The following is a 91,951-nucleotide window of genomic DNA, read 5'->3' on the forward strand; positions in this document are numbered from 1 at the left end:
CCCAATCACAGCGCGTGCTCGCCACCGGGGAATTTTTGTGGATGGCGCAAATATCCCAGGTGCTGCGTGAACACCTGGGAACGGCGGCGAGCAAAGTGCCGACCCGCTCGATTCCCGACTGGCTGCTGCGCCTGCTGGCACGTTTCGATCCACCGCTACAGGGGCTCACGCCCAACCTGGGACGCGCCCACCGCCACAGCAACGAAAAGGCGCGGCGGCTGCTCGGCTGGAACCCGCGCCCTGCCCGTGAAACAGTGATCGACTGCGCACGCAGCTTGATCCAACATCAAGCGCTCTAACCCCACCCCCCAAAAGGAAACACCATGTCACGTCGTTTACTCGCCGCTGCCTGCCTGATGCTGTCCTTCTCGGCCGTTAACGCCACCGAACGCTGGCAAACCCTGCCGCCCGTGCCCGCCCCCGTGGCCGGTGCACACGGCGCCTATGCCAACGTCAAAGGCGTGAAGATCTACTACAGCAAGGTCGGCCAAGGCTCGCCCGTGGTGCTGCTGCACAGCGGCCTGGCCCACGGTGACTACTTTGGCAACCAGATCAACGCCCTCAAGGGCAAGCACACCGTCATCACCATCGACAGCCGTGGCCATGGTCGCAGCGGGCGCGACAGCCAGCCTTTCGGTTATGACTTGATGGCCGACGACGTCGTCGCCGTGCTCGACAGCCTCAACATCAAGCGCGCCGATATCGTCGGCTGGAGCGACGGCGGCATCATCGGCATCGACCTGGCCCTGCGCCACCCCGAGCGTATCGGCAAAGTCTTTGCCTTCGCGCCCAACACCCAGACCTCCGGCGTGAAAGACGGCGTGGAAAAAAACCCGACCTTCGCCGCGTTCATCGAACGCAATGGCAAGGACTACGCCCGCCTCTCGCCAACGCCTAAGGAGTTCGATGCTTTCGTTGAGCAGATCAGCCACATGTGGGCCAGCCAGCCCAACTGGACGGATGCGCAATTGCAGAGCATCAAGACGCCGATCCTGATCGCCGATGGCGACCACGACGAAGCGATCAAGCGCGAACACATCGAATACATGGCCGCCACCATTCCCGGCGCGGGCCTGTTGATTCTGCCCAACACCAGCCACTTCGCCATGCTGCAAGACCCGGCATTGTTCAATGCCGCCGTGTCGGACTTCCTTGATAGCAAATAGACCCTGTACCCTGTGGGGCGAGCCCATCGCCCCACAACCGATAACAGGACTGCAATGCCCACGCCCTCTGCCGCCACACCTCGCCGACGCAACGCGGCTGCCACCCGCGACGCCATTCTGGACTCGGCACGAAAAGCCTTTGCGCGGTCCGGCTACGACGGCGCCGGTGTGCGTGAAATCGCAGCGGGCGCTGGGGTCACGGCGATGCTGGTCAACCGCTACTTCGGCTCCAAGGAACAGCTGTTCGCCGAAGTGGTCGCCTACACCATGGCCCGCCCAACCATCCTCACCGCGCAAAACCTGGCGCAGGAAAACCTGGGCAGCACCATGGCCGCCGCGCTGGTGAGTATCACCCGGGCGGGCAACACGCCGCTGGAAGGTTTTTTGATCATGCTGCACTCGGCCTCCAGCAAACGCGCGGCCGAAATCGGTCGTGAACAGATCGAAAAAGGGCATCAGGCAACCATGGCTGCCGCCCTCAAGGGCCCCCACCATCAAGAACGCGCTGCGCTGGTGATGGCGCTGGTGTCGGGCTTTCAGGTGATGCGCCAAATCGTCGAGTTGCAGGCGCTGGCCAATGCCGACCCACAGGTGCTGATCGACCTGCTGTCGCCGCTGTTCCAGCAATTGATCGACGGCCCCGCTTCCACCGCGTAAGCGCCCTACTCCCCGGTCATGCGTTCCAGGCTGTTGCTCAAATGCAGCAACATCGCGGCGCGGGCGGCGTCGGGGTCCTGGCGGCGGATGGCCTTCAAGATCGCCTCGTGCTCAAGGTTGGCCAGGCGGCCCAATTCCTTGAGGTCGGCGTCGCCGCGCTCCTGCGCATTGATACGGGTGCGCGGGATCACCGAATTGCCCAGGTGATAGGTGACGTCGGTGAAACAGCTGTTGCCGGTGGCCTGGGCGATCAGGCGGTGAAAACGCACGTCGGGCTCCACGCTGCTGTCGTTGTTGTCCAACGAGTCCTGATAGTCGTCCAGCGCCTGGCGCATCTGCTGCAATTGCTCATCGGTACGGCGCAGCGCCGCCAGCGCGGCGGCCTGGGTTTCCAGGCCCATGCGCAACTCCAGAATGCTGCGCACGCTCACGGCGGTGTCCGGCGCCAGATGCAGGCCGTGGCGTTCGTCGCGCGCCAGCACAAAGGTGCCCACGCCGTGGCGGGTTTCCACCAGCCCCGAGGCCTGTAAACGGGAAATGGCTTCGCGCACCACGGTGCGGCTCACCCCGTATTCGCCCACGATGGCCGACTCGGAGGGCAGTTTTTCGCCGGGCGTCAGTTGGCCCAGCAAAATGCGCTGACTCAAGGCACTGACGATGTCGTGGGCAAGACCCGGGGAACGCTTGCGCGGTAAGGCGGGGCTGGGAGTTTGCATGGGGAATTCCGGTCATGGGCGCCTGGCAATACTAACACTCTTGCGCACACCAACTTGTATGACAACAAATAAATACCGCCCTCTCGCACCACCACAAAATCCAAAAAACCCCTGAAATTAGCGTTGCAACCCGCAAAAACGCAGTTGTATGATGTCTATCAAGTTGTCAGACATCACCGACAACCCACCCAGATCCCCGCACAACAATAATCAGTGGGAGTTTTACCTCGTGACCCCTTCCAGCCCTGCGACAGCTGCGCCTGCCCTCGACCCCGTCCTGGCCCGCGCGATCAAGAAAGTGAAAAGCCATGTGCTGCCGCTCTTCGTGATCATGTTCATCGTCAACTACATCGACCGCGTCAACATCGGCTTCGTGCGTACCCACATGGAACACGACCTGGGTATCGGCGCGGCCGCCTACGGCTTTGGTGCCGGGTTGTTCTTTATCGGCTATGCGCTGTTTGAAGTGCCCTCCAACATGCTCCTGCAAAAAGTCGGCGCGCGTATCTGGCTGACCCGCATCATGTTCACCTGGGGTATCACCGCCACGCTGATGGCGTTTATCCAGAACGAAACCCACTTCTACATCCTGCGGTTTTTGCTCGGGGTGGCCGAAGCCGGCTTTTTCCCCGGGGTCATCTACTACTTCACCCGCTGGCTGCCCGGTGCGGAACGCGGCAAAGCCATCGCTATCTTCCTGAGCGGTTCGGCGTTCGCCTCGCTGATCAGCGGCCCGCTCTCCGGCGTGCTGCTGCAAATCACCGGCCTGGGCCTGCATGGCTGGCAATGGATGTACATCATCGAAGGCATGGCCTCGGTGGTGCTGTGCGTGTTCGTGTGGTGCTGGCTGGACGCCAAACCGCACGACGCCAAGTGGCTCAGCCGCGACGAACAGGACGCCCTGGTGGGTGAAATCGAGCGCGAACAGCGGGAACGGGACGCGGCAAACACGGTAAGACCCAGCCTGGGCCGCTTGCTCAAAGACCGGCAAATCGTGTTGTTCTGCGTGCTGTATTTCTGCATCCAGCTGACCATCTACGCCGCCACGTTCTGGCTGCCGAGCATCATCAAGAAGATGGGCGACCTGAGCGACATCCAGGTGGGTTTCTATAACTCCATCCCGTGGCTGATTTCGATCATCGCCATGTACGCCTTTGCCGCGCTCGCCAGCCGGGTCAAATTCCAACAGGCCTGGGTGGCCGCCGCCCTGCTGATCGCAGCGGCCGGGATGTTTTTCTCCACCACCGGCGGGCCGGTCTTCGCGTTTGTCGCCATCTGTTTTGCCGCGATTGGCTTCAAGTCGGCGTCGTCGCTGTTCTGGCCCATTCCCCAGGGCTACCTGGACGCACGGATCGCCGCAGCGGTGATCGCCCTGATCAACTCCATCGGCAACCTGGGCGGGTTTGTCGCGCCGACCACCTTTGGCTTTCTGGAACAGACCACCGGGTCCATCCAGGGCGGCCTGTATGGGCTGGCCGGTACGTCGATTCTCGCGGCGATCCTGGTGTTCTTCGCCCGCACCCTGCCCCGCGCCACCCTCGCCAACGCCCCGCAACCCGCGCCCGTCTTGAGCAAATAAGGAACGCCCCATGAACGCAGAACACCAACACCACGCCCGCCACGCCCCGGTCGTCACGCAGATGCAAGTCATCCCGGTGGCCGGGCACGACAGCATGCTGCTCAACCTCAGCGGTGCCCACGGGCCGTTTTTTACCCGCAACATCGTGATCCTTACCGACAGCGCAGGCCGCACCGGCGTGGGTGAAGTGCCCGGCGGCGAGCGCATCCGCGAAACCCTGGAGGATGCTCGCAGCCTGGTGATCGGCCAACCGATCGGCCAGTACCAGCGCATTCTCAACGCCATGCGCCAGGCTTTCGCCACCCGGGATTCGGCAGGCCGCGGCCTGCAGACGTTCGACCTGCGCATCACCATCCACGCGGTGACGGCCATGGAAGCGGCGCTGCTCGACCTGCTCGGGCAGTTCCTCGACGTGCCGGTGGCTGCCCTGCTCGGCGAAGGCCAGCAGCGCGATGCGGTCAAGATGCTCGGCTACCTGTTCTACATCGGCGATCGCCAGCAGACTAACCTGGCCTACCGCAACGAGCCCGACGGCGCCGACTGGTTCCGCCTGCGCCATGAACCGGCCATGACCCCCGAAGCCATCGTGCGCCTGGCCGAGGCCGCCAAGGCGCAATACGGTTTCAATGACTTCAAACTCAAGGGCGGCGTGCTGCGCGGTGCCGAAGAAATCGAAGCGGTGACCGCCCTGGCCGAGCGCTTCCCCGACGCACGCATCACCCTGGACCCGAACGGCGCCTGGTCACTTAAAGAAGCCATCGCCCTGTGCCGCGACCAGCACCAGGTACTGGCCTACGCCGAAGACCCTTGCGGCGCCGAAAACGGCTACTCGGGCCGCGAAGTCATGGCCGAATTCCGCCGCGCCACCGGGCTGCCCACCGCCACCAACATGATCGCCACCGACTGGCGGGAAATGGGCCACGCGATCCAGTTGCAATCGGTGGACATCCCACTGGCCGACCCGCACTTCTGGACCCTGCAAGGCTCGGTGCGCGTCGCCCAGATGTGCCACGAATGGGGGCTGACCTGGGGCTCGCACTCCAACAACCACTTCGACATCTCCCTGGCGATGTTCACCCAAGTCGCCGCCGCCGCACCGGGCGACATCACCGCCATCGACACCCACTGGATCTGGCAAGACGGCCAGCGCCTGACCAAAGCCCCGTTGCGCATTGTGGACGGGCACGTTCAGGTGCCGACCAAACCGGGGCTGGGGGTCGACATCGACATGGACGCCGTGGCGCACGCGCACGAGCTGTACAAAGGCATGGGTCTTGGCGCACGCAACGACAGCGTGGCCATGCAGTTCCTGATCCCCGGCTGGAGCTTTGATAACAAGCGGCCGTGCCTGGTGCGGTAGCGGATCTGCCCGCCACCGAGGGCGGCCTGAAGGACGGCGGGCGGTTAACTGGCGTGCTGACGCGCCACATGCAAGCGGTGCAACGTGATCTTGCGCACCTCCAGCTTGCTGGCCTCGATATGCGCCTTGAGCAGTTGCTGCGCCTGCTCACTGCGCCGCTGCAAGATGGCCTTGAGGATGCGCGCGTGTTCCTCGTAAGTGGCGGCGATGCGTGACTCCTGGGTGAAGTCCAGGCGGCGGATGATGCGGATTTTTTCGGTGATCTCGTAATGCATGCGCGCCATTTCACTGTTGCCGGTGGCTTGCACCAGGGCGCAGTGAAAACGCTCGTCCATTTCAGAAACCGCCTGGGTGTCGCGCAGGCGCGCGCTGTCGTCCACCAGCCACAGAAGCTTGAGGTCTTCCAGCACAGGGTTGGGGTGTTCTTCCATCAGGCACAGGCGGCTGACGGCCGCCAGTTCCAGCACGATGCGCACGTCGTACAGCTCTTCAAAACGCTTGAAGTCGAACGGGCGCACCTGCCAGCCACTGCGAAAATACACCTCCAGGTAACCTTCGCGCTCCAGCCGGTACAAGGCCTGGCGCACCGGCGTGCGGCTGGCGGCCATGCGTTCGGCCACCTCGGTTTCGCTGAAGCGGTCACCCGGCAGCAGGCGAAAGCCGAAAATGTCGTCCTTGAGTTGCAGGTAGATCCGTTCAGCCAGGTTCTCCGGACGGTCTTTGGACTTTTTCGGCGTTGCGATCTGCATGCTGGGTTTCCGGGTGAAGTGAGGTATCAGGCATCAGCCATTTCAAGTGCGTCGATGTAAAGCAAAACGTCGCCCGGCGCAACGGGTTTGCCAGGTGAACAACGCACTGCACCAATCGTGCCGTCAGCCGGGGCCAGTACCGCCAGTTCCATTTTCATGGCTTCGACGATCACCAGCTTGTCACCAGCCTGCACCCGTTGGCCTTCCTGCACCAGCACCTTCCACACGCTGCCGTTAAGGTCGGCGCACACCCGCTGCCCGGGGTGCTCGTCCTCATCTGCGGCGGCGTGGGGGTCAATCACCGGTGCCGTGCCCATGCCGTCGCCCTGCCAACGCTGCACTTCAGCGTCGAACGCCTGTTTCTGGCGGGACTGGAACTGCGCGATGCTCGAGGCGTTGGCCTCGAGAAAGGCCGTGTATTGGGCAAAGTCGAACTCGGTGTGTTCGATCCTGATCTGTGCACGGCCTTCACGGAAGGCTTCGCGCAGGCGCACCAGTTCGTCCTCCGGCACCGGGTAGAACTTCACCTGGTCGAAGAAATTCAGCAGCCAGGGCGCGTCGTCAGTGAACTGGGGGTTTTTGAGGTACTGGTTCCAGATCGGCAAGGTGCGCCCCACCAGTTGGTAACCGCCGGGCGAGTCCATGCCGTAGATGCACATGTACATGCCGCCGATGCCCACCGCGCCTTCGGGCGTAAAGGTACGGGCCGGGTTGTATTTGGAGCTGAGCAACCGGTGGCGCGGGTCCAGCGGTACGGCGCACGGTGCGCCCAGGTACACATCGCCCAGGCCCAGGACCAGGTAGCTGGCCTCGCACAGGATCTGGCGCACCTGCTCACGGTCTGCCAAGCCGTTGATGCGCTGCAGGAAATCGACGTTGTTGGGCAGCCACGGCGCCTCGGCGCACACCGTTTCCTGGTAGCGCTGCACAGCGCCCAGGGTGGTGCTGTCTTCAAAGGCCATGGGCAGGTGGAGGATGCGCGTCGGGACCTTGAGCTGCGACACGTCCGCCAGGCCCTGCTCCAGTTCGATCAGGTGGTGCACCAGGGTGTGTTGGTGCAGCACGCGGCTGTCATAACGCAGTTGCAGCGAGCACACCCCCGGCGCCAGCTCTTCAAGGCCGGCGATCGGCTGGGCCTTGAGCGCTTCCATCAACAGGTGGATGCGCAGGCGCAGGGCAATATCCAGCGCGTTGTTGCCGTATTCCATGAGGATGTAGCTGTCGCCCGCCTGGCGGTACACCACCCGTGGGCGCGAGCCCTCGGCCGCCAGTTCGGCGAGTACCGTCGCGGAGAACGTGTTGCCCGGTTGCAAAGCCGCTGCGGGCAAGGGGGCAACGCTGGCCGGGGCCAGGGTGGCCAGGCTGTCCTGCTGGGCCTGTTCGAGCAATTGCGCCTGTTCAAAACTGATGGGGTGAAAACGCAACGTGTCACCCGGTTTGACCTGCCCGACTTTCCACAGCTCGGCCTTGGCGATGGTCACCGGGCACACAAAACCGCCCAGGCTCGGACCGTCCTTGGCCAGGATGACCGGGAAGTCCCCGGTGAAGTTGATCGCGCCGATCGCGTATTCGCAGTCGTGCACGTTGGAGGGGTGCAAGCCCGCCTCGCCACCGTCTGCCCGCGCCCAGGACGGCTTGGGCCCGGACAGGCGCACGCCGAGGCGGTTGGAGTTGTAGTGCACTTGCCACTCGGCGGCAAAAAACGCGTCGATGGCTTCGGGTGTAAAGAAGTCTGGCGCGCCGTGGGGGCCGTAGAGCACACCGATCGTCCAGGTGTGGGTGTACTGAGGAATCAGCGCGGCGCTGACAGCCAAGGGCTCGCTGACCGGCGCGGGCGTGGTGCACGCCGCCAAGGCGGGCTGCGAGATGGCCAACATGTCGGCGTTACGCAATGTGCGGCCGGCGTGGCCACCCAACTGGCCCAGGGCAAACGTGGAACGGCTGCCTAAGTACACCGGCACATCCAGGCCGTTACGCACGGCCAGGTAGGTGCGACAGCCATTCAGCGCGCGGCCCAGCTTCAGCACCTGGCCGGACTTGACCTGAATCGGCGCCCAATAGGGCATCGCCTCGCCGTCCAGTTGCGCCGGGCACTCGGCCCCGGTCAGCGCGATCACCGCGTCGCAGTGAAACCGCAGGGTCGGGCCTTGCACGGTAAACTCCAGCCCCGCCGCGCTTTCATGGTTGCCCACGATGCGGTTGGCCAGGCGAAACGCGTAGTCGTCCATCGGTCCCGACGGCGGTACGCCGATGTTCCAGTAACCCAGGCGCCCGGGCACGTCCTGCACGCTGCTGTGGGTGCCCGGCTCCAGCACTTCGATGACGCTGGGGTTGAACACGCAGCTGTCGAGCATCCGCGTCCACACCTGGCCGGCCAAAAAGCGCGGCTCGGCGACGATCTGGCGCAGGTAATCCAGGTTGCTGGCGATGCCCTGAAGCCGCGTGGCCCCCAAGGCCGCTTGCAGTTTGGCGATGGCCTGTTCGCGGTCGTCGGCGTGCACGATCAGCTTGGCGATCATCGGGTCATAAAACGCCGACACCTCGGTGCCGGTGCTTACCCAGCCGTCCACACGCACGTCGCTTGGGAAGTACACCTCGGTCAACACCCCGGGGCTTGGCTGGAAGTTTTTCAGCGGGTCTTCGGCGTAAATCCGCACTTCAATCGCGCAGCCCGACGGCGCGCGGCGCAGGGCGGGCCAGTCCAGCGCGTCACCGGCGCCGACCCGCAGCATGCATTCGATCAGGTCGAGCCCTGTGACCATTTCGGTCACCGGGTGCTCCACCTGCAGGCGGGTGTTCACTTCCAGGAAATAAAACTCGTCACAGGCGCCGTCGTAGATGAACTCCACGGTGCCTGCGCTGCGGTACTGCACCGACTCACCGAGCTGCACTGCCGCCCGGTGCAAGGCCGCACGGGTGGCTGCTGGCAGGTGTGGCGCCGGGGTTTCCTCGACGACTTTCTGGTTGCGCCGCTGCAATGAGCAATCGCGCTCGCCCAACGCCACCACGGTGCCCTGGCCGTCACCAAAAATCTGCACTTCGATGTGCCGCGCCTGGTCCACGAAGCGCTCCAGAAACGCCCCCGAATCACGAAAGAACTGCTCGCCCATGCGCTTCACGCCGTCATACGCCTCGCGCAGGCCGGCTTCGTCGTCGCAACGCGTAAGGCCGATGCCACCGCCGCCCGCCGTGCTTTTGAGCATCACCGGGTAACCGATGCGCGCCGCCTCGTGCAGCGCGTGCTCCAAGCTGTCGAGCAGGCCGGTGCCGGGCGTCATGGGCACCTGGGCAGCGGCTGCCAGTTCACGGGCGCGGTGCTTGAGGCCGAACTCGCGGATCTGCGTGCCAGTGGGGCCGATAAAGGCGATACCGGCCGCCTCGCAGGCGTCGGCGAACTCGGCGCTTTCCGACAGAAAACCGTAGCCGGGGTAGATCGCCTGGGCGCCGGTCTGTGCGGCAGCGGCCAGGATCTTGTCGATGCGCAAGTAGCTGTCGGCAGCCTTTTCGCCATCGAGTGCGATGGCCACATCGGCCATCGACACATGGGCCGCGTTGCGGTCAGGCTGCGAATACACCGCCACACTCTTGATGCCCAGGCGCTTGAGTGTCCGAATAGCGCGTACGGCGATTTCTCCGCGGTTAGCGATGAGTACGGTATGAAACATGGGAAGCCCCTTTGGAATACTGGGTTGGCCCTCTTGATTGCCAGGAGGGCGGCGATCAGGCTTTTTGCAGGCTGGCGATATAGGCGCGCCAACCGCCGAACTCGGTGATGTCGGTGGCACCGGCCAGGGCCCAGGGTTCGCAGATGAACCCTTTGACGCTGCGCCCGTCGGCCAGGGTCAGGTTGCCGATGCCCAGCGGCGCGGGGATCTCGGCGACGAACTCGCCAAAGCGGGCGATGGGCATGTCCCACAGCTCGACGATGATCGAGCGACCGCTGTCGGCCTTGGCCAGCCCCGGTTTGGGCGGCACGGTGCCGGGCAGCGCGTGCAGGCGGTAGCTGTCGGCGGTGAGGGTCTGTTCCACCAGTACCGCGTTGCGGGTGGTGAGCTGGAAGTTCAGCGGCATGCCGGTGAGGTGCGCGCCCACCACGGCCACCCGCACGGTGCCCGGGGCCTGGCGGGCCGTGGCAGGCGCTGGCAGGAAGCGCTCGGTGGCGCCCAGTGGCAGCTCAAGGCTGGCCTGCCAGCGCTTGCCCAAGTGGGCCAGCGCGCTGTCATGCCAGGCCGGTGCAATCAGGGTAATGCCGGCCGGCAGGCCGTCGCTGCGCAGGCCCGCGGGCAAGGCCAGGGCGGACAAGTCCGCCAGGTTGGTGAAGTTGGTGTAATAGCCAAATTGCGCGTTGTAGAGCACCGGCTCCACGGCCATCTCGGCCTGGGTGCGAATCGTCGGCGAGGTGGGCACCAGCAAGGCATCGAAACCGGCCAGGGTGTCGTTGATCGTGCGGCTCAACTCAGCCCGCAGGTACTCGGCCTTGTAGGCATCGCAGGCGCTGTAGTGCAGGCCGTTTTCGACGATGCCGCGCACCACCGGATTAATCGCCTGCGCGTGGTTTTGCAGCATGCCTTCCAGCGCCACCGTGCGCTCCGCGACCCAAGGGCCAAAGTACAGCTGATCCGCCAGTTGCTGGAACGGGCGGAAATCCACCGGGGTGATCTCGGCGCCCAAGGTCTTGAAATGCGCCAGTGCCTGCTCGAACACGGCCTGGTTGTGGCTGTCGCCAAAGAACTCCAGGGTGGCCGGCACGGCCAGTCTGATCTGCGCGCCCACCGCCACCGGGGCGGTGTTGGGGTTGATGCGCGAATAGGCGTCGCTGGCGTCATACCCGGCCGCCACTTGGGCCACGGCGTCGGCATCGTCCACCGTCAGGGCAAACACCGAGACGCAGTCCACCGTGCGGCAAGCCGGCACCAGGCCGCTAGTGGAGAAGCGGCCCTTGGTGGGTTTCAAGCCCACAATATTGTTGAACCCCGCCGGCACGCGCCCGGAACCTGCGGTGTCGGTGCCCAGCGAAAACACCACCAGGCCCCGCGCCACAACCGACGCCGACCCCGAGCTTGAGCCGCCGCTGACATAGTCCGGGTTGAAACTGTTGGCCACCGCGCCAAACGGCGAGCGTGTGCCCACCAGGCCCGTGGCGAATTGGTCGAGGTTGGTCTTGCCCATCAAGACAGCCCCGGCAGCGCGCAACCGGCTGACCAAGGTGGCGTCCCGGGTGGCGCGATAGGCGAACTCCGGGCAGGCGGCGGTGGTGTCCCAGCCGTCGGCGTCGATGTTGTCCTTGATCGCGAACGGCACGCCATACAACGGTAACTTGCCGATGTCACCGCTCACGGCCGCCAGGCGCTCGGCCAGTTGCGCCAATTGGGCCCGCAGCTGTTCAGGGGTGGCGCGGGCGATCCACGCGCTGTCTTCGGCGGGAAACTGCTCGGCGAACGTCAGCAGGATGTCCGGGGTCAGCGCGCCGGTGCGGTAGGCGTCGTGCCATTCACCGAGGGTCCAGCCAAAAGCAGGGCAATGATCGTTTTGCATAGTGAATTCCATCTTGTATCCAAGTTTGGTTTTCTCTAAAGCAAGGGGTGGGCCAGTTTTTCAAAACCCGCGCAAGCCGTGGCTTCACGTGTGTGCCCGCAACCTCAACACGGCGCACAATGCCCCGTGATAGAGCATCCCAGCACCGATTGAGTGCCTTGCATGCGCCAAAAAAAGACATTTCGCGGACCGCCCGGTTGCGAGCGACGCGATACCGGCCTATGTTCCAAACCCTGCGTTAAACGCAACGGTCCGCCCTCTCGCAATCAGGTGACGACATGCCCCACTCTTCCCGCCCGGCCGTTCTGGAATTGATCGGCAACACGCCTCTGGTGCGCGTCAGCCGCTTCGATACCGGCCCGTGCACGCTGTTTCTCAAACTGGAATCACAAAACCCCGGTGGCTCGATCAAAGACCGCGTGGGCCTGGCCATGATCGACGCCGCCGAGCGTGACGGGCGCCTCAAGCCCGGCGGCACGATCATTGAGGCCACTGCGGGCAACACCGGCCTGGGCCTGGCGCTGGTCGGCCGGGCCAAGGGCTATCGGGTGGTGCTGGTGGTGCCGGACAAAATGTCCACCGAAAAAGTCCTGCACCTCAAGGCCATGGGCGCTGAAGTGCACATCACCCGTTCGGACGTCGGCAAGGGTCATCCCGAGTACTACCAGGACGTGGCCGCGCGCATGGCCAAGGACATTCCCGACGCGTTTTTTGCCGACCAATTCAACAACCCCGCCAACCCCCTGGCCCATGAAACCAGTACAGCCCCGGAAATCTGGGCACAGACCCAACATGACGTGGACGCGATTGTGGTCGGCGTCGGTTCGGCTGGCACCCTCACCGGCCTCACGCGCTTTTTCAAGCGCGTGCAGCCCGACCTGGCGATGGTGCTGGCGGACCCGGTGGGTTCGATCATGGCCGAATACAGCCGCAGCGGCGCCCTGACCCCGCCCGGCTCGTGGGCGGTGGAAGGCATCGGCGAAGACTTCGTGCCGTCCATTGCCGACCTGTCCAGCGTGCGCCACGCCTATTCCATCAGCGACCAGGACAGCTTCGACCACGCCCGCCAATTGCTGCGCGCCGAGGGTATCCTGGGCGGCTCGTCCACCGGCACCCTGCTCGCCGCCGCCTTGCGTTACTGCCGCGAACAGACCGAGCCCAAGCGCGTGGTCACCTTTGTGTGCGACACCGGCACGCGTTACCTGTCCAAGGTCTACAACGACCAATGGATGACCGACCAGGGCCTGCTGCGCACCAAGCACTACGGCGATTTGCGTGACCTGATCGCACGGCGCTTTGAAGACGGGCGCGTGATCAGCGTCGGCCCCGACGACACCCTGCTCACCGCCTTCCAGCGCATGCGCCTGGCGGACATCTCGCAACTGCCAGTGCTGGTCAACGGCAACGAACTGGTGGGGGTGATCGACGAATCCGACCTGCTCCTGGGCTTGCACCAGGACGCATCGCACTTTTCCATGAGCGTGGCCAGCGCCATGACCCGCTCCCTGCACACCCTGGCCCCCACGGCCAGCCTGGCTCAATTACAGGCCGAGCTGGACCGCGGGCTGGTCGCAATCATTGCCGACGCTTCAGGCTTTCACGGCCTGATCACCCGCGTCGACCTGCTCAACCACCTACGGAGATCCCTTGCATGACCCAGTCCGATAAAAACGCCTTTGCCACCCGCGTGATCCACGCCGGCCAAACGCCCGACCCCACCACCGGGGCGCTGATGCCGCCGATCTACGCCAACTCCACCTACCTGCAAGACAGCCCCGGCGTGCACAAGGGGTTTGACTACGGGCGCTCCCACAACCCCACCCGCTTTGCGCTGGAGCGCTGCGTGGCCGACCTGGAAGGCGGCACCCAGGCGTTCGCCTTCGCGTCCGGGCTGGCAGCGATTTCCACGGTGCTGGAACTGCTCGACGCCGGTGCCCACATCGTGTCCGGCAACGACCTGTACGGCGGCACCTTCCGCCTGTTCGACAAGGTGCGCCAACGCAGCGCCGGGCACCGCTTCAGCTTTGTCGACCTCACGGACCTGGCCGCGTTTGAAGCGTCCCTGCAAGACGACACGCGCATGGTCTGGGTCGAAACCCCGAGCAACCCGCTGCTGAGCCTCACCGACCTTGCCGCCATCGCCCGTATCTGCCGCGACCGCAACATCATCTGCGTGGCCGACAACACCTTTGCCAGCCCGTGGATCCAGCGGCCATTGGAATTGGGTTTTGACGTGGTGGTGCACTCCACCACCAAGTACCTCAATGGTCACTCCGACGTGATCGGCGGCATCGCCATCGTCGCCGACCCTGCCCTCGCCGAGCGGCTGGGCTTTTTGCAGAACTCCATCGGCGCCATCGCCGGGCCCTTCGACGCGTTCCTCACCCTGCGCGGCGTGAAGACCCTGGCCCTGCGCATGGAGCGCCATTGCAGCAACGCCCTCCAACTGGCGACCTGGCTGGAACAACAGCCGCAAGTGGCCCGCGTGTACTACCCAGGCCTGACCTCGCACCCGCAACACGAACTGGCCAAGCGGCAGATGCGCGGCTTTGGCGGGATGATCTCGATTGACCTCAACAGCGACCTCGCCGGGGCACGTCGCTTCCTGGAAAACGTGAAAATCTTTGCCCTGGCCGAAAGCCTGGGCGGCGTGGAAAGCCTGATCGAACACCCGGCCATCATGACCCACGCCACCATTCCCGCCGCTACGCGGGCGCAGTTGGGGATTGGCGATGGGCTGGTGCGACTGTCGGTAGGGGTCGAAGACCTTGAAGACCTGCGCGCCGACCTGGCGCAGGCACTGGCGACGATCTAAGGCTTGGGGTAGCGGTGTGTCAGGCGCTCGAGAGCGGCTGACACACCGTCATCGCGGGCAAGCCCGCTGCGGCTCAACGCCGTTTGGCTTGGGCACCGAAGCCCGTCACAACGAGGTACAACAGCGGGCCTATCGACACAAAAACCGCCGTCAACGCCCAGTAAGGCAGCACCGAGACAAAGGACCGCCCGTTGCTACGTGCATCCCGGTACATCCATGCACACGCCAGGGCGCCCATCAGATACAGGTCGATCACTACCTGAGCCGTGTCCGGCCGCGACAACAGTTCCAGCCCGAACGCCAGCAGCGACTGTTCGGCCGTCAGCAGCGTAGCCAACGTGTAGGCGGTGAATCCCAGCAATGCGGCCAGGGCCAGATAAGGTCGGTTCATGCGCTCTTCCTTGAAAGCTTGAGTGGCGGAGCGCCATCTTAGCGAGCACCGCTGGGTCACTTCAATCACAGACCTGGGCATCGCCAAGCAACTCAAGACCTGTGCTCAACCGTAGTTTTCCAGCCAATGTGCGTAAGGCGCCGGCAAGGTCCAGGCCGCCTTATCGACATTCAACTCCTTGGCCGCAGCGTAGACCCAATGCGGGTTCGCCAGGTGCGCACGGCCGATCAACACCAGGTCCAACTCGCCCGTTTTCACCGCCTCTTCAGCCAACCGAGGGGTGCCGAACCCCCAGGCGGCGCTCACTGGCAGACCGGTTTCATGGCGCACACGCCCGGCAATCGAGCCCAGCAGCGCAGGCCCCCAGGGGATCGTTGCAGCAGGCGTCGAGAACCCAAGGCTGACACTCAGCAAATCAAGCCCACCGGCCTTGAAACGGCGCGCCAACTCAATGGACTCGGCCAGGTTCTGCTCATCATGACCGTCGTATTCAACGACGCCCAGGCGTGCGGTGAGCGGCAGGTTTTCTGGCCAGACCTCACGCACGGCCGCGAGTGTTTCCAACAGGAAACGGCAGCGGTTGTCAAAGCTGCCGCCATACGCATCGGTGCGCTGGTTGGAGTACTGCGAAAAAAAGCTCTGCCCCAGGTAGCCATGGGCAAAGTGCAGCTCGAGCCATTCAAAACCGGCATCACGGGCACGGCGGGCAGCCTCGACGAAGTTCTGGCGAACCCGGGCAATGTCCTCAAGGGTCATGGCCTTGGGCACTTGGGGCATACCTGCACCAAACGCGATAGCGGAAGGCGACAGGGTGTCCCAGCTACGCGGGTCGTCCCGGTCAATATGGACGTCCCCTTCCCAGGGGCGATGGGTACTGGCCTTGCGGCCTGCGTGACCAATCTGGATGCCGGGCACGGCCCCTGCCGCCTTGATCGCCTTGACCACGGGCACGAAGGCCTGGGCATGCGCGTCGCTCCAAAGGCCCGTGCAGCCCGGGGTGATACGACCCTCCGGCGCGACGGCCGTGGCTTCGACAATGAGCAAACCGGCACCGCCACGGGCCAGGCTCGCCAGGTGCACGTGATGCCAATCGTTGGCGATGCCGTCTTCAGCCTGGTATTGGCACATCGGTGGGATCGCAATGCGATTGCGCAGCGTGACGTCTTTGAGAGTGAACGGTGCAAAAAGTGCAGACATGGGCAAGCTCCTGAAACATCTATTTACGATTGTTCGATAATATTCGAACAATGGCAATTAATGGAAGCCCCGTTATGATGGGCACCATGCGCGCCCACAAACACCCCACCGCCGAAGAACTCACCCTTGAACGCCTGTTCTATGCGCTCAGCGATCCTGTGCGGCTGGAAATCGTGCGCAACCTGTCCGTCGAACTCGAGAACACCTGCAGCGCCTTGGCCTGCGGGCGCCCCAAGTCCAGCATGTCCCATCACTTTCGTGTGCTGCGCGAGTCAGGCCTGGTGATGACGCGTAATGTCGGGACCACCCACATGAACTCGCTGCGTACCGACGTACTGGAAAAACGCTTCCCCGGCCTGCTGGCCAGCATCCTCGCCCAGCGCTGATCAACGCGAAGGCAACAAAAAGATGAACTAACCCGCCCGTGACACGATCCTCTCCTGTGCGCAGTCAATCTGCGACCGCCAAATCGGTGGCATTGGAGAACAAGGAGCCGTCATGACCGTTACTGCCCACCCGCCCTACCGCAGCACGCCGGGGCCGCTGCACGCGACCCTGCTGGCTGGCAGTGTGCCGCTGTTTCTCGGCGCGCTGCTCAATGATCTTGCCTACTTCAAGACGTACCAGATTCAGTGGAGCAACTTCGCCTCCTGGCTGATTGCCGGCGGCTTGGTGTTCTGCGGGCTGGCGTTGCTGTTTGCGCTGGTGAACCTGGCCCGCGCACCGCGCAAGGCCGGGCGACCGGCACTGTATGTGGTGTTGCTGCTGGTCACGTGGGGCGTGGGCTTCATTAACGCCCTGGTGCATGCCCGCGATGCGTGGGCGGTGATGCCCACCGGCCTGGTGCTGTCGCTGATCGTGGCCGTGCTGGCCTGCGTGGCGACCTGGGCAGGCCTTTCGCCCACTGACGCGGAGGATCGCCCATGAAAACCGCCAGTACCCTGACAATGTTGAGTGTGGCGCTGCTGCTGAGCGCCTGCGGTGAACCGGACAGCGTTCAAACCCACGGCCCCGACCCCAAGTTGCCGGAGCCACAGCGCGGCCTGCTGCCCACCATGAAGATCGCCGACCCCGCGCAATGGGGCGACCGCAAGCCCAGCGTGCCTGAGGGCTACAGCATCACGGCGATCGCTACCGACTTGAAAGTGCCCCGCCAGACCCTGGTGCTGCCCAACGGCGACATCCTGGTCGCCGAAGGCCACGGCGGCAATGCGTCGCCGCTCAAACCCAAGGACGTGATCGCCAGCCTGATCATGGCGCGCGGCACCACGCCGGTGAAAGGTGGCAACCGCCTGACCCTGCTGCGCGATGCCGACGGTGACGGCACCTACGAAACCCGCACGGTGTTTGCCGACAACCTCAACGCGCCTTACGGGCTGGCCTACGCCAACGGCAAGCTCTATGTGGCCAACCAGGATTCGCTGGTGCGCTTCGACTACGCCGACGGCCAGACCAAGGCCAGCGGCCCGCCGGTGAAAATCACCGACTTGCCGGGTGAGATCAACCACCACTGGACCAAGTCGCTGACCATCACCCCGGACGGCCGCTCGCTGTTCGTGGGCATCGGCTCCAACAGCAACATCACCGAACGCGGCCTGGAAGTGGAACTCGACCGTGCCCGTGTCTGGCAGGTGGATGCCGCCACCGGGGCGCACCGCACCTATGCCACTGGCCTGCGCAACCCCACGGCGCTGGCGATTCAACCCGGCACCGGGCAACTCTGGGCGGTGGCCAACGAGCGTGACGAACTGGGCCCGGACCTGGTGCCCGACTACCTGACCTCGGTGCGTGAAGGCCAGTTCTATGGCTGGCCCTACAGCTATTGGGGCCAGCACGTCGACACCCGCGTGCAACCACAAGACCCGGCCAAGGTCGCCGCTGCGATCAAGCCCGATTACGCCTTGGGTTCTCACGTGGCCGCACTGGGGCTGGCCTTCTCGATCCCGGCCATGGGCGAGCGATTCGCCAATGGCGTGTTCGTGGGCGAGCACGGCAGCTGGAACCGGGAAAATCCGGTGGGCTACAAAGTGGTGTTCGTGCCGTTCAGCAACGGGCAACCGTCCGGTGAACCCCAGGACTTCGCAGCAGGCTTTCGCACCGCCGAAGGCAAAACCCTGGGACGGCCAGTGGGCGTGACCGTGGACCCCAAAGGTGCGCTGATCATCGCCGATGACTTGTCCAACATCGTGTGGCGCGTGACGCGTAACCGCTGACGCAACCCGGCGGGCCCGGATTATCGGGCCCGCCTCTTTTACAGCACGGCCTGCGCAAACTGCGCATAAAACGCCAGCGAGGCCACGTTCTTGTCCTTGGCTTCGAGCATGATGTCGAAGCGGTCAAGAAACCCCACCGCGTATTGATTGGTCCAGCGGTTCCACATCTGGCGGCTGTGGGCATACAAGTCGCGCTTGGACAGCACCTGCAACAACGCCGGCATCTGCAACTTGTGCCCGGCATCAAACCCCTGCTCCTGCAACTGCTCCTGAGGCTGGGAGTAATGCATCGTGGGCCGCACACCACGCCAACTGTCGATCACCTGTTGAACCCGGGCATCGTCGTGGGCGATGTAGTCGTCTTCGTGGATCCACAAGTGGTGGATGTCCAGCACCACCGGCGCCAGGTCGGCCATTTGCAGGCAGTGGTCCAGGCCGTAGGTTTTCTCGTCGTTTTCAAACGTGATGCAGTTGCGCGCCACTTGCGACAGGCGCGGCCACACGGCCCGCGTGCCCTCTACCCCCAGGCGACCGGCGATGTGCACGTTGCACTTGAGGTCCTGGAAGCGCTGCCCGTAGCCCATCATGCGGATCATGTCGGCATGGTACTCAAACTCAGCCACGCTGTTTTCCACCACCCCGGGGTTGTCCGACCCCAGCACGCAATACTGTCCGGGGTGAAACGACAGGCGAATGTCGGCTGCGCGGGCGCAGTCGCCAATCGCCGCAAACCCTTGGGCCAGCACCTGCTGGATGGCCGGGTCCTGGTAAAACGCCGCCACCTTGGGGTGGCTGTAGAACGGCAGCAGGTCGCTGCTCAGGCGCAGCATGTGCAGGGCCGGCGGCAAGGTCGCCACATAGGCCAGCAAACGCAATTGCGCCGCCAGGTTGTGGTGGATGATTTCAATCAGTTTGTCATGGGCCACCTGCGGCGCCACCCCGTCCATCCAGCGCAGTGTGGTGGTGCGCGGGTTGAACGGGCCTTCGATCAGTTTCAGCTCGCTGGCCGACAGGTCGCGCTCGGGATGGTGGTACTGGCACGCAAAGCCGATTCGGGGCTGGCTCATGAGAGGTCCTGGCAACGGGGAATCGATGAGGATACAGCAGCGAGCCGCGTCAGGCGCGCAACCACTTCCAGCGTTGCAGTTCATCGGCCATGTAGCGGCCAAATTGGTGCGCGGAGTCGGCCACGATATCGATACCGTTTTCCATCAGCATCGACCGCGTCTGGGCGGCGTGCAGCGCGGTGACGATCGCCCGGTTCAACTGCTCGATCAGCGGTGCAGGCGTACCGGCGGGCGCAACAAAGCCCAGCCAATTGTTCAACGCATAGCCCGTGAGCCCCGCCTCTTCCAGCGTCGGCACCTGAGGCAACGCACTGCAACGCTGCGGCGTGGTCACGGCCAACGCGCGCAAGGTTTGTGCACGCACTGGCGGCAACATGGAAGCGGCGTTGTTAAAGCTCAGGTCCAGGCTGCCCTCGTGCAGGGCGGTGTACAGGTCGCGCGTGTCGGGGTAGGCGCGATGCTCAAGCGTCACGCCGGTGAGTTTCTGAAACAGAAGCCCCGCCAGGTACGGCGCACTGCCTACGCCGGAGCTGCCGTAGGTCAGGGTCTGGCGCGACGCCAGCGTGACCAGCTGTGCCACGCTGGCGGCGCCCAGGGACAACCGCGTGCCCAGCACCAGCGGCGAGCGGGTGGCCAGGCACACCGGGGCAAAATCCTGCAATGGGTCGTAGCCCAAGTCGCTGCGCAGGTTGGGGTTGATGGCGTGGGTGCCAAAGGTCGCGACCAGCAAGGTATTGCCGTCCGGTGGGCACGCCCGCGCCACCCGGGCGGCTATCGCGCCCAGCTCGCCGGGCATCAGCTCGATGTGCACCGGGCGGCCCAGCGCGGCGGTGAGCGCGGGCGCCATGCTGCGCAGCAGGTCGTCCGAGGCGCTGCGCGGGGAAAACCCGATGAGGATGCGCAGCGGCGCCGAAGACGCCCGTGGCGCAGGCGCGCCGGTGTCGGTCGCCGCCTGCACCGGCACGCTGCCGGCCATTGCCACGGCCCAGGCCCACAGGCTTTTGTAGAGGATGTCGCGTCGGCTGTAGGTGTACATGCAAAACCTCGTTGGGCGTTATTCGGCTTGGACAAAGCGGCGCAGGACCCACGTCATGCCCGCCGACAGTAACAACATGCCAGCCATGAACAGGATCCCCAGGGAAAACGACCCGGTGACGTCCTTCAGCCAACCCACCATGAACGGCCCGACAAACCCGCCCAAGGTGCCGACTGCATTGATGAAGGCCAACCCGCCCGCCGCCGCAGCGCCGGTCAGAAACCGCGTCGGAATGCTCCAGAACACCGCCCGCGCCGTGGTGGCGCCCAGTACCGCGATGCAAATGCCGATAAGCGCTGGCATCAGTTGGGTGAGCATAGCCGCCATCACCATGCCCAGTGCGCCCAGCAGGCAGCACAGCATCAGGTTCAGGGTTTTCTTGCCGTTGCGGTCCACTCGCCGGGCCCAGGCCTGCATGCCCACGGTGGCAACGATGTAGGGCACCGAAGACAGCAGCGCGGTCGCGGTCACATCCAGGCCATGGGAGGTGAGGATGGTCGGCAGCCAAATGCCAATGCCGTAGGCACCCAGTACAAAGCCGAACTGGATCAGCGTCAGGATCACCACGCGCGGGTCTTTCAAGGCGGCGCGCAAGTCTTTGGTTTCCCGCTCGCGGTGTTCGCTGGCGAGCATGTTCTGCAACGCCTCACGCTCCTCGGCCGTCAGCCAATAGGCCTGGCCGGGGTGGTCACGCAGTTTGAACAGCACCCACACGCCGATCAGCGTAGCAGGCAAGCCCTGGAGGATGAACATCCACTGCCAGCCATGCAGGCCTGCCAGCCCTTCCATCGCCAGCAGCACGCCGGAAAACGGCCCGCTGATGATCGACGACACCGGTACCCCCACCATGAACCACGCCAGCACTCGCGTGCGGTACTGCGCCGGAAACCAGCACGCCAGGTAGAACGCCACGCCCGGGAAGAACCCCGCCTCGGCCACGCCCAGTACAAAACGCGCAAGGTAAAAACTGTAGGGCCCGACCACACACGCAGTGGCCGCCGCCGCAAGGCCCCAGGTGATCATGATGCGCGCCAGCCAGCGCCGTGCGCCGAAGCGGTACAGCGCCAGGTTGCTCGGCACTTCCAACAGGCAATAACCGGCGAACAGAATGCCTGCGCCCCAGCCAAACTGGGTGGCCGTCATGCCCAGGTCGGCGTTCATGGTCAGCGCGGCAAAGCCGACGCTGGTGCGGTCGATGTAATTGAACACAAACGCCAGGATCAGGACCGGCAGCAGGTGCCAGGCACATTTGTTGACGGCACTGCGCTGCAACGCCTGCTCATCGGGCGAGCAGTGCGCGGGCAAAGTCAGGTTCATCTTCGTCTCCTGCGCCGCGAGCGCGAGGCGCTCACGGGCTTTGTTGTCATTGATAGGACGAGGGGTGAAGGCTCAGGCGGTGTGCAGCAGGCTCGCGAGTACGAAGGGCAAAATCCCGCCGTGGCTGAAATAGGTGGCTTCAATGGCGGTGTCGATGCGCGCCAGCAACTGCACAGCGTGCTGGCTGCCGTCGCGACGGGTTACGCGCAGCGTCACCTCTTGCGCGGGCCGAACCCCGTCTTCAAGCCCCAGGATGTCGAAGGTTTCGGTGCCGTTGAGCCCGAGGCTCTGGGCGTCTTCGCCGGGCTTGAACTGCAACGGCAAGACCCCAAGGCCCGCCAGGTTGCTGCGGTGGATACGCTCGAAACTCTTGGCGATGACCGCCCGTACGCCCAGCAACCGCGTGCCCTTGGCGGCCCAGTCGCGGCTGGAGCCGGTGCCGTATTCTTCACCGGCAAAAATCAGCACCGGGGTGTCATGGCCCAGGTAATGCCGCGACGCATCAAACAAGGTGGCGCGCTCGCCGGTGGGCTGTACCTGCGTGTAGGGGCCCTCCTGCGCGGAGCCGTCGGCGTTGGGCGCCAACATGTGGTTTTTCAGGCGTACGTTGGCAAACGTGCCACGCACCATCACCTCGAAATGACCGCGCCGGGCACCGTAGGTGTTGAAGTCTTTTACCGGCACGCCGCGAGCCGCCAGCCACTGACCGGCACTGGAACCTTCGGTGATGGAACCGGCCGGGCTGATATGGTCGGTGGTGATCGAGTCCCCCAGGATCGCCAGGGCACGCGCGCCGACGATGGGCCGGGCGGCCTGCGCGGTGTCGAAGAAGTCGGGCTCGGCGGCGTAGGTCGATTCGGGCCAGTCGTACACCTCACCTTCACTGGTCTTGATCGCGTTCCACAGGTCGTGGTCGCGGGTCAGGTCGGCGTACAGGCGCTGGTACAACTGCGGGTTGGCGGCCTTGCCCTTGAGCGCGTTGATGTCTTCATGGGTTGGCCACAGGTCGGCCAAGCGCACCGGATGGCCGTTGGCATCGTGGCCGAAGACGTAGGTGGAAAGGTCGCAGCGGGTGGTGCCCGCCAGCGCAAACGCCACCACCAGCGGCGGGCTGGCGAGGAAGTTGGCGCGCAGGTTGCCATGAATGCGCGCTTCAAAATTGCGGTTGCCGGAGAGCACGGCGCTGCACACCAGGTCTTGCCCTACCACGACGTTTTCCAGCGCCGGGTCCAGCGGGCCGATGTTGCCCACGCAGGCGCCACAGCCATAGGCGGCGATGTCAAAGCCCAACTGGCTCAGCTGCTCGACAAGCCCCGCGTCCTCAAGATAGGCGGTGACCACGCGCGAGCCCGGGGTAAACAGGGTCTTCACCCACGGTTTGGCGACCAGCCCTTTGGCCACGGCTTTTTTGGCCAACAGCCCAGCCGCGATCAGCAGCTCGGGGTTGGAGGTGTTGGTGCACGAGGTGATCGCCGCCACCAGCACGTGCCCGTGCCCCACCTCATAGTGTTGAACCGGGCCCTTGGCCCCCGCGGGGACAGCGCTCACGGGATACCGCTCGGCCAGTTGCGCGGCCGACTTGGCATAACCGCCGCTGTGCGTGTCTTGCTGCATCACTTCATCGAAGCGTTGGCCGAGCAGGTTCAGGTCGACGCGGTCCTGAGGCCGTTTGGGCCCGGAAACGCACGGCACGATGCGGTCCAGGTCGATGGTGATCACCGCCGAGTAATCGATACTGCCTTCGGCGGGCGATCCAAACAGTTCCTGAGCCTGGAAGTAGCAGCGGATCAAGTCCACCTGCTCGGCGCTGCGGCCGGTCTGGGCGTAGTAGTCCAGGGTGTTGTCGTCCACCGGAAAAAAGCCGCTGGTGGCGCCGTATTCGGGGGCCATGTTGGCCAGGGTGGCGCGGTCGGTGGCGCTCAGCGATTGCGCACCGTCCCCGAAAAACTCCACCAGTTTGCCCACCACCTTGGCGGCGCGCAGAGTCTGGGTGACCTGCAACACCGCGTCGGTGGCCGTGACGCCGGGGCGCAACGCGCCCTTGAGGTTCACGCCCACCACGTCCGGCATCAGCATGTAGATCGGCTGGCCGAGCATGCCCGCCTCCGCCTCGATGCCGCCCACTCCCCAGCCCATCACACCGATGCCGTTGATCATGGTGGTGTGGCTGTCGGTGCCCACCAGGGTGTCAGGGTACACCACGGCGTCTTTTTCGATGACGCCCTGGGCCAGGTATTCCAGGTTGATCTGGTGACAGATGCCAATGCCCGGCGGGATCACCTTGAAGGTGTCGAACGCCTGCATGCCCCATTTCATCAGCTCATAGCGCTCGCGGTTGCGGGCAAACTCCACCTCCATGTTTTGCCGCAGCGCGTTGGGCACGTTGGAAAATTCGGTCTGCACCGAATGGTCCACCACCAGGTGCACCGGCACCAGCGGTTCGATGGCCTTGGGGTTGGCCCCACGTTTGCGCGCCTGGCTGCGCATGGCCGCCAAGTCAGTGAGCAACGGGATGCCGGTAAAGTCCTGGAGCAGCACGCGGCCCACCACGAATGGAATCTCCCGCTCGCGGCGGCCCTGTGCCTGCCAACCGGCGAGGTCTTCGACGTGAGACGCCAGGACCTTGCTGCCATCGCAATTGCGCACCACCGACTCGAGCAGTATGCGGATCACCACCGGCAAGCGATTCAACTGCGGGTAGCCCTGCGCCTGAAGGGCCGGCAACGAATAGAACTGATGCGTGCGACCATGGGCGGTCGTGAAGGTGCGCAGGCTGTTGGCGCTCGGTGCAAAGGTCGGGGTCATGGGTGGGCTCTCGGGGCGACTCATCAGGTTAACGGTCAAACTGGAACACGTGGGCCGGGGTGTCCCACAGCACGTGTTGGCGGTCTGCGGGTTCAGGCAGCCAGCGCGCAAGGTGCGCCACTTGGTCGGCGTAGTGCTGGGTGGTTTCGTATTGGGTGAACGGCCAGTCGCTGGCCCACAACAGGCGCCGCGCACCGTAGGCGTTCAGCAACAACGGCGCGGCCCGCGCCGCCAGCTCAAGGCCGATGCGGTAGGCGCCAGAGAGCTTGACCCACACCCGGTCGCTGGCGGCAAACCCCAGCAGGCGCGCAAAGGCTGGGTCATCGATGCCGGTGGTTTTGTCGGGCATGCCAAAGTGGTCGATGACCACGCGCACGCCAGCGTCCAGCAGCGGCTCGACCGACTCGGCCAGCCGGGCGCAGTGGTCGTTGACTTCGATGTGCCAGTCATGGGCCCGGCAGAATTTCAGCACGCGGCGCCAATCGGCCTCATCGAAAGCAGGCACCGGCAAGTGCCCGGTGAGGTTGACACGCACCCCGACCACGCCAGCGTCTGCGTAGCCGGGCAACCGTTCGAGGTCGGTCGCCGGGTTGATCGCCACCACCCCGCGCAAGCGGCCTTGGGCCCGGCGCAGGCTCTCGACAAGGTAACGGTTGTCGGTGCCCACAATGCTCACGGCGATCAGCACCGCGCGGTCAATGCCATGGGCATCGAGTTGGGCAATGAAGGCTTCGTAGCGAGCGTCATAGGTGGGCGTGAAACGCCGGGACTCGATAAAGGGCAGGTCCCGGTGGAAGACATGGGCGTGGGTATCGATCACGGCGGGCTGACGGCTGTTCATCGGTAAGTCACCTCTGATTCGGCAGTGTGCTGGACACACTGAATTGTTTATTTTTTGCCGAAAACGCACTTAGCCTAAATCCAGATAATTGTTTTTGTCAAAACAAAAACGCAACCCTTGCTGCCATCGATGAAAAAAGGCCGCTCAGGGCGGCCTCACCGGGCTGGCGTACGCCTCAGGCAACCGGCGGCTCAAACACCGCCGACACGGCCTTTTTGCGCCAGGCCGCCTCGATGTGCTGGCGCATGTAGCTGGCCGCGCCCAGGTTGTCACCCTTTTCAATCGCATCGAGGATCTGCAAGTGTTCCTCGGCCAGGGCCTGGCGCGGCAGGTCCGGGCGGGTCTGGCGGTATTCGACGAGGCGGCGCATCTGGTCGAGGCGGCGCAGGGTCTGCAAGGAAAACCGGTTGCCGGCCCACTCGGCAATCGTCTCGTGAAAACGGGCATTGGACTCGAAACGCTCGGTGGGGCTCATGGTCAGGTAGCCGCCGTCGAGAATTGCCTGCTGCTCCTGGCGCAATGCGCGCAACTGCGCCAGGTCAGGCTTGAATTTGGCGCTCAGGATGCCCGCCGGCTCAATCGCCAGGCGCAGCGCGTACATGTCTTCGTAGGCCTCCAGCGAGTCGATCATGGGCAAAAAGCGCCAGCCGTAGCCCACCTCTTTTTCGAGCCAGCCCTCACTTTGCGCACGGGCCAGTACTTTGCCGACCTCCCCGCGCGACACACCCAGCAGGCGGGTCAGGTCGGCCTCGGTGACCGAGTCCGCCAGCACCCCGGCAAACCGTGCCTCGGTGAGCCGCAGGTACAGCGGGTCTTCGACGTCCTGCACCTGGGCCTGCACGTCGGGCGGCAGGTTGAAGAGGTCGCCCTGCACGTGGTAGCCGCGGTTTTTGTCGTAACGCATGAGCCCGGCGCCCACCAGGTGCTCCAGCGCCACCTTGACCGGCGAGCGCGAGGTGCCGATCAGCTTGGCCAGCGTCCACTCCGGCAAGTGCGCGCCCACGGGCAGGCGCTCGCGGCGTACGTAATAGATGATTTCGCGCAAGGCCTTGCGCTGGCTTTTGGTCAGGTCCTGGGTCATGTCGTGGGCGCTTGGGCGTAGTCGAAAGAGCCTGGAATATAACGCCGCCACGCAAAAAAACGAAGCAAAGCGCAGCATTCAGGCAAAAACAGGCTTGCGCAGTTTTTGCGTTTACTGTCGAATAAACGCAATAACCCACACCAACCCACGGAGTCCTGCCATGCCCCAACAATCCTTCCCTGCGGTGTACATGCGCGGCGGCACCAGCAAGGGCGTGTTTTTTCGCAGCGACTGGCTGCCGCACGACCCGACGCTGCGCGACCGCATCCTGTTGCGGGTGATCGGCAGCCCCGACCCGTACGGCCAGCACATCGACGGCATGGGCGGCGCCACCTCCAGCACCAGCAAAGTCGTGTTGCTGAGCGCCTCGACCCGCACCGATTGCGACGTGGACTACCGCTTCGGCCAAGTCGCCATCGACCGTCCCGTCATCGATTGGTCGGGCAACTGCGGCAACCTCACGGCCGCTGTGGGCCCCTTCGCGATTGCCCAGGGGCTGGTCGCCGCCCCGGCCGATGGCATCGCGGTGGTGCGTATCTGGCAAGCCAACATCCAGGCGCGGATCATCGCGCACGTTCCCATGCGCGGTGGTGAGGTGGTCGAGGACGGCGAGTTTGAACTGGACGGCGTGACCTTTCCCGGCGCCGAAATCCGCCTTGAGTTCCAGGACCCCGGCGGTGACGACAGCACCGGTATGTTCCCTACCGGCAACCCCGTGGACACCCTGAACGTGCCGGGCGTGGGTGATGTGGAACTGACCCTGATCAACGCCGGTAACCCGGCCATTTTCATCGAGGCCCGGGCGCTCGGCCTGCTGGGTAACGAGCTACAAAACGACCTCAACGCCAACCCCCAACTGCTGGCCCGCGCTGAAGCGATTCGCGCCTGCGCGGCCGTCAAGATGGGCCTGGCCGCCACCCCGCAAGAGGCCACGCAGTTGCGCCCGCACACGCCCAAGCTAGCCTTTGTCGCCGCCCCGCTCGCCTACACCGCCGCCAACGGCAAGGCCATCGACCCGGCGACGCTGGACATCAACGCGCGCATTTTTTCCATGGGCAAATTGCACCACGCCATGACCGGCACGGGCGCCGTAGCCATCGCGGTGGCCGCCGCAATTCCCGGCACGCTCGTCCACAGGCTGGTGCCGCAAGCCGCGGGCCGCCTGCTGCGCTTTGGCCACCCGTCCGGCAGCCTGGCGGTGGGCGCCGAGGCGCAGCAAGTGGACGGGCAGTGGGTGGTGTCCAAGGCGCTCATGAGCCGCTCTGCCCGTCGCCTGATGCAGGGCGAGGTGCTGGTGCCCGCGCAGGCGGCGGACGGCGTCCTGGCGTGAAAAATACACCCAGGCAGTGAATTATTTGGCAGCTCTTTGTATCTGAACGAAAAGCGCCGGGCCCCCACCGCGCGCTATTCGTTTGTACAGGGACCCCGCATGAAACCACGTAAGGAACGCGTCAAACCTATTGGGCTGAAAGACATCACCATTGTCGACGACGCCAAGATGCGCAAGGCAATCACCGCCGCTGCGCTGGGCAATGCCATGGAATGGTTTGACTTTGGCGTGTACGGCTTTGTCGCCTATGTACTGGGCAAGGTGTTCTTCCCGGGCGCCGATCCCGGCGTGCAGATGATCGCGGCGCTGGCGACGTTTTCCGTGCCCTTTTTGATCCGCCCGCTGGGTGGCCTGTTTTTCGGGCGGCTGGGGGACAAATACGGCCGGCAAAAAGTGCTCGCCGCCACCATCGTCATCATGTCGTTGAGCACCTTTGCCATCGGCCTGATCCCCTCCTATGCCGCCATTGGCATTTGGGCGCCGATCCTGTTGCTGCTGGCCAAAATGGCCCAGGGCTTCTCGGTGGGCGGCGAATACACTGGTGCCTCGATTTTCGTCGCCGAATACGCCCCGGACCGCAAACGCGGGTTCCTGGGCAGTTGGCTGGACTTTGGCTCCATCGCAGGCTTTGTGTTCGGCGCAGGCGTGGTGGTGTTGATTTCCACCGTGCTGGGCGAGGAGCAATTCCAGGAATGGGGCTGGCGGCTGCCATTTTTCCTCGCGCTGCCGCTGGGCCTGATCGGCCTGTACCTGCGCCATGCCCTGGAAGAAACCCCGGCGTTCCAGCAACACGTGGAGAAGCTTGAACAAGGCGACCGCGAAGGCCTGGCCAGTGGTCCCAAGGTGTCGTTCAAGGAAGTGGCGACCCAGCACTGGCGCAGCCTCATCACCTGCATCGGCGTGGTGGTGGCGACCAATATCACCTACTACATGCTGCTCACCTACATGCCGAGCTACCTGTCGCACAACCTGCATTACAGCGAAGACCATGGCGTGCTGATCATCATCGCGATCATGGTGGGCATGCTGTTCGTGCAGCCGGTCATCGGGTTTGTCAGCGACAAAATCGGCCGCCGCCCGTTCATCCTGATCGGCAGCGTGGCGCTATTCGTGCTCGCCATTCCGGCGTTCATGCTGATCACCAGCGGCAAGCTGGGGCTGATCTTCGCAGGCCTGCTGATCCTGGCCGTGGTGCTCAACTTCTTTATTGGCGTGATGGCCTCCACCCTGCCCGCGATGTTTCCCACCCACATCCGCTACAGCGCGCTGGCCAGCGCGTTCAACGTCTCGGTGTTGATCGCAGGCCTCACCCCCACGGCAGTGGCCTGGCTGGTGGAAAGCACCCAGGATTTGTACATGCCGGCCTATTACCTGATGGTGACCGCCGTGATCGGTTTGATCACCGCGCTGACCATGAAGGAAACCGCGAACAAACCCCTGCGCGGCGCCGCACCAGCCGCGTCAGACCTTGAGGAAGCGCGGGAACTGCTGCAGGCGCATCACGACAACATCGAGCAGAAGATCGAAGACCTCGACGAGCAGATTGCCGAGCTCGAGGCCAAACGCACGCAACTGGTGCAGCAGCATCCGCGGATCAACGACTAGGCCTGGCGCAAATACGCCCGTGCTGGGCGCCGCTCAGGCTCACTCGAAGATCCCCGAGCGGGGCCCGGCCAGTTGCAGCAGGCAATCACCCACACGCACCTGGGCCAGTGCACGCGTGCAAATCACTTCACCGCTGCCGCTAAAGTGCACGGTCACCGGCTCACGCAGCGGCTCCTGGGGGAAGTGAATCAGCGCGGCGGGTTGCCCCGCCTCGACCTGATCACCCAACCGCACCAAAGGCTCCCACAGACCGGCATTGAACGCGTACACGTAGTGCGCGTTTTTTTCGATGCGCATCAACCGGGGTAAGGCCGCAGGCGAGGCCGGCACCAGCTCGCCACTGAGAATGCCCACATGAGCGAGCAAACTCAGGAGCCCCTGGCGGGCCTGCTCGACCAACCCCAAACTGACCAACCCGCCGCCGCCCAACTCGGTCAGCAAACAAACAGCGCCTTGACGCCTGGCGGCAGCGGTCACGTTGACGGGGTTGGGCTGATACAAAAATGCCTTGGGCAAGCCGAAGGCCTTGAGCAAACCGCTCACTTTCAGCTCTTCCGCGGCGTCCCGGGGCTCGAGCCCCATCATGTTGGCGCCGTCGTAAATCAGCGAGGTGCCGCCCGAATGCAGGTCCACCATGTAGTCGGCGCGGGCCAGCAGGACCGATTCAATGTAATGGGCGATCACCTGCGTGGGGGTGCCTGCCGGGTCGCCTGGGTAAACGCGATTGAGGTTGCCGTCATCCAGCGGTGAGGTGCGGGTGCCCGCTTCTGCCGCCGGGAAATTGGTCATTGGCAAAAGAATCACCTGGCCCTGGATCATCTCAGGCTGCAGTTCGCGAATCAGCCGGGCCACAAGAATCTGCCCTTCGTATTCATCACCGTGGCTGCCAGCGGTGATCAGGAACGTCGGCCCCTCGCCATTGCGAACGGACGCCACCGGAATAGGGACCCAGCCATAGGCCGAGCGATGCACCGAATGAGGCAGGCGCAGGTAGCCCACGTGCTTGCCGGGGGCGTCAAAGTCGATATCACTCTTGATCGGGTTTGCACTACTCATTACTGGCTCCAGCTTGGATTAATTATCAAAAAACCTGTTGTGCCTACCAGGTGTACTGCGCTTTCGAGAGGCCACTGACCACGTCGTAGTCCTCGCCCAGGTACTGCTTGGCCAACCGTGTGATGGTGCCGTCGGCCAACATGTCGGCGATCGCCTGATTCATCGCCAGCCGTAACGCATCGGCGCCTTTGGGGACCACGGCAGCGCCCAATGAATAGGCCACCGGCTCGCCCGCCAGTTTGATCGGAAGGTGGTTCATCTCCTGCATTTTGCGACCGGAAAAGTAAGACTCGATGATCGCGTCAATACGGCCCAGCGCCAGATCGTTGTACAGCAGGCCACCAGCGTCATAGGTGCGGATCTGCGAGTGCGTGAGGTTCTGCCGCTCCCACAATTCGTTGCTGGTGCCCAGCCCCGCGCCGACCTTTTTGCCCGCCAGGCTGGCGACGTCATGGATGTCGGTATTGCTGGCGTTGACCCAGATTCGGAACTCCTGAACGCTGTAGGGCGAGGTGAAATCCACCACGCCAGCCCGCTCCGCAGTCTTGGTCATGCCGTTGATGACTACGTCGTATTTTCGCGCCTGGATACTCTGGACAAAGCCTGGAAACTTGTCCGCCACCAGCACCACATTCGGTACGCCCAAGCGTTTGAAAATCTCCCGCGCCACGGCGATGTCATAGCCGTCTGGCTCGTTCGCGTCGTTGATGAAACTCATGGGCGGGCTGGCCTGTGTGCTGGCGACCCGTACGCTGCCAGCCTTGACCAGCCGCGACAATGAGTCATCTTCAGCGGCGTGCGCCCACGAACAGAACGCCAACACCGCGCCCAGCACCCATGCTGGGAACACCCACTTACCCCTGGTTATATGCATGATCACCGTGCCCCATCCGAATAAATTGCTGGATCCGCTCACCGCTCGCCGGTCCAAAAAAATCCGCGGCCGGGGCGTCTTTCAAAATGACGCCGCCTTCCATGAAGATCACGCGATCGGCGGCTTGCCTGGCGAAGTTCATTTCATGGGTGACGATAACCATGGTCATCCCGGCGTCCGCCAACTCTCGCATCACGGTCAGCACCTCGTCGCGCAACTCGGGGTCGAGCGCCGACGTGGGCTCGTCGAACAGAATCACTTGTGGGGTCATCGACAAGCCGCGGGCAATGGCCACGCGTTGTTTCTGCCCGCCCGACAAGCGCCCCGGGTAAGACATCGCCTTGTCCGCCAGGCCCACCTGCGCCAGCAGTTCCCGGCCACGAATCATCGCCGCCCGCTTGGGCACATGCTTGACGCTCACCAGGCCCTCAATCACGTTGTCGAGCACGCTCAAATGCGGGAACAGATTGAAGGACTGAAACACCATTGCCGTTTTACGCCGCAACGCCACCACCTGCGCCTGGTCTGCGCGGCTCAGCGCCTGCCCAGGCTTGAGGGAAACGGTGTGCCCGCACACCTCCAGGTCGCCGCTGTCGGCCGGCGATAGAAAGTTGAGCGAGCGCAGCAAGGTGGTTTTACCCGACCCGGAAGGCCCCAGGATCACCACCACTTCACCACTGCGAACTTGCAGGTCGACACCGCGCAGCACCGCCAGATTGCCAAAGGATTTGCACAACCCCCGCACATTGATTTTCAGATCATTCATGACATGCGCCTCGACAGCCGGCCTTCGATATAGGTTTGAACAAACGTCAGGCATTGGTTGATCAACCAGTAGATGAAGCCCACCATCAGGAACATTTCCATGTAGCGAAACGTCGCGGCACCCATTTGTTGAGCCACGGTGGTCATCTCCACCACCGTGATGATCGACGCCAGAGAGGTGTCCTTGATCAGTGCGACCATCTGCCCACCAATCGAGGGCAATGCCACCCGCAGGGCCTGGGGCAGAATGATGCGTTGCAGGCACCGCCAGTAGCCCATGCCCATGGCAAGCGATGCTTCCCATTGCCCCGGATCCACTGCGTTGATGCCGGAACGAAAGTTCTCGCTCAGGTACGCGGCCGAAAACAGACTCAGGGCCAGTAACGCCGACGGCAAGGGCCCCAATTCGACGCCGTAATTGGGTAGGCCGAAATAGATCAACAGGATCTGCACCAACAGCGGTGTGCCGCGAAAAACCGACACGTAGATGAAGGCGATCCAGCGCAGCAGGCGGTAGGCCGAATTGCGCATCAGCGCGATCAACAGGCCCAGGATCGAGCCACATACGAAGGCGCTCAACCCCAGGAAAATGGTCACCCAAATGGCCGTCTTGAGCAGCGGCCAGGAACGGATCAGGAGCTCCAACATGTGCTGTGCTCCTGTGCGGCATGCCCGTTGAAGCACAGTGTTCGAACGCTTGTCTTTATTGTCATTTTTTCCATCCTTTCTTGCGGTTGACTCACCGCGAGAACCTTAAGGTGGTAGCGGTTCAAAAGTGCAGGGGCTTGCAGAACCTGACGGTTTGCCGCCCCTTGTCACGGGTTCATACCTCGGTGAAGGATTGGTATTGGCGCAATGCGTTATCCAGGTCGGCGATCAACACATCAGGGTCTTCCAGGCCGATGGAAATGCGCAGAATCGGTTGGTCGGTAAAGCAATGCGCGCGGGCCTGTTGCTGCGTCGCCGGGTAATAGGCCACCAGACTATGGGTGCCGCCCCAACTGGCGCCGATCGGAAAATGCTCCAGGGCGTTGAAAAACGCGCCGAACGCTTGCTCTGGCGCCGGTTTGAGAATGAATGAGAACAGGCACCCACTGCCTTTGAACTGCGCTTTCCACACCGCATGGCCGGGATGACTTTCCAGGGCCGGAAACAGCACCTGGGTCACCTGCGGATGGCTTTCCAACCAGCGCGCAACTTTCAAGGCATGGCTGCTCTGCTGGTGCAGCCGCAGCGGGTACGTATCCAGGCCACGCTGCACCAGAAAACAGTCTTCCGGGCTGACCGCCAGCCCCAACGTACTCTGGGTTTGGCGCAAGACTTCGTAATGCGCGAAGTTGTTCAGGCTGATCGCGCCCATCAACACGTCCGAATGCCCGCCAAACCACTTGGTGGCCGCTTCCACAGAAAAGTCGATGCCATGATCCAACGGCCGAAAAAACAACGGGCTCGCCCACGTGTTGTCCATCATAGTCAGCACGCTGTGACGCCGGGCGACCTCTACGATGGCATCCACGTCCTGCATTTCCATGGTGATGGTGCCCGGTGCCTCGATGCAGATCATCTTGGTGTTGGGCTTGATCAACGCTTCGATTTGCGCGTCCACCGTGGGCGGGTAGAACTGCACATCAACCCCAAGCCCCGCCAACCAACCGCTGGCGAATGCCTTTAGGCCACCGTAGGCGGAGTCTGATACCAGCAAGTGATCACCTGCTCGCACAACCCCCATAATCACCGCGACCAGCGCGGCCTGGCCCGAGGACGTGACCACGCAGTGTCGGGCATGCTCAAGGTCTGCAATCCGGCGTTCCAGCCCGCGCGCGGTGGGCGTGCCGGTGATGCCGTAGCTGTAGCCGTCGGGCTGGCGCTTTTTGCGCGCGGCGAAGTCCTCGAACGAATCAAAAACCACGGTTGAGCCGCGCCACACGGCGGGCGACAGGCTGGCGTAGGGATTATCGGCGTGATCTTTGAAACTCATAGTCATGAAACCCTGCGTTGGTGAATGAGCCGATTCTGTGCCTGCAAGCCCCTGGCAACAACACTGGAAACGACTTAGGCTATAAGCCCAACTTATAGCCTGGCAGACCCGACATGGGCTTTCGTGACATCGAGATTTTCCGCGCCGTGGTCATTGCCGGCAGCACCATCAAGGCCGCCAACATGCTGGGCATCTCCCAGCCGGCGGTGAGCCAGGCCATCCGCAAATTGGAGGGCAGCTCCGGCCTGCAATTGTTCGTGCGCGCCCGCGGCCGCCTGATTCCCACCCGGGAAGCGACGGCGCTGATGGTGGATGTCGACAAGTTCTACATGGGCTTTGAAGCGATCGAACACCGCATAAAGAGCCTTCGCGTGAGTGGGATCAACCGCTTGGTCGTGGCCGCTCACCCGGCCTTGGGCAATTCGTTCATGCCCCGTGCACTGGCCGCGTTCGAGCCCGGCAAAAAAGACATTCAGGTGTCATTGAAAATCCTCAGTTCCCGCGAGGTGCACCAGGAAGTGGCCGCTGGCCAATGCGATTTTGGCCTGATGGCGGATGAAATGCCGGTGGCAGGCCTGGAGCACTCGCCGTTTGTCGACACCTTGGGCTGCGTCGTCATGCATGCCGCCCACCCGCTGGCCCGGCGCGCCCTCATTCACCCTGCCGATCTTGCCGACATCGACTTCATCGCCCTCAACCCCGAGGACAGCAGCCGCCATCGGCTGGAAGCGGCAATGGCGGCCGCCGGGGTGAAGCTGAAGGTGCGTATCGAGACGCCGTATGCCCATACCGTTTGCGAACTGGCGTTGCTCGGCCAGGGCGTTGGGGTGGTAGCGCCGACGACGGTGTGCGACTTTCTGGACAGGGGCCTGGTGGTCAAGCCCCTCAGTGTGGACGTGCGCTTTTCCAGCATCCTGATTTTCCGCCCGGGCAAGCCGCTGCAGGAAAACGCCAAGCAGTTCATCAGCGCCATGCGGATTCAGTTGAACAAGGACCTGAAAAAGTCGCAGAGCCGGATCAAGGCCATCCTTGCCCCATAAACCGCGCCGCCTCAGCCATGCGCCACGGCGATCATGTCTATTTCCACCGCCGCCGACTTCGGTAACTGCATCACCCCCACCGACGTGCGGGTGTGCACCCCGGCGCTGCCGAGCACTTCGTGCAGCACGTCCGAGGCGCCGTTGGCCACTTCACTTTGCTGGTCAAAATGTTCAGCGCTGCGCACGTATACGGTGATGCGTGGGATGGACTTGACCTGGTCCAGCGAACCCAGCGCCTGCTGGAGCAGCCCCAGGCAACGCAGCGCACTCACGCCCGCAGCGAGTTGCGCCTGGGCCAGGTCCAGGGTGTCGCCGACTTTGCCGGGCAGCACGATGGCGTCGCCCACGCGGGGGATCTGGCCGCTGATGTACAGGTGGTGGCCGTCGCGCAGCAAGGCGGTGTAGTTGCCGCCGATCTTGAATTCGGTGAGCCGGTAACCCAGGCGCTGCTGTACGGCGAGGTATTTTTCATCCGGTGTCATGGGCGCGAATCCTTACCTGTCAGGGGGGTGGCCGACAGCATAGCTATGTGCCAGCTGCACGAACAGTGGCCACGTAACTTTGAACGAAACCTGCTAAGTGATAGGACATCACATAAGAATGAACATCTACAAATCGCCCAGCATTATGGCTTTTTTCGCACGTACCGCAAAATTCACTTTTCTTATCAGCAATAAATCGGCATGGTTGTACGACGACTTGGCCGCACTGGCACTTTGTCGCGCCTCCCCTCCACAACAATAAGGAAACACCCATGCGAAACGTCAAAGCGTTGATCGGTTTTCTGTGCCTGTTCAGCGGTTACGTGGCAGCCGCCCCTGCCGCGAACGACAAGGACGTTGCCCAAGCGGTCGACCACCTGACCCAGGCCATGCTGCACAAAGACATCAAGCAGTTGCAGACCTTGACCGCCGACAACCTCACCTACGGCCACTCCAGCGGCAAGATCCAGAACAAACAGGAATTTATCGCCGACATCGAAACCGGCCGCAGCGGTTTCAAGACCCTGGAAATGCAAAAGCAGACCATCACCCTGAACGGCGATACCGCGCTGGTGCGCAACCACTTCTCCGCCCAGGCGGTGAACAGCGGTGTTGAAGTGCCGACCGAGATTGAGAACTTCCAGATCTGGCAGAAACAAAAAGGCAAATGGCTGCTGATCGGCCGTCAGGCGTTCAAGTTCTAAAAAACCCCTGAGGTTCTACACCCGCGCCAGGCCACCGGACATTCGGCGGTGGCTGGTCGCGGGGCTGACATTTAGCGCTCCGGCGCAACCATCTTGAACTTGATGCGGATGTCGTTGGACACCACGCTGCTCGCCCACTCCCCCGCGCCGATCTTGTAGTCATCGCGCTTGAGCACAAACTCACCGTCGAACACCCCGATGCCGCTCTGCTCCTTGAGCGCCACGCGCACGTCCACAGGCCGGGTCTGGCCCTTGATCGTCAGGTTGCCGCTGAACAGGTAATGCTGGTCGCCCAGGTCGGTGATGCGGGTCGAGGCGAACGTGCCCACCGGGTAGGTCGCCATGTCAAACCAACCGGCCTTGGGCAGTTCGTTGTTGGCGTTGTCGCTGCCGGCGTTGATGCTCTTCAAGTCGATGGTGAGCACGGTCTTGGCCGCCGCCGGGTTTTGCGTGTCGAAGCTCAACGAGGCCTGGTATTGGCCAAAGGTGCCATACACCTGTTGCCCCATCTGATCAAAGGTAAAGCTCAAGGTGCTGGCCGTCGGGTTGACGTCGGTGTATTCCACGGCGTGGGCAGTGGACATGGCCCCCAGGGCAAACACAGCTGCAGCGAGTAGTCGGCGTTTCATGGTGTCTCCGCTGAGGCTGTCTTGCGCCTCCGGGTTAAAGGATAGAAGTCAAACGCTCTGCGGGTACAACGGGCGCTGGTAAATCGCCGGGCGCCGCGTATGGCTGATCAACGGGTTATTGGCGACACCCGGTTTAAAAGTGATGCCTGAGTGCGCAGGATCGTCGACGACCGGCGGTGAAATACTCTGGTTGTCGAAGCCGGGCAGCTCGAGACTGCGTCCTTTTATAAGTTTTTCTTGCATGGGTTAACCCTCGGACGGTATGCCTGAGAACTAACACCCCACCGACGCGATTTATTCCCGGCAGGCCGGGCCCCCGATGGACTACATTGAGCACCACCGCTCACCGAGGACGCCACCGATGACTCGTTTGACCGCCCAAGACTTCGCCCCTGAACTGCTGGAACTCTATGACGGCTACGCCCACGGCGCGATCAGCCGACGCCAGTTCCTGGACCGCGCCGCGCAGTTCACCGTTGCCGGGCTGACCGCCTCTGCCCTGCTCGCCGCCATGAGCCCCGACTACGCCCTGGCCGAGCAGGTCAAATTCACCGACCCGGCGATCGTCGCCGACTACATCACCTACCCCTCGCCCAAGGGCAACGGCACCGTGCGCGGCTACCTGGTGCGCCCGGCCCAGGTCAGCGGCAAAGTCCCGGCGGTGGTGGTGGTGCACGAAAACCGTGGCCTCAACCCGTACATCGAAGACGTCGCACGGCGCCTGGCCAAGGCCGGGTTCATCGCCCTGGCGCCGGACGGCCTGAGCTCGGTGGGCGGCTACCCGGGCAACGACGAGAAAGGCGTTGCGCTGCAACAGCAAGTCGATCCGCAAAAGCTGATGAACGATTTTTTTGCCGCGATCGAATGGCTGATGCACCACGACGCCAGCACCGGCAAAGTGGGGATCACCGGGTTCTGCTACGGCGGTGGCGTGACCAATGCGGCGGCCGTGGCCTACCCGGAACTGGGTGCGGCGGTGTCATTTTACGGGCGCCAGCCCGAGGCCAAGGATGTGCCGCGCATCAAGGCGCCGATCATGCTGCACTACGGCGAGCTGGACAGCCGCATCACCGAAGGCTGGCCTGCGTATGAACAGGCATTGAAGGCGGCGGGCAGCCGTTATGAGGGGTTTGTCTACAAGGGCGCCAACCACGGCTTCCACAATGACTCCACGCCCCGGTACGACGAGGCCGCCGCACAGCTGGCGTGGGAGCGGACGCTGGGGTGGTTTCGCCAGTACCTGGCCTGACGTTCAGCCCACCCCGGGCGCGCTGTTGGCCACTCAGGAAAGCGTGCGTGACAAGGCTTTTTTCCAGTCGTTGTAAAGGGCCTCCACGCATGCGTCTGCCTGCGGCTCAAAGCGTTCGCGCTGACGCTCCAGGCCTACCAGGCTTGCGTCGTCGGGCCACAGGCCCAGGGCCCTGCCCGCCAAATGTGCAGCGCCCAGTGCCGAGACTTCCGGCGACAGGCTGCGCACCACCGGGCGTTGCAGCAGGTTGGCCAGAAACTGCATCAGCCAGCGGTTGCGAGTGGCGCCGCCGTCGACCCACAGCTCGCGCAGCGGGCTGCCGATGTCTTTTTGCATGGCCTCAAACACATCCCGGATCTGATACCCGATGGACTCCAGCGCCGCCCGCACGATGTGGGCGCCGCCGGTGGCTTCGGTGAGGCCGCACAGCAAGCCACGGGCGTCGGCTTTCCAGTGCGGCGCCCCCAGGCCCGAGAGCGCCGGGACGAAGTACACGCCGCCGTTGTCGGGCAATTGCGCGGCCTGTTCGGTCAGCACGTCCAGCGACTCGCCAGCCAGCAGGCGCGCGGCCCACTGCACGGCGGCGCCGGTGTGGACGATGTTGCCTTCCATGCCAAAGGTCGCGGTGTGGCCGTCATGCCAGGCCAGGGTGGTGGACAGTCCATGGGTGGAAGCCAACGGGCCGCTCATGGGTGTCATCAAGGACGAACCGGTGCCCAGCGTGGCCTTGACCAGCCCCGGGGCGAAACCGCCTTGCCCGTAGAGCGCGGCGTGGGAGTCGCCGATCATCGACATCACCGGGATGCCCGCAGGCAACCCGCCCACCGCAACGGTGGTTGCAAAAAAACCGGCACTGGGCTGGATCGGCGCCAGGGCCGCGGCCGGGATGGCGAACAGTGCTAGCAACTCAGGGTCCCAGGCACGGGTGTGCAGGTTGAACAGCTGGGTGCGCGCCGCATTGGAGTAGTCGGTGGCAAACACCTGGCCGCCGCTCAGTTGCCACAGCAGCCAGCTGTCGACGGTGCCCAGGCAAATATCACCGGCCGCAGCGCGCGCGTGGCCGTCTTCGAGGTGGTCGAGGATCCAGCGGAACTTGCCCGCTGAAAACATCGGGTCCAGCGCCAGGCCGGTCTTGGCGAGAATGTCTGCTTCGTGGCCTTGCTCATGCAACTGGGCGCACAACGCCGTGGAGCGTCGGCATTGCCAACTGATGCACGGCGACAGCGGCGCGCCGGTGTGACGGTCCCAGGCCAGGGCCGATTCGCGCTGGTTGCTGATGGCGAGCGCCGTGACCGGGCGGTCTACCTGGGCCAGGCACTCTTCGAGGGCAGCCAGGGTGTGCTGCCAGATCAGCAGCGGGTCCTGCTCGGAAAAACCGGCGTGGGGATGGCTGATGGACAGCGGCCGTGAGCCCCGGGCAATCACCTGCCCCAGTTCGTTGACCAGCACCGCCTTGGCGTTGCTGGTGCCTTCGTCAATCGCCAGGATCAGCGGAGTCGTTGTTGTCATGGGTTCACCGCAACCGAGTGGCAGCTGCCACGATCCCAGCCGCGTCGATGCAATGCAAGGCGCGGGTCGGCTCGCGGGCACCGGCGGCGGCGTATTCACCGTCGCCAATGCCCAGGCGGATCAGCGCAATGCCCAGCGCGGCTTCCGCCAGCACTTCGGCCACCAGGCTGCCAAGGCCGCCATTGATGTTGTGCTCTTCCACGGTGATCACCCCGCGCGTGCCGCTCAAGGCGCTGAGCAACGCCTCGCGCTGCAGCGGGCGGATCGAGGACAGGTTGATCACCTGCGCGTCGATGCCTTGCTCAGCCAGGCGCTGCGCCGCCTCGACCGCTTCATGCACCACCGACCCCAGCGCGACGATGCTCACATCGGCGCCCTGGCGCAGCACATCGACCTGCCCGGGCACAAAGCGGTAGTCGGCGCTGTGCACGTCGGGCAAGGCCTTGCCGTCCAGGCGGATGTACACCGGGCCCTGGTAACGCAGGGCGTAGTCGACGATCTGCCGGCACTCGGTGGCGTCGGCCGGGGCGAAGATCTGTACGTTGCCAAAGCCGCGCATCACCGAAATATCGTCCAGGCTGTGGTGGGTGCTGGCCAACGGGCCGTAGCTGGCCCCGGCGTTGAGGCCGAACATTTTCACGTTGGCCTGGTTGTAGCAAACGTCGACCTTGATCTGCTCGTTGGCGCGGGAAATTAAAAACGGCGCGGCATTACAGGTAGCCGCCACTTTGCCGCCCAGCGCCAGGCCCGCCGCGACGCCGACCAGGGATTGCTCGGCAATGCCCACGTTGATCAGGCGCTCGGGAAAGCGCTGCATAAAGGGGCCGATCTTGGCGGTGGACGTGGAGTCGCTGACCACCGGCACCAGGTCGATGCCGTCATCCACGGCCGCGATAAAGGCGTCCACCATGACGCTTGCCAGATGTTCACTCGCCATGACTCAACTCCTCCAGTGCTGCGTTGATTTCGTCACCCTTGGGGACGCGGTGGTGCCATTCGGGGCGGGCTTCGATAAACGACACGCCCTTGCCCTTGACGGTGTGGGCGATCAGCACCTGCGGCGCGCCGGTGCGGGTGTGCATGGTTTCCAGGGACTGGATCAACTGGCCCACGTCATTGCCGTCGCACTCGCTGACGGTAAAGCCGAAGGCGGCCCATTTCACGTCCAGCGGGTCCAGCGGCATGATGTCGGCGGTCAGGCCCGCCAGTTGCAGTTTGTTCTTGTCGACAATCACGAACAGGTTATCGAGGCCGTACTTGGCCGCCGCCATCGCCGCCTCCCAGTTGGACCCCTCGCCCAGCTCCCCGTCGCCGGTGAGCACATAAATACGTTTTTTGCTGCCCGACATCTTGGCCGCCAGTGCAAGCCCCACGGCGACCGGCAAACCGTGGCCGAGGGCGCCGGTATTGAGCTCGATGCCCGGAGTCTTCTGGCGCACCGGGTGGCCCGGCAGGTGGGAATTGAAGTGCTGATAGGTCGCCAGCCAGTCCTGCGGGATGTAGCCCGCCTGCGCCAGGCAGCAATACAGCCCGCCTACCCCGTGGCCCTTGCTCTGGATATAGATGTCGCGTTCCGGGTCTTCGGTGCGGGCCGGGCCCGTGTTGAGGATGCGAAAGTACAGCGTGGCGAGGATGTCGGTTTCCGACAGGTCCGCCCCGGTGTGGCCACCGGCCGGGGAGTCGGCGTTCAAGCGGATCACATGGCGCCGGATCAGCCGGGCCTGCTCTTGGATCTGGGGGGCGTCGTACTGGAAAGCATTCATGCAGCGGCTCCTGTGAGGCTGACCACGCGGGGTGAAAGTGTCTCAAGCTGTCTTTTGAATATTTATTCAGCAGTGACAATATATTTCTATTTAGACGCCGATCCACGGACAGGTCAAGGGCGCAAGCGCTACAAAAATGAAATAAAACCGCGCAAAGGGCCTCGGACAGACGGCTTAAACTCCGCTCGCGACTCTCTAGCGCGCGGGTTTTCGCCGTGCAAAGACGGGGGTTTGCAGCTAAAGATGAAAATTAAAGCGCTTGACTTTGGTCCGGCGCCACTAGAATCTGAATTAACAGTCAGGCATGCATAAATATTCAAATGACCTGAAGGCACTCCAAAAAAAACAAGTCAGGAGAACACTGTGGACGTCAAAGCCTCTGTCCATCACCCGGCTGATACCCAGCCAACCCGCCGCCCGCGGCTGGTGAAACTGCTGCCCAGCAACATCGGCGGCCCGCTGATCGGCCTGCTGTTGCTGGTGCTGGTCTTCTCCCTGAGTTCCGAATTCTTCTTCTCTGTGCGCAATGGCCTGAACATTCTTGATCAGGTGACGGTGCTCGGCATCCTGGCCATCGGCATGACGGCAGTGATCGTGATTGGCGGCATCGATTTGTCGGTGGGGTCGGTGCTGGCCTTCTCGATGATGATGCTCGGCTGGCTGTACCAGGACCAGTCGATGTCCCTGGCCCTGGCGATTCCGATTTCGATCGCCAGCGGCATGCTGGCCGGCCTGGTGTCGGGCGGGCTGATCACCTACGCCAAACTGCCGCCCTTCATTGCCACGCTGACCATGATGTCGGTAGCCCGTGGCCTGGCGAATATCCTCACCGAAGGCCGGCAGATCGTCGGCTTCCCGGACTGGTTCACCCGCCTGGCCACGGTGCGTCACTTTGGTTTCCTGTCGGCCACGGTCGCGCTGTTTCTGATCATGCTGGTGGTGGCCTGGGTGTTCCTGCGCTTTCGGGCCGGTGGGCGCAACCTGTATGCCATGGGCGGCAGCCCTGAAGTGGCGCGCCTGTCGGGCATCAGAGTGCGGGCGATCACGCTGTGGGTGTACGCCATCAGCGGCGCCCTCGCCGGGATTGCCGCGGTCACGCTGGCCGCGCGCCTGGACTCCTCGCAACCCAGCGCCGGCCTGAGCCTGGAACTGGACGCCATCGCCGCCGTGGTCATCGGCGGCGCCAGCCTCAACGGCGGCGTGGGCAGCATCGGCGGCACCCTGGTGGGCGTGCTGATCATTGGTGTGCTGCGCAATGGCCTGAACTTGCTGGGCGTTTCGCCGTTCATTCAACAGGTGGTGATTGGCGTGGTGATCGCCCTCGCCGTGACCATCGACACCCTGCGCCGCCGCTCCAGCACGGCACGCTGATTCACGTTTTACCGTTGTTCGAAAGTTGACACCCTCCAACAATAAAATCAGGAGTCACCGATATGTTCAGCACCAAGAAACTGCTTCTGGCCACGGCCCTGGCCGCCGCCACACTCGCCACGGCTGGCACCACCTGGGCCAAGGATCTGACCATCGGCCTGGCCGTGGCCAACTTGCAGGCCGACTTCTTCAACCAGATCAAGCAATCGGTGGAAGCCGAGGGCAAGGCCAAGGGGATCAAGGTGATCACCGTGGACGCCCAAGGAAACTCCTCCACCCAGGTCAGCCAGATTGAAGACCTGATCACCCGCCAGATCGACGTGCTGATCTACATCCCTGCCGGTGCCACCGCCGCCGGTGTGCCGGTCAAAGCCGCCAAGGCCGCCGGTATTCCGGTGATCGCAGTAGACCGCAACGCCCCCGACGCGCCGGGCGATACCTTTATCGCCAGCGACAGCGTGGCCGGTGCGCGCACCCTGGCCGAGTACGTAGGCAAAGTCACCGGCGGCAAAGGCCGCATCGCCATCCTGCAAGGCCAGTTGGGCACCACCCCGGAAATCGATCGGGCCAAGGGTTTCCAGGACGGCCTCAAGGCGTTCCCGGACCTTAAAGTGGTGGCCGAACAACCGGCCGAATGGGCCCAGGACAAAGGCTTCGCCGTGGCCCAGGACCTGCTCCAGCGTGACCCCAACATCAGCGTATTCTTCGGGCGCGCCGACGCCATGGCCCTGGGCGCCGCGCAGGCGGTGAAGGTCGGCAACCTCGATCACCCGGTGGTCGTGGTGGGCTTTGACGGTGACGTGGCGGGCCTCAAGGCCGTGCAAAGCGGCGTGCTCAACGCCACCATGACCCAGCAGACCCAGAAAATGGGGCGCCTGGCCGTGGCCTCGGCCATCGACCTCAAGGCGGGCAAGCCCGTGCCCAAGGAGCAATTGCTGGAAACCGTGCTGACCACCCAAGACAACGTCGCACCGTTCTTGCAACAGCACCCGTAACCCTTGGAGGTCGCCATGCAAGCTGCTCTGGATAATCGCGACGCCGCGCTGTGCCTGCGCAATATCGGCAAGGCCTACGGGCCGGTGCAGGTGCTGTCGCAGATCAACGTGGACATCCGCCCCGGCGAAGTGCTGGCCCTGCTCGGCGAAAACGGCGCGGGCAAGTCCACGCTGTCGTCGATCATCGCAGGCCTGGTGCAACCCGAGGCCGGGGGCAGCATGACCTGGCTCGGCCAACCCTACGCCCCGGCATCGCCCGGGGCGGCGTTGAACGCGGGCATCGGCTTGATCCACCAGGAGATCCGCCTGCTGCCGCAGTTGTCCATCGCCGAAAACATCTTTGTCGGTCGCCTGCCCATGCGTCACGGGCGGGTCGACCGCGATTACATCGAGGCCCAGGCCCAGATCCAACTGGAGCGACTGGGGCTCAAGGTGCCCGCCTCGCGCAAGGTCGAAGGCCTGAGTGTGGCAGCCCAGCAACTGGTGGAAATCGCCAAGGCGCTGACCCTCAAGGCGCGCTTGCTGATCCTCGACGAACCCACCGCCGCCTTGGGCGGTGAAGAAACCGAGCTGTTGTTCAAGCAGGTGGAACGGCTCAAGGCCGAGGGCGTTTCGTTCATTTATATCAGCCACCGCCTGGAAGAAATCGCACGCATCGCCGACCGCATCCTGGTGCTGCGCGACGGTCGCCAGATCGCCCTGCACGCCAGCGCCCAGGTGCCGGTGCGCGAGTTGGTCGAACAAATGGTGGGGCGCAGCCTGGAGCGTATTTTCCCGGCCCTGCACGCCCCCCAGGATCAGGTGATGTTGCAGGTCAAGGACCTGCGCTGCCGTGAGCTTGCTCTGCACGGCATCGACTTCAGCGTGCGCGCGGGCGAAGTGTTCGGCATTGCCGGTGTGGTGGGCGCGGGGCGGACCGAGCTGGTGCGCGTGATTGCCGGTGCGGCCCAGGACATCCAGGGCCACCTGCAATTGGACGGTGAAGTGCGCCAGCTGCGCACGCCCACCGAAGCGATCCAGGCGGGCGTGGTGCTGGTGCCCGAAGACCGCAAGCAGCAAGGCGTGGTGGTCGAGCATCGCATCGAAGACAACCTGGTGTATGGCAACACCGACCTGCTGGACAAACGCGGCTGGGTGTTCCCTGCCCGCCTGCGTGCGTTCGCCGAGACGGCGGTGGCGCGGTTGGGGGTCAAAGGTGCGCCGCAGCAGCGCATATCGAGCCTGTCCGGCGGCAACCAGCAAAAGGTGATCATCGCCAAATGGCTGGCGCGCAACCCCAAGGTGTTCATTCTCGACGAGCCCACCCGGGGCATCGACGTGGGCGCACGGGCAGCGATTTACGAAGTGATCGCAGCACTGGCGGCCAAGGGCATGGCGGTGATTGTGGTGAGTTCCGACCTGGATGAAGTGCTGGGTTTGTCGCACCGCGTGATGGTCATGAGCCGGGGCCGGCAGATGGGCATTCTGGAGCGCGGGGACGCCACGCCGGTGTCGGTGATGGAAATGGCCACCGCCTGACCGCGTACAACAACTGACACGGAGTATGTGCATGCAACTTTTTCGCCTTGATGGACAGGTCGCCTTTGTCACCGGTGCGGGCAGCGGTATTGGTCAGGCCATCGCCGTGGGGCTGGCCGAAGCCGGGGCCGACGTGGCCTGCTTCGACCTGCCCGACAGCCCCGGTATTGCCAGCACCGTTGAACGCATCCAGGCCTTGGGGCGGCGCGCCCTGGCGCTGGGCGGCACGGTCACCGAGCGCGCCGCACTGGACGCCGCCGTGGCCCGCGCCGAACACGCCTTGGGCCCGTTGAGCGTGGCGGTCAACTGCGCGGGCATCGCCAATGCCCAGGCTGCCGAAGACCTGGACCTGCAACGCTGGCAACGCATGTTGGACATCAACCTCACCGGCATCTTCCTGAGCTGCCAGGCCCAGGCGGCGGTGATGTTGCCCCGGGGCAAAGGCGCGATCGTCAACATCGCGTCCATGTCCGGCAGCATCGTCAACCGCGGGCTGTTGCAGGCCCACTACAACACCTCCAAGGCCGGGGTGATCCACCTCAGCAAAAGCCTGGCCATGGAATGGGCCGACAAGGGCCTGCGGGTGAATTGCATCAGCCCCGGCTACACCGCCACGCCGATGAACACGCGCCCGGAAGTGGCCGAACAGGTGAAGACTTTTGAACAGACCACGCCCATGGGCCGCATGGCCGGGGTGGAAGAAATGGTCGGCCCGGCGATTTTCCTGGTCAGCCAGGCGTCGTCTTTCTGCACCGGCGTCGACCTGTTGGTCGATGGCGGCTTTGTTTGCTGGTAACCCTCTGGAGCCCTGTCATGTCTCAACGTTTTAGCGGTAAAACCGTGGTCATCACCGGCGCCTGCCGTGGTATTGGTGCCGGCATCGCCGAGCGCTTCGCCCAGGAAGGCGCCCACCTGGTGCTGGCCTCCAACGACCTGGAGCGCGTGACGTTCACCGCCGAGCAACTGGCCAAGCAATACGCGGTAGACGCCCTGGCCCTGGCCATTGATGTCACCGACGAAAGCGATATCGAAAAGCTCTACCACGACGCCCACGCACGCTTTGGCAGCATCGATGTGTCGGTGCAGAACGCGGGCATCATCACCATCGATCACTACGACAAAATGCCCCGCGCCGACTTCGACAAGGTGCTGCAGGTGAACACCACCGGCGTGTGGCTGGGCTGCCGTGAAGCGGCCAAATATATGGTCAAGCAAGGCAGCGGCCGGTTGATCAACACCTCTTCCGGCCAGGGCCGCCAGGGCTTCATCTACACCCCGCACTACGCGGCCAGCAAGATGGGCGTGATCGGCATCACCCAAAGCCTGGCGCTGGAACTGGCGCGGCACAACATCACGGTCAACGCGTTCTGCCCGGGCATCATCGAAAGCGAGATGTGGGACTACAACGACCGCGTCTGGGGCCAGATCCTCAGCACCGACGAGAAACGCTATGCCAAGGGCGAGTTGATGGCCGAGTGGGTCAAGAACATCCCCTTGCGCCGCGCGGGCAAGCCGTCGGATGTGGCGGGCCTGGTGGCGTTTTTGGCCTCCGACGATGCTGCCTACCTCACAGGCCAGGCCATCAATATCGACGGCGGCCTGATCATGTCGTGACGCGCCGCGCCGGTTTGGTATCCTGCCCGGCATTGATTTCACCACTGAGGCCTTCATGAGCCAGATCGAAGAACAGCGCCTGATCACCAAGATCGCCAGCCTCTATTACGAGGAAGGGCTCAAGCAGTCCGAGATTTCCACGCTGCTCGATTTGTCGCAGTCTTTCATCAGCCGCGCCCTGCGCCGGGCGTTGCAGGACGGCGTGGTGAAAATCACCGTGATGCGCCTGCAAGGCCTGCACCTGGAACTGGAAAGCCAGCTGCAACGGCGCTACGGCGTGCGCCGGGTGATCGTGGTCGAAGCCACCGAGCCGGGCAACGATGAAAGCATCAAGCAGGCCATCGGCTCGGCCGCCGCCCACTACCTGGAAACCAGCCTGTCGCCGCACGACCATATCGGCATCTCGTCATGGAGCAGCACCATCCGCGCCATGGTCGGTTACCTGCATGCCCAACCCGGCAAGCAAGGCGCCGAGGAAGTCGTGCAACTGCTGGGCGGGGTCGGCCACAAGGGCGCCTTTGAAGCCACCCTGCTGACCCAGCGCCTGGCCACCCTGCTCAACTGCCCGGCGTTTTTGTTGCCGTCGCAAAGCATTGAGCAATCGGTGCAGAGCAAGCAGCGCATCGTCGAGATGGAAGAGGTCAAGGAGGTGCTGCACCGCTTTGACAGCATCACTCTGGCGATTGTCGGCATCGGCGACCTGGAGCCCTCGCAGCTGTTGCGCAACAGCGGTAACTACTACACCGAAGACATGCTGCGCCTGTTGGCCGAGCGCGGCGCCGTGGGCGATATCTGCCTGCGTTACTTCAACGCCCAGGGCCAGCCGGTGCTGGAGGAAGACGAAGAATTCGTGGTGTCGGTGGCGCTGCCCAAGCTGCGCTCGATCCACCGCGTGCTCGGCCTGGCCGGTGGCTTGAACAAGGTCCAGGCGATTCGTGGCGCGCTCAAGGGCGGCTACCTCGACATCCTGATCACCGACCTGGACACCGCACTGGCCCTCAACGATTGACCCTTTAAGGAGACTGCCCGCCATGACGTCCAAACTTGAACAACTCAAACAGTTCACCACCGTGGTCGCCGACACCGGCGACCTGGAAGCCATCACCCGCCTGCGCCCGGTGGACGCCACCACCAACCCGTCGCTGCTGCTCAAGGCGGCGGGCATCGCCGATTATGCCGACCTGCTGCGCAGCGCCGTGAGCCACGCCAAAGGCGACGTCGACCAGGCCTGCGACCGCTTCGCGGTGGCGGTGGGTTGCGGGATCTTGCAGGTGATACCGGGGCGTATCTCGACCGAAGTCGACGCCCGCCTTTCATTCGATGAAGAAGCCTTGTGGGCCAAGGCCAACCAGTTGATCGCCCTGTACGACGCCGCCGGCATCGGCCGCGAGCGCGTGCTGATCAAACTGGCCTCCACCTGGGAAGGCATCCGCGCCGCCGAGCGCCTGGAAAAAGCCGGTATCCAGACCAACCTGACCTTGCTGTTCTCCTTTGCCCAGGCCGCCGCCTGCGCCGACGCCGGGGTGTTTCTTATTTCGCCGTTCGTGGGCCGTATCTACGACTGGTATCGCAAGCACACCGGCCTTGACTACACCGGCGCCGAAGACCCGGGCGTGCAATCGGTCACGCGTATCTACGACTACTACAAGGCCAACGGCATCGACACCGTGGTGATGGGCGCAAGCTTTCGCACCCTGAGCCAGATCGAACAACTGGCCGGTTGCGACCGCCTGACCATCAGCCCGGACCTGCTGCAAAAGCTGGGTGAAGACCAGGGCCCCCTGGCGCGCAAACTGGTGCCCGCCGCCTCCGGTGAAGCGCGGGTTCACCTCAATGAAGCGCAGTTTCGCTGGGCCTCCAACGAAGACGCCATGGCCACTGAGAAACTGGCCGAAGGCATTCGCCAATTCGCGCGGGACCAGGAAAAGCTCGAAGCGCTGTTGGCGGGGTTGTAACCCACTGCGGGCCTGAGCCGACGCACAATCGGCTCAAAACGGCCCTTGGGTGGCCACGCGCTCATCGATAAAGGCACGCAACCGCGCAATACGTTGCGTGTAGGCGTCGCTCAAGCAGCTCACCGTTGCCCCGCAGGCATGACGCTGCTTGAGCCAGGCCGCCTCGTTTCAACAGCGCTCTCCTCAAGGGCGGACACCTTGCCCGTAACGGTGGATCGCCAGGCAATAGCCGATCAGCGCCAGGGCCGCCACGGCCCCACCCACCAGGCCGATCCAGGCAAAGCCAAAGTGGCTGCCGACCCAACTGCCCATCAGCGCACCGCCGCCGATCCCGATGTTGTAGATGCCGGAGAACATCGCCATGGCCACGTCCGTGGCATCCGGCGCCAGCACCAGCACCTTGGACTGCATCGCCAGGCCAAAGCTCATGATCGCCATGCCCCAGAACACACTCAGCATTACCAGGTAGGACTCTGCCCCGCTCAATGGCAGCAGCAACAACAGGCACAGGGCAAGCACGCCGACGGTGATCACCACGTACAGGTGCGGGTTGAAGCGGTGCACCAGGCTGAACAACAACGAGCCGATAATGCCCGCCCCGCCAAACACCAGCAGGATCAGGGTGACGGCATTGCCGCTCATACCGGCCACCCCTTCGACAAAAGGCTCTACGTAGCTGTAGGCGGTGAATTGCGCCGTCACCACCAGCGCAGTCAACACGTACAGCGCCACCAGCGCCGGGCGCTTGAACAGCAGCGGCAAGCTGCGCAGCGAACCGGAGTTCTGGCTTGGCAACAATGGCAAGGTGCGCGCCAGCCAAAACACCAGCCCGGCGGCGAACACGCCGATCACCAGAAAGGTGGTGCGCCAGCCCATGGCCTCTCCCAGCAAGCGGCCCAACGGAATACCCAGCACCATCGCCAGCGACGTGCCCGTGGCCAACAGCCCGAGCGCCTGCACCTGTTTGCCCGCAGGCGCCAGGCGCACCGCCAGCGACGCGGTGATGGACCAGAACAGCGCATGGGACAGCGCAATCCCGACACGGCTGATCATCAAGACGATGAAGTGGGTAGAAAGGCTCGACAGCACATGGCTGGCAATAAACAACCCGAACAGCACGATGAGCAGCTTGCGCCGCTCCACGTTACGCGTCAGCAACATGACTGGCAGGGACGTGAGCGACACGATCCAGGCATAGATGGTCAGCATCAGCCCGACTTGGGCGGTGGGCAGGTCAAAGCTGGCGCCAATCGCGCTGAGCAAGCCTACGGGGACGAATTCGGTGGTGTTGAACACAAAGGCGGCCAGCGCGAGAGCGATGACCGGTTGCCAGTTGGTTTGCGGTGTGACTGTGGAAAGGCTCATTTACGGGTCGTCATACTCAGTTGCGCGCAGATCCAGTCGGCCCGATACCGTCCTTGAGCTGCGCGAAAAAAATAGTAACACGCCGTGTTATGGATCCACCTGCCCCATCAGTTCCGCCACCGACTCCGGCCGTTTGGCATAGCGCTGTGCAAGCGAGGCGCACACCATCAGTTGGATCTGGTGAAACAGCATCAACGGCAAAATCAGCACGCCCATGCTCGCCCCGGCAAACAACACCTGGGCCATGGGCACGCCGGTGGCCAGGCTCTTTTTCGAACCGCAGAACAAGATGGTGATGCGGTCTTCCTGGCTGAACCCAAAAGCCTTGCCCAGCACGGTCGAGGCCGCCAGCACCAGGGCCAGCAACACGCAGCACGCCACCACCAGGCCACCCAGTTCCCACAGCGGCAACTGGTGCCAGATGCCTTCGTTGACGGCTTCGCTGAACGCGCCGTACACCACCAGCAGGATCGAACCCTGGTCGACGAATTTGAGCCAGGCCTTGTTGCGCGCCACCCAGTCACCGATCCAGCGGCGGGCGATCTGCCCGGCGATGAACGGCAGCAGCAGTTGCACGCTGATTTTCAGGATCGCGTCCACGGTGGAACCACCGTCACCGTGCACATTGAGCAGCAAGGTCACCAGCAGCGGCGTGAGGAAGATGCCGAACAGGCTCGACGCCGCCGCGCTGCAAATGGCCGCCGGGATGTTGCCCCGGGCCAGGGAGGTAAAGGCAATCGCCGACTGCACAGTGGCGGGCAGCGCGCAGAGGTACAGCATGCCCATGTACAGGTCTTTGCCGATCAGCGGCGACAGCACCGGCTTGAGCGCAAGCCCCAACAGCGGGAACAGCACGAACGTCAGGCTGAACACCAGCAGGTGCAGGCGCCAGTGCCCGGCACCGGCGACGATGGCCTGGCGCGACAGCTTGGCGCCGTGCAGGAAAAACAGCAGCGCGATAGCCAGGTTGGTCACCCAGCCGAATGCCACGGCGGTCTGGCCGCTGGCGGGCAACAACGAGGCCAGGGCGACCGTGGCGACGAGGGTCAGGGTGAAGTTGTCAGGCAGGAAACGGGGGCGGGTCATAAGCAGGATCTTCCGGGGGTTGCCAAGAGCGTCGGTGCGACTCTAACTTAACGCCATATTACCGACTAACGCCAATGAGCCAGTAAATGCCGCCTAAAGGACATGACAAGACCGTGCGCCGCAGCGTCCCCGGGCTTTCCAGCCTGCCGCGCCCGTTGTATGGGCGTACCGAATCGCTGCCCAACCGGGCGCTGACCCGCCGCCACAGTCACCCGTGGGTGCAGCTGTCTTATGCCATTTCCGGGGTGTTGGAGATTCAGACCAGCGCCGGGCGCTTTATCGCACCGCCCCAGCGCGCGGTGTGGATCCCGGCGGGCGTGCCGCATCGCGTCTTCAGTTCGCCGCATACCGAAATGCGCAGCCTGTACCTCGATGGCAGCGTCACGCCCTGGGCGCCCGAGCGTTGCCAGGTACTGGCGGTGAGCAGCCTGCTGCGCGAGCTGATCCGAAGCTTCAGCGAGTTGCCGGTGGAATATGCCGAGGACGGCCCCGACGGGCGACTGGCGCAAGTGGTGCTCGACCAATTGGCCGCCGCCCCCAAGGTGGACCTGATGCTGCCACTGCCCCATGACAGCCGCTTGCGCCAGATCTATCGCAGCCTGGACCTGCACCCGGAACAACAGACCACCCTGGGCCAGTGGAGCGAAAAGCTGGCCATCAGCGAGAAAACCCTGAGCCGCCTGTTTTTGAAGGACACCGGCCTGACGTTTCGCGCCTGGCGCCAGCGCCTGCGCCTGCTCAGCGCCCTGCCCGCCCTGGAGCAAGGCGAGCGCGTCACCGATGTGGCGCTGGCCTGTGGTTATGAGTCCACCTCGGCCTTTATCAACGCGTTCCGTCAGCAGTTCGACGCCACACCGGGGGAGTTTTTCCCTTAGGCGCCGTGCCCGGTCAACAGCTCACGGGTGGCGGCAGCGACGTCGTCCTTGCGCATCAAGCTTTCACCGACCAGGAACGTGTTGATGCCCGAGCCTTTGAGGCGCTGGCAGTCGGCATGGGTGAAGATGCCGCTTTCGCCCACCAGGAACTTGCTGGCTGGCACCAGGGACGCCAGGCGCTCGCTCACCGACAGGCTCACCTCGAAAGTGCGCAGGTTGCGGTTGTTCACCCCCAGCAACGGCGAAGACAACTTCAATGCACGCTGCAACTCTTCCTCGTCGTGCACTTCCACCAGCACGTCCATGCCCAAGTCCATGGCCACGCCCTCAAACTCGGCGGCCTGGCCATCGGTCAACGACGCCATGATCAACAGAATGCAGTCGGCGCCCCAGGCGCGGGCTTCGTACATCTGGTAGGTGTCAAACATGAAGTCCTTGCGCAAGGCTGGCAGTGTGCACGCATTGCGTGCGTCCACCAGAAATTGTGGCGACCCCTGGAAGCTGGGGGTGTCGGTGAGCACCGACAGGCAGGCAGCGCCGCCCTCTTCATAGGCCCGGGCCAGTGCGGGCGGGTTGAAGTCTTCGCGAATGAGCCCCTTGGACGGGCTGGCCTTCTTGATCTCGGCGATCAGCCCAAACGCGCCCTGCGCCTGCTTGGCCTTCAAGGCGCTTAAAAAGCCACGGGTGGGGGCCTGGTCCAAGGCCATGGCCTTGATATCCGCCGGGGAGATCGCGGCCTTGGCGGCGGCAATTTCCTGGAGTTTGTACGCTTCAATCTTCTTGAGAATATCGCTCATGCCCAACCCTTATGTATTAACGTGACAATGGATACCAACTTTCAATCGTATCAACCATGTAGTCGTGCAACACTTTCGCGGCAGGCGATAGTGCAGCGTACTTTAATGACGCCACGGCAATCGTTCGTTTCTCTGCCGGTAAAAAAGGATACATCTTTACCGAACTTTTATAATTGCGGGCCGTTAATTCAGCCATGACACCCACCCCCAACCCGCTGTCTACCATGGCAATAATCGCGGCATCATCAATACCCCGCGCACGGGTTTTAAGGGCAATTTTATTCTGGCTCAATAACCCTTGTATTTCCTTGCCGTAATCATCGCGCTGAACCACGCCATCTTGTTCGGACAATTCGGCCACCGTGACAAAGTGCCGATGAACCGGTTTGAAGTGGGCCGGCGCAATACAGACCAGCGGGTCATCATAAACCGGCACTAACTCCAGGCCCGGCGCACCGGGAACCGTGACAAACCCCAGGTCGACTTTTTGTGTCAGCAGCCAATCGGTGACGTCTTCGTAGCCGCCCTGTTCAACCACCACACGGATGTGGGGATAACGCTGGGTGAAACCGCTGATGAGCCTTGGCACCCAGGCAATGCTGACGCTACTGAACGCGCCCAGGTGCACCGTACCGGTCTGCAACCCCTGCAACCTGGCGGCCTGCTGGTGCAACGCTTCGTTGGCATTGAGCACCGCGCGAACCGATGGCATCAAGGCTTCACCACTGACGGTGAGCTTTACGCCACTGCGGTTGCGCACGAACAAGGAAAACCCCAGGTCCTGCTCGAACGCGGTCAATGCATGGCTGACCGCACTCGGCGACAGGTGCAATTGCTGGGCGGCCGCCGCCAGGCTGCCCCGCTCGGCAATGGCAATAAACACTTCATAGGCACCGAGTGACACGGCAGACCTCCTCGACTGAACAGGGTGTGCCTGCCTGGCTTACCGCTACCCGAATGCGGCAGAAACTTACCCGGTAACTTAGTGTTTAGCAAGCACGCCACTTATTGGATCCAGAATAGGCCTGCGCACACTTCTTGGATGAATTTTTTGCACGCCCACCGTCAAAAATGCCACTTTTCTTAAAGACTTTTGCTCAATAACATTCACTCGCCTGCCCTCTTCAGCGTTCAACTCAGGCCCACTGACTCTCTTGAAAATGGACTTTTACCTTTATGACTAGAGGAAAAACTCCATGCCCAGAACCTTTGAAAATACCCACTATTGCGATTACGTCATTGTGGGGGCTGGCGCGGCCGGCTCGGTTATCGCAGCACGATTAGGCGAAGACCCTAAATTGACCATTCGGGTATTAGAAGCGGGCCCCGCCGACCACACGCCTTATATTCATATACCCGCAGGCTTTGTTAAAACATTGAGCCGGGCGGACATTACCTGGCCCTTCAAGACCGAGCCCTCTGCCGGTTCAGGCCATCGCCGCATCAGTACCACCCAAGGGCGCGTCGCGGGCGGTTCCAGTTCCATCAACGGGATGATTTATGTGCGCGGCCAACCCCAGGACTACGACCACTGGGCCAGCCTGGGTAACACCGGTTGGGGTTATCAGGACGTGCTGCCCTACTTTGCCAAGAGTGAGCGCCGCATCGGCGACGGCGGCGACGGGATTCGCGGCCGTCAGGGCCCCATCGCCGTCAGCGACATGGACTGGTTCCACCCGATTTCCGAGGGCTTCATGCAAGCGGCGGTGGAACAGGGCCACCGGCGCAACCCCGACTACAACAACGGCGACCAGGCTGGCACCGGTTACTTCCAACGCACCATTGACCGGGGCTATCGCGTGAGCGCTTACCGGGCGTTCCTGAAACCTGCGATGAAGCGCGGCAACATCACGCTGACCACCCACGCCTGCGTCGACCAGATCCTGATGAACGGCAAGCGCGCCATCGGCGTGCGCTACCGCAGCCAAAAAGACGGGCCCGAATTCTACGTGATGGCCAGCAAGGAAGTGATCCTGTGCGCCGGTGCGGTGAATACGCCGCGCCTGTTGCAAATCTCCGGCATCGGCCCGCAAGCGCTGCTGGCGCAACTGGGCGTTCCGCTGGTGCACGACGCCCCGGGCGTAGGCGCCAACCTGATCGATCATTACTCGGCCCGCATGGTCATGCGCGCGCGCCCCGAAAACGTCACGCTCAACGAACTGGCCCGCTTGCCCCGGCTGGCCGGGCAACTGCTCAAGTGGGCGTTCAAGCAACCCAGCATCCTGGCGCAGGTGCCGTCGCAGGTGTACCTGTTCTGCAAGTCCCAGGAGGACGTCGCCACACCGGACCTGCAATGCGTGTTCACCCCCGGCAGCTACAAGGAAGGCAAACACTACATGCTGGACGCCTACCCCGGCGTCACGGGCGGCTGGTGGCAACATCGCCCGCTCAGTCGTGGCTACGTGCAGGCGCAATCGAGCGACGTGTTCCAGGACCCGCTCATCCAGCCCAATTACCTGGAACACCCACTGGACCAGGACGTGATGGTGGCGGGCATGAAGATCATCCGCCGCTTACTGCACGCCACTGCCCTGTCCAAGTACCTGACCGAAGAAACCATCCCGGGGCTGGCCACCCGCACCGACGAGCAAATGCTCGACTTTTGCCAGCGTCACGGCTCCACCGGCTACCACTTGGTCGGCACCGCCAAAATGGGCCCGGCCTCGGACCGCATGGCCGTGGTAGACGCCCAACTGCGGGTGCATGGCCTCGACAACCTGAGAGTCATCGACGCGTCGGTGATGCCCATGATCACCTCGGGCAACACCTACGCCGCGACGCTGATGATCGCCGAAAAAGGCGCCGACCTGATCAAGGCCTGGCGCTACGCCTAGTCCCCGCGTGCGTTGCGCCGGATCGTCTGTGGCGGGTGCCCGAAGGCCCGCAGAAACGAGCGGCGCATGCGCTCACGGTCGACGAAGCCCGTGTGCTGCACCACGTAATCCATGGCGTGATGCCCCTCCTCCAACAACAACCGCGCCGCTTCCACCCGCAAGCGTTCGATGGCCTTGGCCGGTGACTGCCCGGTTTCGGCCAAAAACGCCCGGCTGAACTGGCGCGGGCTGAGGTGCGCCACCTCCGCCAGCAACGGCACCGACAACGCCAGGCGCAGGTTTTTTCGCGCATACGCCAGCACTGCCTGGATACGGTCGGACTTGGGCGCCAGTTCCTGCATCACCGAAAACTGCGACTGCCCCCCCGCCCGGCGGTGGTACAGCACCAGCTTCTTGGCGACGATCGTGGCCAGGTCGCGGCCGTGGTCTTCTTCCACCATGGCCAAGGCCAGGTCGATACCGGCAGACATCCCGGCCGAAGTCCAGAGCGGGCCGTCATGGATGAAAATGCGGTCTTCCTCCACCTTGATCGCCGGGAATTGGCTTTGCAGCTTCGCGGTATACACCCAGTGAGTGGTGGCTCGCCGCCCATCGAGCAAACCGGCCCTGGCCAGCACAAACGCGCCCACGCAGATCGAGGCAATGCGCGGCACACGGCCGCTTGCCTTGCGCGCGAACTCGACCACCCCCAGCGGCGCACCCACGCCGCTGCCGAACAGCAACGTGTCGTAGGGCGAATCGTCAAACGCATGGGAGTGAATGTGCACCCCCATCGAACTGCGGATCGGCCCGCCAGTTTCCGACAACACGCTCACCTGATACAGCGGCTTGCCGGTGTGGTTATTGGCGATCTCGAACACCGACAACGCCGCAAACCCCATCACCTGATCGCCGTGGCCCAAGACGTACCCTATACGGTGTTCCAAGGCAGCCTCCCGAGACGTCCTAAATAGCGGCAAAAACGACATTTGTGACACAAGCGGCGACTGTATCTTCTTTTCCAGGCCACGAGAAGTCGGCGCCACCCACCCAACAGAGGCACGCCATGCAGTTCAACGACACCGCCCCCGTCATGCCCAAACCGCTCGGCCCGCCGCCGTGGCTGGCCAAACTGGCGGACGACGCCACCGTGCAAGGTGTGGTGCTCAAACGCCCGGTGCACGGCAAGGGCGCCATCCTGGCGCTGATCAAGCACGCCATTACGCTGTATGACTTCCAGGACTTCACCTACCGCGGCGACACCGGCGACGGGTTTTTCATGGAGTCTTACCGCGCCACCGTGCGTGGCGTGCCCATCGAATGCGCGGTGTGGGTGCATTACAACGCGGCCGGTGAGGCCGACTCGCTGATGATCAACCATTACCCGCTGGAAGCCGCGCTGCTGTTTTCACGCTTGATGTATGAAGCGGTGGGTGACCAGTACGGCGACCTGTACCTGAACGATGGCGAGCCTGGCCGCCAGGTTGAGGGGTAACGCAGGTTTCACGCGTCTTTGAAGCCCGGCAAGCCGTTGGCGGCGCGCCATGCCTTGAGTGTCTGAGTAATGCCGAGCGCCGAGTCATCGGCACCGGCTTCTGGATAAAAAATCAGATCAGAGCCTGCGGGGTGCCCACAGATACGGTTGAAGTGGTGCACACCGTTGTTTTCGTCCTCCTCGCTCTCGTCATCACCCAGGATGCGCTGAAGAAATTCGACGAACTCGTCTTCTGTGTAATCGGAAAGGCTGCTTTTCAACGTCATTTATCGGCTCGGTCAGCGGCGCGCCACTGCGTGACTGTTTGGATCACCCCGTCAGCAGAACGACATTAAATGAGGCCCGTAGCCCTTGGCTGGCAAGGATGAATCAGGGATGACGGCCATCGCACCTATGGCCTGTGGGACCTTAGGTGAACAATCAGGTAAGCGGGTGTGGGACAGTTCTTGAAACCTAGTAGGAAAGGACTCGCAAGTACCGGTGTCGGGCCGCTGCGCAGCCCGCTCTCCTCAGCGTAGGGATCGGCTCAGCTGCCCTCCCCACCATGGGCTTCTTCAAAGAAGTAATCCTTCCAACTGCCCGCCTTGTTTTTCAGCACGCCCAGTTCCTGCAACTTTTCGGCGTAGATGTAGGTGCGTTGCGGCACCACGGTAAAGTCGATTTCCGGGTCTTCGACGATTTTCTGCACCAGCTCCAGCGGCAACTTCGACTGTTCCACCCGGATGTAGGCCTGGGCCGCTGCCGGTTTGTCGGCCTTGATGAGGGTGGCGGCCTCGGCCAGTGCGTCGTAGAACGCCTTGTAGGTCTTGGGGTTTTCGTCGTGGAATTTCTGCGTGGTGTAGAGCACGTTGAACGTGGCCTGGCCGCCCAGGATGTCGTAGCTGCTCAGCACTTTGTGCACGTTGGGGTTCTGCAATTCCTGGTATTGGAACGGCGGGCTGGAGAAGTGCGCGTTGATCTCCGAACCGCCGGCGATCAGCGCGGCCGTGGCGTCGGGGTGGGCCAGGCTGATGGAGATGTCATCGAATTTCTTGTACTGGTCATTGCCGAACTGCTTGGCCGTTTCGATCTGCAAGGTGCGCGACTGAAAGCCCACGCCCGCCGCAGGGACGGCGATGCGGTCTTTTTCGCTGAAGTCCTTGAGGGTCTTGACCGCAGGGTTGTTAGTCAGCAAATAGTTGGGCATCGAGCCCAGCGAGGCGATGGCCTTGACGTTCTGCTTGCCTTTGGTGCGGTCCCACAGGGTGAGCATCGGCGGCACGCCCGCCGACACCACGTCCAACGCCCCGGCCAGCAGCGACTCGTTCATCGCCGTCGCGCCGGAGATACTGTTCCAGTCCACCTGAATGTCCAGGCCCTGTTGCTTGCCGTGTTTTTCGATCAGGTGCTGGTCACGCACCACGTCGAGAATCAGGTAGCCGATACCAAATTGCTGGGCAATGCTGATCTTGCCTTCGGCCTGTGCCAGCGGGCTGAGCAAGGCACTGGCCGACACTGCGCCTGCCAGCAGGGTCAACGGGAGATGTTGGAAAAACCGGGCCATGGGACCTCCTTGTAAAGGGAAAAAAACCGGACTTACACCGCCTTGTGGCGACGGTTGAAACACACCAGGTCGATCTCGACCAGCGCCTTGCGGCCCAGCCGAGTGACGCCGACGGTGGTGCGCGACGGCAGTTTTTGCGGGTTGTTGAAGTACTGCACGTAGACGCTGTTGAAGGCGGCGAAGTCGTTGTCGTAGTCGCTCAGGTAGATGCGCACGAACAGCGTGTCATCCAGGCCGTAGCCCGCGTGGTCGACGATGCGCTTGAGGTTTTCAAAGCACAGGTGGGCCTGGGCCTCGATGCCGTCGCGCAACTCGGCGGTGGGGTCGTCGGGGTCGGTCGGCAACTGCCCGGTGACGTACAGAAAGCCGTCCGCCTGCACCGCATGGGAGTACATCGCCGAGGGCGGTGGCGGGCTGGCGTCGGGGACGAAGTGGTGCACGGTGTCCTGGGTCATTCGGTCAATCCTCAAAAAAGTCAGAGCGCCTCGAGCGCCTTTTGGAAACATTCAACGGGGGCCAGGGCCACGCCGATCCCGATCCAACCGGTTTCCCCGTCACGGTGGGCGATGCCGGTGTGGATCCGCACCGGCTCACCGGCGGCGGCCACACGCCGGGCGTCCAGGCCCAGCCCTGCGCCTGCCACGCCCGCCAGGGCCGGGGCAATCAACGGGTGGGTGTCGATGAACAGGTGACGCATGCGCTGCCCGGTGGCTTGTGCGCCGGGCCAGTCCTGCAACATCTGGCGCGCCAGTTCGGGCGCGGCATGGGCCAGGGTGCCGCCCAGACCGTAGGCCTCGACGATGGCGCTGTCGCCCAGGTCTGCCTGGCCGTCGCTGGGCCGATGAGGCGGGAAAAAGTAGCCCTGTGGTTGCGTCACCGCATGGGTAAACCAGCGCGCCCCGGCCCCGGCGATGCGCACACCGCAGTGCACGCCGTTGCGGGAGATCGCGGTGACGATGGAGGAACCTTCCACACCGCTGGCTCGGTCCAGCGACACCTTGGCCGCCGCCATGGCGTAGTTCAAAAAGTGCTGCGGGTTGCCCAGTAGCCATTGGCTCACAGTGCTGGCAAGCGCTGGCAACTGGCGCACAAACGCGTACATGGCGCCGACATTGCGCTGATGGGTGTCATCCCCCAGCGCCGCGCCCTGGGATATCAACGGCAACAGCGCCAGCCCCTCGCCCGGCAAGGCGTGCAGGATGCCGGGGCCGATCACCTCATCGAGGTAATCGAGCTGCTCGGCGACAGCCGCGTCGTAACAGCCAAAGCGCAACGCCCGGCGCCCGGACTCGGCCAGGGTGGCATGCACCACTTCGCTGCCCGCACGGTTTTCGATACGCATCAACCGTTGACCGGGACGCACCACACCCGCCATCGGCGAGACGGTGCCCAGGTCATGGTTGGCATGCAGTTGGACCTGACCGTCGAGGATCAGGCGGCGCGCGGCCGCCATATCGCCGGCCCAGCCTTCGTGCACCGTGGCCCCGGCCAGCGCATTGAGTACCACGGGCGGGATCGCGTCGGTGCTGACGAACGGCGGCCCTGCGTGACCCAAATGCCCCTCTGCCAGCCCCAGCGCGACCGACGCCCGCTCGCTGCCCACCAGCACCGGTTCGCTGGCGAGAATGCGCTGCACCGCCACGGCATTGGCCTGTGCTTCAGACATAGGTCACCGCCTCGGGGACGCGCTGATGGGCCAAAAAGGCTTGGGCACGGTGTGTCTGCGGCGCACTGAAAAATGCCGCTGGCGTGGCGGTTTCGACGATGCGTCCCTGGTCCATGAACACGATGCGATCGGCACTGCGCCGGGCGAATTCCAGTTCGTGGGTGACCACCACCATGGTCATGCCCGCTTGCGACAGCGTCTGCATGATCGCCAGCACCTCGCTCACCCGCTCGGGGTCGAGGGCGCTGGTGGGCTCGTCAAACAGCAACAACTGCGGCCGGCTGGCCAACGCCCGGGCAATGCCGACCCGCTGTTTTTGCCCGCCGGACAAGGTCGCCGGGTACACACCGGCCTTGTCGCTCAGGCCCACCTGGTCCAGCAGCGCCAGGGCCTCGGCCTGGACCTCCGACTTGGGCCTGCGTTGCACATGCAGCGGCGCTTCCATCACGTTCTGCAACACCGTCAGGTGCGGCCACAGTGCGAAGTTCTGGAACACCATGCCGGTTTGCGTGCGGATATGCGCGATGCCGCGCTCCGACATCCGGCTGCCGTCTGCGTTGAAACCGATGCGCTGCCCGGCGATCTGGATGCTGCCGCTGTCGGGCACCTCCAGCCAGTTGAGGCAGCGCAGCAAGGTCGACTTGCCCGCACCGGACGGGCCGAGCAGGCACAGGGTTTCGCCCTTCGCCACCTGCAGGTCGATCCCGTGCAACACCGGGCGCCCGGCAAAACTCTTGTTCAACCCCGTCACCTGGAGGGCGATGGGGGTCGGACCGTTCAAAGACGTCATTGGTAGCGCTCCGCCTTGCGCCGCAACATCGACACGCCCAGCTCGATGACGACGCAAATCAGCCAGTAGAAAAACACCGCCGAGAACAACGCGGCAAACGGGATGTAGTAGTTCGATTGCAGGCTGTTGGCCGCCGACGTCAGCTCGGGCACCGCAATGATGGTGAGAAAGGACGTGTCCTTGACCACCTGGATCATTTGGTTGCCCAGCGCCGGTGCACTGGCGGTCCACAGGTTCGGCAAAATCAGGCGCCGCGCCAGTTGCACGCCGCGAAAACCAAACGCCAGCCCGGCTTCGATTTCTTCGCGGGGCCGCGCCAGCCAGCCGGCCCGCAGGATCTCGGCGACATAAGCGCTGTGGTACAGCAGCAACGCCAATAAGCCGGATTGAATATTGCTCAGGCGCAGCCCCAGCGACGGCAACCCGTAATACACCAGGTAGGCCAGCAGCAGGAACGGCGTACAGCGCATCAGTTCGATAAACCCGCGCAGCACCGACGCCAGCCAGCGTTGGCGGCCCATCAGCAGCAGGGTCAGGCCGCAGCCGACCAGCAGCGACAAGCCCCCCGCCACGGCCGACAACACCGCGGTCAACGCGGCGCCGTCGAGCAGGTCACCCACGTGCGCCCAGGCCACGATCAACTCATGGCCGATCATGCGAGACGCGCCTTGTATTGACGTTCCAGGTAACGCTGCAGGCTCACCACCAGCCAGATGATCAGGATGTACAGCACCAGGGCCGCGATCAGTGGGGGCAATGGCCGGTAGGTGTTGGCGCCAATGCGCACCGCCGTGCGGGTCAACTCGACAATGCCGATCACCGCCGCCGCCGGGCTGTTTTTGATCAGGATGGTCATTTCATTCACCAGCATCGGCAGCACCTGGCGGCCCACTTGCGGCAGCACGATGCGCCGCAAACGCAAGGCCGCGCCCATGCCGCCCGCTTTAGCGGCGTCGAGTTGGTCGCGGGGGAACTGCGCAAAGCCGCCGCGCCAGATCTCGCAGTTAAACGCCGAGGTATTGAGGGTCATGGCCAGGATCGCGGCGGGCGCTGCCGAAATGTCGTAGCCCAGCGCCGGGGTGATGAAAAACACCGCCAACACCAGAGTCAACAAGGGCGTGGCGCGCACCACGCTGATATAGGCCGCCAGCAGCGGGCCCAGCACCGGCAATTGCCAGCGCCGCAACAGCGCCAGGCCCAGGCCGACGAATTGGCCCAGCACGATGGCCACGGCCGTCAGCCCGAGCGTCACCAGGGCACCCAGCAGCAAGGGGCCCGGTTCCAGGCCCCATTGAGTGAAGTTCATGGCCGATCAATCAGTATTCGGAGACGAAATGCGCCGGTGGCTCGGGGAATACCGTGCCAAACCACTTCTGCTGGAGCTGGGCGATATCGCCGTTCTTGCGCTCCTGGGCGAGGAAGTTGTTCAGGTAATCGAGCACGCTCTGGTTACCCTTGGCCACGCCCCAGGCGACATACGTCTTGCTCGACACCGCCTGGCCCAACTCGAATACGCCGGGTTTTTCCTTGAGCAAGGCATTGAGCCCCACGATGTTGTTGACCACATAGTCGGTGCGGCCGAGCGCCAGGTCCTGATACGCCTCGGGGTAGGAGGTGTACTGCACGATCTTGCCCAGTTTGCCGCCGCTGGCGGCCAACAGTTTTTCAAGCTCGGGCAGACGCTGATACATGGCACTGCCCGCCTGGATACCCAGGGTCATGCCGTTGAGGTCGGCGACGCTTTTGATACGGTCATCGCCCTGGCGCTTGAGGTAAAACACCGTGGCTTCGGCAATTGGCGTGGTGAAGTCCAGCGACTGCTGGCGCTCGCGGGTGATCAGCAATCCGGTGATCGCCGCGTCGTACTTGCCGCTGACCACACCGGCCAACAAGCCGGTGAACGGCATGATTTGCTGGTGCACGTCCAACGGCCCGGCGGCCTTGAGCTTTTGCGCCAACTCGTTATCAAAACCGGTGGGCTTGCCGTCTTCGACGAACTCGAACGGGCGAAACTCATCCTCGGTCGCCACCGACAGGTAGCCGCGTTGTTTGGCCTCATCCAGCGTCGCCGCATGCGCCAGGAGCGGCGTCAGAAGAGTGGTGAGCGCCAAAGCCATGCGCAAGGAACGTCCATGACCAGGCTTACGGCCTGAAGCGAAAAAAACTGTCATGAGGGTGGACCTGTGAGGGGTGTTGCGGGTGGGGATGGCTGCGAGCGTAGCGGGGATTTTTAAGAGCGGAAAAGAATATATAAATCTATTGATATGCCAAAAAAGCCAGCGCATGAGGCGACAGCTGTCTCCTCATACGCTGGCTCGTCTTCACACCAGCCCACGGCTACCCGCATAGGCCACTACCACGTGATTCAAGGCGCTGAGCATGACTGAGTTATCGTCCGTTTCCAGCGCTGTTTGCAGGCAGTTCATGTAGCCCAATAACTGTGCCTGCACCTTTTGGGCAAATTCGGGGCTGACTTCCTGATCCTCGTAAAACAGCACATAAGCCCGGCAGAATTCCCCGACCACAAAACACATGGCCGCCTGTTCTGGCTGGGTACGAATGATCTGCTCGCACTGCTCACGCACACGCTTGAATGAATCGGTGCCGGGTGGCGCAATGCTGAATGCCTGGACCACAGTGGAAAAATTCATGCTGGATGCCTCATACAAATAAGTGAAAGGTGCTCAACGATCAAATGCCAGGCGTTGCCCCGTGACCCCCGGGGTGATGCTGTAGCCGTCCCATACGCGTTGACCGTTGACGAACGTGCTGGCAATGCTGGCGCGAAATACTTGCCCCTCGAACGGGCTCCAGCCGCACTTGGACAGCACGTGTTCACGGGTCACGTGCTGCGACAGGCAGGGATCGACCAGCACCAGGTCCGCCGCATATCCCTCGCGCAAAAAGCCACGCCCGATCACATCAAATAACATCGCCGGCGCATGGCTGACCGCCTCCACCACGCGCTCCAGCGTCAACTCGCCCGCGAATACCCGCTCCAGCGCCGCCTGCAAGGCGAACTGCACCAGTGGCAGGCCGGACGGTGCCTGGGTGTAGACCGCCTGTTTTTCTTGCAGCAGGTGCGGCGCGTGATCGGTGGCGAGCACATCGATACGCCCTTGCGCCAAGGCCTGCACGATGGCTGCACGGTCGCGTTCGGTTTTGACGGCCGGGTTGCACTTGAGCAGAAAGCCAAGGCGCTCATAGTCTTGATCGTTGAAGTGCAAAAAATGCACACAGGTTTCGGCGGTGATCTGCTTGCCCGCCATAGGCCCGGGGCTGAACAGGGCCAGTTCCTGCGCCGTGGAAATGTGCAGCACGTGCAGACGCGTGCCGTGCTTTTGCGCCAGGGCAATGGCCAGCCGCGTGGACTTGATGCACGCCTCACGAGAGCGGATCAGCGGGTGCTGGCTGGCCGGAATGTGTTCGCCAAATTGCAGCAATGCGTGTTGCTGGTTAGCCTCGATCATCGGTGAGTCTTCACAGTGGGTGATGATCATCACGGGCGTGTCGCGAAAGATTGCGTCAAGCACTTGCGGGTCATCTACGAGCATGTTGCCGGTGGAGGCCCCCATGAACACCTTGACCCCCGGCGTGCTGCGCGGGTCGATGCTGCGAATGGCGTCGAGGTTATCGTTACTGGCGCCCAGGTAAAACGCGTAGTTGACCACCGAAGCGCGCTCAGCGATGGCATATTTGGCCTCCAGGGACGCCTGGTCCAGGGCCGGTGGCCGCGTGTTGGGCATCTCCATGAAGCTGGTGATGCCGCCCGCCGCACAGGCCCGCGACTCACTGGCGATGTCCGCCTTGTGGGTCAGGCCCGGCTCGCGAAAGTGCACCTGGTCGTCGATCATCCCCGGCAGCAGCCACAGGCCTGTGGCGTCGATCAACGGCTCCTCAGCCAGGCCTGCAAGCCCCTGACCGATCTGCGCGATCACACCGTCGCGCACCCGCAGGTCAGCGATGAAACGCTGACCTTCATTGACCAGCGTTGCGTTGCGAATCAACCAATTGTTCATGGGTTAAACTCCAAGGTCGCGTGATACAGAACGTCGGTCGCCGTCAGGAAATCCGTCAACTGCATGGCTTCGTGAGGGTTGTGCGAGCCGTGTTGATTACGGATGAAGAGCATGGCGCTAGGGACTCCGGCGTTGGCGAAGACCGCTGCGTCATGCCCTGCACCACTGGGGGTCAGGACGCCTTCCCAGCCATGCGCCTGGCTGATGCGCACGAGTGCGTCAACCCAGGGCTGGTGCATGGCGGCCGGTGCGGTGTCGATACGGTTGTCGAACTCGAATCGCACGTTGCGGCGTTGCTCGATCCGCCGGATTTCGGTGTGGATCAAGGCATAAAAAGCGTCCAGCGTGGGTTGATGCAAGCTGCGCACTTCCAGGCTAAAACTGACCTCGCCGGGAATTCTCGAAACGGCGTGATGGGCAGCGTTAGTGCCCAGTGTGCCGACGGTGACCACCAGGTCCTGGCCCGCGGCGAGAGCGTCTGCCCACAATTGATCGACGCTTGCCACCAACTCGCTGACGGCAAATACCGAGTCATGGCGATCTTCGCGGGCCACGGCCCCCGAGTGGCCGTCCTCCCCCAGGCAGCGCACGCAGTTGTGTCGCAGGTTGCCGCGAATGCCTGGCACCACGCCAATGGCTTGGCCCATGCGTTCAAGGGACTCGGCCTGTTCGATATGCACTTCCAGGTAACCGGCAAACTGGTTGCGATCAATCAGCCATTGCTGTTCAGCAATCGCGCCCAGGTCGGCGCCCACCGAACGCATCGCCTCGCCCAGCGTGTGACCGCTGAAGCGGTTGACCAGCTTCAGGTCGGCAACGCTCAGGCCGCCCATCAAGGCGCGCGAGCCCAGATAGGACTTGCCGAACCAGGCACTTTCCTCGCCGCGCAGCCCCAGTACCCGGAAAGGTTTCGCGGTACTGGCGTGTTCCCGATCAAGCCTGCACAGGCACAACAGACCGGCGATCACGCCCGCCAGGCCATCGTAGTTGCCCCCTTGCGGCACCGAGTCCAAGTGCGAGCCGTACCAGATAGCGGGCTCGCCAGAGTCGTTGGCGCGCTCGAAAATCACGTTACCGGCGCGGTCATGGCGCACGGTCAAGCCTTGATCCACCGCGAATCGGGACAAGTAGGCAATGGCAGCGTTTTCACCGGGACCATAACTTTCACGGGTGATCCCCACGCCGGGATCACGAGACAGCTCGGCGATGTCGGCAAACAGCGTTTGGGCCTGGGCCTGCCACAGCGCGTTCATGGCAGTGCTTCGAAGGGTTCAGCGGGGGCGTCGTCGAGGCTGCCGATCAAGCGGCTTAACTGAGTGACGCCCTTGCGCCGGCAAAACGCCTCCAATTCGTTGACCATCAGGTTCATCGTCTTGGGGTGGATAAAGGTTGCGGTGCCAACCTGCACCGCACTGGCACCGGCGTAGATGAACTCCAAGGCATCATCGGCGGTGCTGATACCGCCACAGCCAATTACCGGAATCTGCAAGGCCTGCGCACATTGGTACGTCAGGCGGACCATCAGCGGCTTGATCATGGCGCCGGAAATGCCGCCCATGAAATTGCCCAGCCGGGCACGGCCTTTTTCGATGTCGATGGAAAGCCCCAGCAAGGTGTTGCCGACCACCACTGCATCGGCCCCCTCCTCCTGGGCGGCCACGGCGGTGTCGACAATATCGCCGCTGTTAGGGGTCAACTTGACCCACAGCGGTAATCGCGTGGCCTGGCGCAGCAGGCGTACAACGTGACGCGTGCTGTCGGCCTGCATGCCGAAGGCCTGGCCGTGGGCTTCCAGGTTGGGGCAGGAAATATTGGCCTCTATACCGCTAATGCCGGGTACATCGCTCAAACGCGCGGCCAACTCGGCAAACCCCTGTGCCGTCGGGGCGGAGATGCTGACGATCAGCGGTGCGTCGTAGTCGTGGTAAAACGGCACTACCTTGTCGATGAACACGTCTGCGCCTTTGCTGGGAATGCCAATGGCATTCATCATGCCGTCCGCCAACTCACACACGCGGGGCATGGGGTTGCCCGTGCGTTTTTCGGCGGTGATGGTCTTGGTCACCAGCGCCCCCAAGCCGTTGAAGTCGAGCAGGTGGTGCAGCTCCTCGGCAAACGTGCCCGAGGCCGGCATCACCGGGTTTTTCAAGCGCAGGCCGCCGATGTTCACGCTTAAGTCGATCATTCCAACACCTCTGCCAGGTCGAAGACCGGCCCTTCCAGACACACGCGTTTGCCGACTTTCAAGCCGTCGACCTCAAACACATCAACGCAGCACTGGCACATCCCCAGGCCGCACACCATTTGCTGCTCCAGCGCGACCTGCCCCGCCAGCCCCAGCTCGCCGCAGAGCTTTTTAAGCAGCCGGGTGATGCGTTTGGAACCACAGGTAAACAACGCGTTGCTTTCTTCGCGCCCAATGATGTCGCGCAGCAACGCCTCAAGGTTGTCCAGCGAACTGCTGCCGTCCTCATCGAGTACACAGCGCACCTCGGCGCCCAATGAGGCGAAACGCTCACGAGACAACAGGCTTTTTTCACTGCGCGCACTGAGTACGGCGGTCAGGCGAATGCCGAGCGCGTGAGCGGCCTCTGCCAGTGGCGCCAAGGTCGCCAGGCCAACACCACGGGCGACGATAATCATGTGGCGCCAAGCCGGGTCGAGATCGAAGCCCTTGCCCAACGGGCCCAGGATCTCCAGCGTCTGACGGGCGCCCAGCGTCTCCAGGCCATAGGTGCCCTTGCCGGTGACTTTGTACAAAAACTCCACCTGTCCGCTGTCAACATCGGCCTTGTAGGTGCTCATCGGTCGACGAAAAAACGGTTTGTGTGGATGTTCGCTGGGGCACAGCAGGTTGAAAAACTGCCCGGGCTGCGAGTGGCAAGCGGCGCCACCGGCTTGCAGCACAAGGCGTTTGTACTCCTCGTTCACCCATTCATTGGAAAGCACCACCGCCAGCGTGTCGTTGGGCGGTGTGACGGGAGTGGTTTGGCGGCAGATGGAAATAACAGTCATATGAAAGCTCTCATCTTGTCTAATTTTTGATACTACATGATTAAAAAAAGGCATCGAGGCGCAATGAAAAAGCCACGACACAAATAAAAACCCGATTCAGGCCACCTACTCTACGGCAGCGAAATGTCTTTGTCTAATTTTTGATACGACTATTCTTGCTGTTGGGAAAGGCTCAGAACGTCGCTGCCCTGCCCTGCATCACCTTGGCTACGCGGCAGTAAAAACAAGGTTGCGGCCATGGCCAGCAGGTAGATCGAGGCCAGCAGCATGATCGCCGCCGAGAACGAGTACGCCAGGGCGATTGCGCCTACCACCAACGGACCAAAGCCGCCGACACCGCGCCCCACGTTAAACAACACGTTCTGTGCCGTAGCGCGCACTTGCGCCGGGTACAGATCGGAGATCAACGCGCCGTATCCACCGATCATGCCGTTGACAAAAACCCCCATCACTAACCCGGCTAACAGCATGTGCACAGGGTCTCGCAGGTTGGCGTAGAGCAGCACCATCAGTGCTGCGCTGAACTGATACAGGAGGAAAATTTTCCAGCGCCCGAACCGATCCGCCAATTGGCCGAACAGCCAGATGCCAAAGGCCATGCCCATTACGGTAGCCGCGGTCCACGTACCAGACGCCGTCAGCGAAAAACCAAACTGCCTGGACAGGTAGCTGGGCATCCAGATCATGATTCCGTAATAGCCAAAATTTTGCACAGAAGTCAGGACCATCACGCCGACGCTGGCCTTGGCGGTGGCTCGGTCCTTGAACAGTTGACTGAAACGCCGGGTGAACGAAACCGGGTTGGCGGCCGCTTTCACAAACGCTTCGGGCTCGCCCATGGTGTGACGGACCACGAACGACACCATCGCGGGCACCAGGCCTACCAGGAACATGCCGCGCCAGCCGATATACGGCAGCAATAGCGGGGTCAGCAGCGCAGCTGCCAACACCCCGGCCTGCCAGCCCATGCCCACATAGGAAGAGGCACGGTTACGCTGGTTGGCGGGCCAGGTTTCGGCGATCAGCGCCATACCGATGCCAAACTCGCCGCCCAAGCCAAAACCGGCCAGGGTGCGATAAGTCAACAAATCCCAATAACCTTGGGCCACAGAGCAAAGCCCGGTAAACACCGAAAACACCAGGATGCAAATGCTCAGCATCTTGACCCGGCCATAACGATCGCTGAGTTGACCAAAGATCAACCCGCCCGCCACGGCACCGAGCAGGGTCCAGGTCACCAACGAACCCGCTTGGGAGGTGGTTAGCCCCAAGCCTAGGGTAATGGCGGGCAACATGAAGCCCAGAATCAATAAATCGAACCCATCCATGGCGTAGCCGGTAACGCTGGCAATCAAGGCCTTGCGCGGGGTGGCCGCATTCGTTGCGGTCGGTGAGTCGTCGTGAGTGGTCACTATCAATACCTCTTTTTTATCTGTTTTTTGACGTAGCAAGCGTTAGGCCATCGCGGGGTACGGGCAATGACTCTATCCAAATTTGCGACATTCTGTCTAATTTTTGATACTGCCTGGACGAAAGTTTCATCCTGTATTTAGAAATGCCATTCCAGATTCACTGAAAGCGCATCGGTATCCACGCCCGGCCTGTTCACGTTGCCAAACTTGTTACGCCAGTATTCATAACCCGGCCCCACCCACAGCACATTGCGCGCGCCGCCGCTCAACGCCCCCACATCCAACATCAACGAGGCGCGCATCAGCTGCTCTACACCCGTCGCATGGTTTTGGTAGTCATCTCCCTTTTTGCCGTTGAGCGAGTAGTAGCCCTGAAACTTCAACGCCAGCGATGCCACGCTGAAGGGAATCCCCCAATTGATGTTGAACTGATAGTAAGGCTTGAACAGGATGTCGCTGTGGTTCTGCGGCTGAGCACATACCGCCAGCCCGCACTGGTTCCACTCCCGGACGTAATACACGCTGGTATCGACAAAACCCGCTGGCAGCGCAAATTTGACGGTTGGGCCTATAACAATCATCCGTTTACGGGGGCCGAATTCGTTGTTCTTGGTGTTGATATCGACACCCGCCGTCAACGCCAAGTCTTTCACCGGCCCGAATGCGAGCGGTGAGCCAACTATTTTTCCGTACTGCAATTGATTGCGATACGTCAGGTAAACCTCTGTAGCCCCGGTGCCGCCGCCCTTGGCCGGGTCGTTGTGCGCCGACTTGAACACGTCCAGGTTCAAGAAATGCTGGCCCAACGCATACCCACTGGCATGAGTGATTTGCAGGATGTTCTTGGCCACGTCCCCCGGGTTACCAGGCTCGGTGTAGTGGGCGCTGTAGCGGTAGCCAATCCAAGTGTCGCCCCAAGCTGGGGCTGCCTGCGCGCAGGGCGTCAGGGCAACGCAGAACATCGAGGCGAGCGAAGGCATTGCGCAGCAGTAACGCATGGTTGACTCCAGTTTTATCAGGGGGTTTGAGGTGCTGGATCGTCACTCGAGGACAGGCTGCTCACGCAGCAGTCAGGAGGAAGATGGGGCCATAACAGCCGCTTGAACGAGAAAGACACGCTTGGGGCGTAACCGGGGTGGGGTGTGCGTAGACATGGCCGTGCCTTTTTTGTATTTTTTAGACGACTGAATTTGACCTGTCTAAATATTGATACATTCAAGCCCGTCCGAGGTCAAGGAAATTCCTCGCTCTGGTTTGACCTTTCTTTTCGACTCCCCGACTTTCGGAGCTTAAGTGAGCCAAATCGACTATCAAGCTATCGGTGAACGCCTTCGGGCCTATCGCATCGGGCGCCAACTCAATGCCGACCAGATCGCCGAGAAGCTGGATATTTCACGGGCGGCGGTTTATCGCCTGGAGCTTGGCAAGATCGTCAAGCTGGAAACCCTTGAACGGCTCTCCGAACTGTTAAAGGTCTCGCTCAACAGCCTGCTGGGGTCGGACACCGAGTACTTCGATAACGCACTGGGCTATTTTGAACGCATGCGCCAGCTTGAGGCACGCTCGGTCAGCATCCAATCGTATTTCGATCCCTTCTCCTACCTGCTGACTTCGCCGCACTACCCGGATCTGTTCAAGACCATGCTCGATGAAGCGCGCCCCAACTCATTCGACGCGCGCCAGGACACAATGCAGGCGCAAATCCTTGAGATTCTCAATGAACGCAAGGCGATGTTTTTCAAGCAGAAGTTTGAAGTGCAGTCAATTATCAGCCTGCGTCAAATAGAGCGCTACCTGCATATTGGCCTGGTCGGCAGGCTGGACCTGCCGCCCAGTGTGAGGATGGAACGCGCCCTGCTGGCGCGGCGTGAAGTGGAGCATTTGATTGATAACATCGGCAGTGCCAACTCGCGCTTCACTATTTTCTTGATCGACGAAGCGCTGCCCAGCGCCACGTTCCAGATTTTCCAGCAGCCCCACACCAGCTACGTGGCGGTGAGCCCGTACCGACTGGGTGAACTGCCCAATATCCACACGGGAATTGCCAGCGTCACCTCTTCGCCCGAAGCGGTGCAGATGTATAAAAACATGACCCGTCGCCTGCTGGACCGCGCCCATAGCGGCGATGAGGCAAAGCATGAGTTATCGCGCCTGCTGGCAAAGCTCTGAACCAATACCGGCGGCCTTGCGGCCGCCGGCGGGCGTGGGTCAGGGCTCGATTTTCACCAACGGTGCTTGCTTGTCGACAATATAGGTCGCCAGCTCGGAGCCTTTGACCGTGCCGATGTTTTTCGCCACATGGGCCACGCCTGCCGGGATCAGCAAGGAGTCGCCGGTGTGCAGGGTGACAGTGGGACGGCCTTCGAGTTGGTATTCAAAGGTGCCGGCCAGCACATGCGCCACTTCGACGCCCGGGTGCGAGTGCTTGGGCGAGGTGACGCCCGGGTCGAAATCGACGCGTACCTGGATGACTTCGCGGTTGGCCACGCCAAGGTCGCCCCGGGTCAGGTCGGTGCGGTGCAGCCCGGCCTGCCAGTTGGCAGGCGGCGCCTCCTGGGCCTGGGAAATGTTGGCGAACGCCGCCAGTGCAAGGGCCGCAAGGCCCAGGGTGTAACGAAGGTGGGTACGAGGCATCGGGTTGCTCTCCGGTAGGTGCGCGTCAGGGACCGCAAAAAAGCGGTCAGACCATTTGACCGCCAGCCTGTATCCCGCCCGTGTCGGCGCCCCCCTGGATTTGTATGTAACCGTGGCTGCGCCCGGCGCCGATACCCTGTGATACAAACCTGCCGCAGACAAAAAATCCCCCCGCCGCGCCCCGGGCTGGTATCGTGCCGCGCTCTGTAAACCTGCGAGGAAATGGACCTTGAGCACTGACGAAAAAATGACCGGGGACCTGTTCGAAGTGGACAAGCGCCTGTCACTCAAGCCTGTGGTGGATTTCAACCAGTACCTGCGCGCCGCCTTTGGCGAGGGCCCTTGCACCTGCGTGCGCTGCACGGCAGGCCAGGGCGACGAAAGCGCCTACGAACTGCACCACACCTTTGAGTTCGACGGCAAACAGGTCAATCGCCGGTTTGCCGCAACGGCGGGCAGCGACGTGTTGCAGGCGCTTAAAAAAGCCTGGTTGTCGTACACCAAGGCTGAGCTGCCCCTGAGCGGCACGCTGGGGCTGGACACGGTGAAGGAGTTTGTCGAGCCGCAACTGCACAAGCGCCTGGCACCGTTGTTTCTGGCCAGCGGCTTGGTCAAGGCGGCGGACGGTGAGCTGCTGATCCAACCGCAAGCGGCGGCCTGAAGCCCTGCCGGAGCCGGTCACCCGGCTCCCGCCCCAGCAGCTAGACGCTCGGCACACCCTGTGTGCGCATCAGCGGTGCGGTGGTTTCAAGCGGCTCGGTCAAGGGCCGGTTCCCGGCACCGGGTAGCAGGATGACCTTGCGGCAATCCTCCACGCCTTTGTCGAACAGCTCGTAGCCTTGGGCTGCCTGCTCGAGCGACAGTCGATGGGTGATGATCGCTTCCGGGTTCAGGCGCCCGCGCTCGATCGCGTCCAGTAGCTCGGGCAAGAAGCGATGCACGTGGGTTTGGCCCATCTTGAAGGTGAGGCCCTTGTCGAACGCGTCGCCGAACATAAAGCCGTGGATGAACCCCGAATACACCCCCGCCACACTTACCACGCCGCCACGGCGCACGGCGGCGATGCATTGGCGTAACGCCTTGCCGCTGCTGCCTTCAAGCTTGAGGGTGGTGAGCACGGTTTCAGTGGTGCTGCCCTTGGCCTCGAACCCGACCGCATCCACTACGCCATCCACCCCGCGCATGCCCCGGGTCTGGCGGATGATGGTGTCGGCGGGGTCATCGTCGTCCTCGAAATTAATCGGGATGACGCCATACGTCTGTTGCGCATAGGCCAGCCGGTAGGGATGCTGGTCGACCATGAAAATCTGCGCCACCCCCAGCATGCGCGCACACGCGGCGCTCAGCAGCCCCACCGGGCCTGCGCCATAGATCGCAAGGCTGTCGCCCTCGCCGACCCCGGCGTTGAGCACGGCCTGCCAGGCGGTGGGCAGGATGTCCGAAAGAAACAGCACCTGTTCGTCCGCCAGGGTGCCGGGCACTTTGAACGGTCCGGTGTTGGCCTTTGGCACCCGCACCAGCTCGGCCTGCCCGCCGGGCACGCCGCCGTACAGCCGGCTGTAACCAAACAACGCGGCGGCCGGGGCGATCGACTTTTTATTGAGGATGGCGCCACGCCCGTCATTGGTAGTTTCACACGCGGCAAATTGCTGTAACTGGCAAAAGAAGCAGTCGCCACAGGCAATCACAAACGGGATCACCACACGGTCGCCACGTTGCACGGCGGTCACCGCCGGGCCGGTTTCTTCAACAATGCCCATGAACTCGTGACCGAAGATATCGCCGTGCTCCACCGTCGGGATCTTGCCCCGGTAGAGGTGCAAGTCCGAGCCGCAGATTGCCGTGGCGGTGACCCGCACAATGATGTCGTCGGGTTGTTCAATGATGGGGTCGGGCACGGTGTCCACCTGGACTTTATGGGCGCCCTGATAAGTCATCGCTCGCATGTCGCGTACTCCTGCCGTTGAGGTCGTTGAACGGTAGGGGCCGAGAACAGGCCAACGTTCCTTTGCCGCTCCACGACAACCGATCAGTGGTCGCCACGGCTCTGCGCCAATAAATGATCGACCACCCGCTGCAAGGCGCTGTGCCGATCTGCACCCTCGGCAAGCGCCTGGGCGTGCAGGTGCAATTGTTCGGCCGCGCTGTTACCCGCCCTCAATAACTGACGGACGCGGTAGAAGAGGCCCCCCTCGCCCATCGCCTCGGCGGTATCGGCGAATACCTCGCTGGCCTGTTGCAGCCACTGCTCGGCGTTGCCCGTCGCCCCTTCGGCGTCCAGGGCAAAAAGACCGTGGGCACCGTGGCGCTTGGCCTGCCAGCGGTTTTCCTTGAGCAGCCAGCGCGCCTCGGCGCTGAACCCGGCGCCGGGACGCTTGAGCGCGCTGGCATGGGCCACCATCACGCGAAACAGCGTGGCCAGGGTGAGGGTGTCGGCAAGCCTGGGGCAGGCGTCGGTCATGCGCAGCTCCAACGTGGGGTAACGCGCCGCCGGGCGAATGGCCCACCAACCGTTGCCGTCGCTCGCCAGGGCGCCAATGCGCCGCAACAGGGCCAAGTAGCGTTGATACGCAGCCCAGTCGGCAAAATGCTCCGGCCCCCCCATGCGCGGCCACTCGTCGCATGCGGCTTGGCGGTAGCTCATGAAACCGCTGGCGGCGCCCTCCCAAAAAGGCGAGGAACAACTGAGCACCAACAACAGCGGCAACCAGGGTGAAACCTGGTTCATCACCGCGATGCGGTCCACGGCCGCGGGTACTTGCACATGCACATGCAGGCCGCACAACACGCTGCGCCGGGCCACCAGTTGAATGTCGTCGAACAGTTGCCCGAAATGCGCACCGGGCGTGGGGTGTTGTTCACGCCAACTCGCCAGCGGGTGGGTGCCCGCACACAGCGCGCCCATGCCAAAAGGGGCCAGCGCATCGGCCAGGCCACCGCGGACGTGCGCCAGGTAGTCGCCCGCTTGTGCACGGCTTGTGAAAACCGGCGACGCCACTTCGATCTGGCCCTGGAACATTTCATCGCAAAACCCGCTGCCCAAGGCCTTGCGGCAAGCATGCAAGACCGCAGGCGAGGGTTGCGCAACCATCGTGCGGCGGTGCAGGTCGGTGATGAAATATTCTTCTTCAATCCCAAAGGTCGGCGGCGCGTTCATCGCAGGCGGCTGACGGTAAGCACCACCACTGCAATGCGCTCCACCCGCTCATACCCGGGTTTGTCCAGTTCCTCGCCAAAGACGTCCGGGTCCAGCTCCCGGTAGGTCCAGCCAAAAGCCTCGCCGCCCAGCAACGGGCGTACAGCGTCCAGGAACGGGTCGGTGCCCGCCACCATCGCCACCCCGGTGTAGAGCACCAGGCTGCCACCTACCGCCAGGCGCGCCAGCGACTCGCTCACGATGCGCACCGACAACTGCTCACCCAAGGCCCCGCCGCCGTGGCGATAGGCCCGTTGGCGGTCATCGTTCATGTAGGGTGGGTTGGCGACGATAAGGTCGAACGTGCCCTCCACGCTGGTCAGCACATCGCTGTGGTACACGCTGACGTTGCCAAGCCCCGCCAGCTCCGCGTTCACCGCCGTCATGCGCAGGGCCTGGGGGTTGATGTCCACCGCCAGCACCTCGGCCTCGTGCCGCGCGCGGGCGATGACCACCGCGCCCACGCCTGCGCCGCAGCCGATGTCCACCGCACGCAGCACGGGCGTGAAACGCTGTTGCAGGTGCGCGTCGATGGCCTGGGCGAAACGGTAGCTGTCGGGGCCGAAAAACACCGCCTCCGCGTGGGTGGTGGGATAGGCGGAATGGGCGAACAGCAGCTCGTCCAGGCTGGACCAGCGCACCGTGCTGCGCCACGCCGAGGCGTCTTTTGCAATGATGCCTGCCGCGTGCAATTCGGCGCGCAGCGGAGCGGGCAACAGGTCGTGCTCAAACGGCATCGACCAGCCGAACACATCGCGCTCGCTGGCCGCCAACGGCGTGTTGAGGCGCTGATAAAAACGCTGATGGGTCAAGGGCGTTGGCGTAATGAATCGATAGCCCTGTTTACGCAGCTCACGGCCCAAGTTGAGCAAGGCGCGGTCAGCGGTGTGTTGTGCAGACATCGGCAACTCCTCAGCGCAAGCGTGCGCGCAGCTGGATGAAACGGCGCGTGGCGTAGAGGCCCGCCGGGCGGCAATGACGCCGGGCACACAACCAGGGAATCAATGCGTCCAACTGCCGGGCATCCGGTAAGTCCGCCAGGCTGTTGATCAGGTCTTGGGTGTCGGGGTCCGCGGATGCCTGCTGGTCGCGGGCAAACCGGCTGCCGCGCCCGGGGCGCACGGGTGCAACCCGTTGCGGGCAGGTCCACTCTCCCGCGATCCAGTCATGCAACAGGCGTTTTTCGTAGCCGCTGAACACCCCGAACATGGCCGCCCCGGTGCCTTCCACCAACTGCCAGAAGCGGCTGTGAGCGGGATCTTGGTGGCGCTGGATCCAGCCCTTGTTTTCCAACGCGGCCAAGAACGCCGGCACTTGCCCGGGCTGCGCCAGCCACTGGTTGACGGTCTTGCCGTCGAGGCGGCAATAGTCCGAGTGCATGTGCTGGGCAAAGCTGCGTTTGCGTTCGAGCATGGCGACCACTTCGTCCTGCAGGTTGAAGCGCTGGATCACCGCCGTGGTGCCCGGCCCCAGGTCGTTGAGCTGGTAGCCGCGTGCGACACGGCGGTAAAACGCTGACCTGTCGGGGCCCTCGGGTAACAGGCCGAGCACCGCTTCGGCGGCCTTGCGGGCATGCCCGCTGCTGGCGTTGTCGATGGTGACATGCAGGGTGAAGTAGTAAGGGTCGATGCCCAGTTCACTGAGTTCAAACGACGAGATCAGCAGGTGCAGCGGCAGTTGCTCATAACCCAGGTTGTAGCCAATGACCTCCGGCAAAAACGCCTCGCTGCACAGGCCCAAGGCCAGTTGAACGGCGCCTTGCTGATAGCAGTCATCCGCCAGGCCATCGACATTGCAGTCGTGTTCGCCCAGCAATTTTCGGTAGATCAGCACATGGTTCTGGCCTGCCTCGCCGTCGCCCAACTCCTCCAGGTAGGTGGTGAGCAAACCGTCCAGGCGCGGGTCTTGCCAGTGGTTCAGCAAACCGTACAGCCACGCGCCGTCGACCTGTTTGGTGGGGGCCACGCCGCGCAGAAAATACAGCGCATGGGCCTTGTTTTGAAAGAACCGACGGGGCCGGCCTTGTTGGCGCTGTTGGAGGTAGCTGGCGTACGCCTCGGCCACCGCCGTGCAGCGCTGTTCAATCCAGGCAGGCAATTGAGCGGCGTCTTCGGGCAGCGGGTCCGGCGCGTCGGGCAGCTGCGCCAATTGGTCGTGCAACAAGGCCTGGGCCACGTCGTGCGCGCCGGGCGTTTCGTTATACAACTGCTGGTAGATCGCCTCGTACCGGCGGTTGGCCGTAGGGGTCAGGGTGGTCGGTTGACCCGACAGTGCTGTCAAAAGCGTCATGGTGGCAGTTCCCGCGAAGTTCGATACGCGACCTTCACCGTGAAGGCCCGGCAAGCGCGCTTAAAATCACACGCTTCTAGAATGCAGAGCCCAGGGTTGGCGGGTTAATTCAATCGGCTTTCGCCAGCGCTGGACCAACGGCACCCCGCGCCGATGCGCCCCGCTCCACTCCCCTCGCCCAGGCCCTGGCATGAAGCCCGCTGGAGCGCAGCCTGCGGAACAATCAAGCACAGGCCATCGGCCAGAAACTGCCGTTCCTCGTGCAGCTCAAAACACGGGCCCTGTATAACCCGAACCATTGGAAAACCTGATACCCCCCTTAACGCCAACGCCAGGACACCCCGGCATACACACCCCGCCCATCGCCTGGGGTGGAGCGTGCCACGTCCACCCCCTTGTCGTCGTAACCCGGGGTGACGGTGTTGGCGTAGCGCTTGTTGGTGAGGTTGCGCAGGTCGACCCAGGCCTGCCAGTCCTGCCGGGGTGCGTCGTAGCCAACAGTGGCGCCGAGCAGGGTGTAGGACGCGGCGTAATAGGAGTTGGCGTAATCGACCGCCACCTGTGAGGCGTGTTCGCCGTTAAGGCTGGTGTAAAAGCCGGTGGGGTGGCTGTAGCGCAGTTGCGCCTGGTAGTAGTGCTTGGGGATGCCCGGCAAAGTGTTGTCGCCAAAGCGGTCATCGTTGCGGTAGTGGAAATCGCTGTAGGTGTAGGCCTGGCGCAGGGCGAGTTTGCCGGTGCGGCCGCCGTCCCACAGCGGGCTGTGCAGGCTCGCTTCCACGCCCTGGTGCACGGTGGGGCTGGCGTTGGACTCGGCAAGCACCGCCGCGGTGCCTGCGGTGGCGAGGGTTTCCACGGTGAGCAGCTCGTGGCGCACTTCGGAGCGGTACACCGCAAGGTCCCACTGGCCAAACGCCTGCTCGCCGCGCCCGCCGATTTCCAGGGTGGTCGCGGTCTGGTTGCGCAGTTTCACGCCTTCGCGCTGCAAGCCGGTGGCCGGTCCGCTGCCCGTCGGGAAAAACTGATTGGCGCCCCAGATCATCGACCACGCGTGCGGCGGCTCCACGGAGCGACTGAGGTTGGCATACACCTGCAATTGCGGGTTGAAGTCGTAACGCAGGCCGATGCGCGGTGCATAGTCCCAATCGTGGGTACTGACCGGCGTGTGGGTTTGCGGGTAGGTGACTTCGGTTTCGCGCCGGGTGTAGATCGCGGCCAGGCCGGTGGTCAGCCACAGGTCGGGGACCAGTTCCAGGTCGTTGCCGATGTGCAGCACGGTGTCGGCGCCCAAGTAGCTGTAGTCGCGGGTCTTGGTGCCCGGTGCGTAACCGGCGGTGTTACCCGCCGGTACGCGCACGTATTCCGAGGCGCCGTTGCTGGGCATCGCCTGGGTGGTGCGCAGGCCCAGGGTGGTGGTGCTGTCGTGGCCAAACAGGGTGTCTTGGCGGATGTAGTTCAGGGTGCCGCTTACATCGGTGTAGGCCACCTTGAGGCGGTTGGTGCCTTCGCGCAGGTCCATGGGGTAATTGTGGTAGGACAGGCCTGCTTCGATCCGCGCACTGTCGTCCAGGTGCAAGGTGGTTTTGTTGGCGATCCAGGTCGAGCCCGGTTGCAGGCGCTGGGAGTCTCTTGCCAGGTTCAAGGCGTTGGCGGCGCGCGGGTCGTGGCTGATCTGGCTGCGGGTGAGTTTGCCGGGCGAATCGTTGGTGGTTTCGCGGTAGCGAACGTAAAAGCGGGTTTCCAGGTCGGGGGTCAAGCGGTAGCCGAAGTTGGCGGCCACGCCCTTGCCGCTGCCCGCACTGTGGTCTTGGAAACCGTCATAGGCCGAGTCGGTCAGGCTGAAGTAATAGTCGGCATCGCCCAGCACCTGGCCAGAGCTGATTTCGCGCTGGGTGTAACCGTGGCTGCCCACTTCATAGCGCAGTTGCAGTTTGGGCGCGTCGTAGCCGGTGTGGGTGACGTAGTTGACCGACCCGCCCAAGGCCAGTGCGCCCTGATCAAAACCATTGGCCCCGCGCAGCACCTCGACGCGGTTGAGCCACAGCGGGTCCTTGAGTTCATAAGGCGTGCCGCCAGGACCGGTCAGGGCCAGGCCGTCGAACATTTCGTACAGGCCCGAGGCATGGGCACCCGGGCCCCGGTTGATGCCCGAGCCGCGAATGGAAATCTTCACACCTTCGTTGTTCGCCGCCTTGGCATAGACACCTGCCTGGTACTTGAACACGTCCTCGTTGGTGCTTACCCGCCCCTGATCGACGCTGTGCATGTCGATGAAATTAGTCGCACCCGGCACGCGACTCAGCTGGGCCTGCGCCACCTCGCTGGGGCTGGCTTGGGCGCCGGTCACTTCGAGCGGGGCCAATTGCAGCGTGTCGTCGGCGTGTGCCACCTGGCCGAGGCTCAGGGCGGCGCCAAAACCCAGCAACGGCCAGGTCTTGCGCGCAAAAAAAGGGGTCGAAGGGGGCATGGAGCAAATCCTTGGAAATCGGGGGTGTACGGCAGGCTGGGCGGTTGAAGCAGGGATGGGAAGCCAAACAGGCGCTGCGGGTCACGCCCGCGCGATAACAGGACGCGTCCTACGGGCGCATCAGACGTTAAGCCCTGAACAGAAGGAACGAACGAGCGCGCGGCATTTATAGCCATAACCACCGCGCGCGATCGGGAAGGGGCCCGGGCCCTAGGCAAAAAACCGATTGGGCGGACGCGGCAAGCCGAGGTTTTCACGCAACGTGGTGCCCTCATACTCACGCCGGAAAATCCCGCGTGCCTGCAACTCGGGCACGACCTTGGCCACAAAGTCGTCGAGCCCGCCCGGCAGCCACGGGAACATGATGTTGAACCCGTCGCTGCCTTCGCTTTCCAGCCACTGTTGCATCTGGTCGGCAATACTTGCGGCCGTGCCCACAAATGACAGCCCCGCGTAACCACCCAGGCGCTGGGCCAGTTGGCGTACGGTCAATTGCTCACGGTCGGCCAGGGCCAGCACGCGCTCGCGGGAACTCTGGCTGTCGTTGGTGGGCGGGATGGCGGGCAGGTACTGGTCGGGATCGAACCGGGTAGCGTCGACGCCCAGGGCCACCGACAACGACGCGATCGCGCTTTCGTAATGCACCAGGCTGTCCAGGTGGGCGCGGATGCGCCGGGCCTCCTCATGCGTGTCGCCCACCACCACAAAGGCACCGGGCAGGATTTTGAGGTGGTCGGGATGGCGCCCGAGGGCGGCCATACGTCGCTTGATGTCGGCGTAAAACGCCTGCCCCTCCTCCAGCGTACCGGGCGCCACAAAAATCACTTCGGCGGTTTGCGCCGCCAATTGCCGCCCGGCTTCGGAGGCGCCCGCCTGCACGATCACCGGCCAGCCTTGCACCGGGCGGGCGATGTGCAACGGGCCCCGCACGCTGAGGTGGCGGCCCTGATGGTTGAGGGTGTGCAGTTTGTCTGGGTCGAAATACACACCGCTGCTGGCGTCGCGGATAAACGCGTCGTCGGCCCAGCTGTCCCACAAGCCGGTCACCACGTCGTAGAACTCCCGCGCCCGGGCGTAGCGCTCGTCGTGGTCGTGTGCGTGCGGCAGGCCGAAATTGCGCGCGGCGTCCGGGTTGGCGGTGGTGACGATGTTCCAGCCGGCGCGGCCGTTGCTCAGGTGGTCCAGGGAGGCAAACCGGCGGGCGATGTGAAACGGCTCGTCGTAGGTGGTCGAGGCCGTGGCCACCAGGCCAATGTGGTCGGTGGCCTGGCTCAAGGCCGACAGCAAGGTGAACGGCTCGAACGAAGTGGCGGTGTGGCTGCGCTTGAGCGCGTCGATGGGCATGTTGAGCAAGGCCAGGTGGTCGGCCATGAAGAAGGCGTCGAAACGCGCCTTCTCCAGGGTTTGCGCAAAACGTTTGAGGTGCTGGAAGTTGAAGTTGGCGTCGGCATAAGCGCCTGGGTAACGCCAGGCGCCGGTGTGGATGCTGACCGGGCGCATGAAAGCGCCGAGCTTGAGTTGTTTGGGCGTGCTCATGGCAAGGCCTCTGATCGAGAGGCCGTCAGCATCGGGCGGCGGATGCGGGGCTGTCTAATAACGAAAAGTGCTGGCTTATACCCGCCCGTGGTAATCGTCCAGAAATTCGCTGGAGGCCACGTGGTCGGCCATGGCCCGCAGTTGCTTGGCCGAATCGTGCCCCAGCACCTCGTCGACCCGGCTATTGGCCTGCGCCCAGTACACCACCGCCTGCTTGAACAGCGCCTCACCCTTGGGGGTGATCACGCAGTGTTTGGTGCGCTTGTCCAGAGTGGACGGGCGCAACTCGACAATGCCATCGCGAACCAGCGGCTTCATGGCATGGGTCAGCGCCGAAATGAGGATGGCCAGGCGGGCGGCCAGCTCTTGCAACGTAGGCCCCTGCTGGTCGGTGGACACAAAGGTGCTGATTTGCGCCAGCAACCCGACTTGCGTCGCCTTCAGGCCGGTGGGGGCCAGCGCGTCGTCATACAGCTGGCCAAGCCGACGGGACGCGCGGCGCAAGGCGTTGTTGGTGCACGCAAAACCGTCCAGCGCACAGGCTGGGGGGCACTCAGATGAGTCTTCAACGTCGAGGGAATCAGTGGGCATGGGGTGGTCCTCCAGGCGCCTAGAGTGATTGAGCGCTAAACCATTGACAAGGACAAAATGGAAGCCTATAAGTTGAGCCCTCAACAATATTAGTTGAGCACTCACCTAATGGAGCTTCCCATGTCAAACGCCACAGCCCCCAAGATTGCCCTCGTCACCGGCGCGTCCTCCGGTATTGGCGCCGTGTATGCCGACCGTTTGGCCGCGCGCGGCTATGACCTGATCCTTGTCGCCCGCCGCATTGATCGCCTGGACACCCTGGCCGCCCAGCTCACTCAAACCTACGGGCGCAAGGTGCAAACCGTTGGTGCCGACCTGGCAAGCCCCGAAGGCCTGGCCCGCGTCGAAAAACTGCTGGCGAGCACGCCGGATGTCAGCCTGCTGGTCAACAATGCCGGCCTTGCACGGCTGCACCCGGTGACGAAATCCTCGGTGGCAGACTCCCTCATCCAGATCACCCTGAACATCACCGCCCTCACCCGCCTGACCCACGCCGCCTTGCCGGCCATGGTGGCGCGCAATGAAGGCCTGATCATCAACGTGGCATCCGTGCTGGGCCTGCAACCGTTGCCGGTGACCGCGGTGTACAGCGGCACCAAAAGCTATGTGATGGAGTTCAGCCGGGGCCTGCAGGCCGAACTGGCGCAAACCGGCGTGAAGGTACAAATCGTATTGCCATCGGCCACGGCGACGGATATCTGGGAGAGCTCGGGCGTGCCGCTGTCGGCCTTCCCGGCCGAAGCCGTGATGACCACCGAACATATGGTGGATGCCGCGCTGGCGGGCCTGGATCAAGGCGAAAGCATCACCTTGCCATCGGTGGCCGACGGCGCGTTGTGGGACACCTATGAGGCCGCACGCGGCGCGTTGTTCGCAGCCACCCAGAACGGCCAGCCTGCGCCGCGCTATGGGGTTGTTTAAGGCTGGCTAGTGCTCCGAGGGCAATCGATGCGCCGGCATAAACTGCCGGCGCATCGTTTTGGGGCGCCGACAACCCTGGCCAACACGAGGGCAAAAATGCTGCACACCGGCGGGGAGCCGTGGTAACAACGGTGCTGTTTCCTGAGCGCTGCGCTGCTCTAGCGCGACGGAAGATCTATCAGTAAGCTGTTTCACGATATTTATCGAGTTTGTGGACACCCCTCCCTCCCTTGAATCGGCGATAACAACGTGATCGAAGTAACCGAAGTTTCCATTGCGCAGTTGCGGGCTGCGCTCGAGTCCGGCCACACCACCGCGGTTGAGTTGGTTGAGGCTTACCTGGCGCGCATCGATGCGTATGACGCGCCCGGCACGCCCACCGCCCTTAACGCAGTGGTGGTGCGTAACGCTGAGGCGATCAAGGAAGCCCAGGCGTCCGATGCCAGACGCGCCCGGGGCGAAACGCTCGGGCCGTTGGACGGTATTCCCTACACCGCCAAGGACAGTTACCTGGTCAAGGGGCTCACCGCCGCCTCGGGCAGCCCCGCGTTCGCGAACCTGACGGCGTATCGCGATGCCTTCACCGTGGAGCGCCTGCGCGCCGCCGGGGCTATCTGCCTGGGCAAGACCAACATGCCGCCGATGGCCAATGGCGGCATGCAACGCGGCGTGTATGGCCGCGCAGAAAGCCCTTACAACGCAAATTTCCTCACCGCCCCCTTTGCCTCCGGCTCCTCGAACGGCGCGGGCACGGCGACGGCGGCCAGTTTTGCCGCGTTTGGCCTGGCAGAAGAAACCTGGTCGAGCGGTCGCGGCCCGGCGTCCAACAACGGGTTGTGCGCTTACACGCCGTCTCGCGGGGTGATTTCGGTACGCGGCAACTGGCCACTGACGCCGACCATGGACGTGGTGGTGCCTTATGCGCGGACCATGGCCGACCTGCTGGAGATTCTTGAAGTGGTGGTGGCCGAAGACCCGGACACCCGGGGCGACCTGTGGCGCCTGCAGCCGTGGGTGCCGATCCCGAGCGTGACCTCGGTGCGCCCGGCCTCCTACGGCGAATTGGCCGCAGGCCCCGACGCACTGGCGGGCAAACGCCTGGGCGTGCCCCGCATGTACATCAATGCCGACGCCGCAGCGGGCACCCGTGATAATCCCGGCATTGGCGGCCCGACCGGCCAACGCATCCATACCCGCGCCTCGATGATGGACCTGTGGCAAGCCACCCGTCGCACCCTGGAAGCGGCCGGGGCGCAGGTGGTCGAGGTGGATTTCCCGCTGGTGTCCAATTGCGAGGGCGACCGCCCGGGCGCGCCCACCGTGTTTACCCGCGGGCTGGTGTCCAAGGCGTTTCTGCATGATGAGCTGTGGGGCCTCACCGCTTGGGCGCTGGATGATTTCCTGCGCGCCAACGACGACCCCGCACTGAACCGCCTGGCCGACGTGGACGGCCCGCAGATTTTCCCGCATGACCCCGGCACCCTGCCCAACCGTGAAGACGACCTGGCCGCCGGCATGGACGAATATGTGCGCATGGCCGAGCGCGGCATTGCCCCCTGGGACCAGATCGCCAGCGTGCCCGACGGCCTGCGCGGCCTGGAACAGACACGGCGCATCGACCTTGAGGACTGGATGGACGGGTTGGGACTGGATGCGGTGATTTTCCCGACAGTAGCCGACGTGGGCCCCGCCGATGCCGATGTAAATCCGGAATCGGCGGATATCGCCTGGAGCAATGGGGTCTGGGTGGCCAACGGCAACCTCGCCATCCGCCACCTCGGCGTCCCTACCGTGACCGTACCGATGGGCGTAATGGCTGACATCGGCATGCCCGCCGGGCTGACGTTTGCCGGTCGTGCGTACGACGACTCGACCTTGCTGCGCCTGGCGTCGGCGTTTGAATCCACCGGCAGCCAACGCGTGATTCCGCCCCGCACCCCCGCGCTGAAAACCCACCGCTAACACTGCAAAAAGGGTTGCAGCCCCACGGCTGCAACCCTCTTCTACTTCACACTGCTGCCGATTTTTCGCAGCAGCTGGTCGGCTTCCGATTCCGGCGTGAACCGGAACCCCTGCATCGGCGCCAGGCCCAGCACGTCCCGCAGCAGCTCGACCAACTGGTCCTCCGACAGCGTGTTGCGCAACGACAAATACGCCAGCAACAACCGCTCGATCGGCACGCCCTGGTCGCACGCAATCTCAATCACCGCCAGCAGGATAAAGCGCAGTCTAATTTCCCGTTCCGTCGGCCAAACTTCCTTTCGCTTTCCCACTGCAAGGCACCAGTTTCTAGAAAAAAACCGAGGCTATTGCCAAGCCCCGCCTGTTTCAACCGTTCGTTGAACGTATCGAACCGATCCTACAGAAAACAGGGAAACGCCCCACACAAAGCGATTGCCCTGCACTGCCCCCCCTTTTGCGCCGAAACGTATCACCCGGTAACAGGACGCACTGCTTTGGTGTATCGCCACGCGACGTGGACAGTTTTGCTCATGATAAAACCGCTCTGGCAGGCCACTCTGCAAACATTGGCACGATAAACGCTAATGCATAAATAACTGATTGTTGAACAATCCTGGGTACTCCTACCGTTTCACCGCTGAGGATACGAACATGCAAAAAGGTTTGATGGGCAACACCACCCTGCGCAACCTGGCACTGACGGCCGCCCTGGCTTGCGTCGCCCCGCTGTTGAGCGCCGCAGAAATCAAAGGCGTGCTCAAGCAGGGCGAGCTCTCGGTGGGCTCAGACCTCACTTACCCGCCCTACACGTACCTGGAGCAAAAAGAGCCTGCCGGTTTTGATCCCGAGTTCATTCAACTGATCGGCAAGCAACTGGGGCTTAAGCCGCGCTTTGTCGACACCCGCTTTGCCAACCTGATTCTGGGGGTGAACGCCCAGCGTTTCGACCTGATCGCGTCGGCCCTATACGTGACCCCGGAACGGGCCAAACAGGTGGAGTTCCTCAGCTACCTGAAAACCGGTTCGGCGCTGATGGTGCTGGCCTCCAGCGACTTTAAACCCCAGCAACCGCAAGACCTGTGCGGTAAACGCGTGGGCTCGATCAAGGGCGCCTCCTGGATCCCCAAACTCAACAAGGTTTCTGCCGAGTACTGCCTGCCCGCTGGCAAGCCTGCGATCGAATCACGCGAATTCCCGACCTCGCCGGAAGCCGCCCAAGCGCTGCTGGCCAAGGCCGTTGACGTGCAGATGGAAGACCCGGCCGTGGCCAAGATCATGGTGGAAAAACTGCAAGGCAAAACCGTGATCAGTTCCACTGAGGTGATTTACCCGGTGGTGATCGGCTTGGCCGTGCGCAAGGGGGACCAGGCGCTGCTGGACGAACTCAACACCGCCTTCGCGCAGATCAAAAAGGACGGCAGCTACGCGCAGTTGCTCGCGCGCTACAACCTGGCCGAACCGAGTGCTGACGACATCCAGGCCGCACTGGGCACCACCGCGCCTTGACACCTCACGCACAGCACATTCGGTAGCCAATAACGCGGAGTCAGCACATGCAATTTGATTGGCACTACACCCTGGGCTTGATCGGGAACGGCGACTTCTGGCGCGCCGTCGGGACGGTGGTCGAGCTGAGCCTGGAAACCTGGCTGCTGGGGATCGTCCTCGGGTTTTTTCTGGCGTTGGCGCGCCAGTCCCCGCGGCGCTGGCTGCGGGAGGCGGCCGGGCTCTATATCTGGTTTTTCCGCAGCCTGCCGCTGCTGGTACTGCTGATCTTTGTGTACAACCTGCCCCAGGTTTACCCCGCCACCAGCGCGGCGCTGTCCAACCCTTACTCGGCCGGGCTGATCGCGCTGGTGCTGAGCGAGGCTGCGTACATCGCAGAGATCCATCGCGGCGGCCTGCTGGCCGTAGCCAAGGGGCAACTGGAAGCGGGCAAGGCCCTGGGCATCGGCTACCGCGGCGTGCAGCGCTTGATCGTGGTGCCGCAGGCGTTGCGCGTGGCGCTGCCGACGCTGGCGAACGAGTACATCACCATCGTCAAACTGACCTCGTTGGTGTCGGTGATTTCGCTGTCGGAGATCCTGCTGGTCGGCCAGCAGCTCTATACCCAGAACTTTCTGGTGATGGAGACGATGCTGGCCGTGGCCTTCTATTACGTGCTGATCGTCACGGTGTTCAGCCGCCTGTTGCGCGTGCTGGAAAACCACTTGGACGTGACCCGGCGCGCCCCCAAGACCGTCGCCCCCGCCGCGCTGGAACAGGTGGCGACCCGGCGCGCTGCCAGCCAGGCAGAGCCAGGCGAGTTTGCCTTGCAGGCACGCGGCGTGCGCAAGGCGTATGGCGAACTGGAGGTGCTCAAGGGCGTGGAACTGAGCGTGCGCTGGGGTGAAGTGGTGTCGATCATTGGCCCATCCGGCTCGGGCAAGACCACGCTGATTCGCACGATGAACGGCCTGGAAGCGCTCGATCACGGGGAAATAACCCTACAGGGGCAACCGTTCCTGCGGGGCACCCGCGAACCGCTCGGCGCACTGGGCAACAAGGCGCATCAGCAAGGCATCGTGCACATCGGCATGGTTTTTCAGGGCTTCAACCTGTTCCCGCACAAGACCGCACTGGAAAACGTGATGCTCGCCCCGGCGTATCACGCCCATGGCAGCCAGGATGAACTACGGTTGTTGAGCCTGGCCTTGCTGCGCAAGGTCGGGATGCTGGAGCACGCGGGCAAATACCCGCACCAACTCTCGGGTGGCCAACAGCAGCGCGTGGCGATTGCCCGGGCACTGGCGATGCGCCCCTCGGTGATGCTGTTCGACGAGCCCACCTCGGCCCTGGACCCGGAACTGGTCGGCGATGTGTTGGCGGTGATCGAGGAACTGGCCCGCGAGGGCATGACCATGGTGATCGTGACCCACGAAATGAACTTCGCCTTCAAGCTGTCCGACCGGGTGGTATTCATGGAGCGCGGTGAGATCATCCAGGACGCCGCGCCACGCGTCATGCTGCAAGAACGCAGTGAACGCATGGCCAAATTCCTCAAAGACGTACAACTGGCATGAGCCAGCGGAGCCAACCATGAACCCGCCCAAGGAACACAGTGTGTCGCTGGCAGACCAGGTCGCCATGGAACTGCGCGAAGACATCATCGGCGGGCGCTTGCTGCCCGGCATGCCGCTTGTGGAAAGCGAACTGGTCAATGCCTACAACGCCTCGCGAAACACCGTACGCGAAGCACTGCACCAACTGGGGCGCGAAGGCCTGGCCAGTTACGTGCGCAATAAAGGCGTGATGGTGCGACGCATGGGCATCGACGACGTGCGCGATCTGTTCAAGGTGCGCCGAACCCTGGAACTGCAAGCGATCGCCGTCAGCAAGCCCCTGCGCGAATACCAGTCGGACCTGATGCTGGACGCCATCGAAGCGGCGCAACTGGCGCAGGAGCGCGAGAACTGGCAAGCCTTCGGCACCCACAGCCTGCGCTTTCACCAGCACATCGTCGGCCTGATGCGCAGCCCCCTGCTCGATGATTTCTTTACCCACATCACCGCACAAATGCGCCTGGTGTTTTCCAACGCGCCCAGTGAAGAAGGCTTCCAGAAACCCTGGCTGGAGCGCGACCGGCATATCCACGACTTGCTGGTGGACGGTCGCAAACAGGCAGCCGAAGAAGCCATGAACAGCTACTTGAACGACTCCGAACGCGTGCTGCTGGACATCCTCGGCAGCCATCCCAAGCACTGAAAAAGAGGTTTACCCATGTACAAGGATTACCCCGCCGCTTACCAGGTAAGCAAAGGCGCCGCGCTGCAAGTCGACAAACCGTTTTACGACCGCGTGCGCGAGCGCCAGGATGGCCGCACGCTCATCGAGCAATTCGAGGTGCCGATCCGCACCGGCCGCGCCTGGAAAGTACCCGCAGGCCACGTGTTCCGCGTGACCACCCCGGTGGGCCCGCAAGTCGGCGACTTCAACGTATGGAACGCCAACGATCCGCGCGAGCGCATGTGGGCCTCACGCACCCGGCAACTGCAAGGCGCGCACGTGACCACCTATGACCGCCTGTGGTCGAACCTGCCCTTTTTGCGCCCGCTGCTCACCATCACCGACGACAGCCTGGCGGACTACGGCATCGACGAACACGGCGGGCGCCTGCATGACCTGCTGGGCACGCGCTGCGACCCCTACGTGAACAAGATGCTGACGGGCGAAGACTTCCATCATCACTGCCACTCCAACCTCACCCGCGCGGTACTGCCCCACGGCCTGACCGAGTTTGACGTGCACGACGTGCTGAACATTTTCCAGTGCACGGGGCTCAATCACGACGACATGTACTTCATGAAAGCCTGCCCGGCCAAACAGGGCGATTACCTGGAGTTTTTCGCCGAAATTGACGTGCTGTGCGCCCTGTCCACCTGCCCGGGCGGGGATTTGTCACTGCCCATGTGGGGCCCGGACGCAGAAGACCCGCTGAAAGTGTGCCGGCCGCTGGGGGTTGAGATTTACCGGCTGGATGAGGAACTGCTTGAAGGCTGGAAACAGCCGGAGCGGGCCAGTTATAACGGCAACCATGGGTTGTTGATTGCCAAGGCGGCGTGGGAGAAATAGGTCATGGGGGCGCGCCGGGGTGAGGGTTCATTCCGGCGCGAGGTGTTGGGGTGTTTTGAGCCAGGAATCGGGATCAGCCGTCCTGCTGATTAACCACTGCCTTGAGCAAGCGCTGATTAAAAAATCACCAATCGTCGATCCCCTACGTCCGGCAGGGCCGAAGACGTACATACATTCTTCTTGTATTTGATAGCTTAAAGCCACCAAGCGGCACGCCTCACTCGCTGAGCCGCCTTAGAAAAGACGTGGACGTCTGGCAATTACCTTTCGGTGAATTGTTTCTATCAGGGAAGAGGATCTGAAGCGGGTGACCACCCCCACTCCTCCATAGTCAATCGCTCGGCCATGCATTCGAGCCTATGACTAGACCTGCCCGACCAAACGTTAAGCACTGGTGATTTCCTGGGAGCGCTGTTGGGCGATCAAACGTCTTTACCCGGGAGCACCCTGAGGAAATGGATGCCGGAAACCATTCAATAGACGGGGCGAACTCCGAAAAGCCATACGAGTAGGAACTTAAATATGGAGATTTACAGTATGTCAGCTCAAGAAAAACACGTTGGTGCTGGTGGATGGACTCCTTACTACGAACTGACTTCGGAGGATAAAAAGGTATTCGACCAAGCCTTGGAAGGCTTTGTGGGAGTGACCTACACGCCTGAGACGGTTTCGACTCAGGTGGTCGCTGGCAAAAACTATCGCTACTACTCCAAAGCACAGCAGCCGGGTTCGCCAGGAACCTGGACGGCAATAGTGGAAATCTACGCGCCGCCGCAAGGTAAACCTCACATTACCCAGATCATACGGATCTAAGCGCGTGTAAGACCCTTCGGGCCACGCGGGAAATGCGGGGTCCGAAGGCTGATCGGTTGTTTCTGCCGATCTTGGCAATGACGGGGGGCAGGGAAAAATCTCCAACGCGCGCAACTCTCCGAAATTCGCCCACATTTGCGGCGTTAGCGCGATTTGGTTGCCTGACACTATTTGGCACTCGGGCGAAAGCTGTGGAGCCCTAGCCGGCAGGAATATCCGACACCCATGAGTGTTCGGAGTATGACGCCAACGGCACCGCGTTTTGGCTGAAGGTCGAGGGTGACTCAATTACGGCGCAGTCGGGTATAGCATCTCTGAAGGCACCCGATCCTGGTGGACACCGAGGCAGAGGTTGCACCAGCAAAGCTGGGGGTGGCCAAGCTGCCCGAATCGTTCCAAATGAACGCCGAAGACGACGGCGACGAATAACCCACCCTACTCGCTGCATCCTTGAACCCGGAGGTAACAACGATGCAGTGCACTGCTTTAAAGGGTGGAGTTGATCCATACCATTCGGAGTGAAACTAATCCATAAAGCCAGACTTAAAAATCACCCAAACACCTTAAAATCAATATTCACCATATCTTGACCAGCCCCTCCAGGCTGGGAAATTTTTATATCAAAATAGTTGAGCGCCTTAGTCACCTGCCCAATAGCAAGGACCTCACTGGATAATGACAGATGTACCTGATAGGTGGTATTAATCCGCGGGCCTGTGAATAGAATACGGTATATGAATCGCCCCGGGTTTTCTAGACACTCTCCAGGCTCGCTGCGTAACGCTTTTCAAACTCTACCGGTGACAGCTGATTGTTGAAACTGTGGCGTCGTTTTGGGTTGTAAAACATCTCGATATAATCGAACACATCATCCCGAGCATCCTGGCGTGTAGTGTAGATTTTACGCTTGATCCGTTCCCGCTTTAGCAACTGGAAAAAGCTCTCCGCCACAGCGTTGTCGTGGCAGTTACCTCGACGACTCATGCTGGCTACCAGGTTGTTAGCTTTCAAGAAGCTTCGCCAGTCTGAGCTGCTGTACTGGGCGGATTCAACCGGTCGTCGCAACACCTTTATCGAGGTGTTTATGGGACGACCC

At 63.0% G+C, this 91,951-nt stretch carries 87 protein-coding genes (1 of these 87 cut by a window edge); 34 read left to right on the forward strand and 53 right to left on the reverse strand.

The features are described from left to right. The 3 genes in view from ACW9H9_RS06580 to ACW9H9_RS06590 are tightly spaced (at most 54 nt apart) and all read left to right on the forward strand, a layout consistent with a single transcriptional unit that may run on beyond the window. A protein-coding gene (locus ACW9H9_RS06580) for an NAD-dependent epimerase/dehydratase family protein (RefSeq protein WP_457342349.1) crosses the window boundary here: on the forward strand, positions 1 to 299 show its 3' portion. It extends 718 nt beyond the left edge of the window; 299 of the gene's 1,017 nt are visible here — the last part of the coding sequence; the start codon falls outside the window, past its left edge; it ends in the stop codon at positions 297 to 299. Positions 300 to 323: 24 nt separating this feature from the next. Next, positions 324 to 1,166: an alpha/beta fold hydrolase gene (locus ACW9H9_RS06585; protein ID WP_457342350.1), complete on the forward strand. Its 843-nt coding sequence runs from the start codon at positions 324 to 326 to the stop codon at positions 1,164 to 1,166. A gap of 54 nt (positions 1,167 to 1,220) precedes the next feature. Next, positions 1,221 to 1,823, forward strand: coding sequence for a TetR/AcrR family transcriptional regulator (locus tag ACW9H9_RS06590; protein WP_457342351.1), 603 nt, complete (start codon positions 1,221 to 1,223; stop codon positions 1,821 to 1,823). A gap of 5 nt (positions 1,824 to 1,828) precedes the next feature. Here the strand turns inward: ACW9H9_RS06590 and ACW9H9_RS06595 are convergent, their stop codons facing one another. After that, positions 1,829 to 2,539, reverse strand: a complete 711-nt coding sequence (locus ACW9H9_RS06595) for a FadR/GntR family transcriptional regulator (protein WP_457342352.1) — start codon at positions 2,537 to 2,539, stop codon at positions 1,829 to 1,831. A 229-nt stretch (positions 2,540 to 2,768) separates the two neighbouring features. Here ACW9H9_RS06595 and ACW9H9_RS06600 point away from each other — a divergent pair, with 229 nt between their 5' ends. After that, positions 2,769 to 4,118 (forward strand): MFS transporter, encoded by a 1,350-nt coding sequence (locus ACW9H9_RS06600; RefSeq protein ID WP_457342353.1) that lies wholly within the window; start codon positions 2,769 to 2,771, stop codon positions 4,116 to 4,118. 10 nt (positions 4,119 to 4,128) lie between these two features. Continuing rightward, on the forward strand, positions 4,129 to 5,478 hold the full coding sequence (gudD, locus tag ACW9H9_RS06605; RefSeq protein WP_457342354.1) for a glucarate dehydratase: 1,350 nt from the start codon (positions 4,129 to 4,131) through the stop codon (positions 5,476 to 5,478). 44 nt (positions 5,479 to 5,522) lie between these two features. On the opposite strand, the gene ACW9H9_RS06610 is transcribed toward gudD, so the two are convergent. The 3 genes from ACW9H9_RS06610 to atzF are packed head-to-tail and all read right to left on the reverse strand — an operon-like array spanning position 5,523 to position 11,762. Further along, a complete protein-coding gene (locus tag ACW9H9_RS06610; protein WP_457342355.1) occupies positions 5,523 to 6,227 on the reverse strand; it encodes a GntR family transcriptional regulator in 705 nt (234 codons plus the stop codon). 26 nt (positions 6,228 to 6,253) lie between these two features. Then, positions 6,254 to 9,892, reverse strand: coding sequence for an urea carboxylase (uca, locus tag ACW9H9_RS06615; protein WP_457342356.1), 3,639 nt, complete (start codon positions 9,890 to 9,892; stop codon positions 6,254 to 6,256). Between the two features lie 55 nt (positions 9,893 to 9,947). Further along, on the reverse strand, positions 9,948 to 11,762 hold the full coding sequence (gene atzF, locus ACW9H9_RS06620) for an allophanate hydrolase (protein ID WP_457342357.1): 1,815 nt from the start codon (positions 11,760 to 11,762) through the stop codon (positions 9,948 to 9,950). 278 nt (positions 11,763 to 12,040) lie between these two features. Here atzF and ACW9H9_RS06625 point away from each other — a divergent pair, with 278 nt between their 5' ends. Further along, a complete protein-coding gene (locus tag ACW9H9_RS06625; RefSeq protein ID WP_457342358.1) occupies positions 12,041 to 13,417 on the forward strand; it encodes a pyridoxal-phosphate dependent enzyme in 1,377 nt (458 codons plus the stop codon). Next, positions 13,414 to 14,577: a cystathionine gamma-synthase gene (locus tag ACW9H9_RS06630; protein ID WP_457342359.1), complete on the forward strand. Its 1,164-nt coding sequence runs from the start codon at positions 13,414 to 13,416 to the stop codon at positions 14,575 to 14,577. The genes ACW9H9_RS06625 and ACW9H9_RS06630 overlap by 4 nt, the downstream gene beginning before the upstream one ends. 73 nt (positions 14,578 to 14,650) lie before the next feature. Here the strand turns inward: ACW9H9_RS06630 and ACW9H9_RS06635 are convergent, their stop codons facing one another. Continuing rightward, positions 14,651 to 14,968 carry a DUF2834 domain-containing protein gene (locus ACW9H9_RS06635; RefSeq protein ID WP_457342360.1) on the reverse strand — a complete coding sequence of 106 codons (318 nt, stop codon included), beginning with the start codon at positions 14,966 to 14,968 and terminating at the stop codon, positions 14,651 to 14,653. A 105-nt stretch (positions 14,969 to 15,073) separates the two neighbouring features. Next, positions 15,074 to 16,165 carry an NADH:flavin oxidoreductase/NADH oxidase gene (locus tag ACW9H9_RS06640; RefSeq protein WP_457342361.1) on the reverse strand — a complete coding sequence of 364 codons (1,092 nt, stop codon included), beginning with the start codon at positions 16,163 to 16,165 and terminating at the stop codon, positions 15,074 to 15,076. 50 nt (positions 16,166 to 16,215) lie between these two features. Here ACW9H9_RS06640 and ACW9H9_RS06645 point away from each other — a divergent pair, with 50 nt between their 5' ends. The 3 genes from ACW9H9_RS06645 to ACW9H9_RS06655 all read left to right on the forward strand — a co-directional run bounded on the left by ACW9H9_RS06645 (position 16,216) and on the right by ACW9H9_RS06655 (position 18,378). After that, positions 16,216 to 16,551: an ArsR/SmtB family transcription factor gene (locus ACW9H9_RS06645; RefSeq protein WP_457342362.1), complete on the forward strand. Its 336-nt coding sequence runs from the start codon at positions 16,216 to 16,218 to the stop codon at positions 16,549 to 16,551. 112 nt (positions 16,552 to 16,663) lie between these two features. Then, entirely contained in the window at positions 16,664 to 17,092 is a 429-nt protein-coding gene (locus ACW9H9_RS06650; RefSeq protein ID WP_457342363.1) for a DUF2231 domain-containing protein, read from the forward strand. Next, on the forward strand, positions 17,089 to 18,378 hold the full coding sequence (locus ACW9H9_RS06655; protein ID WP_457342364.1) for a PQQ-dependent sugar dehydrogenase: 1,290 nt from the start codon (positions 17,089 to 17,091) through the stop codon (positions 18,376 to 18,378). The genes ACW9H9_RS06650 and ACW9H9_RS06655 overlap by 4 nt, the downstream gene beginning before the upstream one ends. A 38-nt stretch (positions 18,379 to 18,416) precedes the next feature. Here ACW9H9_RS06655 and ACW9H9_RS06660 read toward each other — a convergent pair whose 3' ends face one another. The 6 genes from ACW9H9_RS06660 to ACW9H9_RS06685 all read right to left on the reverse strand — a co-directional run bounded on the left by ACW9H9_RS06660 (position 18,417) and on the right by ACW9H9_RS06685 (position 26,525). Next, on the reverse strand, positions 18,417 to 19,445 hold the full coding sequence (locus ACW9H9_RS06660) for a UV damage endonuclease UvsE (protein WP_457342365.1): 1,029 nt from the start codon (positions 19,443 to 19,445) through the stop codon (positions 18,417 to 18,419). A 49-nt stretch (positions 19,446 to 19,494) separates the two neighbouring features. Next, positions 19,495 to 20,481 carry a Bug family tripartite tricarboxylate transporter substrate binding protein gene (locus tag ACW9H9_RS06665; RefSeq protein WP_457342366.1) on the reverse strand — a complete coding sequence of 329 codons (987 nt, stop codon included), beginning with the start codon at positions 20,479 to 20,481 and terminating at the stop codon, positions 19,495 to 19,497. A gap of 18 nt (positions 20,482 to 20,499) precedes the next feature. Further along, positions 20,500 to 21,798, reverse strand: a complete 1,299-nt coding sequence (locus ACW9H9_RS06670; protein ID WP_457342367.1) for an MFS transporter — start codon at positions 21,796 to 21,798, stop codon at positions 20,500 to 20,502. A 72-nt stretch (positions 21,799 to 21,870) separates the two neighbouring features. Continuing rightward, positions 21,871 to 24,603 carry an aconitate hydratase AcnA gene (gene acnA / locus ACW9H9_RS06675; protein ID WP_457342368.1) on the reverse strand — a complete coding sequence of 911 codons (2,733 nt, stop codon included), beginning with the start codon at positions 24,601 to 24,603 and terminating at the stop codon, positions 21,871 to 21,873. A 28-nt stretch (positions 24,604 to 24,631) separates the two neighbouring features. Then, positions 24,632 to 25,444, reverse strand: coding sequence for an amidohydrolase family protein (locus ACW9H9_RS06680; RefSeq protein WP_457342369.1), 813 nt, complete (start codon positions 25,442 to 25,444; stop codon positions 24,632 to 24,634). A 175-nt stretch (positions 25,445 to 25,619) separates the two neighbouring features. Then, positions 25,620 to 26,525, reverse strand: coding sequence for a GntR family transcriptional regulator (locus ACW9H9_RS06685; RefSeq protein WP_457342370.1), 906 nt, complete (start codon positions 26,523 to 26,525; stop codon positions 25,620 to 25,622). Between the two features lie 160 nt (positions 26,526 to 26,685). Between ACW9H9_RS06685 and prpF the strand changes: the two genes are divergently transcribed. Both prpF and proP read left to right on the forward strand, forming a co-directional pair. Continuing rightward, complete coding sequence (gene prpF / locus ACW9H9_RS06690) at positions 26,686 to 27,855, forward strand: 2-methylaconitate cis-trans isomerase PrpF (protein ID WP_457342371.1); 1,170 nt, start codon at positions 26,686 to 26,688, stop codon at positions 27,853 to 27,855. A gap of 99 nt (positions 27,856 to 27,954) precedes the next feature. Then, the gene (proP, locus tag ACW9H9_RS06695) at positions 27,955 to 29,460 is read left to right on the forward strand and encodes a glycine betaine/L-proline transporter ProP (RefSeq protein ID WP_457342372.1); all 1,506 of its coding nucleotides are present in this window, start codon (positions 27,955 to 27,957) and stop codon (positions 29,458 to 29,460) included. 39 nt (positions 29,461 to 29,499) lie between these two features. Here the strand turns inward: proP and ACW9H9_RS06700 are convergent, their stop codons facing one another. The 5 genes from ACW9H9_RS06700 to metC all read right to left on the reverse strand — a co-directional run bounded on the left by ACW9H9_RS06700 (position 29,500) and on the right by metC (position 34,133). Next, a complete protein-coding gene (locus ACW9H9_RS06700; protein ID WP_457342373.1) occupies positions 29,500 to 30,516 on the reverse strand; it encodes a succinylglutamate desuccinylase/aspartoacylase family protein in 1,017 nt (338 codons plus the stop codon). Positions 30,517 to 30,559: 43 nt separating this feature from the next. Continuing rightward, the gene (locus ACW9H9_RS06705) at positions 30,560 to 31,366 is read right to left on the reverse strand and encodes a transporter substrate-binding domain-containing protein (protein WP_457342374.1); all 807 of its coding nucleotides are present in this window, start codon (positions 31,364 to 31,366) and stop codon (positions 30,560 to 30,562) included. Positions 31,367 to 31,370: 4 nt separating this feature from the next. Beyond that, positions 31,371 to 32,156 carry an amino acid ABC transporter ATP-binding protein gene (locus ACW9H9_RS06710; RefSeq protein WP_457342375.1) on the reverse strand — a complete coding sequence of 262 codons (786 nt, stop codon included), beginning with the start codon at positions 32,154 to 32,156 and terminating at the stop codon, positions 31,371 to 31,373. Next, complete coding sequence (locus ACW9H9_RS06715; RefSeq protein ID WP_457342376.1) at positions 32,153 to 32,803, reverse strand: amino acid ABC transporter permease; 651 nt, start codon at positions 32,801 to 32,803, stop codon at positions 32,153 to 32,155. The genes ACW9H9_RS06710 and ACW9H9_RS06715 overlap by 4 nt, the downstream gene beginning before the upstream one ends. 175 nt (positions 32,804 to 32,978) lie before the next feature. After that, positions 32,979 to 34,133, reverse strand: coding sequence for a cystathionine beta-lyase (gene metC, locus ACW9H9_RS06720; protein WP_457342377.1), 1,155 nt, complete (start codon positions 34,131 to 34,133; stop codon positions 32,979 to 32,981). Between the two features lie 113 nt (positions 34,134 to 34,246). Here metC and ACW9H9_RS06725 point away from each other — a divergent pair, with 113 nt between their 5' ends. Beyond that, positions 34,247 to 35,173, forward strand: coding sequence for a LysR substrate-binding domain-containing protein (locus tag ACW9H9_RS06725; RefSeq protein ID WP_457342378.1), 927 nt, complete (start codon positions 34,247 to 34,249; stop codon positions 35,171 to 35,173). 11 nt (positions 35,174 to 35,184) lie between these two features. On the opposite strand, the gene ACW9H9_RS06730 is transcribed toward ACW9H9_RS06725, so the two are convergent. Continuing rightward, positions 35,185 to 35,655 carry a RidA family protein gene (locus tag ACW9H9_RS06730; RefSeq protein WP_457342379.1) on the reverse strand — a complete coding sequence of 157 codons (471 nt, stop codon included), beginning with the start codon at positions 35,653 to 35,655 and terminating at the stop codon, positions 35,185 to 35,187. A 272-nt stretch (positions 35,656 to 35,927) separates the two neighbouring features. On the opposite strand from ACW9H9_RS06730, the gene ACW9H9_RS06735 reads away from it, so the two are divergent. After that, the gene (locus tag ACW9H9_RS06735) at positions 35,928 to 36,359 is read left to right on the forward strand and encodes a nuclear transport factor 2 family protein (protein WP_457342380.1); all 432 of its coding nucleotides are present in this window, start codon (positions 35,928 to 35,930) and stop codon (positions 36,357 to 36,359) included. Positions 36,360 to 36,430: 71 nt separating this feature from the next. Here the strand turns inward: ACW9H9_RS06735 and ACW9H9_RS06740 are convergent, their stop codons facing one another. Both ACW9H9_RS06740 and ACW9H9_RS06745 read right to left on the reverse strand, forming a co-directional pair. Beyond that, positions 36,431 to 36,988 (reverse strand): YceI family protein, encoded by a 558-nt coding sequence (locus tag ACW9H9_RS06740; RefSeq protein ID WP_457342381.1) that lies wholly within the window; start codon positions 36,986 to 36,988, stop codon positions 36,431 to 36,433. Between the two features lie 48 nt (positions 36,989 to 37,036). Further along, positions 37,037 to 37,231, reverse strand: a complete 195-nt coding sequence (locus tag ACW9H9_RS06745) for a hypothetical protein (protein ID WP_457342382.1) — start codon at positions 37,229 to 37,231, stop codon at positions 37,037 to 37,039. Positions 37,232 to 37,349: 118 nt separating this feature from the next. Between ACW9H9_RS06745 and yghX the strand changes: the two genes are divergently transcribed. Next, positions 37,350 to 38,237, forward strand: coding sequence for a YghX family hydrolase (gene yghX / locus ACW9H9_RS06750; protein WP_457342383.1), 888 nt, complete (start codon positions 37,350 to 37,352; stop codon positions 38,235 to 38,237). Between the two features lie 33 nt (positions 38,238 to 38,270). On the opposite strand, the gene ACW9H9_RS06755 is transcribed toward yghX, so the two are convergent. The 3 genes from ACW9H9_RS06755 to ACW9H9_RS06765 are packed head-to-tail and all read right to left on the reverse strand — an operon-like array spanning position 38,271 to position 41,509. Further along, positions 38,271 to 39,746: an FGGY family carbohydrate kinase gene (locus tag ACW9H9_RS06755; protein ID WP_457342384.1), complete on the reverse strand. Its 1,476-nt coding sequence runs from the start codon at positions 39,744 to 39,746 to the stop codon at positions 38,271 to 38,273. A 4-nt stretch (positions 39,747 to 39,750) separates the two neighbouring features. Beyond that, the gene (locus ACW9H9_RS06760) at positions 39,751 to 40,683 is read right to left on the reverse strand and encodes a transketolase family protein (protein ID WP_457342385.1); all 933 of its coding nucleotides are present in this window, start codon (positions 40,681 to 40,683) and stop codon (positions 39,751 to 39,753) included. Next, entirely contained in the window at positions 40,673 to 41,509 is an 837-nt protein-coding gene (locus ACW9H9_RS06765; RefSeq protein ID WP_457342386.1) for a transketolase, read from the reverse strand. Before ACW9H9_RS06765 ends, ACW9H9_RS06760 begins: the two co-directional genes overlap by 11 nt. 363 nt (positions 41,510 to 41,872) lie before the next feature. On the opposite strand from ACW9H9_RS06765, the gene ACW9H9_RS06770 reads away from it, so the two are divergent. The 7 genes from ACW9H9_RS06770 (at position 41,873) to tal (ending at position 48,962) form a co-directional block, all read left to right on the forward strand. Then, positions 41,873 to 42,880 carry an ABC transporter permease gene (locus tag ACW9H9_RS06770; RefSeq protein ID WP_457342387.1) on the forward strand — a complete coding sequence of 336 codons (1,008 nt, stop codon included), beginning with the start codon at positions 41,873 to 41,875 and terminating at the stop codon, positions 42,878 to 42,880. A 62-nt stretch (positions 42,881 to 42,942) separates the two neighbouring features. Further along, a complete protein-coding gene (locus ACW9H9_RS06775) occupies positions 42,943 to 43,875 on the forward strand; it encodes a substrate-binding domain-containing protein (protein WP_457342388.1) in 933 nt (310 codons plus the stop codon). Positions 43,876 to 43,890: 15 nt separating this feature from the next. Next, positions 43,891 to 45,393 carry a sugar ABC transporter ATP-binding protein gene (locus ACW9H9_RS06780; RefSeq protein WP_457342389.1) on the forward strand — a complete coding sequence of 501 codons (1,503 nt, stop codon included), beginning with the start codon at positions 43,891 to 43,893 and terminating at the stop codon, positions 45,391 to 45,393. A gap of 31 nt (positions 45,394 to 45,424) precedes the next feature. Next, positions 45,425 to 46,189, forward strand: coding sequence for an SDR family oxidoreductase (locus ACW9H9_RS06785; RefSeq protein ID WP_457342390.1), 765 nt, complete (start codon positions 45,425 to 45,427; stop codon positions 46,187 to 46,189). A 17-nt stretch (positions 46,190 to 46,206) separates the two neighbouring features. Continuing rightward, positions 46,207 to 47,007 carry a glucose 1-dehydrogenase gene (locus ACW9H9_RS06790; RefSeq protein WP_457342391.1) on the forward strand — a complete coding sequence of 267 codons (801 nt, stop codon included), beginning with the start codon at positions 46,207 to 46,209 and terminating at the stop codon, positions 47,005 to 47,007. Between the two features lie 55 nt (positions 47,008 to 47,062). After that, positions 47,063 to 48,016: a sugar-binding transcriptional regulator gene (locus tag ACW9H9_RS06795; protein WP_457342392.1), complete on the forward strand. Its 954-nt coding sequence runs from the start codon at positions 47,063 to 47,065 to the stop codon at positions 48,014 to 48,016. Positions 48,017 to 48,038: 22 nt separating this feature from the next. Next, entirely contained in the window at positions 48,039 to 48,962 is a 924-nt protein-coding gene (tal, locus tag ACW9H9_RS06800; RefSeq protein WP_457342393.1) for a transaldolase, read from the forward strand. A 183-nt stretch (positions 48,963 to 49,145) separates the two neighbouring features. Here tal and ACW9H9_RS06805 read toward each other — a convergent pair whose 3' ends face one another. Together ACW9H9_RS06805 and ACW9H9_RS06810 are read right to left on the reverse strand one after the other, a co-directional pair. Beyond that, positions 49,146 to 50,327, reverse strand: coding sequence for a sugar transporter (locus tag ACW9H9_RS06805; protein WP_457342394.1), 1,182 nt, complete (start codon positions 50,325 to 50,327; stop codon positions 49,146 to 49,148). An 87-nt stretch (positions 50,328 to 50,414) separates the two neighbouring features. Continuing rightward, the gene (locus tag ACW9H9_RS06810) at positions 50,415 to 51,413 is read right to left on the reverse strand and encodes a bile acid:sodium symporter family protein (protein WP_457342395.1); all 999 of its coding nucleotides are present in this window, start codon (positions 51,411 to 51,413) and stop codon (positions 50,415 to 50,417) included. An 86-nt stretch (positions 51,414 to 51,499) separates the two neighbouring features. Between ACW9H9_RS06810 and ACW9H9_RS06815 the strand changes: the two genes are divergently transcribed. After that, entirely contained in the window at positions 51,500 to 52,288 is a 789-nt protein-coding gene (locus tag ACW9H9_RS06815) for an AraC family transcriptional regulator (protein WP_457342396.1), read from the forward strand. On the opposite strand, the gene trpC is transcribed toward ACW9H9_RS06815, so the two are convergent. Then, the gene (trpC, locus tag ACW9H9_RS06820) at positions 52,285 to 53,091 is read right to left on the reverse strand and encodes an indole-3-glycerol phosphate synthase TrpC (RefSeq protein WP_457342397.1); all 807 of its coding nucleotides are present in this window, start codon (positions 53,089 to 53,091) and stop codon (positions 52,285 to 52,287) included. The two genes, ACW9H9_RS06815 and trpC, sit on opposite strands and share 4 nt — an antisense overlap. A gap of 10 nt (positions 53,092 to 53,101) precedes the next feature. Next, positions 53,102 to 53,989: a LysR family transcriptional regulator gene (locus ACW9H9_RS06825; protein WP_457342398.1), complete on the reverse strand. Its 888-nt coding sequence runs from the start codon at positions 53,987 to 53,989 to the stop codon at positions 53,102 to 53,104. 292 nt (positions 53,990 to 54,281) lie between these two features. Here ACW9H9_RS06825 and ACW9H9_RS06830 point away from each other — a divergent pair, with 292 nt between their 5' ends. Further along, positions 54,282 to 55,919 (forward strand): GMC family oxidoreductase, encoded by a 1,638-nt coding sequence (locus ACW9H9_RS06830; RefSeq protein ID WP_457342399.1) that lies wholly within the window; start codon positions 54,282 to 54,284, stop codon positions 55,917 to 55,919. On the opposite strand, the gene ACW9H9_RS06835 is transcribed toward ACW9H9_RS06830, so the two are convergent. Next, complete coding sequence (locus tag ACW9H9_RS06835; RefSeq protein WP_457342437.1) at positions 55,916 to 56,800, reverse strand: GlxA family transcriptional regulator; 885 nt, start codon at positions 56,798 to 56,800, stop codon at positions 55,916 to 55,918. The genes ACW9H9_RS06830 and ACW9H9_RS06835 overlap by 4 nt on opposite strands. Positions 56,801 to 56,964: 164 nt before the next feature. Here ACW9H9_RS06835 and ACW9H9_RS06840 point away from each other — a divergent pair, with 164 nt between their 5' ends. Further along, positions 56,965 to 57,393, forward strand: coding sequence for a hypothetical protein (locus tag ACW9H9_RS06840; protein WP_457342400.1), 429 nt, complete (start codon positions 56,965 to 56,967; stop codon positions 57,391 to 57,393). Positions 57,394 to 57,401: 8 nt separating this feature from the next. On the opposite strand, the gene ACW9H9_RS06845 is transcribed toward ACW9H9_RS06840, so the two are convergent. From ACW9H9_RS06845 to ACW9H9_RS06915, 15 genes are all read right to left on the reverse strand, one after another. Continuing rightward, the gene (locus ACW9H9_RS06845) at positions 57,402 to 57,659 is read right to left on the reverse strand and encodes a bacteriocin immunity protein (RefSeq protein ID WP_457342401.1); all 258 of its coding nucleotides are present in this window, start codon (positions 57,657 to 57,659) and stop codon (positions 57,402 to 57,404) included. A gap of 260 nt (positions 57,660 to 57,919) precedes the next feature. Further along, the gene (locus ACW9H9_RS06850) at positions 57,920 to 58,936 is read right to left on the reverse strand and encodes an ABC transporter substrate-binding protein (protein WP_457342402.1); all 1,017 of its coding nucleotides are present in this window, start codon (positions 58,934 to 58,936) and stop codon (positions 57,920 to 57,922) included. 32 nt (positions 58,937 to 58,968) lie between these two features. Next, the gene (locus tag ACW9H9_RS06855) at positions 58,969 to 59,391 is read right to left on the reverse strand and encodes a RidA family protein (RefSeq protein ID WP_457342403.1); all 423 of its coding nucleotides are present in this window, start codon (positions 59,389 to 59,391) and stop codon (positions 58,969 to 58,971) included. 20 nt (positions 59,392 to 59,411) lie between these two features. Next, positions 59,412 to 60,602, reverse strand: coding sequence for an oxamate carbamoyltransferase subunit AllG family protein (locus ACW9H9_RS06860; RefSeq protein WP_457342404.1), 1,191 nt, complete (start codon positions 60,600 to 60,602; stop codon positions 59,412 to 59,414). After that, positions 60,595 to 61,392, reverse strand: a complete 798-nt coding sequence (locus tag ACW9H9_RS06865) for an amino acid ABC transporter ATP-binding protein (protein WP_457342405.1) — start codon at positions 61,390 to 61,392, stop codon at positions 60,595 to 60,597. Before ACW9H9_RS06865 ends, ACW9H9_RS06860 begins: the two co-directional genes overlap by 8 nt. Next, complete coding sequence (locus ACW9H9_RS06870) at positions 61,389 to 62,048, reverse strand: amino acid ABC transporter permease (RefSeq protein WP_457342406.1); 660 nt, start codon at positions 62,046 to 62,048, stop codon at positions 61,389 to 61,391. Before ACW9H9_RS06870 ends, ACW9H9_RS06865 begins: the two co-directional genes overlap by 4 nt. Then, a complete protein-coding gene (locus ACW9H9_RS06875) occupies positions 62,045 to 62,698 on the reverse strand; it encodes an amino acid ABC transporter permease (RefSeq protein WP_457342407.1) in 654 nt (217 codons plus the stop codon). Before ACW9H9_RS06875 ends, ACW9H9_RS06870 begins: the two co-directional genes overlap by 4 nt. A gap of 10 nt (positions 62,699 to 62,708) precedes the next feature. Then, the gene (locus ACW9H9_RS06880; RefSeq protein WP_457342408.1) at positions 62,709 to 63,509 is read right to left on the reverse strand and encodes a transporter substrate-binding domain-containing protein; all 801 of its coding nucleotides are present in this window, start codon (positions 63,507 to 63,509) and stop codon (positions 62,709 to 62,711) included. Between the two features lie 204 nt (positions 63,510 to 63,713). After that, the gene (locus ACW9H9_RS06885; RefSeq protein ID WP_457342409.1) at positions 63,714 to 64,043 is read right to left on the reverse strand and encodes a hypothetical protein; all 330 of its coding nucleotides are present in this window, start codon (positions 64,041 to 64,043) and stop codon (positions 63,714 to 63,716) included. 33 nt (positions 64,044 to 64,076) lie between these two features. Beyond that, the gene (locus tag ACW9H9_RS06890; protein ID WP_457342410.1) at positions 64,077 to 65,411 is read right to left on the reverse strand and encodes a dihydroorotase; all 1,335 of its coding nucleotides are present in this window, start codon (positions 65,409 to 65,411) and stop codon (positions 64,077 to 64,079) included. Beyond that, positions 65,408 to 66,664 carry an allantoate amidohydrolase gene (locus ACW9H9_RS06895; protein WP_457342411.1) on the reverse strand — a complete coding sequence of 419 codons (1,257 nt, stop codon included), beginning with the start codon at positions 66,662 to 66,664 and terminating at the stop codon, positions 65,408 to 65,410. The genes ACW9H9_RS06890 and ACW9H9_RS06895 overlap by 4 nt, the downstream gene beginning before the upstream one ends. Continuing rightward, positions 66,661 to 67,596, reverse strand: coding sequence for a dihydroorotate dehydrogenase (locus ACW9H9_RS06900; RefSeq protein WP_457342412.1), 936 nt, complete (start codon positions 67,594 to 67,596; stop codon positions 66,661 to 66,663). Before ACW9H9_RS06900 ends, ACW9H9_RS06895 begins: the two co-directional genes overlap by 4 nt. Next, on the reverse strand, positions 67,593 to 68,426 hold the full coding sequence (locus tag ACW9H9_RS06905) for a dihydroorotate dehydrogenase electron transfer subunit (RefSeq protein WP_457342413.1): 834 nt from the start codon (positions 68,424 to 68,426) through the stop codon (positions 67,593 to 67,595). Before ACW9H9_RS06905 ends, ACW9H9_RS06900 begins: the two co-directional genes overlap by 4 nt. Before the next feature lie 149 nt (positions 68,427 to 68,575). Next, on the reverse strand, positions 68,576 to 69,838 hold the full coding sequence (locus ACW9H9_RS06910; RefSeq protein WP_457342414.1) for an MFS transporter: 1,263 nt from the start codon (positions 69,836 to 69,838) through the stop codon (positions 68,576 to 68,578). A 137-nt stretch (positions 69,839 to 69,975) separates the two neighbouring features. After that, on the reverse strand, positions 69,976 to 70,836 hold the full coding sequence (locus tag ACW9H9_RS06915; protein ID WP_457342415.1) for a hypothetical protein: 861 nt from the start codon (positions 70,834 to 70,836) through the stop codon (positions 69,976 to 69,978). 295 nt (positions 70,837 to 71,131) lie between these two features. On the opposite strand from ACW9H9_RS06915, the gene ACW9H9_RS06920 reads away from it, so the two are divergent. Continuing rightward, positions 71,132 to 72,007, forward strand: a complete 876-nt coding sequence (locus ACW9H9_RS06920) for a helix-turn-helix domain-containing protein (protein ID WP_457342416.1) — start codon at positions 71,132 to 71,134, stop codon at positions 72,005 to 72,007. Between the two features lie 39 nt (positions 72,008 to 72,046). Here the strand turns inward: ACW9H9_RS06920 and ACW9H9_RS06925 are convergent, their stop codons facing one another. Then, positions 72,047 to 72,472, reverse strand: a complete 426-nt coding sequence (locus tag ACW9H9_RS06925) for a cupin domain-containing protein (protein ID WP_457342417.1) — start codon at positions 72,470 to 72,472, stop codon at positions 72,047 to 72,049. Positions 72,473 to 72,701: 229 nt separating this feature from the next. Between ACW9H9_RS06925 and ACW9H9_RS06930 the strand changes: the two genes are divergently transcribed. Beyond that, on the forward strand, positions 72,702 to 73,133 hold the full coding sequence (locus tag ACW9H9_RS06930; RefSeq protein ID WP_457342418.1) for a hypothetical protein: 432 nt from the start codon (positions 72,702 to 72,704) through the stop codon (positions 73,131 to 73,133). Between the two features lie 40 nt (positions 73,134 to 73,173). Here the strand turns inward: ACW9H9_RS06930 and ACW9H9_RS06935 are convergent, their stop codons facing one another. The 7 genes from ACW9H9_RS06935 to ACW9H9_RS06965 all read right to left on the reverse strand — a co-directional run bounded on the left by ACW9H9_RS06935 (position 73,174) and on the right by ACW9H9_RS06965 (position 82,548). Then, positions 73,174 to 74,418, reverse strand: coding sequence for a zinc-dependent alcohol dehydrogenase (locus tag ACW9H9_RS06935; protein WP_457342419.1), 1,245 nt, complete (start codon positions 74,416 to 74,418; stop codon positions 73,174 to 73,176). A gap of 83 nt (positions 74,419 to 74,501) precedes the next feature. Continuing rightward, entirely contained in the window at positions 74,502 to 75,629 is a 1,128-nt protein-coding gene (locus ACW9H9_RS06940) for a carboxylate-amine ligase (RefSeq protein ID WP_457342420.1), read from the reverse strand. Next, positions 75,626 to 76,570 (reverse strand): methyltransferase, encoded by a 945-nt coding sequence (locus ACW9H9_RS06945; protein ID WP_457342421.1) that lies wholly within the window; start codon positions 76,568 to 76,570, stop codon positions 75,626 to 75,628. The genes ACW9H9_RS06940 and ACW9H9_RS06945 overlap by 4 nt, the downstream gene beginning before the upstream one ends. Before the next feature lie 10 nt (positions 76,571 to 76,580). Then, positions 76,581 to 77,957, reverse strand: a complete 1,377-nt coding sequence (locus ACW9H9_RS06950) for an iron-containing redox enzyme family protein (protein ID WP_457342422.1) — start codon at positions 77,955 to 77,957, stop codon at positions 76,581 to 76,583. Between the two features lie 319 nt (positions 77,958 to 78,276). Beyond that, the gene (locus ACW9H9_RS06955) at positions 78,277 to 80,421 is read right to left on the reverse strand and encodes a TonB-dependent receptor family protein (protein ID WP_457342423.1); all 2,145 of its coding nucleotides are present in this window, start codon (positions 80,419 to 80,421) and stop codon (positions 78,277 to 78,279) included. Positions 80,422 to 80,631: 210 nt separating this feature from the next. Beyond that, positions 80,632 to 81,957, reverse strand: a complete 1,326-nt coding sequence (locus tag ACW9H9_RS06960; protein WP_457342424.1) for an LLM class flavin-dependent oxidoreductase — start codon at positions 81,955 to 81,957, stop codon at positions 80,632 to 80,634. A 75-nt stretch (positions 81,958 to 82,032) separates the two neighbouring features. Then, positions 82,033 to 82,548: a MarR family winged helix-turn-helix transcriptional regulator gene (locus tag ACW9H9_RS06965; RefSeq protein WP_457342425.1), complete on the reverse strand. Its 516-nt coding sequence runs from the start codon at positions 82,546 to 82,548 to the stop codon at positions 82,033 to 82,035. 120 nt (positions 82,549 to 82,668) lie between these two features. Here ACW9H9_RS06965 and ACW9H9_RS06970 point away from each other — a divergent pair, with 120 nt between their 5' ends. Further along, on the forward strand, positions 82,669 to 83,469 hold the full coding sequence (locus tag ACW9H9_RS06970; RefSeq protein WP_457342426.1) for an SDR family NAD(P)-dependent oxidoreductase: 801 nt from the start codon (positions 82,669 to 82,671) through the stop codon (positions 83,467 to 83,469). A gap of 249 nt (positions 83,470 to 83,718) precedes the next feature. Next, entirely contained in the window at positions 83,719 to 85,431 is a 1,713-nt protein-coding gene (locus ACW9H9_RS06975; RefSeq protein ID WP_457342427.1) for an amidase, read from the forward strand. Positions 85,432 to 85,472: 41 nt separating this feature from the next. Here the strand turns inward: ACW9H9_RS06975 and ACW9H9_RS06980 are convergent, their stop codons facing one another. After that, positions 85,473 to 85,742 (reverse strand): hypothetical protein, encoded by a 270-nt coding sequence (locus ACW9H9_RS06980; protein ID WP_457342428.1) that lies wholly within the window; start codon positions 85,740 to 85,742, stop codon positions 85,473 to 85,475. A 340-nt stretch (positions 85,743 to 86,082) separates the two neighbouring features. Here ACW9H9_RS06980 and ACW9H9_RS06985 point away from each other — a divergent pair, with 340 nt between their 5' ends. From ACW9H9_RS06985 to ACW9H9_RS07005, 5 genes are all read left to right on the forward strand, one after another. Next, a complete protein-coding gene (locus ACW9H9_RS06985; RefSeq protein WP_457342429.1) occupies positions 86,083 to 86,937 on the forward strand; it encodes an ABC transporter substrate-binding protein in 855 nt (284 codons plus the stop codon). Between the two features lie 47 nt (positions 86,938 to 86,984). Continuing rightward, positions 86,985 to 88,493, forward strand: coding sequence for an amino acid ABC transporter permease/ATP-binding protein (locus ACW9H9_RS06990; RefSeq protein ID WP_457342430.1), 1,509 nt, complete (start codon positions 86,985 to 86,987; stop codon positions 88,491 to 88,493). Positions 88,494 to 88,509: 16 nt separating this feature from the next. Then, positions 88,510 to 89,175, forward strand: coding sequence for a GntR family transcriptional regulator (locus ACW9H9_RS06995; protein ID WP_457342431.1), 666 nt, complete (start codon positions 88,510 to 88,512; stop codon positions 89,173 to 89,175). A gap of 15 nt (positions 89,176 to 89,190) precedes the next feature. Beyond that, positions 89,191 to 90,042, forward strand: coding sequence for an urea carboxylase-associated family protein (locus tag ACW9H9_RS07000; protein ID WP_457342432.1), 852 nt, complete (start codon positions 89,191 to 89,193; stop codon positions 90,040 to 90,042). Positions 90,043 to 90,564: 522 nt separating this feature from the next. Beyond that, positions 90,565 to 90,855: a hypothetical protein gene (locus ACW9H9_RS07005; protein ID WP_457342433.1), complete on the forward strand. Its 291-nt coding sequence runs from the start codon at positions 90,565 to 90,567 to the stop codon at positions 90,853 to 90,855. A 753-nt stretch (positions 90,856 to 91,608) separates the two neighbouring features. Here ACW9H9_RS07005 and ACW9H9_RS07010 read toward each other — a convergent pair. Then, on the reverse strand, positions 91,609 to 91,951 hold a 343-nt coding region (locus ACW9H9_RS07010), incomplete at its 5' end, for an IS3 family transposase (RefSeq protein ID WP_457370418.1).

This window comes from Pseudomonas sp. SDO5215_S409 (genome assembly GCF_054071325.1).

What these genes read in the sequence shown, in the direction of transcription:
- ACW9H9_RS06950 (WP_457342422.1), bottom strand. Translation starts at nt 77,957, where the DNA reads ATGACGCTTTTGACAGCACTGTCGGGTCAACCGACCACCCTGACCCCT.
- ACW9H9_RS06970 (WP_457342426.1), top strand. Translation starts at nt 82,669, where the DNA reads ATGTCAAACGCCACAGCCCCCAAGATTGCCCTCGTCACCGGCGCGTCC.
- ACW9H9_RS06740 (WP_457342381.1), bottom strand. Translation starts at nt 36,988, where the DNA reads ATGAAACGCCGACTACTCGCTGCAGCTGTGTTTGCCCTGGGGGCCATG.
- ACW9H9_RS06735 (WP_457342380.1), top strand. Translation starts at nt 35,928, where the DNA reads ATGCGAAACGTCAAAGCGTTGATCGGTTTTCTGTGCCTGTTCAGCGGT.
- ACW9H9_RS06760 (WP_457342385.1), bottom strand. Translation starts at nt 40,683, where the DNA reads ATGGCGAGTGAACATCTGGCAAGCGTCATGGTGGACGCCTTTATCGCG.
- ACW9H9_RS06585 (WP_457342350.1), top strand. Translation starts at nt 324, where the DNA reads ATGTCACGTCGTTTACTCGCCGCTGCCTGCCTGATGCTGTCCTTCTCG.
- ACW9H9_RS06655 (WP_457342364.1), top strand. Translation starts at nt 17,089, where the DNA reads ATGAAAACCGCCAGTACCCTGACAATGTTGAGTGTGGCGCTGCTGCTG.
- ACW9H9_RS06680 (WP_457342369.1), bottom strand. Translation starts at nt 25,444, where the DNA reads ATGAACAGCCGTCAGCCCGCCGTGATCGATACCCACGCCCATGTCTTC.
- ACW9H9_RS06795 (WP_457342392.1), top strand. Translation starts at nt 47,063, where the DNA reads ATGAGCCAGATCGAAGAACAGCGCCTGATCACCAAGATCGCCAGCCTC.
- ACW9H9_RS06640 (WP_457342361.1), bottom strand. Translation starts at nt 16,165, where the DNA reads ATGTCTGCACTTTTTGCACCGTTCACTCTCAAAGACGTCACGCTGCGC.
- ACW9H9_RS06855 (WP_457342403.1), bottom strand. Translation starts at nt 59,391, where the DNA reads ATGACCCAGGACACCGTGCACCACTTCGTCCCCGACGCCAGCCCGCCA.
- ACW9H9_RS06885 (WP_457342409.1), bottom strand. Translation starts at nt 64,043, where the DNA reads ATGAATTTTTCCACTGTGGTCCAGGCATTCAGCATTGCGCCACCCGGC.
- ACW9H9_RS06955 (WP_457342423.1), bottom strand. Translation starts at nt 80,421, where the DNA reads ATGCCCCCTTCGACCCCTTTTTTTGCGCGCAAGACCTGGCCGTTGCTG.
- gudD (WP_457342354.1), top strand. Translation starts at nt 4,129, where the DNA reads ATGAACGCAGAACACCAACACCACGCCCGCCACGCCCCGGTCGTCACG.
- ACW9H9_RS06895 (WP_457342411.1), bottom strand. Translation starts at nt 66,664, where the DNA reads ATGAACGCGCTGTGGCAGGCCCAGGCCCAAACGCTGTTTGCCGACATC.
- ACW9H9_RS06845 (WP_457342401.1), bottom strand. Translation starts at nt 57,659, where the DNA reads ATGACGTTGAAAAGCAGCCTTTCCGATTACACAGAAGACGAGTTCGTC.
- ACW9H9_RS07000 (WP_457342432.1), top strand. Translation starts at nt 89,191, where the DNA reads ATGTACAAGGATTACCCCGCCGCTTACCAGGTAAGCAAAGGCGCCGCG.
- ACW9H9_RS06670 (WP_457342367.1), bottom strand. Translation starts at nt 21,798, where the DNA reads ATGAACCTGACTTTGCCCGCGCACTGCTCGCCCGATGAGCAGGCGTTG.
- ACW9H9_RS06595 (WP_457342352.1), bottom strand. Translation starts at nt 2,539, where the DNA reads ATGCAAACTCCCAGCCCCGCCTTACCGCGCAAGCGTTCCCCGGGTCTT.
- ACW9H9_RS06995 (WP_457342431.1), top strand. Translation starts at nt 88,510, where the DNA reads ATGAACCCGCCCAAGGAACACAGTGTGTCGCTGGCAGACCAGGTCGCC.
- ACW9H9_RS06935 (WP_457342419.1), bottom strand. Translation starts at nt 74,418, where the DNA reads ATGCGAGCGATGACTTATCAGGGCGCCCATAAAGTCCAGGTGGACACC.
- yghX (WP_457342383.1), top strand. Translation starts at nt 37,350, where the DNA reads ATGACTCGTTTGACCGCCCAAGACTTCGCCCCTGAACTGCTGGAACTC.
- ACW9H9_RS06590 (WP_457342351.1), top strand. Translation starts at nt 1,221, where the DNA reads ATGCCCACGCCCTCTGCCGCCACACCTCGCCGACGCAACGCGGCTGCC.
- acnA (WP_457342368.1), bottom strand. Translation starts at nt 24,603, where the DNA reads ATGACCCCGACCTTTGCACCGAGCGCCAACAGCCTGCGCACCTTCACG.
- ACW9H9_RS06730 (WP_457342379.1), bottom strand. Translation starts at nt 35,655, where the DNA reads ATGACACCGGATGAAAAATACCTCGCCGTACAGCAGCGCCTGGGTTAC.
- ACW9H9_RS06745 (WP_457342382.1), bottom strand. Translation starts at nt 37,231, where the DNA reads ATGCAAGAAAAACTTATAAAAGGACGCAGTCTCGAGCTGCCCGGCTTC.
- ACW9H9_RS06890 (WP_457342410.1), bottom strand. Translation starts at nt 65,411, where the DNA reads ATGAACAATTGGTTGATTCGCAACGCAACGCTGGTCAATGAAGGTCAG.
- ACW9H9_RS06710 (WP_457342375.1), bottom strand. Translation starts at nt 32,156, where the DNA reads ATGAATGATCTGAAAATCAATGTGCGGGGGTTGTGCAAATCCTTTGGC.
- ACW9H9_RS06840 (WP_457342400.1), top strand. Translation starts at nt 56,965, where the DNA reads ATGCAGTTCAACGACACCGCCCCCGTCATGCCCAAACCGCTCGGCCCG.
- ACW9H9_RS06925 (WP_457342417.1), bottom strand. Translation starts at nt 72,472, where the DNA reads ATGCCTCGTACCCACCTTCGTTACACCCTGGGCCTTGCGGCCCTTGCA.
- atzF (WP_457342357.1), bottom strand. Translation starts at nt 11,762, where the DNA reads ATGCAAAACGATCATTGCCCTGCTTTTGGCTGGACCCTCGGTGAATGG.
- ACW9H9_RS06870 (WP_457342406.1), bottom strand. Translation starts at nt 62,048, where the DNA reads ATGATCGGCCATGAGTTGATCGTGGCCTGGGCGCACGTGGGTGACCTG.
- ACW9H9_RS06915 (WP_457342415.1), bottom strand. Translation starts at nt 70,836, where the DNA reads ATGCGTTACTGCTGCGCAATGCCTTCGCTCGCCTCGATGTTCTGCGTT.
- ACW9H9_RS06805 (WP_457342394.1), bottom strand. Translation starts at nt 50,327, where the DNA reads ATGAGCCTTTCCACAGTCACACCGCAAACCAACTGGCAACCGGTCATC.
- ACW9H9_RS06990 (WP_457342430.1), top strand. Translation starts at nt 86,985, where the DNA reads ATGCAATTTGATTGGCACTACACCCTGGGCTTGATCGGGAACGGCGAC.
- ACW9H9_RS06630 (WP_457342359.1), top strand. Translation starts at nt 13,414, where the DNA reads ATGACCCAGTCCGATAAAAACGCCTTTGCCACCCGCGTGATCCACGCC.
- ACW9H9_RS06685 (WP_457342370.1), bottom strand. Translation starts at nt 26,525, where the DNA reads ATGACCCAGGACCTGACCAAAAGCCAGCGCAAGGCCTTGCGCGAAATC.
- ACW9H9_RS06650 (WP_457342363.1), top strand. Translation starts at nt 16,664, where the DNA reads ATGACCGTTACTGCCCACCCGCCCTACCGCAGCACGCCGGGGCCGCTG.
- ACW9H9_RS06960 (WP_457342424.1), bottom strand. Translation starts at nt 81,957, where the DNA reads ATGAGCACGCCCAAACAACTCAAGCTCGGCGCTTTCATGCGCCCGGTC.
- ACW9H9_RS06905 (WP_457342413.1), bottom strand. Translation starts at nt 68,426, where the DNA reads ATGACTGTTATTTCCATCTGCCGCCAAACCACTCCCGTCACACCGCCC.
- ACW9H9_RS06945 (WP_457342421.1), bottom strand. Translation starts at nt 76,570, where the DNA reads ATGTCTGCACAACACACCGCTGACCGCGCCTTGCTCAACTTGGGCCGT.
- metC (WP_457342377.1), bottom strand. Translation starts at nt 34,133, where the DNA reads ATGAGTTTCAAAGATCACGCCGATAATCCCTACGCCAGCCTGTCGCCC.
- ACW9H9_RS06700 (WP_457342373.1), bottom strand. Translation starts at nt 30,516, where the DNA reads ATGAGTAGTGCAAACCCGATCAAGAGTGATATCGACTTTGACGCCCCC.
- ACW9H9_RS06790 (WP_457342391.1), top strand. Translation starts at nt 46,207, where the DNA reads ATGTCTCAACGTTTTAGCGGTAAAACCGTGGTCATCACCGGCGCCTGC.
- prpF (WP_457342371.1), top strand. Translation starts at nt 26,686, where the DNA reads ATGCCCCAACAATCCTTCCCTGCGGTGTACATGCGCGGCGGCACCAGC.
- ACW9H9_RS06940 (WP_457342420.1), bottom strand. Translation starts at nt 75,629, where the DNA reads ATGAACGCGCCGCCGACCTTTGGGATTGAAGAAGAATATTTCATCACC.
- ACW9H9_RS06965 (WP_457342425.1), bottom strand. Translation starts at nt 82,548, where the DNA reads ATGCCCACTGATTCCCTCGACGTTGAAGACTCATCTGAGTGCCCCCCA.
- ACW9H9_RS06810 (WP_457342395.1), bottom strand. Translation starts at nt 51,413, where the DNA reads ATGACCCGCCCCCGTTTCCTGCCTGACAACTTCACCCTGACCCTCGTC.
- ACW9H9_RS06765 (WP_457342386.1), bottom strand. Translation starts at nt 41,509, where the DNA reads ATGAATGCTTTCCAGTACGACGCCCCCCAGATCCAAGAGCAGGCCCGG.
- ACW9H9_RS06985 (WP_457342429.1), top strand. Translation starts at nt 86,083, where the DNA reads ATGCAAAAAGGTTTGATGGGCAACACCACCCTGCGCAACCTGGCACTG.
- ACW9H9_RS06755 (WP_457342384.1), bottom strand. Translation starts at nt 39,746, where the DNA reads ATGACAACAACGACTCCGCTGATCCTGGCGATTGACGAAGGCACCAGC.
- ACW9H9_RS06865 (WP_457342405.1), bottom strand. Translation starts at nt 61,392, where the DNA reads ATGACGTCTTTGAACGGTCCGACCCCCATCGCCCTCCAGGTGACGGGG.
- ACW9H9_RS06635 (WP_457342360.1), bottom strand. Translation starts at nt 14,968, where the DNA reads ATGAACCGACCTTATCTGGCCCTGGCCGCATTGCTGGGATTCACCGCC.
- ACW9H9_RS06645 (WP_457342362.1), top strand. Translation starts at nt 16,216, where the DNA reads ATGGCAATTAATGGAAGCCCCGTTATGATGGGCACCATGCGCGCCCAC.
- ACW9H9_RS06610 (WP_457342355.1), bottom strand. Translation starts at nt 6,227, where the DNA reads ATGCAGATCGCAACGCCGAAAAAGTCCAAAGACCGTCCGGAGAACCTG.
- ACW9H9_RS06900 (WP_457342412.1), bottom strand. Translation starts at nt 67,596, where the DNA reads ATGATCGACTTAAGCGTGAACATCGGCGGCCTGCGCTTGAAAAACCCG.
- ACW9H9_RS06725 (WP_457342378.1), top strand. Translation starts at nt 34,247, where the DNA reads ATGGGCTTTCGTGACATCGAGATTTTCCGCGCCGTGGTCATTGCCGGC.
- uca (WP_457342356.1), bottom strand. Translation starts at nt 9,892, where the DNA reads ATGTTTCATACCGTACTCATCGCTAACCGCGGAGAAATCGCCGTACGC.
- ACW9H9_RS06665 (WP_457342366.1), bottom strand. Translation starts at nt 20,481, where the DNA reads ATGTACACCTACAGCCGACGCGACATCCTCTACAAAAGCCTGTGGGCC.
- ACW9H9_RS06780 (WP_457342389.1), top strand. Translation starts at nt 43,891, where the DNA reads ATGCAAGCTGCTCTGGATAATCGCGACGCCGCGCTGTGCCTGCGCAAT.
- ACW9H9_RS06785 (WP_457342390.1), top strand. Translation starts at nt 45,425, where the DNA reads ATGCAACTTTTTCGCCTTGATGGACAGGTCGCCTTTGTCACCGGTGCG.
- tal (WP_457342393.1), top strand. Translation starts at nt 48,039, where the DNA reads ATGACGTCCAAACTTGAACAACTCAAACAGTTCACCACCGTGGTCGCC.
- ACW9H9_RS06715 (WP_457342376.1), bottom strand. Translation starts at nt 32,803, where the DNA reads ATGTTGGAGCTCCTGATCCGTTCCTGGCCGCTGCTCAAGACGGCCATT.
- ACW9H9_RS06860 (WP_457342404.1), bottom strand. Translation starts at nt 60,602, where the DNA reads ATGTCTGAAGCACAGGCCAATGCCGTGGCGGTGCAGCGCATTCTCGCC.
- ACW9H9_RS06835 (WP_457342437.1), bottom strand. Translation starts at nt 56,800, where the DNA reads ATGGGGTTTGCGGCGTTGTCGGTGTTCGAGATCGCCAATAACCACACC.
- proP (WP_457342372.1), top strand. Translation starts at nt 27,955, where the DNA reads ATGAAACCACGTAAGGAACGCGTCAAACCTATTGGGCTGAAAGACATC.
- ACW9H9_RS06880 (WP_457342408.1), bottom strand. Translation starts at nt 63,509, where the DNA reads ATGGCTTTGGCGCTCACCACTCTTCTGACGCCGCTCCTGGCGCATGCG.
- ACW9H9_RS06850 (WP_457342402.1), bottom strand. Translation starts at nt 58,936, where the DNA reads ATGGCCCGGTTTTTCCAACATCTCCCGTTGACCCTGCTGGCAGGCGCA.
- ACW9H9_RS06625 (WP_457342358.1), top strand. Translation starts at nt 12,041, where the DNA reads ATGCCCCACTCTTCCCGCCCGGCCGTTCTGGAATTGATCGGCAACACG.
- ACW9H9_RS06830 (WP_457342399.1), top strand. Translation starts at nt 54,282, where the DNA reads ATGCCCAGAACCTTTGAAAATACCCACTATTGCGATTACGTCATTGTG.
- ACW9H9_RS06660 (WP_457342365.1), bottom strand. Translation starts at nt 19,445, where the DNA reads ATGAGCCAGCCCCGAATCGGCTTTGCGTGCCAGTACCACCATCCCGAG.
- ACW9H9_RS07005 (WP_457342433.1), top strand. Translation starts at nt 90,565, where the DNA reads ATGGAGATTTACAGTATGTCAGCTCAAGAAAAACACGTTGGTGCTGGT.
- ACW9H9_RS06875 (WP_457342407.1), bottom strand. Translation starts at nt 62,698, where the DNA reads ATGAACTTCACTCAATGGGGCCTGGAACCGGGCCCCTTGCTGCTGGGT.
- ACW9H9_RS06815 (WP_457342396.1), top strand. Translation starts at nt 51,500, where the DNA reads ATGCCGCCTAAAGGACATGACAAGACCGTGCGCCGCAGCGTCCCCGGG.
- ACW9H9_RS06775 (WP_457342388.1), top strand. Translation starts at nt 42,943, where the DNA reads ATGTTCAGCACCAAGAAACTGCTTCTGGCCACGGCCCTGGCCGCCGCC.